This window comes from Shewanella sp. SR1 (genome assembly GCF_020447145.1).
Classification (GTDB): domain Bacteria; phylum Pseudomonadota; class Gammaproteobacteria; order Enterobacterales; family Shewanellaceae; genus Shewanella; species Shewanella baltica.
In genome coordinates, this window is the sequence record NZ_JAJAEF010000001.1 from 173014 (window position 1) to 288356 (window position 115343).

A 115343-nucleotide genomic window follows, 5' to 3' on the forward strand; every position below is an offset into this window, starting at 1 on the left:
ACACACAAACCTCAGGATAATGGGGGAAGTTGAAGCAAATAAGCGCCGAATTTAAAAAGTGAAACATCTTATACTGTAATTTAGGGGCCTGTTTTATCCATAATCTATAATAAAACGGCTTAATTAGACTGGTAAGATGTGATTAACTCGACAGAGTTAAGTGAATCCAGCGAGTTTCACGCCGATTTAGTTGACTTAAATCACTAAAGTAGCAAAATAAGCTCTAATTTTAGATGGTTAATTGCATTTATTCACTTATTCTAAAGTAAGACTTCCATCAAGTTTTTGTTAGTTTAATTGACGTAAAATGCTTATTTAGAATACTCTTACTTTCGTTTTAATCAATCGAGGAACACCAACATGGCTCTGATTGGTAAGCCAAAACCTGATCCAACTTTGGAATGGTTTTTATCACACTGTCACATTCATAAGTACCCTGCAAAGAGCACTCTTATTCATGCTGGTGAAGATTCAGATACTCTTTATTACATAGTAAAAGGTTCTGTAGCGGTATTGATTAAAGATGAAGAAGGTAAGGAGATGATCCTTTCTTATCTGAATCAAGGTGACTTTATCGGTGAACTAGGTTTGTTTGAAGAACAAGCCGAACGTACTGCATGGGTTCGTGCTAAGCAAGCTTGTGAAATCGCTGAGATTTCATATAAGAAATTCAGACAGTTAATTCAAGTTAACCCTGAAATTCTGATGAAGCTGTCTGCGCAAATGGCCTATCGCCTACAAAGCACCAGCCAGAAAGTGGGTAATCTCGCATTCTTAGACGTAGCTGGCCGCATTGCCCAAACGCTGTTACATCTAGCGAAACAGCCTGATGCTATGACGCATCCTGATGGCATGCAGATTAAGATCACTCGTCAAGAGATAGGCCAAATCGTTGGCTGTTCACGGGAAACTGTGGGCCGTATCTTGAAGATGTTAGAAGAACAGAATTTGATCCAAGCTCATGGTAAGACCATCGTGGTATACGGTACCCGTTAAGTTAGTCTTCAGCTTGATTTAAGCCTGCCTTATTAAAGTGGCCTAGAATAAATTCTAGGCCATTTTTTATTGGAGAGCTCAAATGAAACGGCTGTTTTTAATCTGTTTTTTCAGCCTGTTCACGCTGGCGCATCCAATGCAATTGAATGCCGAACCTATTGAATTAGAACACTATCAAGCCAAGGCACTCGTCAACTCTGGGCAAATACTGTCCTTAAACGGTACACTCGCCGTAGTTAATCAGTTTTGCCAAGGTGAACTAATTGATGCTCATCTCTATCAAGAAGATCATAAATGGCGCTATGATTTGCAAATCAAAGTTCAGCGTGGCCAAATAGTCAATCTCAGTATTGATGCAACCAATGGCCAAGCCGATCACTCAATAGCATTACCGAGCGAATGTCGAAAACATGAAACTGTTACTCGTTGAAGATAACCCAATGCTAGTCACCGAGCTGGAGAAACAACTCAAACTCGCTGGCTATGTGACCGATATTACAGACAAAGCGCTTGAAGCCGATTATCTGATCAAAGAAACCCAATATGATTGCGTAATCTTAGATATCGGCTTACCCGACGGCAACGGCCTCGAACTGCTCGAAGGCTGGCGTAATCAAGGGATCAGCACTCCAGTCATCATGCTGACCGCACGCAGCCAGTGGCATGAAAAAGTCGAAGGCTTTAATGCTGGCGCCGACGATTACTTAGGTAAACCTTTCCACGCACAGGAATTATTGGCCCGTATTCAAGCTCTTATCCACCGTGCCCATGGCCGTTTAAACACCTCTAGCAAGCAATTGAGCTATGGCGGCGTGATCTTAGACGAAGCCGAGCAAACGGTGAAAGTGGCAGACCAATTGTTTGAGCTAACGGCGATGGAATTCAGACTGTTAAAAATCTTCCTGATGTCGCCTAAGAAGCTGTTATCTAAGACACAGCTCACCGATAAGCTGTATCAGTTTGACGATGAGAAAGAGAGTAATGTGGTCGAGGTTTATGTTACCCACTTACGTAAAAAATTAGGCAAAACCGCTATCGAAACCCGTCGCGGCCAAGGTTATATCTTCCACGGCATTATTGAATGATCTCGATCCGCACTAAGCTCAGTTTATGGTTAACGGGCTTACTGGTAATAGGCACAGTCATTGGGCTCATATTATTTGAGTCCATGTTGCGTCAGGCCTTCCATGACTCTATTATCAATCGCTTAGAAGAAGATCTCGAACATATTATGCTGGCAACCCATATCCACGATGGGGACATCAGCATAGATCAAAGCCAGCTTTCCAGTTTCTATAAGCCCGCCTATTCAGGCCGCTATTTCCAGCTTAACCTGCCCAATGAAGTCATTCGCTCGCGCTCCCTGTGGGATATGCAGTTAGATATCGAGCCACTCGCGCCGAATAAAACCCGTGTCTGGCAAGCTAAAGGGCCAAAGAATAACGATATGCAGCTGTTATCACTGGGGCTCAATTCGAGTAGTGCCAATGTCAGCGCTACCTTAACCGTCGCCCAAGACTTGAGTATCGGTAGACGCGTATTTAGCGAAGTCTATGGCACTAAGCTTGGGATTAATCTGGCGATGTTAGTGGCTATGATCGCGGGGATCTTCCTCATCCTGCGCCAATCCTTTAAGCCAGTTAAGCATATTCAGCACGCGCTTTCGCGGCTAAGAGAAGGCGAGATTAACGCGCTGGAGCTGAATAATATCCCCCCCGAAGTGCAGCCACTCGCTAAGACTTACAACGAGTTACTCGAGTACACCGCCAAGCAAATTGAGCGTAGCCGCAATAACTTAGGTAACTTAAGCCATGGGCTTAAAACCCCGCTGGCCGTGATGCAGCAACAGGTCGAAGCCCTTGGTCTTAAAGATCCTGAAACCGCCATTGCCTTGCAGCAACAGCTGGATTCTATCCACAAGATGGTCGAGCGCAAACTGGCGGCGGCAAGGATCACAGGCGATATGCTTCCTGCGGCGCAGTTAGTGATCCCAAGGGATTTACACAGCCTAGCCAACACCTTAAATAAGGTTCACCGCAATAAAACCATCGAATGTGCTTTCGAACTCGACCCTAATATTCTCAGGCTGCCGATCCACAGGGAAGATGGCATGGAGCTCCTAGGCAATCTGCTGGACAACGCCTTTAAATGGGCCCAGAGCCGAGTCAGCATTCAGTTATCACGCCAACAGGAGCGTCTCTGCCTTTGTATCGATGATGATGGTCCTGGGGTTGCCGATGATGAACTCGATAAGCTCACCCAAAGGGGCACTCGATTAGATGAGTCTGTAATGGGGCACGGCTTAGGCTTGTCGATAGTGAAGGAAATTGCCGAGCAATATGAGATTGGGCTTAAGTTTAGCCACAGCACTCGCTTAGGTGGACTGAGGATCGAACTGACCTTCAGTTAGTCTCGCTTAACATGCTCAGCGTTAAATGCTCTCTTTAAAATACTCATAAAAAAACGCCATCGAATTGATGGCGTTTTTTATGCTTAATGTCTGATGACGTTAGGCTTTATTCACGTTAAGCCTTATTCACGTTAGTACTTTCAAAAATCTTGTCGGCAGACGCAGCCACAAAGCCAGTATACAGCTCACCATTGGCCATAGGATAACGCAGCGCAAACTCATAGAAACAACTTGGGATTTCCACTGTCGCATCGGTGAATTCAAGGCCAATCTTATCGGCCATAGTCGACGATTGCTCTAATAACACTTCTGGCGAACCTTTGATCTCGCCACCTGAACCATTGAGCACAAAGCCCGCTTGCTTCAGGGCATCATTCACTGACTCTAAGGTTTCAAAACCGTCGAGGTGATTGATAGATACAGTGAAATGGTTAGCGCGATAGCCAAAAGCCGCTACCCAAGCAGCATATTCGCTCTCAGTTAATAAATCCTGATAGGTTTTAGAATCTAAAGACCAATGGCGACCCGAGTAAATAAAGTTGTCCGCCGTGGTCGCGGCAGCATCTACTTGGGCGATTAAGCCTTGAATGGTGTCTTGCAGCGCTGGGCTAAATTCTTCAACTAACAGTTCAGAGATAAACACTTTAGGCTGAGTCGAATCTGGGTGTTCAAAATGCTTAGCGATCAGTTTTTTCTGCTCGAACTTATAATCACCGCAAGGCACATAACCTAACGAAGTAAAATGCTTAGCAAGCACGTCCAAATTCACCTTAGCGATGTTGAAAGTGCGCAGGGCAATATGATCGTTGATGATCGGCTTACCATGGCCCAGCAGCGCGTGCACTTTTGCCGCCGAAGGGGTCATTTGAATATAGTCTTGCCACAGGGCGGCAAATAACGCGTTGATGTCGGTATGCATAAAAACTCCTTTTATTGTGCTGCGGTTATTGCTGTTATTTTGCCGCGAACACTAAATGTAACGACCTAGATGCCACTGTTGCAGCGTCACACATACCCACAGTAGAAGCTCAAGTTACGTTACTGCTTGTTATTAAAAAGGAAGAACATTCGTCCTTCCTCCTCTTTACCACGTACTATTTACCACATAAAAGTCAAATCTCTACCCGCTTACAAGCTCAAACCAGGGCTTAATGTCGCAGGTAAGCTCACTGCATCGGCCTCGACCGAAGCGACGGGATAAGCACAGTAATCGGCGGCATAGAAAGCGCTCGCCCTGTGGTTACCCGATGCACCTACGCCACCAAAAGGTGCCGCGCCCGATGCGCCAGTGATTTGTTTATTCCAGTTAACAATCCCAGCACGAATGCGCGCGAGGAAATAGTCATAATCTTCACGGCTATCGGCCAGTAAACCCGCTGACAAACCATAACGCGTTTGGTTAGCCAGTTTGATTGCCTGATCGAAATCGCTATAACGCACTAGCTGTAGCAGAGGTCCGAAGTATTCTTCATCCGGCAAAACATCGATAGCCGTCACATCGATAAGGCCAGGAGAGACTAAGCCCGTACCCGCTTCTAGATGGGTTAACTCGACTAACGACACACCGCCCAAGTTCTGCAGATTTGTCTGCGCCGCAACCATACCTTTGGCGGCAGTTTCAGAAATCATTGAGCCCATAAAAGGTTGTGGCTGCGCGTTCCAAGGGCCAACTTTAATCTGTTTGACCGCAGCGGCTAACATGGCAATCAAGGCATCGCCCTGCTCGTCTTGCTCTACATATAGACGGCGCGCACAAGTACAACGTTGGCCAGATGAGATATAAGCCGACTGCAAAATATCGTGCACGGCAGCTTTGATATCCTGCACACCTTTAATGATCAGTGGGTTATTGCCACCCATCTCAAGTGCTAAAATCTTGCCCGGATGACCGGCATATTGTTGATGTAAAAAATGACCTGTGCGTGAGCTGCCAGTAAAGAACAGACCATCGAGCTGCGGGTGAGAAGCCAATGCTTTACCCGTATCCACTTCACCTTGGACTAAGTTGAGCACGCCAGCAGGCAGACCCGCTTTATCCCATAGGCTAACCATCAGCTCAGCAACTTTAGGCGTCAATTCAGAAGGTTTAAAAATCACCGTATTCCCCGCCAACAGCGCAGGCACTATGTGGCCGTTCGGCAAATGACCGGGGAAATTGTAAGGACCGAACACCGCCACAACACCGTGGGGTTTGTGACGGATAACCGCGCGTCCCGCTGGCGTATCGTTGGCTTCAGTGCCCGTACGTTTATTGTAAGCCGCGGCTGATAGCGCAATTTTGCCTATCATGGCGCCGACCTCGGTCGCCGTTTCCCACTGCGGTTTACCCGTTTCTTGGGCAATCGTTTCAGCCAGTTCCGCTTTGTTGGCTTCAAGTTGGCTGCGATACGCTTCGACTATGGCTAAGCGTGCATCGAAACCTAACATAAACCAATCAAACTGCGCGGCGCGCGCGGCATCAACGGCGGCGTTAACTTGTTCTGCTGTAGCCGTTTTACCGGTCCAAATAGTTTGAGCATTGGCTGGGTTAATTGAGGCCACGTCATGACCTTTGCCAGCATGCCACTGACCTTGAATATAATGTGTCATTTGTTATTCCTACATTGCCAAAATACGGATTTGATCGCCTTTTGCGAGTAACAAACCCGCTGCCAGCTCAGGGCTGATAATGATGTGTTCGGATTTGTCGTCCACAGCCAGTGCGGCAGACGTCGCTCGATAATTGGCTAATTGAGTATTTGAGATAATAAATTGAGTGTCGGCTTCGACCATGTCACCAATATCGACGGTTAATAAACGGCTTTCACGCACGCCGCGAATGTCCGATAAACGACACTCAACCGTTGGACCACCATCAAAAATATCCACATAACCGCGGCATCTAAAACCTTCGGCCTGCAGCAGACTTAATGCGGGACGGGTATTGGTATGCACTTCGCCAATCACTTTCTGCGCTTCTTCCGGCAATAGACAAACGTATACCGGATTTCGTGGCATCATCTCGGCCATAAATGCCTTTTTACCCAAACCAGAAAGATAATCTGCCTGAATAAAATCAATGCCTAAAAAGTGTTTTTGCAGCCAGCCATAGAAAGGTGAATGACCATCGGCATCGCTCACACCGCGCATTTCGGCAATTACAGTTTCGCCAAAACGCTTTGCATGTTGCGCTAAAAACAGAAAGCGACTGCGGGATAACATGCGGCCATTGTTGCCCTTGCGATACGCTTCACGCAAAAACAAGGTGCACATTTCGGCGGCGCCAGTGTAATCATGGCAAAGGGTGAGGGTTTCGACCTCGTTACGCACGTCAATTTGTTCGGAATGATAGACTTCAGTACCGAGTCGATAATGGTAGAAAGCATCTTCCATTCCCACGGCCGCTTCGATAGCGCACGTCCCCACCACTTCACGGGTGTCGGTATCTTCCAGCACCATCAGATAACCTTCATCAAAGGGCGCATCGACGGTTTTGACGAATGAGGCCTCTGCTCGCGCAATTTTATGTCTGAGCAAATCGGCATTCACGGGTAATGACGTAAAACCATGACCAGACTCTTCGGCAATTTGATATAAGGCTTCAAAATCGCCAGCCTGAATAGGACGTATGATTAACATCTTAGTGTCTCCTCACTTTGGCTTGCCGTGCATCAAGGCGCCTCTCTTCAAAAAGACAGGTAATGATGCACGTAAGTATTCCCTGACAAAAAAGGAGTGCGAATAAATTCAGCACTCCTTTGGTCATTTAGGCGGCAGCTATGCTCGCCACAGCACGTTCAAAACGAGCTAGACCTTCAGCAATATCTGCCTCAGGGATCACCAGAGAAGGAGCAAAACGTACCACGTTAGCACCCGCCATCAGGCTCATTAAGCCTTCAGCGACAGAGGCCACCAAGAAGTCGCGTGAACGGCCTTGGTATTGTTCATTAAGAACGGCCCCTAACAGCAAACCTTTACCGCGTACTTCTGAAAATACATGATATTTCTCATTAATTTTGTTCAAACCATCGCGCAATAACTGCTCGCGATGTTTAACGCCGTCTAACACTTCAGGCGTATTCACTACGTCTAACACAGCATTACCAATAGCGCAGGCTAATGGGTTACCGCCATAGGTAGAACCGTGAGTGCCCACTTTTAGATGTTCAGCAATCTCAGCCGTTGTCAGCATAGCTGCGATAGGGAAACCACCGCCGAGTGCTTTAGCTGTGGTTAAAATGTCAGGCACGATTTCAGTACCCATGTAAGCGTACAGTTCGCCAGTACGACCCACACCTGTTTGCACTTCATCAAAAATCACTAGCGCATTGTGCTTGTTAGCCAGTTCACGCACAGCTTTTAGGAATGCAGGATCGGCATCGATAATACCGCCCTCGCCTTGCAGCGGCTCAAGCATGATGGCACAGGTTCTGTCCGTTACTGCAGCTTCTAATGCAGCAACATCGTTAAATGGCAGGTGAGTAATGCTCTGCGGCTTAGGACCAAAACCATCGGAATAGGCAGCTTGTCCACCGACGCTCACGGTGAAGAAGGTACGGCCGTGGAAGGCTTTATCAAACGCTATGATTTCGTCTTTCTCAACGCCGTGCTTTTCTAAGGCGTAACGACGGGCAAGTTTCAATGCGGCTTCGTTGGCTTCGGCGCCAGAGTTGGCAAAATACACTTTGTCGGCAAACGTGCTGTTAACTAATTTAGTCGCTAATTCTAAGGCAGGCTCGTTCGTCATTACGTTTGACAGGTGCCATAATTTTTCGCCTTGTGTTTTAAGGGCATTCACAAGAGCTGGATGACAGTGACCTAAGCAATTTACCGCAATACCGCCAGCAAAATCGATAAACTCGTTCCCCTCTTGGTCCCAAACTCGGCTTCCTTCGCCACGAACAGGGATCACAGCAGCAGGCGCATAATTAGGCACCATCACTGCGTCAAACTGGGCACGGTCTAACTTCATATCAACGCTCATTCTTCTTCGTCCTTTGTGTTTGTTTAACGGCGCCTTGCACCGTCAGAGTCCCATAGGTATCTTTATCTAGAGTTAGTGATACTGGGATTGCTTGTGTCTATTAATAACCATTATTAGCGAAAATGTGATCAAAATACCAGTTTTTCACAAACATCAATCCTCGCACTTCCACCCAAAGTGCATAAAGATTGCGGTTTAAGAACTATACAAGCGGTTATTCCAGTGGCTTTCAGCATAATTAGTCATAAAAAAAGTTATTTACCCCTCATTTTGCTAGCTATTCACTGAATGTGAATAACTACACCATTTTAACGAATCAAGTGTGAAAGCACAAAATGGCTAATTTTCGACCTCACTTCAAGGGCTTCGGGCAATAAATTGAACAAGGGAAACACATGGGGCATGTTAGGGTAAAAACAGCCCGTTATCTCGCCACCGCTGGCTTTGACTTGGGCAACTAAGCGCTCAGAATCCTGCAATAACAGCTCCCGCGTACCCGCAATCACTAAGATGGGCGGCAGATCTGCCAAGTCCCCCTGCAAGGGGGAAACTTTTGCTGACATGGGGTCGGCACCCGCAAGATAAGCGCCACGTAAACGCAGCAAAGCTTCGATGGTGAAGAAGGGATCGTCAGCCGCGAGTATCAGCTCAGTATCCCCGGTTAGTGCTAAATCCAACGCGGGCGATAACAGGATGCAGGCCGTCGGTAATGGCAGGGCTAAACGCTTTAATTCCAGCATCAAACTCAGGGCTAAATTGCCGCCAGCAGAGTCGCCCATGAGGATCACATTCTCAGCGCCCTTAAGCACGATTAATCGCCTATAGGCTTCAAGCACATCATCAAATGGCGCAGGAAAAGGATGCTCAGGTGCGAGACGATAATCAGGAATATAGGCATCCAATTTACAACGTTGGCTGATATCCGCGATTAATCTTGCGTGGGCATGGGGCGTTTTAAAACAAAAACCTCCGCCTCGGATATAAAACAGATTGCCAAGGCGAGTTTGCTCATTGAGAAGCACATAGTGCAGCAAGCTAGAGTGTTGCAAAGGGATGGTGGCACTGACTAACTTATCCGGCCAAGGAAGCCAACGTTTATCGAGATCAAGCAACTTTTTACGCACTTGCGCTAGGGGAACTTTGGCCTTGCCGCGACTGATGGATGGCCTAGCAACATAAGATAAAATAGTATTCAGTACAGATGCTTGCCAGCTTGGCATATCCCTTCCTCTACTTAAACGCCGCCATCCCGACGCTCAAGTCGCAGGTCGTGGACTACAGCAGATCTAACTTCCTATAATTCTGTGCTTTTAAGCGCAGCACTTCTTGCTCAGTTAACTCGTAATAATCGAACATTAAACGCTTTTCTTGGGGATCGATTTGACGCATTTCTTCGAGCAACACCACCTTAGCATAACAGTTTGCCCGCGCGACTAATGCGGCCTGCGGTGACAATTCTCGATAGCTTAAGGTCAGGTCTAACTCCTTCAATAACCCAGTCAAAGGGCTCGCTTCAAACTTAAGTAACTCTAATAGCTGCCAGTTAAGTTTATGACCATGGCTTAACACTTGTTCAAACACCGCTTTGGCCGGAAACTCAGTGGCAATCACCGCATCATACACTTCCTTGTCACGGCTGCTGCTGGCTTCCCTTATCCACGCTCCCCAGGTTTGATCGAATAAGCGCGCGCTCAAACTCAGCACAACCGAGGTGCCTAATTGATTGAGTAAGGCACTACTATAAACTAAGGCTGAGTCAGTATTATGAAGCTGAGCCAACGCATTGGCCGCGATACCACTGACTATGCTGTAGCGCCACAATTTACGGGTAGTCCACAACAACTTAGCATTGGCGCTCGGCAGCCAATTACGCAGGCAAAAGTAAGGAATAATCGTTCGCAGGTTTTCGATGCCGATGTAATTCATCACCAATTTAATATCAGTGACTCGCACATCTGAGCTCTGAGGCCGGCGGGCACGAAAAGACGGGCTGTTGACCATATTGGTTAAGTCGCGGCACAACCAACTTAAGTTACTGATCAGCGGTCTTAATCGCGTCGCATCAAGATTTTTTGCCAGCAGTAATTCCAGCAACAGAATTTGCGATTCATTGATCTCTGACTTAGCCAGAACCAGTTCGGGGGACGCGAGTTGATGCTCGATGGCGTTATTGACCGTTTCATGCAGCTGGCTCGACACGGCTTCGAACACTTCTTTGGCTTTAATTTGTTTCATCAAACGCGCTAAAATCGCTTCGCGCTCAACATCTAACTTATTCGCATCGGCCTCTAATTCAAGGTCGAGATCATCCAAAAGAGTCGGGCTCGCTTTATGCTTTCCGAGGATCAATTGCTGATAGAGTCTGTGCTCTATCTCTATAATTTTGCCGGGTCTTACACCGCCCGCAACCGAAATCGCCACTATAAATCTTTCCTATATCGCTAATGCCCGAGTGACGTCAAAACAATCAAACTCTCAAAATCATTACAATTTCAGCACATACACTTAATCTTAGCAATAACGCAAAGTCGCAGAACACAAACATAGTGTTATATCGGATATTTCCTACTCAGTTGGCCAATAAAAAGGCCTCACGTAGAGACCTTTACAGGAAATAGAGCTAAGTTATTTGAGTTCTTGTTCGAATAACTTATAGATACGGCGGTATTCGTCTAACCAGCTAGAAGGCTGACGGAAACCATGGGGCTCGACAGGATAAATCGCCGTTTCAAAGTTCGGTTTTTCCAGTTCGATCAAATGCTGCACCATACGCACGCTGTCTTGGAAGAAAACGTTGTCGTCCATAACGCCACTCATAATAAGCAGTGGTTTCGTTAATCCTTGGGCATGCTCAATCGGAGAGCTGCGCTCATAAGCGATAGGATCGACATCAGGCGTATTTAAGATGTTGGAGGTATAAGGCGCATTATAATGTGCCCAGTCCGCCACAGGACGCAGTGCGGCTCCTGCTTGGAACAGGTCAGGTGCAGTGAACAATGACATAAAAGTTAAGAATCCGCCGTAGGAACCACCATAAGTCCCGACACGTTGAGTATCGACATTCGTATTGGTTCCCATCCAGCTAACGCCATCCTTTAAGTCTTCCACTTCTGGATGACCCATATTGCGATAAATCGCGGTGCGCCAATCTCGGCCATAACCTTTAGAGCCACGGTAATCCATGTCCATCACCACATAGCCTTGCTGAGTCAGCAGGTTGTGGAACATAAATTCGCGGAAGTAACCGCTAAAGCCATAGTCAGCATTTTGCAGATAACCTGCACCGTGGTTGAAAATCACCGCAGGGTATTTCTCGGCGCGGGATTTATCATAGCCTTGTGGCAAATAAACGCGGGCGTACACCTTGCCAGCACCATAGCTTGAAGGTACAGCGACCACTTCTGGTGCCTGCCATGGATAGTTTTTAAAGGCATCGCTGGTGTAAGACGTCAGCTGCTTTAACTCACCGCCAATGGGTTGAACATAAAGCTCATTTGGCTGAGTGCGGCGTGAGGCATTAAGTAGTAGCTGAGTGCCATCAGGACTTAGGCTGTAATCTAAGTTGCCATCCCACTGCGTTAATTGCTCATTTTTACCTGTTGCTAAGTTCACCCGGTGAACGTTATAAATGCCAGGGTGAGTTTGGTTAGCTTTGTAGTAGATATAATTCGCGTCCGGTGACAGCTGGATGTCGCTCACAACAAACTTGCCTTGGGTTAAGGCGCGCGGCTTTTCACTGAGTCCTTTCACATAGAGCTGCGAATAACCTGATTCTTCCGACAAATAGTACAGAGAATCCGTCCCCGGCAACCAACCGAATTGATTGTAGTCGTAATTCACCCAAGCGTCGTCATGCAAACGATGTTCGGTGGTGAATTTACCCTTAGTTAAATCGACACTGGCGATCCAGCGATCTTTGTTATCGGTGGCTTCTAGCATCAGGGCTAATTTATCTTCCGATTCATGCCACTGAATCGCGCTCTGAGTCCAGCCCCAATCCTGAATTAGCTGAATCTTGCGTGGCGCTTTAGTGCTTTGGTAAGTTTCGCCTTTCGCTTTAGCATTCTCAGCTTTCACTTTGGCAAGCACATCTTCATCAAAACCAGTCAGGCCCTCGATAGTAATATCGACTTGTTTATGCTGGTTTAAATCAAGCACTACAAAGCGCTGTCCTGGTGGCGTATCTTCAGCCACACGTGCACGTACTGGCACTGGGTCGATATAACCGTCGCTGCCTAAGTAGTTAGGCATGATGTCGTGTTCGCTACTGCCGGTGTAATTCTTATCGGTCAGGGCGAGTAAAATATAGCGGCCATCCGGTGACAGGCTGAGCTCTGACACCACTTCGCTATCGCCTAAATACCAAGTGCTGGCGGCGAGCGTTGGATCGCTTTTTTGCAATTCATCTTTGTACTGTGCTTTGGCTTTAGCATTCTCTTGCTGCAGCGCTACATACTTAATCAATCTGTGCTGTTGCTTGGCAAGGTAAGATGTTGGCTCTTTTACACCTTCCGGTGCTTTCGCCATTTTAATTTCAGCAAGTTGCTCGACTAAGCCTGAGTCTTGATGAATTTGGAAAACATTGTCGCCCTGCCAATAGGCGATATCGCCATTATTGAGATAACGCACACCATCGATGGCACTGCGCTGACGAGTCAGTTGGCTGATTTTACCTGTGCTTAATTGCTTAACAAAAATGTTGCCCTGATACAGATAAGCCTTGTGGGACTTAGCGCGATCAAACACGCCAAACTGCTGATCTGCCGCGTGTAATTTATCAAGCGCTAGCTCGACGGCGCGACTGTCATTGATGCCTTGCTGATAATAACTGCGCAGAGGTGAAGCACTCGCTTGGCGGGCAAACAGCACGCTTTGGCTATCGTCGCTCCAGTAAGCCTCTTTGGCGAAAACCCCCATCCAATCGGGATTTGCCATAATTTGACTAAGCGTAAGCGCCTGTGAAACCTGTGGCGGTTGGGCTAAGGGAACTTGGAATGCTTGCGGGGATGATGCAGGAGCTGCTGTTTCAGTCGATGTCGCTGCGCAACCTGCCAACACGGCAACCGCTAACGCACTTAAACCCAAATTTCGCATTACGCTTCTCATTTGTCCTTCCTTTTATTGTTATCGCAATGGCTACATGACCCAGTCTAGTTGATCTGCTGGTTTTGCCTATTCGCGTAGTTTTGCCGAAGTTATAGCATAGTTAATCGCTAAACTTGCTTAAAAAAAGGATAAATCTTGTAACAGAAATTGATAGTACGAATATAGTGCGGGGAGTTTTTAGGACGAGGAGTTTTTAGGGCGAGGAAATTATACAGGCACAGCAGGTTGAGCTAAAAAATTGGCTAACAGTTCGAGACCTTGCTCGGTGAGAATGGATTCGGGATGAAATTGCACCCCATAAAGCGGTAAGTCTTGATGGCTCATAGCCATGATTTCTCGGCCGTGAATTGCATCGTCAAACCAAGCATCGAGAACAAAACCTTTAGGCACAGCATCTACCAATAACGAGTGATAACGTGTGACGGTTAAGGGCTGATTTAATCCCTCAAATAACCGCTGGCCAGTGTGCGCAATGGCGCTGACCTTGCCGTGCATTACCCGCTCGGCACGCACCACATTGGCACCAAAAACCTGCGCCATCGCCTGATGCCCTAAACACACACCGAGGATCGGCATGCGCGTGGCAAAATGTTTAATCGCCGCAAGGGAAATCCCCGCCTCATTGGGAGTGCAAGGGCCGGGCGAAATCACCAGATGAGTAGGCGCAAGCGCCTCGATTTCGGCGATGCTAATTTCGTCATTACGTTTGACCACTATCTCTTGCCCTAGCTGCTGAAAATACTGCACTAAGTTAAAGGTAAAAGAGTCGTAATTATCGATCATTAGCAACATACAAGATCCATTGGCCTAAATGGGTAAAGGTAACGCATATCCGACGGATGAATGCGGGCGCAAATGCTACCACACCTTATCCTCAAGGTTTAGCCAATTACGGCGATAAAATACAGCGACAAAAAAGCCAGTCATAGGACTGGCTTAGTTTTAAAACAACTTGGGCATTTCACCACAGCTCTTTAGCGGTCGTTATTTTACGACGGTTAAATGGCTGCGACGCTTAGGTGGTTCATCAGTCGGTTCAGGCGCTTTATCGTTTGTTTCAACAACCGATAAAGATGAATCGACTTCATCGTCCACCAGGTAAGCATCTTCAATATCGAAGACAGTGCCAGCACCGTTTTCACGGGCATAAATAGCGACAATCGACGCCATTGGCAACATCACCTGCTGGGGAACACCACCGAAACGCGCATTGAACTCCACAAACTCATTGCTAATTTGCAAATTGCCCACTGCGCCAGCAGCGATATTCAACACTATCTGGCCATCCTTCACGTATTGCTGCGGTACTTGAGTGCCTTCAACAAAGGCATCCACCACAACGTGAGGAGTCAATTGGTTGTCCATCAACCAATCATAGTAAGCCCTTAGTAAATAAGGACGATTTGGAGTCAAAGGTTTCATTACATACCCATGCGCATTTCGCGTTCAGCTTCAGTTAGAGAAGCTTTAAACGATTCACGCTCAAAAATACGTGTCATGTACGCTTTGATATCTTTAGCTACACGGCTATCTAGCTCAATACCTAATACAGGTAAGCGCCATAACAATGGGCCAAGGTAGCAATCCGCTAGACCAAATTCTTCGCTCATGAAGTAAGGCACTTCACCGAAGATAGGTGCAATAGCGATCAGGCTTTCAGTCAGCTCTTTACGAGCGGCTTCAACACGATCACCCTTACGGATACGGTCAACTAGCGAATACCAGTCTGTATCTATGCGGTGCATCATCAAACGGCTTTGGCCGCGAGATACTGGATAAACTGGCATCAAAGGCGGATGAGGAAAACGCTCATCCAAATATTCCATGATAATGCGTGATTCGTATAAAACGAGTTCACGGTCTACCAAAGTTGGCACTGAGTTATATGGATTTACTTCGAGCAAATCCTCAGGCATTTCGTTAGGGTCGACCTGTAAAACATCAACAGTAACCCCTTTCTCAGCTAACACGATACGTACTTGATGGCTATACAGATCATCAGCACCTGAAAACAGTGTCATGATAGAGCGTTTGTTGGCAGCAACAGCCATTGATACCCTCCAGAATCGAAATAAAACAAAAGTAAACGAGGGGCTAAGCCCCCCGTTTACACTATGCGGATATTACATTTTACCCGTTATTGGTGCCTAGTGTACATCTTTCCAATACTCTTTCTTCAAGAGGTAGGCCACAATAAAGAATATAAACAGGAATCCGAGTACCCACCACCCCATAGCTTTACGCTCTAGTTGGACAGGTTCAGCCGAATAGACTAAGAAACCCGTGATATCACGAACCGCTTGATCGTACTCTTCCGCATTTAATTTACCGCCAGTAACCACAACAGTGCCATCTTCTTGCTTGACTGGTGTGCCTTGTAACTCTTCGAGTACATGTGGCATACCAACAGATGGGAATACTGTGTTATTCACACCAAATGGGCGACTAGGATCTTTATAGAAGCCTTTCAGATATGAATAAACCCAATCTTCGCCACGAACGCGGGCAACCAAAGTTAAGTCTGGCGGTGTAGCACCAAACCACTTAGCCGAATCTTTATGTGGAATCGCGTTTTGCATCAGCTCACCAATTTTGGCATCGGTGAACATATACTTGTTACGCATATCATCCGCAGAGATACCGATATCGGTAGCGACACGTTCATAACGTTGATACTGAGTGCTATGACAACCAGAACAGTAATGTTGGAACAGGTCCACACCACGTTCTAAGGAAGCTTTATCATGCAGATCAACATTGGCTTTTTCTAAATGTACGTGCCCAGTCGCAGCAATAGCCAGCGTCGGCAACAGTGTAACTAATGCAATCAGTAATTTTTTCATCAGTGTGTCAACCTCGCTGGAACAGGCTTAGTTTTCTCATTCTTACTGTAAATGAACAGCAACAAGAAGTAGCCAAAATACGTCACAGTGAAGATACGCGCAGCGATCGTCAGCTCAGGTGTTGCAGGCACAGCGCCTAAATAACCTAAGACGATGAAAGAAATAGCAAACTGAGCAATGTTCAGCTTGTGTAGCGTGCTACGGTAGCGAATTGACTTCACTTTACAACGATCTAACCAAGGCAATACGAACAGTACTGCAATCGACAGACCCATCATAACAACACCAGTCAACTTGTCTGGAATCGCACGAAGGATGGCGTAGAAAGGTGTAAAGTACCACACAGGTGCAATGTGCACAGGCGTCTTCATCGGGTTAGCCGCTTCGAAGTTCGGGCCTTCTAAGAAGTAACCACCGCCCTCTGGTACGAAGAACATGACCCAGCAGAATACGATCAGGAAGCCAGCGACGCCCATGATGTCTTTTACTGTGTAGTATGGGTGGAATGGAATACCATCAACTGGCCAGCCATTCTCGTCTTTGTTCTTCTTAATTTCGATACCGTCTGGGTTGTTTGAACCCACTTCGTGTAGCGCAATTAAGTGTAAGAACACGAGGACCACTAATACTAACGGCAGTGCAATCACGTGCAGCGCGAAGAATCGGTTCAGTGTCGCGCCAGAGATCACGAAGTCACCACGGATCCACAGGGTTAAATCGTCACCAATAACGGGGATAGCACCGAACAGAGAGATAATTACCTGCGCGCCCCAGTATGACATTTGACCCCATGGTAGCAAGTAGCCCATAAAGGCTTCAGCCATCAACACGAGGAAAATCAACATACCGAACAACCACAGTAGTTCTCTAGGCTTCTGATATGAACCGTAAATCAAACCACGGAACATGTGCAGATAGATCACTACGAAGAACGCTGAAGCACCGGTAGAATGCATATAACGCAGCAACCAACCGTATTCAACGTCACGCATGATGTACTCAACAGAAGCGAATGCGCCTTCTGCTGTTGGTACATAGTTCATCGTCAACCAGATACCCGTCAGTAATTGGTTAACCAATACCAACATCGCTAGTGAACCGAAAAAGTACCAAAAGTTAAAGTTAGTTGGCGTAGCATACTGACCCACGTGACGGTTATAAGTCGCCGTCATTGGGATACGAGCATCAATCCAATTAATTAAATTCTTAACCATTACGCCACTCCTTTATCTACACCGATAATCACGGTGCCATCATCAACGTATTGATGTGGAGGGATAACTAGGTTCAATGGAGCAGGTACGCCTTGGAACACGCGACCAGCCATATCGAACTTAGAGCCATGACATGGACAGAAGAAACCAGAAGTGACACCTTCAACTTGCTCACCAAATGAATCTGGCAAATAAGTAGGTGAACATCCGAGGTGGGTACAAATACCGACAGCAATAAAATACTCTGGCTTAATTGAGCGCAAAGGATTTGTTGCATAATCAGGCTGCTGCATTTCGGCAGAAGCAGGATCTCTTAACTTATCATCATGTGTTGGCAGTTCATTGATCACAGCATCTGTGCGACGGACAACCCATACAGGTTTTCCACGCCACTCAACACGGATCAGCTGACCTGGCTCTACTTTACTGATATTTACTTCGACCGGTGCACCTGCAGCTTTCGCTTTGGCACTCGGATTCCATGACTTGATGAAAGGAACCGCTACAGCGACGGCACCAGCACCACCTACTACGGCGGTTGCGGCTGTCAGGAATCTGCGACGTCCGGTATCGACTGGCGCATTGCTCATCCACTTATCTCCCAGAGGGTGTTGGAATTTTTATATTTCAAAGACTTTCGGCCCTTAGTCATCACTAGGGTCAAAAATCGAAGTTTGAAGCGGGGCTCATTATAGCTAAAAATTAGAAGCAGATCATAGTGAAAACACGCAAGTAAGTTAGGGAGATTGCGTGTTTTTTAAAAAAAGTCTAAAAAAGACCCAACTATTAACCCGTTTTAATCCATTTGGATCATATTTTGAGCATCTTGTCTGTGACATCGGCATAAAGCATGCATCGCTAATATGAATTAGCCCTGACTTTTCAATCTAAGTTAACAATCGCCAGATAAAAAATAGGCCCTGGGTAACAGGGCCTATTAGATCAATACTTTTAACGTATTACTTCTTAGGTGCAGTGCTCTTCATATACTTGAAGAACTCGCTATCAGGCTCTAACACCATGATATCGGACTTGCCTGAGAAGCTGGCACGATAGGCTTCTAAGCTACGAACAAAGCCGAAGAACTCAGCATCTTTGCTGTAAGCATCAGAATATATCTTCGCGGCTAATGCATCACCTTCACCACGAATGGTTAAGGCTTTACGCTCAGCTTCAGCAATCTTCACTGTTACATTGGCATCAATCGTTGCACGAATGATTTCAGATTGCTCTTTACCTTGTGCTCTATGCTCTTTTGCCACAGCTTGACGCTCGGCACGCATACGTTGGTAAATACTGTTACTGACGTTAGCAGGTAAATTGATTTGCTTTACACGCACATCGACAACTTCAATACCTAAGTCTTTGGCGCTTTCTGAAGCGTTTTCTAACGCGTCATTTTGCAATTCATCACGCTTACCAGAGACAATCTCTCTGATAGTGCGACGACCAAACTCAGTACGTAAATCGTTGTTGATCTTACGTTGTAATAGCGATTCTGCATTCGACTTAATACCACCGTTTGTAGACAGGTAATATTTTTCGAAATCTGCAATACGCCACTTCACATAGGAATCGACCATAAGGTCTTTCTTCTCTGAAGTCACAAAACGATCAGCAGCACCATCGAGTGTTTGAATACGGGCATCGAGTAATTTTACTTTATCGATCACAGGCACTTTAATGTGCAGACCTGGACCGTAGACGCGGGTGACTCGATTACCGTCAACGTTGTCTTTTAAAATTTCCCCGAAACGCGCCACAATTGCGCGCTCACCTTCATTCACCACCATTAAAGATGACAAACCAATACCTAAGAGTACGGCGATAAGAATAACGCTTAATCTACCCATGGATTACTCCCTCCCTTGGCGAGTACGATCATCGCGGGATGGACGTCCACTCAAAGGCTCATTCGCGCGAGTCGTTGATACAGATGAAGAATTGACATTTTGCTGTGGCTTAGCTTCCAGCTCAGTTGTCGCAGGCTTCTGCTGAATTAACTTATCTAGCGGTAGGTACATTAAGTTGCCGTTGTTCTTGGCATCAATCAGCACTTTATTCGTATCTGTCATCACTTGCTGCATTGTATCGAGATACAAACGCTTGCGAGTCACGTCAGGCGCGGCTTGGTACTCAGGTAATAACAGCTCAAAACGAGCCACTTTACCGCGAGCTTCTAAGACTTCACGCTCTTTATAAGCATTCGCTTGTTGTGCCATACGTTCAACTTCACCACGAGCTTTTGGTTCAATTTCACGGGCATAGGCTTCAGCTTCACGAATAAAACGTTGTTCATCTTCTTGGGCAGAAATCGCGTCATCGAAGGCGTCTTTCACTTCTTCAGGCGGACGCGCCGGTAAGAAGTTGACGTCAACAACAGCAAGACCCAATTTGTACGGTTCAAGAATGCGCTCTAACTCTTTCCACGTATCGCGACGAATAGCATCACGGCCGGTAGTCAGAATATCATCCATCTTATTATGTCCAATGACATAACGCAGTGCACTGTCAGTCGCTTCACGCAAACTGGCGTTCGCATCGACGGCACTAAATAGATATGAGTAAGCATCTAAAATACGATACTGAACATCAAGCTCAACTTTCACGACGTTTTCATCGGATGTCAGCATGCTACCAGACGCAGGAATAGAGCGAACCGATTGAATGTCGACGGGATAAATTTGGTCGATAAATGTGGCTTTCCAATGAAGTCCAGGGCCAATTTCGCCAGCGTGTTTACCAAATCGCAGTGCCACACCACGCTCAGCTTCTTTAATTGTATAAAAACCCGAAAGTCCCCAAACAACTACAGCAACAGCAAGAATGATGATTAGGCTAAACGAGCTAAAAGATTGGCCTGAGCCGTTTCCTTTGCCGCCAAAGCGCTTTGAAAGATTACGAAAAACCTCGTCAAGGTCCGGTGGTCCTTTGTCGTTACCACCTTTATTTCCCCAAGGATCATTACCCTTGTTACCGGGCTCGTTCCAAGCCATTTAGCACTCCATAAGTGGATGAAATAAATTAGATTATTAACAAACAGCCTCATCTATCGAATCTTCGTAGATGAAGGTTTCTAACTCACCCTGACTCTGTTTAGCTAATCGGCGCCAATCGGCGTCCGATAAACGAACAGACAAAATACAGTTCCCCAGATCGTCGTACTCTTTCTGCTGTATCGCATCCAGTCGATAAAACTGGCCAAGATAATGTCCAGCAGTTGCCGGAATTCTAAGTGTTAGCTCTTTAATCACCTCACCGATTAGCTCAGTGATGGCTTTCAACAGCAAATCAAATCCCAAACGCTTCTGTGCCGAAACCCAAACTCGAACGGGTTTGCCTATGTCGTTATATTCAATTCTTGGGGTTACATCCTCGAGTAAATCGATTTTGTTACACACCACGAGTTGCATGACTTCATCGGCTTCGATGTCTTTCAGTACAGATTGAACCTGATCAAAGTTATCCGCCATGTTTTCATCTGCACAATCAATGATATGCAGTAGTAACTCCGCTTGCCTTGTCTCTTGTAAGGTTGCCTTAAATGCAGCAACGAGATCATGGGGCAAATGACGAATAAACCCTACAGTATCCGCTAATATCACGGCACCATCGGGTAAATCTAACTTTCTTAGCGTGGGATCGAGTGTGGCAAACAACTGATCTGCAGCATAAACATCGGATGACGTTAGGGCATTAAACAGCGTTGATTTACCCGCGTTTGTGTAGCCGACTAATGACACTGTCGACAAATCACTGCGCTTACGTGCACGTCGGCTCTGTTCACGTTGTTTATCAACTCGCTCTAAACGCTTGTTGATATTTTTAATCCGTCCTCTGAGCAAACGTCTATCGGTTTCGAGCTGGGTTTCCCCTGGACCACGTAAACCAATACCGCCCTTTTGCCTTTCAAGATGCGTCCAACCACGGATCAGGCGAGTCGACATATGGCGCAATTGCGCTAGCTCCACCTGCAACTTACCTTCGTGAGTACGCGCTCTTTGGGCAAAAATATCGAGAATAAGTGTCGTACGGTCGAGTACTCGACAATGACACACTTGCTCTAGATTACGCTCTTGGGCTGGACTCAATGCATGATTAAAAATCACCACATTGGCTTCGGTCGCCGCCACTAATGCGGCTAACTCTTCAGCTTTACCAGAACCCACAAAAAATTTGCGATCCGGCGAACGTCGACTTCCAGTAATCACCCCGACTGATCGGGCTCCAGCTGATTCCACTAATAGCTGCAGCTCGACTAAATCTTCTCGGCGTTCCTCATCGGAAAAGTCGATATGGACAAGAACCGCAGTTTCTCCCGCCTCATAACGATCAAACAAGAAGTAAACTCCTTAGATATAGCTTATTCGCCACTAGGCGCATCATCTTGAGCACCATATCCGCCTTGGGCATTTTGGTGACCAGTGACGTTGAATGGGCGTGCTGGCACGACAGTAGAAATAGCGTGTTTATAAACCATTTGGCTCACTGTGTTTTTCAACAGAATGACAAATTGATCAAACGACTCTACCTGTCCTTGGAGTTTAATGCCGTTCACCAAGTAAATTGATACAGGAACGCGCTCGCGACGCAATGCGTTCAAAAATGGGTCTTGTAAAGATTGCCCCTTAGCCATTTTATTATTTCCTTTTTAATTTATATAAAATAAATCGATATCAGTGATAGTTTTTTGTTTAGTTTTAGTATTATACAGCAAGGGCTAATAAGCTAGCGGCATTGACGCATAAGTGTAACTAAATTCCCCTCAGCACCACTTTCGAGCCAATTCAACTCTGGCCAGCTGCGCAACCATGTTAATTGACGCTTAGCCAATTGCCTAGTAGCAGCAACCGCTTTTTCGACCATAGTATCATAGTCAAACTCACCATCGAGATATTGCCAGCACTGTCGATAACCCACACAACGCATTGAAGGCAAGTCTAAATGCAGGTCTCCACGGGCTTTCAGCTCTGTGACTTCCTCAAGAAAGCCCTGCTTGAGCATAATCGCAAAACGTTGCGCAATTAAGTCATGTAACACTTTGCGCTCACGCGGTGCAATAGCAAACTGCACTACGTCGTAGGGCAAGGGAGCAGACTTGGTCTGAGTCAGCTCAGTCATACTCTTGCCGCTTATTCTATAGACTTCCAGCGCTCTTGAAAGTCTTTGTGGATCATTAGGATGAATTCTTTCTGCCGACACGGGATCTATCTCCCTTAATTGGTCATGCAGTGCTTCCCATCCCTTTTCATCCGCCTCAGCTTGGATCTCGGCTCTAATGGCCTCGTCCGCACTCGGCAAAGGTGACAAACCTTCGAGTAACGCTTTGAAATACATCATGGTTCCGCCAACTAATACTGGCGTTTTACCCATGCTGACAATCTGTTCTATCTCGGCTATCGCATCGGCTCTAAAGTCGGCTGCCGAATAACTTTCGCTAGGATCGCGAATGTCGATCAATCTGTGTGGCCCACGGGCCAGTTCGTCGGCGGAAGGCTTGGCGCTGCCAATGTCCATACCGCGATAAATTAATGCTGAATCGACCGAAATGATTTCACAGTTATGCTTTTCGGCCAATTCTAATGCTAAAGCAGTTTTGCCTGAGGCCGTTGGCCCCATCAAAAATATCACTTTAGGCTGTAATTCTTTATTCACTTGCTTGCTCTTCTAGCCACGATTGCCAAGGTAGTAATATTGCTTTGTTGGCAATAAGCTGTTTTTTCTCTTCAGCTAACTGCGAAAATGCTGCCCAGATTTCTGGTGCCGAAACGAACCCAGTTAAACTGTGTTTTGCCAACCAAAATGCCAATGCGCTTGGCGCAGGTGTTTCAAAACGCAGCGATTGTAACCACTCAGGGATCACTTTTACTAACTGGCTCTCTCTGATATATGGGGGCACTTTTTTAATAATCAACTGCTGGTAACGAATTGTTAGTTCTAAACCTAACTGGCGGATCAGCGTGTCATGTTCATCGAGCACAGCCTGCCAATCTGCATCGGCCGCGACAGACACTGGCATCAATAAAGGCTGGCCAATTAATCCGGTCGCTAGCTTAACCTCAATCTCTTGGCAGCGCGTCGCCAATGCTACTGATTTTATTGGCAATAGACTCAGTTTATCCGCCGTCGCCATTACCCAATATTGGCCATCTAAAATAGCAGGCATAGGCAGAGATGGCTGATAATCTTGATCTTTTATACTGTAAGAAGGTGTTTGCAGTAAAGCACCATAACTTGCAATTGCTGCTTTTGACGGTAATTCAGTACGTTGACGAGATTCACCAGCAGAATAACTGCCGCGACTATTGTTCCTTGGCGTGGCCATGCTGCCAAAGGCATTCGTTTGAGTGCCAAAACTGGCGCCTTCTCGTCCTGCGCCGGCAGATTTTACTTGAACGGCAGAGGCAACTAACGGTTGAGCAGACTCAAGTGTATCAGCTGGCACATTAACTTGAGCTGAATCAGCACCAAGTACAAAAGGGGCTGGGATTTCAGTGCCGCTTGTCGGGGCATCCACAAACACATCTTCAACTGCATCCAAAGAGCTTGAGTGAACGAAGTCGAGTTCCCCCGCTTCTTCCAGCGCCGATTGCAATGCTTGCAGAATATAATCATGCACATAGCGACTCTGATGGAATCGCACCTCGTGCTTAGCAGGATGCACGTTAACATCCACTTGATGGGGATCGATATCCAACATCAACACATAGCCGGGTTGCTCCAGTTCCGCTTTTTGGGCAAAAGCCTGGCGCACCGCGTGATTGACTAAGCGGTCACGGATTAAGCGTCCGTTGACATAAAAGTAATGGGTATCGCTGATAACGGGCGACCAAGGTGACTGCAAATAGCCACTGAGGCGCAAATCATCGTGTTGACATTCAATCTTAAGCGCTTGCTCAGCAAATGGGCGACCACTTACTTGCGTCAAACGCTGTAAATACTGGGCTTCATTCATGGCGGGACGATAATTACGTACCGTCTTGCCGTTATGGGTCAGCGTGAAATGGATATCGCCGCGCACTAATGCAATGCGCTTTAACCATTCATCGATATGGGTAAATTCGGTTTTATCGCTCTTTAAAAAGCGTCTGCGAGCTGGTGTATTGAAGAATAAATCCACCACCTCAATCGTCGAACCAACAGGATGCGCGGCGGGCATGATTTTAACCGCCATGTCGGCACCTTCGGCATGGGCTTGCCATGCTTCGGTTTGCTCAGCAGTGCGCGAGGTTAAGGTTAAGGTTAAGCGTGAGACAGAGCTGATACTGGCTAGCGCTTCACCGCGAAAACCAAAACTGAGGATCGCTTCGAGATCGTCTAAGGTGTGTAACTTTGAGGTCGCATGGCGCGATAAGGCCAGCGCGAGTTCATCTTTGGGTATGCCAGAGCCGTTATCGCGAATTTTAATCAGCTTACTACCGCCTTTGTCGATTTCAATATCGACTCGGCTCGCTCCTGCGTCGAGGCTATTCTCGACTAATTCTTTAACTACGGAAGCGGGTCTCTCAACCACTTCCCCCGCCGCAATTTGGTTGGCTAATTGCGGTGGCAGGATCTGAATGCCCATCATGCTTTCCTATTTAACTCTGGGGTATGACTAACGTTTGTCCTAACTGAACCACATCGGACTTCATCCCATTCGCTTGTTTGATGCTAGACATAGGCACACGATAACGCTGCGCGATGGCCGATAAAGACTCGCCACGACTGACTTTATGTTTGACGTTCGATGCCGTTGAACTCCCCACATAAGCGGTTGGCGTTCTCTCTTTAGTCGATTTAGCACTGCTAGAGCTAGCGCCGCCTCGCTGGGCAAGCAAGGTATCCGCTGGCGGATTATTGTGATAGTAACGACTCACACCCTTATAGATAGCATTGGCGATATTTTCTTGATGGCGACTACTCGACAGCAAACGCTCTTCTTTCGGATTCGAAATAAAGCCCGTTTCCACCAAGATTGAAGGAATATCCGGTGATTTCAGCACGGCTAAACTCGCCGACTCGGGGCGACTCTTGTGTAAATCAGTCACGCCGCCTAAATCCTTAAGAATATCGCCAGCGACTGAATGACCAATGGCCATCGAACTGTTCATCGACATATCGAGCAGCGTCATAGCTAAATACTGTTCATTATCCGTGTTTTGGATAATCTCACCCGCGCCGCCAAGTAACTCAGAATGCTTTTCTTTTTGCTCTAACCAACGGCCAATTTCACTGTTAGCCCGACGCATGGATAATACCCACACAGAGGCGCCGCGAGGATTCGGGGAAGTAAAAGCATCGGCATGGATAGAAATCAGTAGATCGGCCTTACTGTTGCGGGCCAACTCAGAGCGCTTATTCAAATTCACAAAATAATCGCCGGTGCGGATCATCACAGCGCGCATGCCGGGCGTGTCATTGATTTTACTCGAAACACGTCTGGCGATTTCTAGGGCAACCTTTTTTTCGTAAACGCCAGAAGGGCCAATGGAGCCAGGGTCGTCGCCGCCATGACCCGCATCGATAGCAATCACGATATCGCGGGATGATTGCGCCGCTTGGGTAACGGTTTTAACGGGTGTGGATGAGACAACTGCGGTTGCGGTTGTTAAGGTTTTATCTTCTAAATCAACCACGAGACGATTGCCATAGGGCGCGGTCACGGGCAACGAGAACAAGCTCGCATTCAGTGGCTTCACCAAATCGATCACTAAGCGCAAATCACCCTTAGTCGGCGACTTACTGACTCGCACGCCCTTGACTAACTTACTGTTGTTTTCAAGATTTTTAAGCGCAACTTTAGTGGCGGACTTTTTTAAATCCACCACTAAGCGATTAGGGCCATCTAAAGAGAAATAGGTGTAATCAGGCGCTTCGCTTAAGTCAAACACGATTCGAGTCGACTCAGGCGCAGCCCAAATACGTACGCTTTCTAACTGATTAGCCGCATGAGCCGCCACAGATAAAAAAGAACATAAAGAAAGAATAATAATTTGAAAATAAGGGTTATTTTTTATCATTTTAGTTTTTATTTTATCGCTTTTAATAACTTTTCACCTGGCTCTGACAAGGCCTCTATGCGTATTTCACGCCCACTATTTTGATAACTTAAATGCATATGGACATCGGCATCGGGCAATAAACCCTCTCCCTTATCTGGCCATTCAACAATGCACAGACTCTTATCCGTGAAGTAATCACGAATACCCATAAACTCGAGTTCTTCTGGATCGTTTAAACGATACAAATCAAAATGATAAACTTCGACACCCTCTAGCTCATATGGTTCAACTAAAGTGTAAGTCGGGCTTTTAACTGCCCCTTTATGGCCCAAACCTTGAATTAAGCCGCGACTCAGCGTCGTTTTACCGGCGCCTAAATCACCCGTAAGATACAGAGTCAAAGGCGCTTTGACATGGCGGGCTAATTTTTGCCCAACCGCAATAGTGTCGTCTTCGTTGTCTAAGAAAAAAGTTAACTCTGTCATATCCGCTTATATCACTGCTGTTATTAATGGAGAAGCGACTCAACCCTAAAAAGGCACAGGGCACAGGGCACAGAACAAAGTCCAGCCCCGCTTGAGTCTCACATACCGCCTAGAGTAAATCACTATTCACTAATTGGCGAATAAAAGGCATTAAATCGCTCGCTAACATGCCACGTTCTCCCTGTATTGCCGCAAGATCGGCGGCGCAACCATGTACAACAACACCCAGCACAGTCGCCTGCATGTTATCCATTCCTTGAGCCATGAGCGCGCCTATAATACCAGATAACACATCGCCACACCCACCACTGGCAAGCCCTGGATTACCGACAGGTGCAACAACCATTTGTTTGCCATCAAAAATGACCGTTCCCGCGCCTTTTAGCAACACAACACCGCCGTACTTTTGCTGTATCGCCCGTACAGCCGCAAACCTATCCTGCTCAATTTCTGCCACAGAGCAGCCGAGTAAACGCGCAGCCTCACCCGGATGCGGTGTTAGCACCCAATTGGTTTGCCGGCGCGGTTCATTGCTCAATAGATTTAAGGCATCGGCATCCAAAACACAGGGTTTATCGCTTAAGCCCACGGCTTTAAACAAGTTATAGCCCCAGTCATGCTTACCTAAACCTGGGCCAAGTACGATAACCTGCGCCCAACCAAGGCGCAGATACACTTCCATATCGACTAAGTCACAACCCCAGAACATCAATTCAGGACGGGAAACATTCACCGTCAATTGATGCTCAGGTCGACTGATCACTGTGACTAACCCAGCACCGGCACGCAGACATGCCTCACTGGCCAGTCGCACGGCGCCAGCCATGCCCATATCACCACCGATAACAGTGACCTTACCCGACTGGCCTTTATGGCTATCGCGCGCTCTGGCGGCAAAGTAATCTTTAAGCGTCTCTTTTCCGACTCTTTGTGCACTCGCTTCAGCGAAGAAAGGTGTTAATCCTAAAGCGGCAAATTCAAGTTCGCCGCTGTAATGCCGCGCCTTACCCGTTAACAAACCTTGCTTCCAGCCACCAAAACACAAGGTGACATCCGCCATCACAGCAACACCCGCCACAGCGCCGGTATCGGCAATCACTCCAGACGGTAAATCAAGGCTCAATACCCAAGCTGCATTATCATTGATGGCGCGAATATACTCAGCCATATCGTCGCGCACGGCATCTCGCACACCTGTGCCGAGTAAACCATCGACGATGATTTTGGCCGCAAGAATGGGCGCAACGGCTTTCGGCAGTAACTCTCCGCCGTCTTTAAGATAATGGGCCAATGCTTGCTGACACTCAGGCGTGCCTGCCGCTGACGTCATCATCACTGAAACGGCCATATCACTGGCAAGGGCTAAACGAGCGCACACTAAGGCATCGGCACCATTGTTACCGCTGCCAGCGAGGATAAATACAGAAGAGGCATTGGGGTTATGTTTTGTTAAACATTCAAAAGCCGCCGCGCCAGCACGCTCGACCAATTCATAGAGGCTAGAGGCTCCCTGCGACACAGCACTCAGTTCAGCTTGGCGAACTTGTGCTTGGGTAAATAAGGCCTTGGGAAATTGCGATAGATCTTGTGCCATGAAGGATCTCCTTAGACGCCAACGACTTCATTCCACAATGAGTTACCCCACCATAGGAGTCTTGGCAGCATTGAGCAAGGCCGATAAAAAAATCAGCCAATAGATCAAGAAAGTAGCAAGAATCGGATCGGGAAATTATGACGTAAATCAGTTCAAGCGCAGATACCTGCCCAAATGGAGCAAAGTAGCGCAAAAGTCGTCGATACACAGATGACACAAAGACAAAAGCCAGCACTAGGCTGGCTTTGGGAATTGAGAAGCGATGACGGTTTAGATATCGTCCATCCGAATTGTGCTGTGGACCAAACGTTGTTGCTGAGTTTTCTCCACTCGGATCAAGTTAGCTAACGCATTACGCGCATCTTCGGCAGTCGTTGAGTTAACTGTTTTTTCTAACAAACCAATCAGACGATTTTCTAAGTCTAAGTGCAAGTTGAGCACATCGTCTTCATTCATGTTCGCGGGCAACATAGTATCTTGGCAACGCTTGGTAAAGTCTTCAAAGGTGAAGTCTTTGTACCAAGTATCAAGAATACGATGTGGCGCTTCTTCTATATAATCGCGCAGTTTCTCCGCCATGGTTTTTTGATGTGACTCAAAATAATCCAGCATCATTTTCACACGTGCCGAGTCAGCTTGATTATTGAGTCGGCCATAGAGTTGCGCCATATCTAAGCGGCAATTTGCCACATACTCAAGTAGATCACGTAATTGTTGAATACGCATATAATGCACTCCACTGTCAGGCCAACTACTTGGCGCTATTAATTTTGTCTAGCTTCATTATGTGAGTAAAAGCGTTACGAATATTTGAACAAGGTCATAATTTAACTTTCGCGAAGCTATCTAATTTAGGAAAACTTGAAGAAACACGCTACAGATCACGCATCTAAATCCTATCACACTGTTTTGTATAAGAGAGAAAAGCCAAAAGAGATCTCAAAACACTTAGCCCAATAGGTTAACGTAAGCCTTTGGCTGTACATGATGAATCAAAGATAGAGGGTTTGCAGTGGATAGTCGTTAATCAAGAAAGGAATAGATGAGCTAATTGAGGGAATGACGTGAAAAAGTCGCTGTTGGAGAGTTTAACGGAATTACAGCGAAATGATTTTATCGGAAGTGGTCGAGAAATAATCTATGCCTTAGTTCACGGCTTAAGCATTGTAAATGATAGCAATATGAGCAACACGATTGAAATGATGCTTGATAAGGTAGTTTGGGGGGATTTATCGAAATTGGATCGACATGATTTTGATCAAGAGCGGTTCGAACCGATGACCTATACCTTGACTAATTTAACAATCACAAAGGTATCACCATATCAGAATCACAACTGAGCTAATGTCAATTGAGTAATGTGATAGTGGAATATTTAGGAAATTGGAGCGACATATCGGGTTCGAACCGATGACCTATACCTTGGCAAGGTATCGCTCTACCAACTGAGCTAATGTCGCATAATCTGTATTAATGATTTGGTAAATCACTAAGTTTTAATTTGGAGCGACATATCGGGTTCGAACCGATGACCTATACCTTGGCAAGGTATCGCTCTACCAACTGAGCTAATGTCGCATAATCTGTATTAATGATTTGGCAAATCACTAAATTTTAATTTGGAGCGACATATCGGGTTCGAACCGATGACCTATACCTTGGCAAGGTATCGCTCTACCAACTGAGCTAATGTCGCCTTTTGTATCGCTGCTACATTTGCCTTCAACATTGACAAAGGTATCGTCTATCAACCTTTATCAACTGAGCTAATGTCGCTTTTTGCATCGCTGCTACTATTTGCCTTCAACATTAACAAAGGTATCGCCTATAAACCTTTATCAACTGAGCTAATGTCGCATTCAATCTAAATGACCGCAAATCTCTGTTCGCATCAAAAAGTTGAGGCCGCATTATATGAAAAATTCATGCGGCTGCAACCCCTTCTTGCATATTTATCTACTGATCGGTCAAATTTTAAATACTTTGCTGCGATAATACTGCAATTCAGCGATCGACTCTTGGATATCCTGCAGTGCTTGGTGAGTGTTTTGCTTCTTAAAGCCCGCCATAGTTTCTGGGCTCCAACGCTTCACTAGCTCTTTAATCGTACTGACATCCACATTGCGGTAGTGGAAATAATCTTCCAGCTCGCGCATATAACGATTTAAGAAGCGTCGATCTTGGCCAATACTGTTACCACACATTGGAGAAGCGCCCTTAGGAACATACTGTTCTAAGAAGGCAATCGTCTTAGCCACAGCTTGCGCTTCGGTTTCTTGGCTAGCACGAACGCGGTCAATCAACCCTGACTCACCATGGTGCTTTTGATTCCAATCATCCATAGCGGCCAGCACGTCATCCGATTGATGAATCGCGATAACCGGACCTTGACCGATAATATTGAGTTCTTGATCTGTCACTAAAGTGGCAATTTCAATGATCCTGTCGACGTCAGGCTCTAACCCTGTCATTTCCAAATCGATCCAAATGAGATTATTTACATCTGCCGTCATAAATCAGCCTTATCATGTCAGTTAGCCTAAATTCAGGCTTTTTTATTCAAGAGCGTGTATCATACTGCTTTTTTCCGACACAAAAAATCACCTAATTGACGAAGACGAATCAGTGAGTAAAAAGAAACCCCTAAGCCAAGGTCAATTACGCCGTATGCGTGCTAATCACGAGAAGCGACTCAATCGTGACAGTGGCGAAAAAAATACGCCAGAGTTACAGGATAGTTCACTGGGGCAAGAACAGCCCGGTACTGTGATTTCTCGTTTTGGCCAACATGCCGACATAGAAACCGAAAGCGGCCAAGTTGTGCGCTGTAATATTCGCCGTGCCGTCACCAGTTTAGTGACTGGCGATAAAGTGATCGTACGCTTAGCCATTGAGAGCCAAGCCAATAGCGGCATCGCAGGTATTGTTGAAGCCGTTCATCCACGTCGCTCATCACTCACACGCCCAGATTTATACGATGGCGTGAAAATTATCGCCTCGAATATCGACCAAATTTTGATTGTGTCCTCGGTATTACCCAGCTTTACCACACAGATCATCGACCGTTATTTAGTGGCCGCTGAAGATACCGATATTCCACCTATCATCATTTTGAATAAAATTGACTTGCTCAACCCCGATGAAGCGCAGGCAATCGATGAAGCGCTGCAGCGCTATAAAGATATTGGCTATCCAGTTTATAAAGTCAGCAGCAAGTTAGGTGATGGTATCGATACCATCAAAGACATACTCAAAGATAAAGTCAGCGTATTTGCCGGCCAATCTGGTGTGGGTAAGTCATCGATCATCAATGCCCTATTACCCGATGCAGAACTGGTGATTGGTGATGTTTCCGATAACTCAGGTTTAGGTCAGCACACCACCACCACAGCCAAACTGTTGCACTTACCTAGTGGCGGCGATTTAATCGACTCCCCAGGCGTGCGCGAATTCGCCCTCTGGCATCTTCCTGCGCAACGTGTAGGCTGGTGTTTTATCGAGTTTCGCGAGTATCTTGGCGCGTGTAAGTTCCGTGATTGTAAACACGGTGACGATCCCGGCTGTGCACTGCAAGAAGCCCTGAGCCAAGGTAAGATCAGCGCAGATCGCTTTCATAATTACCATAAAATTATCGCCAGCTTAGATGAACAACGTCATGCCCGCCATTTCCGTGCGGCCACTGACGAATAGCGACTTATTGATAAATAACAACAGTCTCAGCAAAGATTGAGCAGTAAGAAAAGGAATTAAAATTGGATAAAGTCAAAATTGCGCTGCAGTACATGCTGCCGAAACACTTATTATCTCGTTTAGTGGGTAAACTTGCCGCCGCCGAAGCGGGCGCGTTAACCACGGCCGCTATCAAGTGGTTTATCAAGCAATATAAAATTGATATGAGCGAAGCGGCGCAGAGTGAGCCTGAAGCCTATAAAAGCTTTAATGCCTTTTTTACCCGCGCCCTTAAACCCGGTATTCGCCCGTTAGATATGGACGCCGATATCATGGTGCATCCAGTCGATGGTGCCGTAAGCCAATTAGGCCCAATTAAAAACGGCCGCATCTTCCAAGCTAAGGGTCACCACTATTCATCGTTAACCCTGCTTGGCGATCAAGCTGAAGATGCTAAACGCTTCGAAGGCGGTGATTTTGCGACTATCTATCTGGCGCCTAAAGACTATCACCGTATTCACATGCCGATTAAAGGCACGTTATCAAAAATGACTTACGTACCTGGTGAACTGTTTTCGGTGAATCCGTTAACGGCCAGACACGTACCCGGTCTCTTTGCCCGTAACGAACGTGTGGTGGCAATTTTCGAAACCGAATTAGGTCCATTAGCCATGGTATTGGTTGGCGCAACGATTGTTGCCAGTATAGAAACGGTCTGGGCAGGCACAGTCACGCCGCCGACAGGTAAGCAAGTCTTCACTTGGGAATATCCAACCCAAGGCCCCGATGCCATCACCTTAGACAAGGGTGAAGAAATGGGTCGCTTCAAGTTAGGCAGTACTGTGGTGATGTTGTTTGCTAAAGATGCTATCGCGACCTTTGCTGAAGGTGTCGAAGCCGAAGCCGTAACGCGCATGGGACAAGCCTTCGCGAACCTGAAAGACGTTAAGCAAGCGGATTAAGCTTTCTTGAGTTCTGCTAAACCTTCGGGATTAATTGAATTACATTTGGCAGTGCTGCTATTTGGCGGCACGGCTTTGTTTTCTAAATTAATCCCTCTCAGCGCCCTAGACATCACCTTCCTACGCTGTATCGTCGCCGCCACTGTGTTAGGTTTGCTGGTCAAACTCAGCCGTAAACGGCTAACGCTGGCCAGCAAACAAGATTATCTGGTCGCCATCGGGCTTGGGGTTATCGTAAGCCTGCATTGGGTCACGTATTTTGCCGCCATGCAGCTCTCGTCGGTCGCCATTGGCATGATTGCGTTTTTCACTTATCCGGTGATGACAGTGATTGCCGAGCCGTTGCTGACAGGCAGTAAAATAAAATTACTCGATATGATCAGCGGCGTATTAGTGCTGATTGGGGTGATATTACTGATCCCTGAGGCCAATTTAGGTAACGACACTACGCTGGGCATTGCCATCGGCATAGTGTCCGCCATCTTGTTCACCGCCCGTAACTTATTGCACAAACGCTACTTTTCCCAGTACAGCGGCCCACATGCCATGTTTTACCAAACCTTGGTCGCCGTGGTGTTCCTGATGCCGTGGCACCAAACGGAATTGAACAGCATCTCACTCGAAGTGTGGGGATTAATTATTTTACTCGGCGTTGTCTTTACCGCCGCGCCCCACGCACTATTTACTTCCGCACTGAGGCAACTCAGCGCCAAAACGGTTGGGCTAGTCTCTTGCTTACAGCCCTTCTATGGCGCCATGTTAGCGCTGATTATTTTGGGTGAAGAGCTCAATCTCAATACCGTAATCGGCGGCACTATCATAGTCGCGACCGCCATCTTCGAAACCCATCAATCGCACCAGTCACAGCGGCGAAAAAAGAACGCCTGAAACATACCAATCTCAACGCAATTTGGCTAATATGGAGCGTCTTTCGCCCCTAAATGTCTTTAGCCCATATGCCACGTATTTTATTGTTCGTTATTGCTTTTTTCTCATTTTCCGTCCTAGCCAATTCGCCTTTGCAGTTGGACAAACGTCTTGGCATAAACAAGCAAGATCAGCAACAAAATCTCAGCATTGATGAACAAATTAACGACCTAAAAATTAACATAGAGAAGCTCGCCGCCAGTGCGACCAGTTTCCAACAAGCGCAGATCGATTTTGAACAACACAAGAAGCGCACCAACCAAGCACTGAAAGAAGCCTACAAACCTCTATCACTGGAAAAAGGCACAGACCTCAGCCAGCAAGCTTCAATGGCCTATATTCGTTTATCTGAGCTTAAAGAAAGCGAATCGACCCTTGGCCGACAAGTAAACGATTTATTACAGCGCCACAACGACTTACCCACAGTGATCGCCAGCGCGAGGCAGAGTGTCGCCCAAAACAAAAAGGCTGAACTCGCCCCACTTGATACCCCAACGGGTGAGTTACAACAAACTCAACGACTCTTCTTTGAACAAAGCCTTGCGACCAATGAGGCTGAACTCGCCAGCAGCCAAAAACGCATTGAACTGACGCAATTACAATTACAGCTAGTACGGCAACAACTCGTGCAGCAAGAAGCCTTGATTGAAACCATCAATAAGGCGATCAATAAACAGCGTCAGCAACAAACCGATGCCACTTTAGCCAAAAACTTAGTCAACACGGGCAAAGTCGTCGATCCTATTACCCGCAACATTGCCGACACTAACCAGATTTATGGGCAAAAACTGCAAACCTTAACCTTGCAGATCAACAATGTGGTCGAGCAACAAGAGCAGTCGGAAACCCAATATCAATCCCAAGCCAAACAGTTGGCGAACATCCAAGAACAGATCACTTGGGTCAAAATGAACTCCGCCTTTGGTGAGCGCTTTTTGCAGATGTTGCAATCGCTGCCTAAGCCGCCAAACCACGAAAAACTGCAAACCCTGATCGCCGATGCGCGCTTAGACAGATACCATTTAGAGCAGCAACAAGCCCTCAATGATCAAGAGTTAGAACAGCCCGGCTTATACAATGAGCAGCAGATTAAGCTATTGCACTCCCAGCAAAGTTTGATCTCGCAGCTGATGCAAAGCTATGACCAATACTTGAGTGAATTAGGTAAGTTGAAGGTCAACTATCAACAACTGAGCCAGCAACATCTCACCCTTAAAAATACCCTAAACGAGCATTTATTCTGGGTGCCTAATGCTACCAGTATCAGTAAGTTATGGCTGACCGACCTTGAGCGCAGCGCGGTTTGGTTAGTACAGCAAGCGCAGTGGGATGAACTGGGTAAAGCGTGGGAAGAGCAAAACGATTATTGGTCTTGGTGGATCATATTGCTGGTACTGTGTTTAGTCGTACAGGACTTAATCACGCCTAAATTCAATCGCTTGCTAAATCATTACACCACTTATGTGGGCAATGTGACCCAAGATAAATTCATTTATACCCTCAAGGCGCTCGCCTGCAGTGTCAGCTATGCCTTGATAAAACCTTTCCCGGTGATCATGGCGGGATTGATTTTTTATCAATCCGATCGCAATTTTGTGCAAGCAGTGGGCATGGGCATACTGGCGATTGGTTTAGTCTACCTCTTGTATCGCTTCATCTTTATTCTGACGCTCGACAAAGGCGTACTCGTGGGCCATTTCAAACGCCCCTCGAAACTCATCCAAGCGGGACAATCAAGGCTCAGGCACTTTGTGCTGGTCGCCAGTCCATTATTAGGCTTGATGGGCTTTACCGAAGTACTCGACACCTCACTGGTGCGCAACAGCATAGGCCGTGGTGCCTTTATTGTTTTCTGTATCGTTTTATTCTTGTTATACAAAGACATCTTAATTCTTAGCCGTAAAAACTCGGATGCCAAGAAAGACGGTAAAAACAAAAAACTCATTCAGAAGATCCTCTGGACATTGTTGATATCTGTGCCTCTTTTAAGTGCAGGCTTAGCCTTTAGGGGTTACTACTTCACCGCTTTCCAAATGCTGTTACAACTGCAATTGTCGATCGTACTTGGTCTGGGTTTCTTGCTGTTATACCAACTGATCAAACGCTGGATGTTGATTGAACGTCGTCGTATCGCCTTCGATCGCGCTAAGGCAAAACGTGCCGAACGCTTAGCACAAAGGGAAAAAGGTGAAACCCATCATCTCTCCGCCGATGGACTCGATACCTACGAAGAACCCGTGGTCGATCTCGAAACCATTTCGAGCCAATCCCTCGGCCTAGTACGTTCGCTGTTGTTATTGGCCTTTTTAGCCAGCTTGATTGGTCTGTGGACTCAAACCCATACGGCGCTGTTTTCCTTCCTCGACGGCATTACGCTGTGGACGACCAATACCAGCGTTAATGGCCTAGAACAACAACTGCCCATTACCATGAAGTCCTTGATGTTTGGCCTGATAGTGGTCGGTTTTTCACTGATGATTGCCACTAATCTCCCCGGCTTACTTGAGTTGATGATCCTGCAAAGGCTCGATCTCTCCCCCGGCACAGGGTTTGCGATCACAACCGTCAGCCGTTATCTGGTGGTGTTTTTAGGGTTATTAATCGGCTTCTCTAATCTCGGGATGGAATGGTCTAAGTTACAATGGCTAATTGCTGCACTATCGCTCGGTTTAGGTTTTGGTTTACAAGAGATTTTCGCCAACTTTATTTCGGGTCTGATCATATTATTTGAAAAGCCAGTGCGGATTGGCGACACAGTGACAATTCGCGATTTAACGGGAACCGTGAGTAAAATCCAAATTCGGGCGACCACCATTATTGACTGGGATAGAAAGGAAATTATCATCCCGAACAAGGCCTTTATCACAGAGCAGCTGATCAACTGGTCTTTGTCAGATCCTATTACGCGGGTCATTGTTTATGTGTCGGTGGCGCGGGATTCTGATCCAGCCAAAGTCGAAGCGACGCTGTACCAAGCGGTGCAAGAGTGTGAAGATGCACTTGCCAGCCCAGAACCTGAAGTCTGGTTTGCCGGCTTTGGTAAACACACCCAAGATTATGAAGTGCGCGCCTATGCGAAAGATATGTCGGCACGTTGGCCACTGCGCCATGATTTACATAAACGAGTGACTAAAAAACTCAAAGAAAACAATCTCGAACTCGCCTATCCGCAGATGGAAATCCATATTAAGAATGGTCAAAATCGAGAGCAACAAGGCATTATTAGAAGCTAATAGGATCGCAGAACATGCTTATTTTTGCTCACCGCGGCGCCAGCGGTTATCAGGCCGAAAATACCTTAGCCGCAATGGCTAAGGCGTTAGAATTAGGGGCTCAGGCCGTCGAGCTCGATGTGCATAATGTAGAAGGTGAGTTAGTCGTGTTCCACGACCGAAGGCTTGATAATAAAAGCTCGGGCTCTGGCGTGATCCATTTAGTGAGTAAGGATTATCTGGCGAGCGTCAATGTGAAAGGCGAACCCATACCGACGTTATGGCAAGTACTTGAGCTGATTGCGGGGCGCTGCATAGTCAATATTGAATTAAAAGGCATTAATACCGTCACGCCGTTAATCGATTTATATCCAAAGGCCTTGAGTCAGCTTGGATTTACCAAGGAGCAGTTACTGATTTCCTCCTTTAACCACCCGTATCTGCGCGAACTTAAACAAGCTTTGCCCGAAGCTTTAGTCGCGCCGCTGCTGGCAAGTATTCCGCTTGATAATGCCGCGGTTGTCAGTGAGCTAAATTCTTACTCGCTACACTTAGATCTCAGCTTTATCAGCCAAGCCTTAGTGGATGACGCCCACAACAGAGGCGCTAAGGTTTATGTTTATACGGTCGATCATAGCGACGATATTCATGCACTTAAGCAGATGGGCGTCGATGGTGTGTTCAGCAATTATCCCGACCGTGCCATGCAAGCCTTAGCTCAAGTGGCCACGGCCGATTACTGTGGTTACTTTGAATAACGACAACCTTGATATCGATATTAAGCTTGGCTATTTCGCTGAGCCCAATAGCCGATAAAAATAAACATGGCCACAATTAACAGAAACATCCAATGGGATGGCATAGCCACTATGTGTCTTGCCACCCAAGGCGTGGCTTTCACGATCAATAGGCCATAGCCAAAGGCATTCACAATAATAAAAACAAATGTTCGCAGCACAAAAGAATGCCCCAACAAATGACGCCTTAGGATACGATTGACATCCGCTGAAAAAACCAAAATAAGACACACCACCATAGCGGTAGCAATATCAAAAGCCCAAGGGCGAAGCATGTTACCCAACTGGGCAATAAGGGCGACTAACTGATCCATAATGACTCAACCTAAAAAGATGCTGCACAATCCCTCGACGTGGCCGCGACAGCACATTGAAAAATAACAATAACCAAGCATAAAGGGAGACGCCATGGGGCACAAGTTACTCTTGCTAACGAAGGCAAATCAACAGTACCGCGATTTGATTGAGGCGCAGAAACTCCCTGATTTAGAGATACTCGATGATAATCCAGCGGGCATAATTGAAGCGGATATTTGGTTAGCCGAACCTAAACTCGCCGCGCCCCTATTACCCCATGCTAAAAATCTGCAATGGTTACAATCAAGCTTTGCAGGCATAGATGCTCTGATGAGCTTAAGGGGCAGAAAAGACTATCAACTCACCAATATTAAAGGCATTTTCGGCCCGCTGATGAGCGAGTATCTATTCGGCTATTTACTGGCACATATCCGTGGTCATGGTTTTTATCGCCAGCAGCAACAGCAAAAACAGTGGCAAGTTCAACCCCCCATACGTCACACAAGTTTACAAGAAATGCGATTGCTCTTGCTCGGTACTGGCTCAATTGCCCAGCATCTCGCGAAGACGGCAAAGCACTTTGGCATGCATGTCACAGGCATTAATAGCAGCGGTAATGCCGTAGAAGGTTTTGATGCCATTGAAGCGATGGCCAATTTAGCCCAGACGTTAACGCAAGCCGATGTGGTGGTGAATTTACTGCCCAGCACTCCGGCAACCCAAAGCCTGCTTAACGCTGATACCTTAGGCAAGCTAAAAGATGATGCAGTGCTGTTTAACGTTGGCCGCGGTGATGCACTCGATCTCGATGCGCTTAATGTCCAGCTTATCGCTAAACCTGCCCAACAAGCGATTCTCGATGTTTGTGCTCAAGAACCCTTGCCCAATAGCCATCCCATTTGGGAGCGAGAAAATGCCATCATTACGCCGCATATTTCTGCGCCAAGCCATCCCGCACAAATCGTCGAGATTTTTAGCCAAAACTATCGCCGCTACATTATCGGTGAGCCACTGCAGAATCGAATCGACTTTAGTAAGGGCTATTGAGTTAGAGAATTGAAATTGAGTCAGAGATCAGAAAAAGCAAAGGCAATAGTCAGACTATTGCCTTTTTATCTTAATTTTAGGTGGTTAAACCCTAAAGCTGCGCTTTAAGAATTGATCAACCAATACTGAGTGAGAATCCATCTCGCGAGTCACTTCATCGTTCAAGCCGACCATTTCACTGCCAAGTTGATGGCTAGAATGGGTAAATTGCGACACATTCACCACGCTGCGATTCATCTCATTTGCCACACTCGATTGTTCTTCAACCGCGCTGGCAATATGGTGCGTCATATCGGTAATGGTCGAAATGGCTTCACGAATCGTACGTAATGCCGTGCCTGCTAAATCCGCCGTTGAAATACATTGGGACGCGGCAACCACGCCTTGCTGCATGCTGACCACAGCTTTATTGGTCCCCTGCTGCAACAGGTTAATCATGCTTTGGATTTCCTTGGTGGCATCGTGGGTACGTTGCGCCAATGCCCTAACCTCGTCAGCAACAACGGCAAAACCACGGCCTTGCTCACCCGCACGCGCCGCTTCAATCGCGGCATTTAATGCCAGTAGATTAGTCTGACCCGCAATACTCTGAATCACATCTAGCACAGTGCCGATATCTTTACTGTGGGCTTCTAACTCAGTAATAACCTTCGACGTTTGTTGCAGTTGCTCCGCCATAGCTTGAATCGAGCTAATGGTGCTCGACACGGTTTTATCGCCATTGATGGTTTCAGCGGATGCCATTTGCGTGGCACTGGCGGCATCGGCACAATTGGAAGACATATCGCCTAATGTGGCGGTCATCTCCTGCATCGCCGTAGCAACTTGCTCTATTTCAGACAATTGAGCCTGACTGGTACTCTGGATTTGTTTACCCTTGGCGGCAGATATTTTGGCTTGTTCAGACACGTTATAACAGGAATCCGATGCACGCCCAAGAATCGACTTAAGCTCAGAGGTCTGCATTTGGAGCGCCAAATCAATCGCGCCAAGATCATCACTGCTTCCACTGTAAATATGCGCCATCAAGGGGTTATCGTAGATATGCTTTGCCTTAGCCACGATAGCGTAATAACGACTCAGCACCAGATTACCGCCCACCAGCAATACTAAGATGCTTATCGCTAGGGCAATAAAGCCCATTAAGCCTATTTGCAGAGCAAGGTAAAGCATCGGCAGCATGGCAAGTAGTGCTAGTAATAGCAATTTGGCGGGCATGCTCATGGTACGTTTTAACGCACTGACACTGCCCTTTTTGTTCAACTCTGCATAAGCCGTTTCTGCACGTTTAACCTGATCGCGGGTGGGTTTAGTGCGCACAGATTGAAACTCGACGACTTTACCATTAACTGAAATCGGGGAGACATAGGCATCAACCCAATAGTGATCGCCATTGGCGCAGCGGTTTTTCACTATCCCTTTCCAAGGCTCGCCTTTTTTGATGCAGCGCCACATATCTTCAAACGCATGGGGAGGCATATCTGGATGACGCACCATGTTGTGAGGCTTGCCTAACATGGCATCGAGCTCAAAACCGGCAACGGTACAAAAGGATTGGTTGGCGTAGGTAATATGACTTTGAGTATCCGTGGTCGACAATAAAATCCAATCCGCTGGATAATCATATTCTCGCTGTGTAACTGGTAGATTAGTTCTCATGAAACCTTATGGATCTTTGATTAATTCTTCGCTATTAATCAATTAGTTATCCATCCGTGAGGCATCATCACCCTGACTCTATATTCCTGAACCTACTTCTAAAACTGCCTAGCAGTGTAATGCTAAAACACATCTAGCATAGACGATAAAACGTGCGCCATGTAACAAAAACGTTAATGTATGAAAATCACTCAAAAATCATGATTGCATTTGATAAGCGTTTTCATTTAGAATTAGCGCAATTCTTCTGGAGACTAATATATGTACGTTTGTCTTTGCCATGCGATCACCGATACGCAAATTAAAAATGCAGTAAGCCAGGGCGATAGCTCGCTTGCTGACGTGAAAAAGCGCTTAGGTGTTGCCGATCAATGTGGCAAGTGTGCAAGAATGGCGGTACAGATCATCCAGAATCAATTAGAGCGTGAGCCTAATTATTACGAAGTCGCGTAAATTGAATCGCGAATAGAGTGGTAATGGGTAACTCGCTAACGAACACACTTCCGACAAGCTAAAACCACACTGACTCAAGCAAACTCAATCCAGCTCAAGCAAACTCAATCCAAAAAAGTCCCGCGACAACAAAGCTTTCTATTCGTCACTTCGTCTTAAATAATCTTGCCAGTTTAGACTTTAGATATGATGTTTTAATGACAAGTCCCCCACTGAACTCTAATACTACTGATCATTCAATGGGGTTGCAGATCCACTTTCGAGTCAATTCTACTTACGTTTCAACCCTACTTACGTTTCAACAAATAGGCGGCTTCATTAAGCCAAGGCACGGCTTTTTTAATAAAGCGGGGATTGTCGGCCAACACATCTTGGGAGGCTAATACTTCAATGTCAAAGTCATCACTCAGATGCTGTTCAACCCAGGTTGGGGATACGGCGAAAGGTGGACCACTTAAGGCTTCCTGCGGATAATCTAAGGTCACTAATAAGCCGACACTGCCGCTAGCTAACAAGCTCGCTAGCTGCTTGGCATATTGTGCACGCATGCTCTCTGGCCATGCGATCAACGCAGCGCGATCGTAAAAAGCCGTCACCGCTTGGGTGATAGTCTTAGGCAGAGTGAAAATATCACCTTGATACAAACTGATCTGCTCAGTGTGATAATGCTGATGCTCACCCACGGTCGTTTGTGTCATCTCGAGTTGGTTATCGCTGAAAAATTGCTGCACCGCCAATTCATTCAACTCACAACCTATGACCTGATGCCCTTGTTCGGCCAAGAAACACATGTCTAGCGACTTGCCGCATAAGGGCACAAAAACCTGCGTATCTGCGGGTAATCCAAGATTCTGCCAATACTTAACGAGGAAAGGATTGATGTCTTGCTGATGAAAACCTATTTGCTGCTGGTGCCACTTTTCATGCCAAAAACCGGGTTCCATGGGTTTATCTCTATTCGCTAAAGTTGTCCTTACTCTAATGACATTTTAAAGCGGATGCAAAGCTCCCTGCAATTCGACAAACTCAGCAATGTAAAGACTCACTTACTGATCTAACGTGGCTTGCACTTTACGCAGCCAAACACAGTTATCACATTGACATTGACGGCGTGATAAATGGTGCGGGCTTAACGATGAGTCAACAAAATCCACGGCGATCAACAACTGCTGTTTTAACTCGGCAATCGATTTTTCGTTCACGGCTACCAGCTCGTCGTTCTGGTTCATCCAGATACATTCCATGCCCTGATGACAAGTTAAACATTGCTCGTCGCTATCATTAAAAAATACCGCATGTGGGCAATGGGTCACTTCCATTGACTGCAAAATTCGCTTACGCGGATATTCCAATAGCTCGATCAACAAGGCTTTATATTGGGTGGGCATATGCCCTCCTTAGCTGCACTTTGTCTGTGGGTTAATTAACAAAAACTGATTCCATCTCATGTCCCAAAGATTACCTATAGTCGCGAGGATTTAACTTGATGTAAGTCAAAGTCAGTGACGAAATGATCGGTTAGGTAAGCCGCGCCTGACGCTGATCACTAATGCCACTCTGAATCCTAAAATAATGCCAGCCGCTATTTGATTATCGCCCCCGCTTACTGGTTAAATGGACAAAACAAGGAGCACAATTTGCAAACACCTCAGCTGCAGCATTTTTATATTTCTGAAGAGCAATCCATTTACTTGCTCAAAGCCAATGATGCCCGTAAACACAAGGCGTGGATCCGCCTCTGTAAACAGCAGCTGAGCAAGTTAGGTTATACCGATATTGAATTGGTCGGCAAAGGCGCCTACGGTTTCGTGTTTGCGGGTATCAATCAAGCGGGCGATGCCCATGTGTTTAAGTTCTCGCGGATTAATCTGCCGCAACATATTCAAGATAGGCTCGAAGAAGAAGCCTTTATGCTGTCCTTACTCAAGCATCCCAATGTGCCGGGCGCGATCAAATTTGAGCGAGTCGGCAAGCAAGGCATACTCGTAATGGAACGGGCAAAAGGCGAAGATCTCGACCAACTTTGCCGCCGCATGGGCGCCCTGCCCACAGCTATGGTCATGAGCATCGCTCGCCAACTCGCCGATATCTTGTATTACCTGCGCACGGGCAAGCCCTTAGTGCACGGCGATATCAAACCTTCTAATCTGGTTTACGACATTGAGCAGCAACACTTATCGTTGATCGATTGGGGATCGGCGGTATTTGCCCAGAGGGATGAATATAACAAGCCCGTCGAAGACAATGTGATGGCGTTAATGTCGAGCGATCAACAACATACCAACGCCCGCATGGGCGATGTGTACTTTATCGGCGAAGAGCAACTCAATGGGGCACTCTCCAGCCCGCGCTTTGATGAGCAAGGCGTTGCTGCAACTCTGTATGCTCTTGCCTCAGGCCAAGCAAGCCGCTTCGGCGCACAAGTTATCTCGCCCACCAGCATTGGCTTACCAATGGAATTAGCCCGTACCTTAGAGGGCATGCTCAGCACAGATCCTAAGCAGCGCAACATTGCCGGCGATTACTTTTTGAAAAGTATGCGCCACAGCCACAGACTGCATTTACCAGAACTGCCCAAAGCTGAGTTACAGGGTGAAATTCCTGTGTGGGTGCAATCCCGCGACAAAGATGTTGAAACCGTCAGCTACAGTTCGCGTAAGTCCTTTTTGAAGGAACATAACGCCCAAGATCCTATCGCTAAGATGGATGATATTCAGCTCGAAAAATATTACCGCAACTTCCTCGCGGGCATGGGCGATACCGAAAAAGGTTTTATCGCCGCCGTGGGTCGATTAGCGCAATATCCAATCGTGGGCGGTCTCGCGATCCACTGGCAAGAAACCGGCGTGTTTATCGACTCCAATCTTGCGATTTACGATGCAAAGCAAAAAAGTGCCTTGATCATTGCGGTCAACAATATGGTGGATCTGGCGCGGGGAATTAAACGTATTGGGGTGTTTAAGGCCTGTTTCTTTAACGCCAAAGACACGCTGCATATCGAGCGAACAGATATAAGCGAGCCGTTTGTCGCCAGCGCCGATCTGCAATTGCCCTTTGAAGTCGGTGATGTGCCCACCTTAGAAGATAAGTCGCGATTGCACTCTTACTTTGAAGACGGTAAAGATCCCGACGAAAACCTCGAATTGCCCGTGGAGATCATGGAAGAATTAGCCCGCATCAACCAAATTCACCACACAGGCTGCATCATTTTTGAGGCGCTGCCGAATCACTTAAAGATCCACAGTTACTTGAAGCTGCTCAACCCACGTAAGCAGGCGGCATTTCGTGCGAGTCTCGATCGCATCTTGCATCATGTCGGCAAAATCCAGGGCCACGGCGTGTCGGGCTTTATGAAACTGCCCTACAAAAACACCCGCCGCTTTACCCATCTAGAGCGTAAAGCCGATCACTTCTATCCGAAAAATCCAAAAGAAATAGGCGCCTAATGGCGCCTATTTTCATCAGATTAAATCGGCGATCCCGGCGGTAAGGTCAATGGCTTATAAATCAGCTTAACCTTAGCATCGGTTAAGCCCGCAGCCAGACCCTGTTGCAACCAAGTATAGTGCGCCGCAAGACTTGCATTCGCTCGATTCGACTTCGCTTTCAATTGCTTAATCACAAACTGAGCGCGATCGTTGATCGCAGCCCTCACCTCTGGTGAGGTTTGAGGATCGTGCAACGTTGCCAGCACTTCATCAATCACCACAGCGTTCACTCGCATCCACACACCTTCGACCAGCCCAAGCTTGTCCTCTTGATACAAGGTCGCCGCGAACAACTTATCCAGTAATGTCGTCACCGATAACTGCTCGCTATCCGCCATGGATGCTTGGCTGACACGGTTCAAACGTTTAGGCATCAATAGCAAGCTCACGGTATGACGGCTAAATACTTCAGCCATACCGAGAGGATCGTTAATAGCCCCTAGACCTGAGTCGAAGGATTCCCGCGTAGCATGATAATTCCCCGCCTTTGGCACTAAACTGTCGAGCAAGGATTGCGGCACAGTTAAACTCGCCGCATCTAAAGTTTTAAGCAGTGCGTCTAAACCCGTTAACTGCAATTGCGGCGCAATATAGCTCCAGCGGCTGCCTTCACCTATGGATTGATAGTTATAGTCAGTGCCGCCAATAAACTTAGCAACCGCATCGATTTGATAACGCGTCAGCAAATAAATTGGTGCAAAGGCATCGGCTAGCTCGCCCAGTGGCTCATTGGGTAACAAGGCTGCACTGGAGAATCCCGCAATCGCCTTAGTGCGAATTTTGTCGAGCTTACCTAGTTGCTCGATCGGATCGTCACCACTATCCCACAAACTGGCATAGGCCTGACTCGCATCCTTTTGGCGAGAATCGGCCTCACCGATATAACGTAAGCCACGTTTCGCCACATCGGCCAGTAAGTCGACTTGCAACGCTTGTTGGGTGCGAGCATCGCCTTGTTCGCTATAGCCATAGGCGATAGCAAAATCATCCCAAGGGCCAACACCTGTAGTGTAAGGCGCTGAAATATCAATATCATTGCCCTTTAGCAGGATTTTCGGATGGGGATAATCCATCACAGAGGCATCCTGATTGGTCGAAGCGGCAAAGTTATGATCAAGCCCTAAGGTATGGCCAACTTCATGGGCGGCCAATTGGCGAATACGCGCCAGCGACAAGGCTGTCGCCGCCTTCTCGGCCGCCACTCTATCCTGCCAGCCAGCGGTTAAGCCTTTGGCAATCAAGTAATCCTGCCGCACACGCAAGCTGCCGAGCGTGACTTGACCCTTAATGATTTCACCGGTGCGAGGATCGGTCAGTGCGGCGCCATAGGACCAACCCCGCGTCGCCCTGTGCACCCATTGGATCATGTTGTAGCGAATATCCTGCGGATCGGCATCTACCGGTAATAACTCAACTTTAAAGCCGTTGATAAATCCGGCGCGAGTAAAAGCCGTCTCCCACCAGCGCGCGCCATCGAGCAAGGCCGAACGTATCGGCTCTGGCACACCGGGATCGAGATAATAAATAATAGGTTTAACGACTTCACTTGGCGCTGGGCCTGGATGCACTTTCTGTAAACGGTGGCGCAGGATAAAACGCTGCACTAAAGGTTGATCAAAGGGCGTCGCATAGTCTTGATATTCATCTGACAAATAGCCGCTCATAGGATGATAAGCCCGCGGCTGGTAATCAGTATCGGGAAGCTCAACAAAGGAATAACGCATCCGCACCGACATTAAGGTGCCGTCGGGGGTTACCTGTGCGACCTGTGCGCCTGCGACATCGCCTTTAAAGGTGAGTTGCACATCCACATCGGCATTTTTCTCAAAGGATTTTATCCCTTTGGGTAGGATGACAGAACGGCTCAGATCCAGCCGATAATTGCCCTGCTCTGTTTGTTGCAATACGGAAGATACGCCGTGTAAATCATTGAGCACCAGATCGTTGATCGCCACCAGATCGGGCTTGCCTTCTATCACTTTGCCCTGCCATAACACAGAATCGGCAAAGGCTTCTGCAACCGCTCTTTGCTCGGCAGCGTCAGTCGTATTAGCACGATATTGGGTATTGAGTTGCTTGAGTAAAATATAGGGGCCTTGGCGTTCAAACTGCACCATGCGGGTCTGACCCAGTTGGCCGCGATCGAGACCAATGTCGTTCGAACCTACGCCCTGCGGCAAACTAGTGACCAAGAGAAAAGGCTGATTTAAGCGATTGACCTCAAGGTATAACTCTCCCTGAGACTCCTCGTAATAGAGATTAAGAAACCCTTTCGCCTCTTGGCTTTGCTTAATGATCTTGGCGCTAGGCGCGGCTGCTGCGACGGTAACGGTGGGAAATCCTAACAGCGCTATGGATAAGGCTAAGGCTAAACTTTGGGGTTTCATCTTTCCTCCTGATACGGCTGGCTGCGTTATTTACCTTATAAATCGTTTAAGTCATTGGCATCTTTGATGACTGCTTATCTCAAGCAATTGATTTAAAGTAAATAATGCGAGGCCATCACTGGCCCCGAGCAAATAAATTAACGATTCTGATGCTGATTCTTATGTTTGATCCAGTGATTTAATGTTTCAAATAATTCGTTGAGTACTATGGGTTTAGTGATGTGGGCATTCATCCCCGCCGCTAAACTCTTTTCCCTGTCGCCCGACATGGCATGGGCCGTCATGGCAATAATAGGCAGTTCATCGGCACTAAAACGCTCACGCAATGCCCTTGCGGCCGTTAACCCGTCCATCACTGGCATTTGAATATCCATTAACACGGCATCAAACGGCCGCGAGTCGATGGTATCCAGCGCCACTTGACCATTGCCAGCCAGCACCACTTCATAGCCTGCACTTTTAAGGAGTTCAGTCGCCACTTGCTGATTGATAAAATTATCTTCCACCAGTAGCACTAAACCTGTGTGTTCTCCGTCTTCAACTTGGACTTCAACCATAGGCTGAACCACATTCAATCTCGGCTCATCGGCAAAGGCGGCAATGATCTCATCGAACAGGCTCGATGCCTTGAAGGGTTTTTGCAGGACGGCGAACACATTGGCACTATCGACTTCATGCTGCAAAGGCTCTGCTGCATAGGCCGTCATCATGATAATCACTGGTCGTTTTGCTAAGCGGCCTTCGGCGACCATAGTATCTATGGCGCTGACCACATCACTGCCGTCCATTTCTGGCATCATCCAGTCGAGCAAAAGCAGATCGATTGGTGCCCGCGACAGTTTATAAAGTGCTTCGGCGCCGCTAGCGGCAGTATCGACTTCGAAGTGGAAATCTCGCATCAAGGTCGAATAAATTTGCAGTGCAGTCGGGTTATCGTCAACGACTAAGGTGCGTAGGCTATTGAGTTTTTCCGGTACGACCAAAGGCTCAATCTTAGCGGCTTCGGCAATCTCAAAACTGATGGTAAAGCTAAAGGTACTTCCGACCCCAAGCTCACTCTGCACTTGCATCTTACCGCCCATCATAGACACCAGATGCTTACTGATCGATAAACCTAAGCCAGTGCCACCGTATTTGCGGGTGGTCGAACCGTCGGCTTGGGCGAAGGCATCGAACAACTTATCCTGCTGATCTTTACCTATGCCGATACCAGTATCGCGCACCCAGAACTTCAAGGTAATCCGATGATCACGCTCGCCGACATCTTCACAACCCAGCTCAATTTCGCCAGATTGGGTAAATTTCACCGCATTCGATAACAGGTTAATCAGCACTTGGCCTAAACGCAGTGGATCGCCCTTAAGAATGAGTCCCGCCGTCACTGGGGCATACAAGAGTAACTCAACGCCCTGTTCCTGTGCCTTGAGCGCATTGAGATCGAGGGCATGATCGAGCACTTTATCCAGCGGGAATGGCACCCGCTCAAGCTCCAACTTACCCGCCTCAATTTTAGAGAAGTCGAGAATATCGTTGATGATCCTCAGCAGCGATTGCGCCGAGAAACCGGCTTTTTCGAGGTAATCTTTCTGCTGTGCCGTTAACGAGGTACGCTGCGCCAACTGCAACATACCGATAATGGCATTCATCGGCGTGCGGATCTCATGGCTCATGTTAGCCAAGAATTCACTCTTGTAGAGGTTAGCTAATTCGGCGTCTTGCTTGGCTTCCAAAAGCGCCACTTCGTTACTCTTATGGCGGGTAATATCCTTATGGGTACCGAGCATACGCTTAGGCTGACCTTCGGCGGTGAACTCCACCACACGGCCACGGGATAACACCCAGTGATAGCCGCCATTTTTACCTAACATACGGAATTCGATTTCGTAAGCGCCGACAGGGTCCGCGAGATACTGAGCACGGTATTCCTCGACGCGAATCCGATCGTCGGGATGGGATAATTCATCAATCGTCGACACAAGAGCTGGGAACTCATTGGTTTTATAACCCAACATAGAATAATAGGCAGGGTTACAAATGATCTGTTCAGAGTCTAAATACCAGTCCCACAGCCCATCTTCCACCGCATCCATGGCTAAGTGATAACGCTCTTCGGACAGGCGCAATTGTTCAGCAGACTCGTATTCCCGTGTCACATCACGCCACACGGCAATCAGACCCTGCAATTCGCCGCGGCGATTATAGAAAGGCAGTTTAAGGGTATCGAGCAACACAGGTTTACCCGCAAGCTCAACCTTTTCTTGGTAGCGCAGCGGCGTGCGATCTTTTAGGACTTGTTCGTCTTCGGCGCGGATACGAATGCCCATTTCTGGCGAGGTCAGATCCTCAGATGATAAACCTATCATCTCGCTCTCTGTGTAACCCAGCATGCGTTCAGCCGCTTTGTTACAACCTAAATAGTTGCCTTCTTTATCTTTAAAGACAATGGCTTCGGGGATCGAATCAAGCAGGGATCGTAGCAGCGCATATTCGCGTTCACGCCGCTCTGTGGTGTCTTTTAAGCGTTCAGTACGCCGCGCAACTAGCTTATCGAGCCGCTTATTCTGCTCCGCTAAATGGTGGGTATATTGTTTGTTTTCCTCAAAAATCCGACTCACCAGCAAGAACCAAGGTTCCCAGCCGCGGGTGATTTTCTCCGGTGGCTTACGCGGTTCTTGCGAGCAACCCTCAAGATGCGACAGTAGTCGCGAGGCAGGGCTCACAAAAGATCGACGCGTCTGCCAATGCACTATGGTCACCAACACAGACAGGGCGATAACCACTAAAATAAAGGTCAGCTGCAGTTTTTCCCACGAGTCTTGGAATAGGTCGTCCTCATCCTGCAAATACAGTAAACGCCAAGGTGCGTTATGCAGAGCAACCGAGTGAATGTAATAGCCGTTGCGGATGATGCCGTCGTGGGCATCGAACAATTCCGACTCAGGCAAAGAATGCAGCTCAGAGGGAATACGTTGGCTGATGTGATAGACCCGATTGATGTCTGAGCTATCAAAATCGCTGTGGGATAAAATATTGTTCTGTTGGTCGAGTAAAATCACTGTGCCCGGCATCTTAAAGTAGACCCGAATTTGCCGTGCTAACGAGGCAAGCGTCATGTCTAAGTTAATTGAGCCAATGAACTCATCGTCCAAATAAACGGGCACACCTAAGGTGGTCAATAAGCCTTTGCCCGTGGAGTCGACATAGGCTTCGCTCCAAAACACACTGCGCTGCGGGTTCATTGCCGGGGTGGCATATTGGAACTGTTTCTTGTTGAGTAATTCGTCCCTAAAACGTTGATCGTCATTCGACCAAGGGAAGTAGGACATAATCCTACGTTTTGACAGGTAATAAATTGCCGAGGCTTTCGGCGCGGCTTCTTTAGCGACGGGGAATGACAGTGACAGCTCAAACAACATCTCAAGTTCTTGATAGAACTTGTCGCTGCGGCCATCGAGGGAACCTGCGCCAGTGATCCTACCCATGTTAGTAAAAGGCTCACCGCTCTGGGCGTAGCTAGGTTCTAAGGTAAAATACTGGCCGCTTTCGTTGAATTTACCGTATTGGGGTAAACGTTCTTTACGCACGAGTTCGCCTAAGCGCAAATGATCCACGGCAACGTTGCGTAAGCTTTTTACCGCTCTAATGCTCGACTCGAGTAGCAAATCGATTTGCAGAACATGGCGCTGAACCTGTTCTTCACGCTGTTCCATCTGCTGCGCTTTTTGGCGGTCGAAAAACATCCATGCGGTCAACAAAGACATGACGATAACGCCAATGTACGTATAAAAAACGGCACGGTTGTAGTTCTTCTGGATCGGCGATTTTAGTTGCAGATCCGGCTCACTCGATTTCATCCACTACCCTTGATTGCAGCGCTTGATTTCAGCCAACGGCGGCAAAAGCTATGAGCTCCATATAGTAGCAGGAAGAAACTGCCAATCACATAAAATAATTGCTGGAAAAAGGCTACTCATACCACTGATAAGTCGATTAAAAATCTACTACTCTATAAAACTAAGGCCTCAATATCTGAGGCCTTAGTGATTACTCTAAATTAAACCGACACTCTTTAGAGATGCTCTTCGGCGTATTCCGCTAAGCGTGAACGCACCACGCCATTGAGATACACGTTGGCGCTGCCTTCAAAGTCTTTAAAACGTTCAACAATGTAGGTTAAACCTGAGGTTACTGCGGTTAAGTAGTTAGAGTCGATTTGCGCTAAGTTACCGCAACAAATCAGTTTTGTGCCCTCGCCCATACGGGTGATCATGGTTTTGATCTGTGAGGCGGTAAGGTTTTGGCATTCATCCAGTAGTACGATGGAGTTTTGGATCGAACGCCCACGCATAAAGTTAATCGACTTAAACTGAATGTTAGCCTTCTCCATGATGTAGTTCATGCTACCCGTGGGATTAACATCATTCTTGTGTAGCACTTCGAGCGTATCAGTAATGGCGGCCAGCCACGGCATCATCTTCTCCTCTTCGGTGCCAGGTAAGAAGCCAATAGATTCGGCGATTTCTGGGGTGTTACGGGTGACGATCACTTTGTCGTAGCGATTGCGCTCGACCACCAGTTCCAACGCTGCCGCCATGGCGAGCAAGGTTTTACCGCAACCCGCGGGGCCAGTTAAGATCACCAGATCGATATCGGGATCGAGCAATGCTTGCAGCGCCATGCCTTGATAGACGTTTTTAGGTTTAACGCCCCACGCTTCGAGGTTTTTCACTCGCTCACGGCCAAGATCTAAAATGTGCAGATGGGTGTCTGTGCGCTCGGTAACGCGACCGCAAAAATCAGACTCAGTGTCGATAAGGTATTGGTTGATGTAAAACTTATCATTTTCAAGATCTTTGAGCGGTACTTCATGCACTGTGTGTCTACCGTGGCGCTCGGTGGAGACCTTGTTCAAGTGCTCCCAAAAATTACCTTCGAACTGGTAAAAACCTTTGCTGAGGAAGCGAATGTCGTCGATCAACTGGTCAGTTCGATAATCTTCAACCAATTGAATGCCCGCGCCCTTAGCTTTGAGGCGCATATTGATATCTTTGGTAACTAAAACAACGGTACGGGGTTGATGCAGGTTTTGCAGATGTAGGGCGGTATTGATAATGCGATTGTCGTTTCCATCTCCCGGCAGGGCGCCTAAGGTAAAATCGACAAGGTGGTCAGGAAAGATGGAGAGCGAACCGACCGCATCGGCATGACCCTCTCGACTGGGCAAAGGGACACCATTGATAATCTGTTCAGGGGTGGTTTCACCGCCTAGGGTATCTTCCAATGCCCTAATGGCAACTCTAGCATCCCGACTCACATCACTCTTTCGATCTTTAATCTGGTCCAACTCTTCTAGCACTGTCATCGGAATGACCACATCGTGCTCTTTAAACGAATAGATCGCCAAAGGTTCATGTAGTAACACATTGGTATCCAGTACAAACAACTTTCTGTCGTCTTGTTCCATGGCGCCTCCAGAGTGCTTCATTAAAGTTTAAACAAACTTTTGAGTCTCAATAAAAGTTACCCAACTCCTATTACTGGCAAAGCATATGGCAAAGAATGATCATAAGGTTCAAGTTGATAGCACTTTACTCGCACTTAAACCTTAAGTTGATATTGGCACCAAACTCACGAGATAACAATACAGCACCATTGTTTACCATACAGACTCGAGGCAGTGTATAACCGCGGATGTGACATTAGCGTGACAATTTCATGTACTGGCACGACAATTTTGTCGCTTGTACAATTTGTAATCTAGCACTCTGGGAATTAGGCTCTAACGGGTGAGAGGGCGATTTAAATATCACGAGTATTGGTATAACATACGCGCCCTTTGTTAGAGTCCGCCTAGAAATGAGAATTTAAGATGCCGTTCGCCTTAGGTCAACGTTGGATAAGTGATACCGAGTCAGAGCTTGGTTTAGGAACTGTGGTTCAAGTAGAAGGCCGTATGGTCACTGTTTTATTCCCTGCCACGGGTGAGAATCGCATGTTCTCCCGAGCAGAAGCCCCTCTGACACGCGTTATATACAATCCCGGCGATTCGGTTGAAAGCCATGAAGGCTGGAGCCTTGCGGTCAGCGAGTTGACCGAGAAAGACGGGATAGTGATCTATCACGGCATTCACAGTGAGACAGGCGAGCAAGTTACCCTGCGTGAAACCCTGTTGAACCACAATATTCGTTTCAATAAACCCCAAGACCGTTTATTCGCCGGCCAAATCGATCGCCTCGACCGTTTTGGTGTGCGTTATCAGTGCCAAATGTTGCGCCACAAACTGGCCTCATCGGATTTGCTTGGTCTGCAAGGTCCACGCGTTGGACTTATTCCGCATCAAATGTGGATTGCCCATGAAGTCGGTCGTCGCTATGCGCCACGTGTACTGCTGGCCGACGAAGTGGGCTTAGGTAAAACCATTGAAGCGGGTCTGATTATTCACCAACAACTGCTGACTGGCCGCGCCGAACGTATCCTGATTATCGTGCCCGATACTCTGCGCCATCAGTGGTTAGTGGAAATGCTACGCCGCTTTAACCTGCGTTTTTCAGTATTTGATGAAGATCGTTGCGTGGAAGCCTATGCCGATCACGACAATCCTTTCTACACAGAACAATTAGTGATTTGTTCACTCGAATTACTGCGTAAGAAAAAACGTCTCGATCAAGCCCTTGATGCCGATTGGGATCTGTTAGTGGTTGACGAAGCGCACCACTTAGAATGGACTGAAGAAGCGCCAAGCCGCGCCTATCAAGTGGTTGAGGCATTAAGCGAAGTGATCCCAGGCGTTTTGCTGTTAACCGCAACGCCGGATCAACTTGGCCATGAAAGTCACTTCGCCCGTTTGCGCCTGCTCGATCCGGATCGTTTCTACGATTACGATGCCTTCCTAGCCGAAGAAGACAGCTATAAAGACGTCGCCATTGCCGCTGAAGCCTTGGCTGGCAACGCTAAATTACCCGATACCGCTATCAACAGCTTGACCGAATTACTGGGCGAGAAAGACATCAGCCCAAGTATTCGTTTAATCCAAGCCGAGGGTATTGATGCCGAAGTACAGCAAGCTGCTCGCAGCGAATTACTGCAAGAATTACTCGACCGTCACGGTACTGGCCGCGTCTTGTACCGAAACAGTCGCGCCTCGGTAAAAGGCTTTCCTAAGCGTTTCTTTAACGCTTATCCACACGCCATGCCAGATCAATATCAAACTGCCGCACGCGTCAGCGGCATGATGGGCGGACACAAGTCATTAGAGGCGAAAGCGGCGCAAGCCCTGAGTCCTGAAAAACTGTATCAAGAATTTGAAGATAACAGCGCCAGTTGGTGGAAGTTCGATCCCCGTGTGGATTGGTTAATTGAGTTCTTAAAATCACACCGCAGCAAAAAAGTGCTGATCATCGCCAGCCAAGCGGAAACCGCCCTGAGCTTAGAGGAAGCCCTGCGCACTCGCGAAGGGATTCAAGCGACGGTATTCCACGAAGGCATGTCGATTATCGAGCGCGATAAAGCCGGCGCTTACTTTGCCCAAGAGGAAGGCGGCGCACAGGCGTTGATCTGTTCTGAAATTGGTTCTGAAGGGCGTAACTTCCAGTTTGCCAGCCACTTAGTCCTGTTCGATCTGCCGCTAAACCCAGATCTATTGGAACAGCGCATCGGTCGTTTAGACCGTATCGGCCAGAAAAATGATATCCAAATTCACTTGCCGTACCTTGAAGACACCGCCCAAGAACGTTTGATGCAGTGGTATCACCAAGGGCTAAATGCCTTCGAACTCACTTGTCCGAGTGGCCACGTGCTTTACAGTGAATTTGCCGAAGATCTGTTAAACGTGCTTGTGGTTGATGACAGCGACGAGCTGACAAACCTGCTCAATCACACCCAGAGCCGTTATAAAGAACTCAAGCACGCCATGGAGCAAGGCCGCGACAAGCTGCTGGAAATCAACTCACACGGCGGCGAGAAGGCAATGGCTATCGTCCAGCGCCTCGCCCAGAATGATGGTGATACCCATTTGATCGGTTCAGTGATCCGTCTGTGGGATATTATCGGTGTCGATCAAGAAGATAAGGGTGAAAACTCGATCATTCTGCGTCCAAGCGAACACATGATGTTCCCAACCTACCCTGGCTTGCCAGAAGATGGCGTGACTGTGACCTTCGACCGTGACACAGCGTTATCTCGCGATGATATTGCGCTGATCACCCAAGAGCATCCACTGGTGCAAACGGGGCTAGATCTGATCACAGGTTCAGAAACCGGCACCACCAGCGTCGCAATTCTGAAGAATAAAGCCCTGCCTGCAGGTACCTTATTCTTAGAACTCATCTACATGGCCGATGCCTCAGCACCTAAGTCGAGCCAGCTTTACCGTTATTTACCGCCTACACCCATTCGCGTGCTGCTGGATAAAAACGGTAACGACCTGTCGGCTAAAGTGGATTACGCCAGTTTCGATAAGCAATTGAGCGCGGTGAATCGTCACATTGGCGGCAAGTTAGTCACCGCATCTCAGCCAATTCTGCATCCGTTATTTGCTAAGGGTGAAGAATATGCTCAAGTGGTTGTGGATGAAATGGTCGCCCAAGCCAGAGAGAAAATGACTCAGCAACTGAGCGCAGAGCTCGATCGTTTAGAGTCACTCAAGGCGGTAAACCCCAATATCCGTGAGGAAGAATTAGAATACCTGCGCAATCAGATGCAAGAGTTAAACACTTATCTGGATGCCAGCCAGTTACAACTCGATGCGATCCGTATGGTACTTGTCAGCCACGTATAGGCCCAAGCGGAACCACAGGTTTCCATCAATTAGCCCAGCCAAAGCGCTGGGCTTTTTTATGCCCTTTAGCTTTCGATTCAAAGTAGTTTTCTATAATAAGCGGCTTTTGATGTTCAGCAGCGTCTTCCCAATTAACGTGATTATCCCAAATGATGAGGCGTCACTCTTTGGCGAGGAAAGTTCACTTTTTGGTAATTGTTCAGGTTATACTCAAGCACTGATGAATTTATGAGACTACACAGGTGGTTATCAATTCTATGGCACGCATTATTTCGCTTCTCTTTTGCCTCCTACTTGGTTTCACAGCCATCTCTACCCGCGCGGCAGACCCAGCAACAGCTGCGCCAACGCCAGCCGAAGTCAGTGCTAAAAAATTAAATAACCGCTATTTACCCGAGAATGAAGTCAAACAAATCACCATAGACAATCAGCCCTACGATTTGTTAGTACGGCCATGGGAAGGAAAAAAGAAACTCGGCGCGGCGATCATTCTGCCCGCCACTAACGGCACGGCAGATGCACCGGGATTGATGGCGTTTGTACGCCGTAATATCAATCCTGCCGGTTGGGCCAGCTTAAGTTTAACCCCGCCAACTGAACTGCCTGCGGCCAATTTTGCCACCGCCGCCACCGAAGTCACCTCGCCCGGCGCCGCGCAATTAAGCTCACCGTCCAACAAACCTAGCCCTAAAATCAAGCCCGAAGATAACAGCAAACATCTGCAAGAGCAGGAAGACTTTCTCGTCCAAAGCATGTCGCAATTAGATGCGGTCGGCGCAGATTATGCGGGCAAACGCATTTTGATCACCGCCGACCAAAGCGCAGGATTATTGATTAGCCTATTGAGCCAAAAGAAGATTGCCGATCCCGATGTGCTGATCGTCATCAATCCCTATCGTGAGGATGAAAAGCTCAACCAAGCACTCGCGGAACAACTGGCGAAACTCACGCTGCCGATTTTAGATATCCAATCGCCAGACGGTCATCCCGCCTCATTAGAAACGGCCGCTAATCGTAAGATTTTAGCCGTGACCTTAAAAAGTCCTAACTACCGCCAAACCAGCTTAGCGCTCAATTTAGATAACGAGAGCGCATGGCAGAATTGCTTAAATGCAATTAAAGGCTTTTCCGCCCGTATGAGCGGCGCGCAGTAACAACGGCGATTCAAGCTAATTCAGACAAAATAGCATTACCAACCCGACTGACGATCTTGATAAGGTTTCTGCGGATCTTTCAGCTGACGCGCCGCCGCTATCTTGCAATTTTTGCCTAACAATAACCGAATCTGACTAATCGACTCACGGCAAAGCAGGCTCCGCACCGATGCCGTCCAACTACGGTTAATGCTGAGTTTGATGGCCGCAGCCGCATCCGGTGAGGTTTGCATCAGTTGCTGCGCCAATTGTTGAGCCGCTTCCATCGGCGTCTCGCTCACTTGCGTCACGAGTCCTAAGGCCTGCGCTTCATTGCCCTCAAGCACTTTTGCCGTCAGGCTCAGCAGCATGGCTTGATCCTTAGGCATGATTTGCCTTAACGCGACCAACCCCGCCATATCGGGCACGAGTCCCCACTTTGCTTCCATGATCGATAACTTACAGTCATGACTAGCAATGCGCACATCTGCGCCCAAGGCGATTTGCATACCGCCGCCATAGCAACAACCTTCAAGTACGGCAATCACAGGTACAGGCAAGTTTTGCCAACCTAATGACACCCGCTGTGCCAAGTTCGCATTCCCCGGTAAGCCCTTAAACAGTAACTTAACCGCCTGCATGGGTGCCGACATTACGCTTTTGACATCGAGCCCTGAGCTAAAATTGCCCCCCGCACCCGAGACGATCACCGCTCGCACCCCACAATTGGATTTGATCTGTTTAATCGCACGGTCGAGCTCACTAAACATTAAATAGTTAATCGCATTCATTTTTTCAGGACGATTAAGCAACACATAGGCGATGCCATCATCGATTTTGACTTGTACACTTTGGCCACTCATGAAATATTCCGTTACTGGTCAGTCCAGAATAAATGTTAACACGTTTGGAATAATTCACTAAAAGATATAACATGAGCCTGTTTTTTGACTTGTGTCAAAATATTGCCAATTCAAACATGGACTGAAGGCAACTTATGTTAGGCTGTCGCCACTACGTGCGGTAATCCTAATGTATCTTTCGATGAGATAGACTTATCGAACTCGGCAATGAAGTTACCTCGCCGCCAACATCGACACTTATGTAGCACTGTACTTGCCGCTAAGGATAAAGCAGCAAACAAATGGACTCAGTCGTCCGTTTTTATGCGCTACATCCTTGTTATTTGCTAAAAATTAGCCTGCTCGATTTAAGATTTTGCATCATGTGATTCAATAATGAGTCAAATTTTAATGTCAGCGAAAAAACGAAATTAATCAATAATATCTATAAGTTACATTTAGAAGATATAAATCAGACTTGCCCGAAGAACGCAATTCGTCAGTCGGACCTGAAAAATAAGTGTTATCTTCAATTAATGGGCAAATAAGGATCACTAGTCAGCATGTCAATATCTGTACTCATCTGTGACGATTCCGCCATGGCGCGTAAGCAAATGGCCCGCACGCTCCCAAAAGAGTGGGATGTGGAAATTACTTATGCGACCAATGGTGCCGAAGGCCTTGATGCTATCCGAGCCGGAAAAGGCGAAGTGGTATTTCTCGATCTCAACATGCCAGTGATGGACGGTTATGAAGTACTGCAAACTGTGCAGCAACAGGATCTCCCCGCGCTGATCATTGTGGTCTCTGGCGACATTCAAATCAAAGCTCACGAGCGAGTCAAAGCCTTAGGCGCATTAGATTTTATTCAAAAACCCGTTAGCGCCGATGCCATCAGCAACATTTTGCAAGATTACGGCATCTTAACCCTGACGCAGAAAGATATCGCCGACGAAGTCCCGATGATCAAAGTCGACATGCGTGACGCTTGCCAAGAAATTGCCAACGTCGCCATGGGCCGCGCCGCCGATCTGTTAGCTAAGTTACTCGATGTATTCGTGTTACTGCCCATCCCCAATGTGAACGTGCTTGAGGTGAGTGAGTTGACCATGGCACTCAAAGCCACGGAAGAAAGCTCGACCGTATCGGCTCTTTGCCAAGGTTTTATTGGGGCGGGGATTGCGGGTGAAGCCCTGCTTTTGTTCCATGATTCCAGCTTTAAAGACATGGCCAAGCTGATGGGATTAGCCAATCCTGAAGATAAAAATACTGAGATAGAAGTGCTGATCGATACCGGAAACGTGCTGATCGGCGCCTTCCTTAACGGCATTTCTGAACAGCTCGACATGAAATTTAGTCAGGCTCACCCTGTCGTGCTAGGACGGCACTGCACGGTTAACGATCTGATCCATGATAATTCAGAGAAATGGCAGCGAACTTTGGCTATGGAGATCAACTATCGGATTGAAGATCATAATATTCAATGCGATTTGTTACTACTCTTCACCGAGGATTCTATCCCCACACTTAGCTATAAACTCGGCTATTTACTCGATTAACCAGTTGGATTTTATCCTATGTCAAATGACCAAAGCGCAATGAACGAACTACACTGGCTCATCGATATGGTGCAAACCATAGAGGTGGGATTAGTGGTATTAGATCGCCATTACAATATCCAGCTGTGGAACGGTTTTATGGAGAATCACAGCGGTGTTTCCCCAAATTCGATCAAAGGTCAAAACCTGTTTACCCGCTTCCCCGATCTGCCCGCCACTTGGTTAAAGCAGAAAATGGAATCGGTTTTTATGCTTAAAAACCGTGCCTTTATCAGCTGGGAACAAAGGCCGTACGTTTTCCAATTTAAAAACTACCGCCCGATCACTGGCCGTGCTGACTACATGTACCAAAACGTGACCTTGTTGCCACTGGCATCGCTCACGGGACAAGTGACCCATATCAGCGTGATTATTTATGACGTGACTGATATCGCCATCAACAAGTTACAACTTAAAGCCGCGAACGAGCAACTCGAGCGCCTAAGCCAAACCGATGGCCTGACTCAGCTGCATAACCGTCGCCATTGGCAAGAATGTTTAGACCATGAGTACGACATATATGCCCGCTACTCAGGCATGGCAAGTTTAGTGATGATAGATATTGATAACTTTAAACATATCAACGACAGCTATGGTCATGTGGCGGGTGATAAAGTGATCCAGCATATCGCCCACTTACTCAGCCAATCCCTGCGTGAGACCGATTGCGCCGGACGTTATGGCGGCGAAGAATTTGCAGTCGTATTGCCCAAAACCAGCGGCGCCGATGCCATGTATTTCACCGAGCGACTCAGGGAAAAAATCGCCGCATCCGTCATTCTGTATGAAAGCCTGAAGATCTCTGTGACTGTGAGTTTAGGTGTGTGCGAAATTGGTTCCCACATCACCAGCAGCTCAAGCTGGATTTCTTGCTCCGATAAAGCGCTGTACGAAGCCAAGCAAAAAGGTCGTAATTGCAGCGTTTTGCATACCAGTACAAGTGTGAACAAAACGACCCAAGACTAACATATCCACCCAATAAAAATGCCCATCATAGATGGGCATTTTTATTTAAAACGGTACAGATTAGATATTCACGTGCGAATTAATGAGGGAAACCATCATCTTCTTCGTCGTCTTCATCTTCTTCGTCATCCATTTCATCACCGACGAAATAGGTGCCCCAACCGTCATATTCCACTTTCTGTTTTACCGCTAATTGCAGCAGTTGTTCTGCGGCTTTATCCAGTAATTCAACTTCTAGTTTGTGGTGCGCGACAGCATCGAAACAGAAAATAATTGAACCATCTTCCAGTTCCATTTCTTCAGCGTCGTTGACCTCAAAACCTAATTTAAAGGCATCTACTGCGGCTTTTTCGAGACGATCGAAATTGGTCGATGAAAAGTGATGCTCAATAATATATTCCGCATCAGGCTCTGAGCCATCGTCAAGCAGGGCTTGCACTATGTCACGATTCTCTGCAAGTTGGGCTTTTAACTGACTTTCAATAGACATGGATTTGTCTCCGTTAAGGTAAATCTGGCTCAAATTGGCATTATACGTCATCACTCGCGAGAGTTTTACCCATAAGTGCTGCCGCCTCTTGATTTATCTCAGCAAATCTCGCCGACATGCTGGCATGGATTTGCGCAGAAAAGTTTTTCACATCGGCTTTATCTAAGCCTGCTGTCGCCACGGGTGCCATCATATCGATAATGACTACACCGTTATTCCAGCGATTGAGCTTAATGTGGCTTTGGCACGAGGCCAATACCGGCACAACAGGCACTCCCGCCGCAATCGCAGCATGGAAAGCGCCCGCTTTAAAAGGTAACAAACCGCGCCCACGTGAACGTGTCCCTTCAGGGAAAATCCACACAGACAAATTCTTCTGTTTAATTTTTTCCACGGTTTTCGCCATAGTATCAAAGGCACTATGACGGTTTTTGCGGTCGATCAGAATATTCCCTGACAACCAATAGATTTGACCGAATAATGGCATCCACGCCAAACTCTTCTTGCCCAAACTCACAGTGCCTTTAGGTACCGCTGTCGTGTGAGTGAAAAGATCGAAGTTATTCTGATGATTTGCGAGGAAAATATAGGGGCCATCCTGCACATCTTTATGTCGACGTACAATCACTTTGATCCCAAGGATCGGAGCGACCGATGAGAAGATCTTGGCGAACATATGTACATTGTCGCGGTGGCGAGGTCTTAATAAACACACTAAGCCACCAAAAATAAAGGCAAGCAACAATGACACCGCCAACAGCATTGATCTGACGATTAAAAGCACGATTTACTCCGACTATAAAAGTGGCGACAGTATATCCACCATGGCTTTGGGACTCAATATATTGTTTACATCTGTAAGCTGACTTGCTAACAAGCAAGCAAAAAAGCCCATCGATATACTGAAAATCCAGTGTATAGATGGGCTTTTACATCAATATTTATCTAAGCGTGGTGTTTTGGCAGGATTTCAGATCCCGTTGCCTGAGGCGCAACTTTAGCTAACACAAAACGGATGACTAAGGCGCTCACGGCCAAAGTCGCGACAATCGCCGCACCGCTGGGCAGATCTAACGTCGCCGACAGGACTAATCCTAAAACATAGCCCAACAAACCGACGAGGTAAGCGTAAAATAACCGACCTTTACCGCGGTACTTGTTCAGTGCTAAAGCGGGCAATATCAAGGTACTGAACACCAGATAAACGCCCACCAATTCAACCGACAAGGTAATGACGAGCGCAAATAGCAGATAGAACCCTGCACCATCCAAAATCTGGGGACGCAGGAATATCGCCAATAACACCAGTGAATACACTACTGCCGGCAAAATCAGTTGTGACCAACTCACCCACAGGATCTGACCTGACATCAATTGCTTTAACAGCTCGGCGCCGTGTGGGTCATTCGCCAGCAGCAACATAGCCGCTACCGCAGACAACACATAAAAGCAGCCGATCATTGCCTCCAACTCACCCGCCATCCGCTTAGATAACCAAGCGATAAACCCTGCGCCCGCGAGGGCAAACAGCGCTGGCATCCACACATTAGCAAACGGCATGTCTTCTAGTCTGTGGTCCATGTGAGCGACAATCGCGCCTAAGGCGGCAACTTGTGCTATCGCTAAATCGATAAAGATGATGCCACGCTTAAGTACTTGTCTCCCAAGTACAATATGCGTCGACAACACTAAGATCCCCGCTGCCAATGCAGGCAACAGAATCGACATCAGTTCAAGATCAAACATAGGTTTATTTCACTCCATTTAAGAGGGAAATCACGCTGTCATAAAGGCTAAATAAATCTTGGCTCTTATCGTTGCCCCCCACAGACATAGGCAGCATCACCACGGGCAAGTTCGCTTTTTCACCCAGCCATTTTGCACCGCGCTCGTCCTGATAAGAGGCCACGACCACCGCCAGAATATCCCCTTGCTCGGCGCGCGTCAGCAGACTCGCTAAGTGGCCGCTAGTCGGAGCTAAACCCGGTTTAGGCTCTAAATCTGCCACTTGCTCGATACCAATCCAGTTGAATAAGTATCTGAAGCTTGAGTGGTAAGCGATCACTTTTTTACCTTGTAATCCCTTAGCTTGCTCTTCCCAACGCGGGACTGCGGCTTGCCAGCGAGTGGTAAAATCTGCCAGTGACTTTTGATAATCGGCCGCGCCAGCAGGATCTAACTGAGTCAGCTTAGCACTCAATGCCGTGGCGACTTTTAACAGCCGCGTCGGGTCGAAATGAATATGTGGATTGCCTTGGGCATGCACATCACCCATGCTGCGATCGACACTGGCCAGCTTATCTAAGGTCTCGATTTGATCGGCGGCGAAAAATAAGCCTTGATCGGTCGAGCGCACATTCGCGTTTGCCGACTTCATTTGCAGCATAGGCAACCAACCCACTTCAAGATCGGCACCGGCGCAGACCACAAGATCCGCCTGACGCATTTTGGCGATCAAACTCGGACGCGCCTGCACTTGATGCGGGTCCTGTAATGCTGTAGTTGCCGAATAGATGCTCGCCGTAGGAGCCAGCTCCTTCGCTAATGCTGCATATTCAGGTTCACAGGCAAACACGTTCAGTTCGGCGTGGGCCAAACCGGTATAAGTGACAGATAAGGCCACTGCGGCCAATTTAGCTAAATTAGAATTGATGCGCACCGTGAGCCCCCAGAGACATAATGTATTGAATTGTGAAGATGTTATCGTCTTCAATTCCGTCGAAGTTAGTACCCTTTTGATTGGTATACTGGAAACGAACCGTCGAGAAATGGCTAGAATGCCAAGCCAAACTCACCTCAGATTCTTTCAACTTCTGCCCATGGAAATGATCGCCATGGAGCTCTTGCGTATCCGCTTCACCATAACGCACACCCGCTGACCAGCTCGGCGTGAATTGGTACACACTGCTCAGATACCAACCTTGGTGGTAATCTTGGCTCGGCGCATCCTCAGGATGCAGATCGACAGGGGTAAAATCGCTCACCCGATAATACTCGCCGCTCACGGTAAGATTTTGATATTTGTAGTTACCGTTAGGCGCCCACTTATAAACAAAATCAGCACCATAGGTATTTTTACCTGTGTAAGATGCAGCATGGCTATGACCTGCGTGCTCATCACCATGGTCATGCTCATCTTCATGCTCGCCTTCTTCATGGGCGGTCACTTGGCCATTCTCGTTACGCAGGTAACTTAAACCCGCTTGCCATGAGCTGTTATCGCCGATGTCGCCACCGATTTTTGAGTACAAGGTATAAACGCCGACCTTCTTAAACTCACGCTCACCATGCTCATCGGCGGCACGTAAACTGTCGCCCTTAAAGGCTTCAACGCCCATAGTCCAATACAAGTCAGTCGGTGCTACGTAGTTGAAACGTATACCATCATCAAAATAATGGCCGCCTAAAAATGCACGGTAAACCACTGGACGGTCGGTGAACGAATCTGTGTGTAAATGTTGGTTATTGAGGTAACCAATGTCCGATAGGAAACGACCGCCGCGGATAGAAAAGCCCGCTGGCATCGCCATGGTTTGAATGAAGGCTTCTTCAAGATTCAGCTCAGTGTCACCGTCATGCATCTCAACCACAGCAGTGACTTTACCGTAAAACATATCATCGATATTGGCGCTCAGGGCCAGCTCGGTCTCACCTAAACCAAAGCCATCTGGGCTCTCGGCTAATGGACGCTCACCCGTTTGATAGTAACCATTTAATACGGCACTGATCGCTGGGTTCGTGAGGCTCGAATCTTCAGCCAATAGGCTAGGCGAAACAAACGCACACGCCAAAGCCACCAAAGAAATTCGGGTATTTAAAACAGTCATGATATCTCCAAAATACAACTAGCACTCGACGACTAATATAAAGTCATCAAGAAATACAATAAGTTAAAATGTTTGAGTTGATTTAGAGCGTGGCAGGAGGCGCACGACTGCGATAAACACTAACGTGTTCAGAAATAGAGGGGGGTAAAACAAATTCGACCACATCGAAATGCTGCACGCCTAAATTGAACGTCAGCGGTTGGGTCAATAAAATCTTGTTGAGCTGGTGCTGATGGAAGCACAGGGTACAGTGGGTCTTAGCCCCATCGTCAAGATGGGTCACACTATGGGCTGAGGCGGCAAAAGACAGCAATATCAAGATGGCCGAAAGCCATATCGAAATCGTGCGTCTAATGTGACGTTTAAGTCTCACTCAGTCGTCCCCATAGTTAAAAAGTTGCATAAGTCTATGTCAGGGCCATAGCAAGTTGCAATAAGGTAATTACTTTGCAAAAGGTTACAAGATATTTGAGCAGGGTAATCTTAGCAGCAACTTGCCTCGTCCATAATGGTGAAACCTTACGGGAGTGCTGGTAAAAGAGTGCATTTAAGATTAGCTTAAGTGAGTGTAACTATAGTGTATTTAGTTTTTATGTCAGCGAGCACAACGGCGAAATTGAGCTCGATATGGCGTCCGTTTTTAACCACCAAAAGGCAACTCTCATGCTAGCATTTTTTCGTGAAAACTTAGGGCTTATCTTAGGGATAGTGATTTTCAGCGTGGTGATATTTGGTGGAATTTACTACGTTGAGCATTCCTTAGCGGCCCAAGAACAAGTCGTTCAGTAAACCTGGAGTCACACTCTGTGGCGGTAATTCGCATGGGTAAACTCCTTTTCGCTATACCTTGAGCGCCCGCTAAAGGCGCTCGAATCATTTCTGCCTCAGCAAATTGTCTTCTATCGGTACTTCTGTCTTTGGTCACTATCATCGACGGGTTCCGGCGCTTCAATGGTGATCACTTGGTCCATAAAGTGACTCACGAACAACAACATCAGCGAAAAAATCATCACAGGGATCGCAAAATGCCGCACTGAGGCATCGAAATAACTGTATCCCGCTGTAAACACACTCAAATAAAAGCCTAATAACTTAAGCTTAGCCAATGTTGGGCTACGGCCTAACCAAGCGGTGCAGTAGGGACAACGCACTTGGGCGTCGAAGCCTTTGCCTCTTTGTTGGGTGATGTCACTGACCTTGATGTATTGATTACAATGGGAACACAACATGAAAACACGATTCCTAAATAGCGATGCGCAAGTTTAACAGATCCCTGCCAGAGTGCGGCCTGCAAATACTGATAAAAGGCTAATCTTGTCGAAAATGCGCGGAAAACCACGAGCCCAGCAGTAAGCCAAATACACCCTTGCTACAAAAAACCTTAGCTCCGAAGCAAATTTCACTCGACGACGTTTTACAGTCAATCCGGCAGCCACTATCATACTCAAACATATTTCTATTTAAGATCACACCTATGCATCGCTACCTCGCTCTAGTGTTTGCCCTGTTTATCCCATTATTAAGTCTCTCATCCCCAGCGCAAGCCGAACCTGTCGCGGCAACCGAAAGTACATCAACCACACCTGTGGCGGTCAAAGCCGAACTGGCTATGTTGCAACAAGCTATCGATACCGATATCCATAAGCTGAAACATGCCAAAGGTGAGTTGAAAACGATTGTCGAATATCGCATTCAAAACAAAACCTTACAGTTACGTAATAAGATTAAAGATTTGCTCGAAGCAACGCCGATCGACAGTGCTTTTCTGCAGCCATTAATCCAAGGGCAATTGAACTACATCCAACAGATTGATACCTATATCGATGACAACATTGATAAATTGGAGCTGCAACTAGGCTCGGGTACAGATGATGCGATTCTGCTCGATATATCTAAGCGCGAATTAGACAAAGACACCTATTACAAACAGCAACTCGAGACACTCAATTGGCTCGAACAAGTTGGCCAAGATGTTAGCGAAGCGCAAAAGTCCCTGCTGCAAATTTTGATTGCGCGTGCAGATATGCTTGAAAGCTTAGTGACTTACACCCAGCAACAACTGCAAGCTGCGGTCGATACCGCAACCAATGCCGGTAAAGATGTCACGTCGGCGCAAACCAGCCATGTGATGATGCTAAAGGAACGCTTGGCCCAAAATAGCCAAAGCTTAAATATCGACATCAACTTACTCGATGCTTTAGGCCAAGACACCGCCGCGCTGAAAAAGACCTTGTTCAGTGTGTCAGGCGATATTACTCAGGACGTGTTGAGCTTTGATGTGGCCTCGAGCTTAGTCGAGCAATGGCTGAACACGGCGCAGGAACAAGCGATAAATCATGGCCCTACCGTCGTGTTTAAGTTGTTTGTATTCTGCTTGATCTTAATTATCGCGGGTCTCGCCGGCAAGTTAGCCAAACAGATAGTGAAGAATACCGTTAGCAATTCTAAGTTGAATTTGAGCAAGTTATTACAAGACTTCTTCACGTCGCTATCAGGCAAAGCCGTCTTTACCATAGGACTCTTGGTCGCCCTATCCCAGCTTGGGATCGAACTTGGGCCGCTACTCGCAGGCTTTGGTATTGCGGGTGTGATTATTGGTTTTGCACTGCAAGATACCCTGTCGAATTTTGCCTCTGGCATGATGATCTTAATTTATCGTCCCTACGATGTGGGTGATTTGATCAACGCTGCTGGCGTCACGGGTCGAGTAAGCCACATGAGTCTGGTCTCGACCACGATTAAAACCATGGATAACCAACGTCTTATTATTCCTAATAATAAGATTTGGGGCGACACTATTAACAACATCACGGCCGAGCACCAACGTCGAGTGGATATGACATTTGGTATTGGTTACAACGACAATATCGAACATGCTGAAGCGATTCTCAAATCCATCGTCGAGGCTCATCCCAAAGTGCAGGCACTGCCAGCGCCAACGATTAAGCTGCATCTGCTGGGTGAGTCTTCGGTCGACTTTATCGTGCGCCCTTGGGCGAAACCGGAAGATTATTGGGAAGTGTATTGGGACATAACCCGTGAAGTGAAAATACGTTTCGACACTGAAGGGATCAGCATTCCGTTCCCGCAGCGCGATGTGCATATCTATCAAACCACGAAGTAACCTTTCTAAAACTAGCGCTAAAACCTTAAACCAGCCAAAGCGTTAAACCAGTATTAGCACGTTAAACCAGAGTCAAAGGGCGTAGCAGCAAGCTCGCCCTTTTTTATCTCTGCAGCGCTTTTGCATCTAAGCGTGAGTTTTCATTGAAATGTTAGTTTTGAATCTAAACCTTAGCCTAAACCGACTATCTCACCTTTGGCATCAATATCGATTTTCAAGTATCCCGGTTTAAGCCCAAGGCCTGGCATAGTCATCACATTACCCACTAAGGCAGTTATAAATCCCGCCCCCGCATGTAACACTAACTCTCGCACTGGCACCACAAAATCCTTAGGAACACCCTTTAAGCTAGGATCGTGGCTAATGGATAACGGCGTTTTGGCCATACACAAAGGCAAATGTCCATAGCCAAGCGCGGTCAGTTGCTGTGCCTGCTGTTTCGCCTCGATAGACAGACTCACACCTGCAGCGCCATAACCCACTTCGGCTAAGGTGGATAACTTTGCCTCCAATGACGCTTCATCTGGATATAACAGCTTGAACTGACTCTCAATTTCAGCGGCGCGAACCACAGTTTGCGCTAAGGCAATAGCGCCCGCCTCCCCTTGGCTGAAGGCATCGCTAATTTCACAGCCAAAGGCGGCACTCGCGTTGACAGCTTCCATTAGCCATTGCAACTCAGCATCGGAATCAGTGGCGAAACGGTTAATGGCAACCACCACAGGAATGCCATAACGCGCCACATTGTTGATATGCCAGTTTAAATTTGCAAAGCCCGCTTCGAGTCGAGCCTGATCTGGGGCATTGATATTTGTCGCACTGATGTTTGGCACATGGATATTTGATACATTGCTATCCACCTCAGTTGCCAAGCCACTATTGGCCTTCAGCGCTTTTAAAGTCGTCACCAACACCGCGGCGGCTGGCGCCTGACCCGATTGACGTACTTTGATATTACAGAACTTTTCAAAGCCCATATCCGAGCCGAAACCGCCTTCAGTCACCACAAAGTCCGCCAGCCTAAGGGCGATATCATCGGCAATGATCGACGAGTTACCGTGGGCAATATTGGCAAAGGGTCCTGAGTGGATCAGACAAGGCGAGCCATTTAAGGTCTGCATTAACGTCGGTTTTATCGCATCGGCCATGATGGCCGTCATCGCCCCAGCGACACCTAGGTCTTCGGCGGTAATCACTTGCCCTTGGGTATTTAAGGCCAGCACTAAACGACCGATCCGCGCCCGCATATCCGCCAAATCATGGCTTAAGGCTAAAATCGCCATCAACTCAGAGGCGGCAGTAATATCAAAACTAGATCCGTACTCCGGGCCGTTATTATCGCCTAAGCCCACATGAATTTGCCTAAGGCAGCGATCATTATGATCGACCACTCGGTGCCAGCGGATCTCGTTGGGAGCTATATCCAAAAACGCTTGTCCAGATTGCGCTTCAAATTCTGTTTTACCTAAGCGCGCCTCGTGGAATAGCCGCGCCGCAATCGCCGCCGCCCCTAAATTGTGGGCACTGCTGACGGCATGAATATCACCCGTGAGATGTAAGTTCATCTCCTGCATGGGCACTACTTGCGCATAACCGCCACCCGCAGCACCGCCTTTTACCCCAAACACAGGTCCCATACTGGGCTGGCGAATACAAGCACAGGCCTTTTGGCCTATTGCATTTAACGATTGTGTTAAGCCAATGCTCGTCACCGTTTTACCTTCGCCGTGGGGCGTAGGCGTAACTGCGGTGACGATAATCAATTTACCTTTGCGTTGCCCCGCTAAACGCTGCAACACACTGAGCTCCACCTTGGCTTTGGTGTGACCAAATAGCATCATCTCTTCGGGTAACAGGCCTAAGTCGGCGCCCAATTCTGTGATGTTTTTAAGGCTTGCGCGACTCGAAATATCCATATCTGTCAGCATGCGTCGATTTCTCCCTTTCAGATACGCTTTGGTTTAGTATGAGGGGTTGCTAAGCACAACACTCATTGAATAGGGCGGATATTAGGTGATTGGCTTTAAGATATATAGCCATCGAAAGGGTTAATGAGCGATTCCTTAATCTGCATCAAATATTTTGCCCTGCGCCCTATAAATCCAAAGCACACAGTCCCAAAGAGGAACAGCATGAGCGAGTCCCATTTTACTTTTTCTGAATTTGTTGCTGGTTTCTGGCGAATGGAAAGCTGGGACATGACGCCCATGCAGCGCCTTAGCCTGATTGAGCAATACCTAGAACTAGGCGTGACCACTATGGATCACGCTGATATTTATGGCCAATATCAATGCGAAACCTTGTTTGGCGAGGCATTAGCCTTAAAGCCTGCACTGCGCCAACAGATGCAAATGGTCAGTAAATGCGGCATTAAACCCGCGTTTGCCTGCCGCCCTGAGCGCTACGTCAATCACTACGACACCTCCTATGAGCATATTATTGCCAGCGTCGAGCATTCCCTTAAGCAGCTTAATACCGACTATTTAGATCTACTGCTGATCCACAGACCCGATCCTCTTATGGACGCTGATGCAGTCGCCGAGGCATTTAAGATCCTCAAGCAAGCAGGTAAAGTGCAGCATTTTGGCGTATCGAACTTCACCAATGCACAGTTCTTCTTGTTGCAATCGCGCTTAGATGCACCTTTAGTCACCAATCAAGTGGAGCTCTCGCCACTGGCGATGAGCACCTTACACGACGGTACGCTCGATCTGTGTCAGCAACGTCGTATTCGGCCTATGGCTTGGTCGTGCTTAGCGGGTGGAAAGATTTTTGAAACCACGAATCCACAGGCAGTTCGCTTGCATCAAACCCTCAAGCTCATCGCCGAGCAAGTGGGAGCCCAAGATATCAGCCAAGTGATTTATGCCTGGGTTCGTATGCTACCAAGCCGACCCGTGCCGCTTATCGGTAGTGGCAATATCGAGCGGATCAAGAGTGCCGTTGCCTCCAATGAGATCCAGCTCGATCGCCAGCAATGGTTCAGTATTTGGCAGGCATCTATGGGTCACAGCGTACCTTAATTTTTACCTCCCAAACGCAACAACCATAAACAACAACGACGCCAGAAGGCGCCATTGTTGTATGCATTATTGAGTGCGATTTAAAACTGCACATCGCCACTTAAATGCGGGCGACGGCCTTTGCTGTCACGTAATTCAAATACCATATTATCGGTGTTCTGCTCATAGCCAAACCCGACATCGGCAGGCATCAACAGTGGCAGTTTAAAGGTCACATCCACAGTAAATGGACGATCGCCAATACTTGGCATCAACTCCGCCAAACAACGGGCCTTAGACCACATACCATGGGCGAGCACGCGATCAAAACCAAAACGCTTTGAGAGCACAGGATGCAAGTGGATCAAATTATAGTCGCCAGACGCCTTAGCATAACGACGGCCTAAATCTTCACTCAAGCGCCAGCTTTGCGGCGTTTCCCACGCCATATCAATGGCTTTAGGTGGACGAACCCGACGTCCAGCAACATCGATACGATATAAATAGGTGGATAGCGATTCCCAAACGAGTTCTTCACCCACAAACGCCTTAGACACAAATTCAAACTCTAAGCCGGAATCAGTCTCACGGCTTGTGGTCAAGGCGCACTCGAGGGAGAAAGTCTCGTCAACCGTCACTGGGCGATACACTTGAATGCGGTTCTTAAGGTGGATCATCCCAAGCAGCGGGAAAGTGATGCCATCGTGGGTAAAAATCACCGCATGCAGGCGAAATGCCATCACATAGAGATAGGTTGGCGGCAGCACTTTACCGTCAAATTGAAAACCACACACCTGCGCGTATTGGCTTACTTTAGTTTCAGACACAGTCACATGCGGCGCGGTCACCTTAATATGGGGCAGCGGTTGCAGATCCCAACCCGGCTTACGGCCAAAGAAGATCTTGCGATAAAGAGAAAACAGCGACGGCATCGCGTTCAATTCAACACAATATGCATTATTCAAGTCTGAGTACCTTTTAATTAACTATCCCTTGGCACATAAATGCATTGCCATAAAATTACCCCGCACAGACGAGTAACGTCTGCTCAATCAAGTTGATAACGAGTGTAAAACAGGCAGCGCTGCGTCTTAATAAGGGCTGATGCTGACTCACCGAATGGATAGCTATAGAGTCAGGTTTGTCGAAAACGGCGTGATTATAACCCAGAGGACAGAGTTCTGTGTATCCCTAAGTTTAGTAGGAATAATTACTACCAATAAAATCAATAAATTAAAATATCACGATGTAAATCTGTCCATCTCGATTCGGCAATAACATCTCCTGAGTGCGAAAAATTTACGTCTGTGCCACACTATCGTTCCACTCTCTTTAACCTAGTTATCACGTGCAAGATAAGAATTTTGACAAGCTCGCGCAAAAATTTGCGAAAAATATTTATGGTACGCCTAAAGGCGACATTCGTGCCGCTGTACTGTGGCGCGATCTCGCACCTGCGCTAGCAAAACTGGGGGATAGAAAACTCAGAGTATTAGATGCGGGCGGCGGTTTTGGTTACTTTAGCCAAAAATTAGCCCGCCTCGGCCACGAAGTGGTGCTGTGCGATATCTCAGCGGAGATGTTGGCGCAAGCGCAAGAACAGATAGATGCCTCGCCTGAACCATTAGCTATCCAGCTCATCCATGCGCCTATTCAAGCTCTGTCAGTCGAGCACCATGGCTATTTCGATATCATATTGTGCCATGCCGTCGTCGAATGGTTAACGGATGCTAAGCCCACAATGGCGGGCCTACTCACTATGCTTAAACCCGCGGGAATATTCTCTTTGATGTTTTACAACAAAGAGGCCATGCGTTTTCATGCCTTAGTGTCGGGTAATTTCGATTACGTCGCCGCAGATTTAAAAGTGAAAAAGAAAGTGCGGCTAACACCCACGCACCCACTTTATATTCAAGAGGTTAAAGAGTGGTTTAGCGACTGGCAAATGTCACTCATCAGCCAGTCCGGCGTGCGGGTGATCCACGACTATTTGAAAAAGAGTCAGCCAGTGGATTTCGATTATCAAAAACTGCTGCAAATGGAGCTCGAGTATTCACAACGCGAGCCCTACATTTCCCTCGGCCGATATGTGCACTTTTTAGGGCAAAGCCCCGCAGTTTAAACCCGCATGGTTATAAACCCTGTGTCCTAAGCGATTACTCGCAAGTCTGTTTCCAGCAGGCGCTCACTTTGGCGCCTGCTTGCTCTAGCAATTGCACCACACTTTTATCGCCCACAACATGACCCGCGCCAACCACTACAAATAATGGTGAAGTTATTTCAGTCGAGCCCATTAACTTTATAATGCCGTCGGCCATCACATGGTTTCGCCGCCAGAGGATTTTCTCTAGCATCTCAGTGTCGCCCTCGCCGCCCATTTGCTCCTGCATTATGCTATCAAGCTCAGCTTCATTACCTGAGCGCCAAGCCGCAATTAACGATAAAAGATCTGCATCCGACGTACTAATCGCCTCACGCACCATAGACCACTGCGCTTGGCTATCAAAGGACGCTAATAACTGAAATTGCGACTCGGCGGTTTCTAACTGATACACAGGTAAAGCCGCATGGCGGGCCATCAACTGCATATCAACGCCATAATCCGTGCTGTAACCTAAGTTGTTATAACGTATTAAGTTAACTTGCGTGGCTTGCAGCCAAGGCGCAAAGGATTGAATCGACTGACAAACATTCGCCGTGGCAGCGCAGTAGGGCGTCATGCTCTCAACCGTTTGTTTATCTCGGCTCTGCCAATCTAAACCTTTGGTTTTATCGGCGCGGCCGTATTGGCGCAGCAAGGCATTGCTATCGGCTTTATTCATATCGACTTCCACGACTAAGCCCTTCGCTTTGCCCAGCGCGGTTTCAATTTGGGTGGGTAAAGGATAAAAATCGGCACGTCCAATATGAATCGAACCCAGTAGATACGCGCTCTTTCCTTGCCATTGCACTTGATAAAATGGCGGCTTATCGGTTTCGGCACTCACCGCTTTGGTGCTCCAACCCGTCAACGCCAGAAAACAGATTGATGCAATTAATCGCCATTGGCTTGTTGCCATATCCTTTGCCCCTTATAATTCCTGCAAATTTTGCAATGAGACGCTGTTATGCCACATACCAAGGTTATAGAGCAACTGAAAGAGAATCTTCAAATCGCCTATCGCCAAGCCATAGACGCCGACGCTAAGTTAGATGAGCTAAAGAAAGCTGGCCATGGAAACTTCACCAGCATATTCACGGCAGAACAAGGTTTTATCGCTTCGAGTAATCGTTTTCTGCCCTATGTACAAGAGTTGGTCGATGACTTAACTCGCATGGAAGAATATGAAGCACTCGATCCTAAAGAACTTGAAACCTATGTACGCCAGCTCGGCGCTTTACTGCAAACGCTGCAGGCTTTTAAGACACAAAGCTAACCTAGATGAAGAGCTGAAACTCGCCAGTAGCATTCAGCTCTTTTCATCAGCTATCCACTCAAAACCCCCGCATAGCTGACGTTAAGCTCCCTCAAAATTGTCATCATTTTGTCATTTCTAAGTCATAGACTCCGCTCACATAGACGAAAGGGCTGACGTAATGACAAGTTTAGATCTGGCTAAAGAGCTCGATAAGATAATTTCTAAATCGGCAATTAATCCCTTATTTCAGCCAATTTTCAATATATTAGAACATAAGATCCACGGTTTTGAAGCCCTAAGTCGCGGCCCTGAACACAGCCCGTTATACTCCCCAGTGCCGCTATTTCAGACCGCAGAGCATGAAGGCAAGTTAAGCGAGTTAGAAACCCTTTGTCGGCGCATTTCACTCGAGCAATTTAAGCTGCGTCAGTTCCAAGGCAAGCTGTTTATCAATATCTCACCCAAGGCATTATTAGATCCCGCGCACCCCAAGGGCATGACCTTACAGCTGTTGCAACAACTCGGCATAGCGCCATCGCAGGTGGTGATTGAGCTGTCAGAGCAATATCCCGCCGATGATATCGACTTACTCAAATCTTGCTTGAATCATTATCGCAGCCAAGGTTTTTTAACGGCCATCGATGACTTAGGTGCGGGTTATTCAGGTTTAAGGCTCTGGTCAGAATTGTCGCCCGACTATGTCAAAATTGACCGCCACTTTATCCATGAAATTGATTCGACCCCTGTCAAACAAGAGTTTGTCCGCTCGATTGTGGAGTTATGCCAAAGCTTAACCTGCAAAGTGATAGCAGAAGGGATTGAAACGCAAGAGGAATTAGCCGTACTCAAACAACTGGGTATCGTCTATTGCCAAGGCTATTTGCTAGGTCGCCCAGAAGTGCTCCCCTGCCGCGCGATGAAAGCGACCTTAGTGCCAAACAATACTCAGATTCAACCTAGATACAGCGAATCCGCCGAAAGTCTGTGCACGAACGCCATCACAGTTGCGCCTACACTCAAACTCAAATTTTTAAGTGACACCTTTAGCTCGCAACCCGCACTGCAGGCAGTGGTTGTGGTCGATAATCAGTTACCGCTGGGGATTATCAGCCGCGCGACCTTACTCGAACTTTTCAGTACGCCCTATGGCCGTGCCTTGCATGAGAATCATGCCGTAAGTGAAGTGATGGACCCGCAGGTCATCCAAATTGAGGCCAACGAACCCTTATCTACTGTGAGCCAATTGCTGACCTCAGAGACGGCCAATACAGTCGCTCAGCAGTTCATCATACTTCGCCGAGGCAAACTGCTCGGCATAGGCCACACTAAAGATTTACTGCAAAGGATTACAGAGCACAGAATTAAGATGGCCCGCCATGCGAATCCTCTGACAGACTTGCCGGGCAATGTGCCCATTCAGGAGGAATTAAAACGCCTTAAAATCCAAAAGAAACACTTTTACCTAGCCTATTTTGATTTGTGTAACTTTAAGCCCTATAACGATATTTATGGCTTTTGCCGCGGCGATGAAGTGATTTGTGAAGTGACTAATCTGTTACTGAAATATAAAAGTGACAATTGCTTTGTCGGCCATGTCGGCGGCGATGACTTTGTGATTATCAGCACCTGTGAACATATGATCAGCCGTTGTCAGCGAATTCTTGCGGACTTTGAAACCCATAAGCATTTGTTTTACAGCGCCGAGCATTGGCAAGCCCAAGAGATGCTCGCCGACGATAGACAAGGCGAAGCCTGCTACCATCAATTGATCAGCCTGTGCGTGGGTATCTTGCCACCAGCACTGACCTTTAACGCCAATGAACACAGCCTGTCGACCTTAAGTGCCCGGGCAAAAAAACAGGCAAAATCCGCGAATAACGGATTTTACCTGTTAGAAAATCACCTTACTATCGAAACTCAAGCGCTCAGTGCTTGAGTCTTGAGTGACCGATTTAACGATTGAAAGATTGAAAGATTGACGATTAAAGTTGTGGGGCAATCGTCTTCTTTAACCAATCAGTCAACATTTTGGTTTCGTACATAAAAGGTTTGTCTGTTAAAGATTTAATCCCATCCATGAAACCCATATCCGACAGCTTTTCATCGCCCGCAATAATCACTTTATCGTTTTCCAAAACTTGATAGGAAAAAGTCATACGCGGTGGATAGATTTCTTTAACAATGCGTAAATCATTGGCGGTCGCACCAAAGGTTGGGCGCATATCACCCGCCAGATCAACATCGGTGATCGTCATTTCAAGCTTTTGATTCGGCTTTAAAATCTTCGCAGCTTCTTTATTGATGTTTTCTGTTAAGGTCTCAAATAAGCGCTTCTCATAGCGGGATTGGATTTCCCCCGATGATTTGATATCGCGAAAATCCTTAGGACTTTGCCAAACAATTTTAACCACCCCATCTTCGGTGACGGGATTCACTGGCGCTTCATCGGCCGCCCAAGCCGCACTGCAACTTAATACACCTGCGAGTAAAAGGGACTGAATTTTCATGTTTGCCTCCAAGGCCTAGATAACTTTCTGAGAACCACAGTACAAAATCTAACCTGAACTAGAGCTTAACGCAAAACTGATATAAGTACAGCTAATGCTATGTAAGCTTTTGTATAAATACGTAAATTTTATCTGATAACCACAATTGACACGTATCTTTTTGTATCGAGACTGCACTAAGTAAGTGCATAGTTATCAATTTGTGAACATTTTACGCGCATAACCACAAAAAAAACGTTATCCTTCCGCTATTGTTTACATGGCTCACTTAATAAAAATGAAATTCCCCGTTGTACCTGTGTTCATTCTTATCCTGTTTACCTGCGTGGTTAGTGCGATTTGGTTTATCTCCCCGAGTGATAAAAATACCGGCCCTAAAACTTGGTCTGCCTTTATCTATAACCATGGCTATGACTCTGGAAAGTATAAAAAAACAGATAACTTTGACAGCTATGAGACCTGCCGCGATTTTGCTCGCGAACAATCGGCCTTTTACGACGATGTACCTTGGGAATGTGGTTCTATGTGCCAGTTCGATACACGCAAGCAAGGCTTTCAATGCAAAGAAATGAAAAATGAGCGCTAACTAACCGTTCAGCATAGGTTCAATATTTATACAATAAGCTAAGCCCCTCACAGTACAACTCGTTTTCTTTACCGTCTAAGGATGCACGATTTAGAACTGACGTGTTAAACGTAATTTTTAATTTGGAGCTTACCTATGAACCTAAAAACAGCAAACTTATCAAATTTTTACTCACATAAATTCGCTTTACTGGCTCTGCTAACGATCGGAACTTGCATAAGTCTTTCAAGCCATGCGGCGCCATTGACCATCAGCCAACAACAGGCGGTTAACGCTCATTTTAGCAAATTGGCTCAGGCGCAACATGCGGCTGAAACCCAAATGACTGAGCAGCTTAAGCAAGATTTTACTCAGCAATTAACCGTGCAAGAACATGAGTTTATGAATGACATCTGCCCTAAATACGGCATGACCTTCGATGTCACAACCAATGCCTGCTTACGCTAATAAGCGATGACCAAGATTAAAATGGAAAACGGGCGCTGAGCTCAGGGTATTGTTGCTTTAAATCCTTGGGCTTAGTGCTAAATTTTTTCCCTATGGGCGTCGCCTTGCCCGATGGCATAAAGGGCAATTCATCACCGGTTCTATCTTCATATAATTGCCCAGCAATAAGATCGTATTCATCCACAAAGGGATAAGCATAGGCATCTCGCTCAGGCCAAGCGGCTAAACGCGCTAAAGTATCAGGCTGATTGACTACACCATCGTAGATTTCTTTGCCGAGTGAAATCAAAAAACACCTGAATTCGGCAAAAGCATATTCAGAATCACAGCCAGTAATAATGTAAGCCGCCCCCCACACCGACCACAAATAGCTCCGGCGCATTTGCTGACCAAAGATTTTATCGAAGGCTTTTAACTCTTCATTACTCAGTTCGGCGAGTTTCTGCTTCAGTGCTTGAGTCAAAGACTCCTGTGATTGCGCCGCTTCCGTTCGCGTGACTAAACCCCAAAACTCAACTTCTGTCATAAACTTCACCTATTAGAGCCTTTCACAAAAAGGCATATTCTACACGATATTAAGGTTATGCTGGACTCGGATTAGGGCATTTCCTACACTTGCTCATCTTCTTCGCTACCTGTCTACACATACATCTATGCCTAAACGTCTTATGCTACTGATCTCTTTATATTGCCTCTTCAGCATTGCCGCACTTTTACGGGCTGTGACAACGCAATCCTTTGATGTATTCACCCTAGGCGTCCTCCCCGTGCTCGTTGGCATAATTATGCGCACGCCGTGGTCGAGCTTAGTATTGAAGATTTATATCGGCATGCAAACCTTAGGATTTTCCGCCCTAGGCATTACAGCGATTATTGCCTATCGTATAACCCCTGAAGATGTAAAAGTGATTGTTTCTGGTCACAATATTCCTATGTTGCCGCTGACGATAAGCATTATTGTCATTTTACTCCTGCAATATTGGATCGCATTTTCTAAGGTCACGAGTCATTATTTGACCCGTCAAACGCAGTAATGGACATTTGTTGCTAAGCTGTTACTAATCGCGTAGCTTAGCGACCCAATAAAATACTTGCGACTCTTAACTTGAAGTAGACTATGAGCCATTTATCGCCCAGCGAACTTTCCATTCTTTTGGTAGAACCTTCAGATATCCAGCGTCGAATTATTATTCAACGCTTACAACAGGAAGGTATTCTCAGCATTCAAACCGCAGAAAATATTGAAGCGGCTAAAGAAATTATTGCTCGCCACAAACCCGATCTTATCGCCAGCGCCATGCATTTTGATGATGGTACCGCCATCGATCTCTTAGGCTACTTAAGGGCTAGCGCTGACTGCAAAGATATTCAATTTATGCTGGTCTCGAGCGAGTGTCGCCGTGAGCAACTTGAGATATTCCGTCAATCGGGTGTGGTCGCTATCTTGCCTAAGCCCTTCAGTGCCGACCATTTAGCCACAGCCTTAAATGCCACTATCGATCTGCTCAGCCACGATGAGCTCGACCTCAGTAATTTCGATGTGCAGGATGTGCGCGTATTAGTGGTCGATGATAGCCGCATGGCACGAAACGTTATTAAACGCACTATCGGTAACTTAGGGATGAAACTGATTACCGAGGCCGAAGATGGCGCACAGGCCATAGAGTTGATGAAAAACAATATGTTCGACTTAGTGATCACTGACTACAATATGCCAAGCGTAGATGGCCTTGCGCTGACTCAATATATCCGTAATGAAAGCCAACAATCACATATTCCCATCTTGATGGTGTCTTCCGAAGCCAACGATACCCACCTCAGCAATGTATCCCAAGCGGGTGTGAATGCCTTATGCGACAAGCCCTTTGAACCCAAATTGGTTAAAAAATTACTCTATCAACTGTTAGAAGAATAAAACCAGAATAAAACTTAAGTCACGAACTGAGCAAATATTCTGCGCTTTACCGAACATCCTCCGGCACCTTAGACGCAAAAGGCTTTCCAAGCGCTAAACCTTATGGCATGTTAGGCACGCTTATTTCAAATAAATCTACGGAAAGAAGAGACAATAAAAATGAACAAAACTGAACTTATCGCCAAAATTGCAGAAAATGCCGATCTAACGAAAGTAGAAGCCGCACGCGCATTGAAGTCTTTTGAAGCAGCCATTACCGAATCAATGAAAAATGGTGACAAAATCTCCATCGTAGGCTTCGGTTCGTTTGAAACTGCGACTCGTGCCGCTCGCACCGGCCGTAACCCACAAACAGGTAAAGAAATTCAAATCGCTGAAGCGACTGTACCTAAGTTTAAAGCGGGTAAGACCCTACGCGACAGCGTAAACTAAGCTAGAAAATTCAAAACAACGCCTCCATTGTGAGGCGTTTTTTTTGCCCTATCCCAGTGAAACGCTGAATGTTTTTTGCACAACAAGAGTGCGCCTCTGCCCCATAAACTGGCAAATAAAAACATTTTATTAACACTTGATATTCTAATATCTTGTTTTACATAGAATTGTAATAGTGGCATGTGATTAGCAAATCCCTTCTTAGAAAAAAACCAAGATGCACTAATGACCACTGCTTACTTAAGTGTGCCACTGGTGAATCGATAAATAAGTCAATCGAGGGGATGAGCATGAAGAAATCACTGTACAGCGTTTTGGCCTTATCGACGGGAATGTTACTGGCTGGCAATGCCTTTGCAGCCGTATCAGGCAACATTGGTGGTACCTCTAATTACCTATGGCGCGGCGCGACCCAAACTAACGATGCAGTCGCAATCCAAGGTGGAATTGACTACAGCCATGATTCTGGCTTCTATGCTGGCACTTGGGCATCGAATGTAGATTTTGGTGACGATACGAGCTACGAGCTGGATCTCTACGCGGGTTATGGCGGCAGTATTACCGAAGACATCAGCTACGACTTTGGCTACCTCTACTACGCCTATCCAGACGCTCCTGGCAGCATTGATTTTGGTGAACTCCATGCTGCAGTGACTTGGAAGTGGCTTGAACTGGGTTACTCCCATGTCATCAATGCCGGTGACGATGTCGCCGCCGATCCGTTAGATAATAAAGATCTCAGCTATCTTGCCGCAACTGTCTCTGTGCCTCTCACTGAAAAACTCAGCTTATCAGTACACTATGGCTACTCAAGCGGTGATGTTGTGCAATCTTGGTTTGGCGAAGATAACTACGCCGACTATAACGTCACACTCAGCGCAGATACCAGCATGGGCACAGTGTCATTTATGGTTTCTGATACCGATCTCACCGATGATGATGCCAAACTGGTACTCGGCTATTCCTACAGCTTTGATCTCTAAGATCTAGTATTTAGGACTTAACGACTAAGCATAAAAAACGCCACTTTAAATGGTGGCGTTGTTTTAGCGCAATCATCCATTAGGCAATGATGGGTCTGTTGGTTTTACGGGCTGCGACCATTTTCTCGATATATTCAACAATGGGCTCAGTCACCGAAATCCCAGTGGTTTGTTCAATCCCTTCAATGCCTGGCGCCGAATTCACCTCAAGGATCAAAGGGCCACGGTTAGAGCGTAAAATATCCACCCCAGCGACCACCAATCCCATCGCTTTCACCGCCGCAATCGCCATTTTACGTTCCACTGCAGTGATTTTAACCACCTCACCACAGCCACCCAAATGCAGATTAGAGCGAAAACCCCCCTCGGGTCCTTGGCGCTTCATGGAGGCGATGACCTTGTCACCGACAACAAAACAACGAATATCACTGCCATTGGATTCTTTAATGTATTCCTGCACTAAGATATTCGCTTTCAGCCCTAGGAATGCTTCTATCACGCTCTCAGCAGCCGTTTTAGTCTCGGCTAATACCACGCCAATCCCTTGAGTACCTTCGAGTAACTTAATGACTAACGGAGCGCCGCCCACCATATTGATGAGATCGGGGATGTCATTCGGCTTATTGGCAAAGCCTGTCACTGGCATGCCAATCCCTTTACGGGAGAGCAATTGCAGCGCCCGCAATTTGTCCCGAGAACGCGCAATGGAAATTGAATCATTCGCCGCATACACGCCCATCATTTCGAACTGACGTACAACGGCGCAACCATAAAAAGTCACGCTGGCATGAATACGCGGAATGATGGCATCAAAGCCAACTAATTCAGTGCCTTCATAATGAATGCTAGGCTTAATGGAATTAATATTCATGTAGCAGTTCAGTGTATTGATCACAACCGCTTCATGTCCGCGGCTTTGACAAGCCTCCACTAAACGTTGTGTCGAATACAACTGGGGGAATTGGGATAAAATACCTATTTTCATTGCTGAGTGACCAACTTAAGCATGAGTGAATAAACCATTCTGCGGCACTAAAAGCACAGCGACAGAAAAAGGGGCTGATATTTGTCTATTGCTCAGTGTAAAGCAAGAAAATATTCCTCACCAGACGAAATCACTATGCTATTGAAATAGTTCGAGACCTCTTACACTGGGAGCTGAGTTTGGGTTAGTAGTGGCAGAATATACTTGGCCTCAAACGCCGCGACATCTAAGGGGCGCGAGAATAAATACCCTTGTAAAACAGTGCAATGGCGAGCAGTACAAAACTCTGCTTGCTCAAACGTTTCAACACCCTCCGCCACAGAAATAACATTAAACCCATAGGCAAAGTTGAGTAAAGCGGCGAGCAATCGGGTATCTTTTTCATCCTTATCGTAGGAAGCGACAAAGCTTTTATCGATTTTCAGTACGCTGATCGGAAACAGTTTGATGTGTTCTAATGACGAAAAACCCGTCCCGAAGTCATCGAGGGCAAAACGCACCCCTAATCCGGCGATTCTATCGAGCACTTTGGCATGTTCATGGGGATCTTCAATAAGGCAATTTTCTGTAATTTCAAGCTCTAATGCTCCAGCAGGCAGGCCTGTCTTCGTCAGTGTATGCACGATTTTATCAAACAGGTTCTCATTTCCAATTTGAGAGGCTGAAAGGTTTACTGCGATAGTGAATTCTTGGCCTAGGGGCTGTAATTGGGCTAACCAAACCTGTGCCTGGGTACAGGCTTGTTCAAGCACCCAATCATCAATGTCATCCATTAATCCAATTTCTTCGGCTATGGGCAAAAATTGATCTGGGGCGATAATACCATCCACTGGGTGCTGCCATCGGATAAGGGCTTCCATCCCCACCAACTGATGGGTTTTCGCATTAACCTGTGCTTGATAGTGGACCTTAAACTCATTTCTTTTTAAGGCCATACGCAAACTTGATTCGATATGATTGCGGTAGCGCACCTCTTTGTCTAAGGCTTCGGAATAAAACTGGATCTGGTTTCGGCCCATCTTTTTAGCACGATACATGGCGATATCGGCACATTTCATCAGCTCAGAACTGTTCGAAGCCGCTTCATTATAAAAAGCCACACCGATACTGGCACCGATAAGCACATCGTTATCACCGAGGCAAAATTCATCCTCAAAGACTTTGAGCAGTCGATTGGCCACTATCATGGGGAAATATTTATAATCGTTATCTGTCACCAGTACGACAAATTCGTCACCGCCTAAACGGGCAATAATGTCGCCATCTCGCAGCACCTCACTTAATCGAGCCGCCACTTTGAGTAACAGCACATCACCCGTTTGGTGACCTAATGTGTCATTAATCGCTTTGAAATCATCGAGATCTAGTAAGATAACCGCCAAATAATCGTGACAGCGTTTCGCCCTTGCGATCGCTCGATTAAGACACAGTTCAAAACCATAGCGATTAACCAACTTAGTGAGCGAGTCGTGCTCGGCCAGTTCTTTTAGTTTTTGATGGCTATTCCGTAACGCCAATGCCATTGAAGATCTTTGTTTCGCGTAGCGAATCGCACGGGTTAAGATCCGCGAGTTAACCTCATCCTTAAGCAGAAAATCCTGCGCACCTAATTCAATGCAGCGCTGGGCTAGTTTCTCATCTTCATAGCGACTCAGCATCACGACCACAGTCTGATCTTGCGTCATGGCATTGAGCTTAATTAACACTTCTAACCCATTGGCATCGGGCAATAAATAATCCAATAGAATGCCGTCGAAATGACGTTCTAAGGCAAGATTCAAACCATCAAATGCACAATTGGCTTCGATCACATTAAACGTCAACTTTGACTGCCTAAGTGCTCGGATAATTGCCGTTCTATCGACTTCATCATCATCGATCAGTAGTAAATCCATATACTCACCTTATGCGGATGGGAGCTCGACTATTCGCCAGTAACCTTCAAGCATATTAAAAATATTGTTAAAACCGTCTTTTATGTCAGTTTTAACCATGTAACCAGCCACATGATGGCTATAGGCTTTCATTCTATCTTCATCGGTACTCGACGTCGTGAGCATAAAAACGACAGATGATGAAAGTGAAGGATCTGAACGTATCCGCTCAAGAAACTCAAAGCCATTCATTCTTGGCATATTAAGGTCGAGCAAAATAAGGTACGGGCCTTTAATCGTGTCTAAGCTAGTGAGAATTGCTAGTGCCTCAATGCCATCCCGTGCTCGCACTAAGGGATTGAGTAACCTAAGTTGCCTCATCGCCCGCTGCACGGCCATGTAATCCACATCATCGTCATCAACTAATAAAATGGTGACCTGTTGATATTGATCTGCTGCTCTCATAGAAGCTCCTTTTTCACTATTTTCTTAGGCCAAGTAAAGTAAAAACAACAGCCTCTGCCCTGCGATTTGAGTTGAATATTCCCACCTAAACTTTCAACTGTTTTCTTCACAAGTGATAACCCTAAACCACTGCCTTCGACTTCATCCCTAGGCTTAAGTGTTTGAAACATTTCGAAGACTTTATTCTGATAGGCACTTGAGATACCTGGGCCATCGTCTATCACACTGAAGAGATAATGTTTATCCGCGTCCTCACATAAGACAGTGATCACACCTGTGCCTAAGTCATGGTGTTTAATGGCATTGCTGATTAAATTTCGTATCACCAATTCCAACAGTGCGCGTACAGTATGGAAATTTGGAAACTCCCCTTTTAGAACTAATTCAAACCCCTGTGGCGGCGCGACGAGCGCAAACATGTCTTCAGCCAGTTGCCGACTGTTGACCTCGGTGGTTTCAGTATCGACACGGCCAATACGGGAAAACATCAATAGCCCATCGAGCAATAACACCATGCGATGAATACGACTTTGGATCAGCCCGAGATATTTCTGCACGTTTTCATTGGTGTTATCGGATAAATCCTCTGCTAACCAAGAAGTTAACTGCTCGATACCCCGTAGTGGGGATTTCAAATCATGGGAGGCGATATAGGCAAAGCGATCGAGTTCTTGATTAATCCGCTCAAGCTCTTGCATGTGTTCTGCACGCTGGACTTCAATGCGCTTACGTTCAGACACATTGTTAATCGTCGCGAGAATGAAAATGCCATTACTGAAATGAATAGGTGTCAGCCCCACTTCTATCGCGAGTCGACTGCCATCTTTACAACAGCCAAATAAGTCATCCCGCATCGACATATTTTTCGCAATCGGCTGCACTAAGTAATTATTCATGTGCTGCTGATGCGCATCCCTCAGCGCGTCTGGCAATAACATATTGATAGAGCGGCCGAGTAACTCGTCTCTGGCATAACCAAATAAGCGTTCGGCATGGGTGTTCACTAACGTAATAACCCCTGCCTTGTCGACCATAAATAGTGCGCTTGGAGAGGCTTCAATGACGAGTCTAAAGCGTTTTTCATTCGCGATTAGCTCAGAGGTAAGTAATGACTCTTTATATCGATTACGCGCCATGATTAGCACAGAATAAAACAGCGCCAAAATGAATGCACAACCGATAAATTGCAGCCAGATACCTTGGGTCTCTTCCGATCTTGAGATAAAACGCGATTGTGATGAAATGTCTAAGCGCCACTGCTTACCGCCAATCAAGTCGGTCTGTGACTGATAGAACACATCTTTTTGATTTGGCAGTACTTTACTGCTAGTAAACATTAAACTGTCAACACTTGCCTGTGGGTTTTCATAAATGGCGAGCTTCAAACCTGAGAATCGATCCCCCATAATTCCTTGCATGAGGTCGTCCATCCTAAACGCCGCATACACGAGTCCAATCGCCTGCTGTTTCCGTTCAGCCTCCGTTGCCACAATCCCTTGATAAATTGGCAAATACATCAAAAAACCTGCTTTAGCATCTTCGGGTGTATCTTGCACTAAGGCGACCTTGCCAGAGATAGTTGGCTGACCAGTGGTAATGGCGTGATCTATGGCTTTGCGACGATTAGCCTCGGAGCACATGTCATAGCCAAAGGCTCTTTGATTGCGCCAATCAAAAGGCTCTAAATACAAGATCACGCAATACTGATCACGAACTCCTTCAGGGTAAATTTTATAGTCTTTAAAGCCTTCGGCTTGAACTTGTTGGACGTGGGTATCTAATGTGTCAGGTTTAAGTAACTGAGCATAGCCAAAGCCTTGGAAACCCGGGTAATACTCAGATAAATGTGCATTGACAACATAGGTTTGCCATTCCTTGCGGGTCACACTATTGGAGGACAATAACAAGCCGACACCACCGCGTAAGACTTGCTCGTAGGCAAGCATTCTGCGATTCACCGCTTCGGTTAACTCTTGAACACTGTTCTCGAAACGCTCTTCACCCCTATCTCTAAGATATTGCTCCAGCACATACCAAGAGATGCCCATAAAAAGTAAAGCAGCGACAATCATCAGCCAGCTAGAGCTCAGCACGCTAAAGTAGATATTATTTGATGGGCTATGCGATTTAGAAAACTCATCCTTGTCCATATGAGCCAATTCCCTAGCAAACGAACAGCAATAAACAATGTTACAAGTGTTGTTGTAATTACGCCTAAATTCAAGTTTATCCTACTATTTAACTAGGAATTAACCCGAATATATCGATGACGATGTTGTGCTCTCAATCACAAAATAAGCAAGAACTAAATTAATCAAATAGGCAATCCCAGTCTTGGCTTGACGCTAAACCGCAGCGGGCTGAATTATCCGGCTCACGGGCAGAAAATTTTACCCTGACTACCAAAATTATTTGCTTTTCTACCATACTCTTTTTAGTTAGAAAGTCGTTAGGAACAACAAGAGGAATTCGTTATGGCTCATATTACTGAAGTCGTGCCCAACGATACTGAACTTGAGGCAATGACCACACCGAGAAACAGCAAAGCCGCTGAGGCAATGCAACATAGACGTGAAGTCAAAAAGCGTTTAGAAGACTACCTCGAACGGGCGGAGTTAAAGCGGGCATTAGGAGATGACGATTTTTTCTAGCCTATTTGATCTCACTATCTAGTGGGCAACATTATGGTGATGCTGCGTTAAATCGCAGAGTGTTCATCTAGAACTCACACAGTTCGTGTCCACTCAGACCTAATATCTCACCCAGCCCTCAGTGCTGGGTGTGACTTTGTTTAGCCCTCTTAATCACCACCCTCAAAGCTACATCATCCTTGTCACTTTTTACCGCTTTTATAGGCTTGAGTTTTAATCAGCAACCATTCGGCCTTAGCACCTAAGTAAACGTAAGCACCTAATCCTACGAGTAAACCGACAACGGCTAACATCATCCAGATCGCGGGTTCAATATATTGTTTCTCACCGAGTGACGCCTTGAACATAGTCAATAAGGCCTCAATGGAAATGGCAATGAGGATGGTAGAAACAAACCGCGTAATGGTTCGCCGCGTTGAGCTGTGGCGAAAGATATCCTTATGCATTAGGACTTCTTCTTCGAGAATGGTTTTCCCGAGATCGAAAATCGCTAATGCTAACGTCATAAAAATAATGATCCCAAAGGGTTGCAGTGGATCTTGACCAATTCGCTCGACCGTAAAAAGCCCGTAAATGTCCCGCAATGCGGTCCAGAGCAATACCGTGACCAGCACAAACAACCCAGCCACTATCACGCCATAAACCGCTTTAAATGCCGGCGTTACGCGCCGCCGTGCACTGTCGCCCATCATAAATTCAATCAAACGGGTCAAGTCCACATCCACCACTAAATAACCCAATTTTTGCTCCTGTTGATAAATGGCTAAGGAGGCAGAAAGGCATAAATTACCGCTGGCATTGGATAAATAGGGACGCGTAATGTTCACGCCATCGGACTCATCACGATTAATGAAATAGGGTCTTTGGCTGCGATCGCGATTGCCACCTAACGGAATTAACTCGATCTGATGGTCTACCACGGCGATATTTTGGCTTATCTGCAATCCTTGGCTATCGAGTAAATACATCAGTTCAACAAAGGGATAGCTCTTTGCAATTCCTTTCATCGCTTTGACATCGACCTTAGGTTGTTTAAATAACTCGGCATCGGCAATCCCAGTAAGAATCGATTCCATCAGTTCATGCACTGTGGCTTCGTATTCGTGATACCGCTCGATCACACTCAAATAACTCATCGCTGCCATGTTTCGCTCCAATCAACCGATTTCTAAGTCCAGAACAAAGCAGCTTTAATGCCATATCAATAAAATATTATTAAACAAATAGTTACTAATTTATGGCTCATAAACACAGCGCTAAAATAGTCGCAGGTGCACCAAAATGATTCACAAAACCGATAACAGTTAATTTATGTAATCGGTATATTTCCTCAGCTAGCCTGCGAATCAATATGAATAAATGAGGTTTAAGGCTATGATTAGCCACATCTCTCTCGCTGAAATTACCTGCAGGATATACGGGAATGTCTGAGTCGTTAGCCCAATATCAACAAGATCTACGCCGTTTTTCCGATGAATTAATTCGCATCCAAACGCCAATAAAAATCTTAGATGCCATCAAATGGCCGCGGGAAATGGAGGAGCGCTTTCTCTCGAATAAGGGCACTGTACTTCCGGCTATCAAGCAAGAATTCTATCAAAACATAGCCTTACCTTTTGACCCCGTCAAAACCCACGCAGAACTCGCCTCCCTCAAACAGGATGTCCATAGACGTTTAGGTAAACGGGATAAACTCGGCAAGATATTGGTGGCTAACGTCGATCAATATCGCCTTGTGGTCGATATGCTCGAAAACAGAGGCACGCCGACCTTTGGTAAACTTAGCCAAGAATTATACGGCAGCGCGAGTCACAGATTGCACGGCGATCGTCATACGCTGCGTCAGTTAGGCGATAAACTCAGTTATATCTTCTCGCTGCCGGCAGCGAGACACATGAATAAACATCACCCTAAGATTATTAGCGCACCCGAAGCGGTTCACGTGCTCAGTCAACGTTTAGAGAAATACTTCCATAGCGATGACATGCGCGTGCGCCTCAGTGACGGTATCGTCTCCGATGCCGCTGTGGGTGGCGATACCGTTAAGCTCAATAGCAAAGCCATGTTCAGCGAGTCGGATCTCAATGTATACGAGGTTCACGAAGGTTGGGTGCATGTCGGCACAACGCTAAATGGTCGAGCCCAACCCCACGCCACTTGGCTCAGTGTCGGTTCGCCGCGGGTAGCCGCGACTCAAGAGGGTTTAGCTGTTTTACTGGAAATGCTGACCCTAAGTTCAAATCCGGGACGAGCTCGGCGTATTAGCGACCGTGTCGCCGCTGTCGACATGGCGGAAAATGGCGCCGACTTTATTGAAGTATTTAATTATTTCAGAGGATTAAACCTGAGCGCGACCGACAGTTATCGCGTCACCCAAAGGGTTTTCCGTGGGGGTATGGTAGAAGGCGGCAGCTTCTTCACTAAGGATATTTCCTATGTGCGCGGCTATGTGGAAAACATTAACTTTATCCGCAGCGCCATCACCTCAGGCCTTCCCGAACTTATCCCTATGTTGTTCCTCGGTAAATTGGCGATCGAAGATATCCCAGTGTTATACCAAGCTTGCCAAGAGGGCATACTGACGACACCGAAATATTTACCGCCCATGTTCGATAACTTTAGTGGTCTTTATGCTTGGTTTGGTTTTGCCTCAGGCTTAGCTGGAATCGATTTGAAAGGCGTACAACGTCACTTCACTCGCCTGTTTAAAGACTTACCAAACGTCGAACCAACCTTTGAGTTACTCGACGATACTGAGTTCGACAACAACTCGGATTAATACATAAATATTATTGATTTAAATGAAAAAAGCTCACAACTAGGTGAGCTTTTTTATTCTAACGTGACTCAACTTTATTCATCAGATTAAGATTGGGCCTTTGCTGCTTCATCGGCACGCTTTTTAATGAAGTATTCCCGCGTTAACCCAAAGACCACAGGGCTTAACAGTGCCAAGGCGATTAAGTTAGGAATGGCCATCATGGCGTTTAAGGTATCAGCCAATAGCCAGATAAAATCCAATGAACTCACCGCGCCTAGTGGCACGGCAATGGTCCATAGCAACCTAAAAGGTTTTACCGCTTTGATACCAAAGAGATACTGCACACATTTTTCGCTGTAGAAGCTCCAACCAATAATGGTGGTGAAGGCAAAGATAGACAAGGCGATAGCCACGATATAATTACCCAGAGGCAAGGCATGGGAGAAAGCGTATGACGTCAGCGCGGCGCCATTTTCGCCCGAGGTCCAAGAGCCTGAAACCACAATTGCCAGCCCTGTAATCGAGCAGACCACAATAGTATCGATAAAAGTGCCGAGCATAGCCACCAGCCCTTGCGCCACAGGATTATTGGTTTGTGCCGCAGCATGGGCTATCGGCGCACTACCTAAACCCGCTTCGTTGGAGAATACGCCGCGCGCCACACCAAAACGAATCGCCGCCCACACAGCTGCACCTGCAAAACCACCTTGGGCTGCCACTGGATTAAAAGCGCTGTGAATAATTAGGGCGAACGCCGCTGGTACGTCTTGAATATGCACCACCAACACACCTAGGCCAGCAGTAATATAAAAAATCGTCATAAATGGCACTAACTTACCGGCGACTTCAGCGATACGCTTAATGCCACCCATCAATACCGCGCCCACGAGCAACATCATCACCACGCCAGACACCCAAGCCGGAACGCCGAAGTTACTGCTTAATGCTGCTGCCACTGAGTTGGCTTGTACTGTGTTGCCAATACCAAAGCCAGCAAGTGATCCAAAAATCGCAAACAGTGTGCCCAACCAAGCCCACTTTTTACCGAGACCATTTTTAATGTAATACATAGGGCCACCGACATGGTTTCCCTGATCGTCCACTTCACGGAATTTAACCGCCAGCACGGCCTCAGAATACTTAGTCGCCATGCCCACTAATGCGGTGCACCACATCCAGAATAACGCGCCTGGGCCACCGACAAAAATTGCCGTCGCCACACCTGCAATATTACCCGTACCAATGGTGGCTGAAAGGGAAGTCATCAGCGCATTAAACGGACTCACATCCCCTTTCACATTTTTATCTTTGTCAGGAATACGGCCAGACCAGAGTAACTTAAAGCCTGTGCCTAACTTCAGAATGGGCATTAATCTCAGCCCGAGGGAAAGAAACAAACCAACGCCTAAGATCATCACCAACATAGGTGTGCCCCAGACAAAGCCATTAATCAGGCCAACAAACTCCGTAATCGCTTCCATTCAAACCTCGTGATTGCTTGTTATTGTTATAGTTTGACTGACGCCGTCGGATTAGGAGTTGGCCTAACGAACACGACATATCAAGGAGCCAATCTAACAGTTGCACCTCAGATTACAACGAATAGTTAACAATTGGAAATCTAAATCATCTGCGAATTTATCTGAAATGGATTGGCACGCAGAGTCGTTTCCGAGCGGTGAGATATTGATTTGCAACATAAATAAAAAATCCCCGCATTGAGTATGCAGGGAGTCTCTCGAGCAATACGCCGCTATGTAGGATAATTAACTTAAGCTGGTTTCCACACTAACTGAGGCAGCGCGGTTAAATCTAACCTGTCGCCATGGGTCGCAATCGCGGTGGCTTGAGGTTTAGTCTTAGGATCTTGGTTAAGCACATCGACCAATCCATGCTGCGCATCGGGTTCTCCGTGGACTAAAATCAGCGGCGGTTGACCTTCAAAGTGGCGATACCAACGCAATAACTCGGCTTGATCCGCATGGGCAGAAAGCCCGCCCACTGTGTGTAATTTTGCCGCGACTTTAATGCTGTTTCCGTGGATAGTCAGCTCCTCAACACCGTCGACCAAGGCACGTCCCGGTGTGCCAAGGGCTTGATAACCACAGATAATCACATCGCATTCAGGCCGCCATAGATTATGCTCTAAATGGCTACGAATGCGCCCACCGTTACACATGCCGCTACCCGCGATAATGATCAATCCCTTATGCACTTCGTTCAGCGCCATCGACTCTTCGGTCGTCTGGATAAATTCGACATTCGACAATAGCGGATGCTGCCCAGGATGTTGGCGGGTAAAACGTTTAAAGTCCTCATCCATCAGCGGATAATTATTGACGTAAACGCGAGTCGCCTCAATCGCCATGGGGCTGTCTAGGCAGATTTTCCAGCGACCGAGATCCCATTCTTTAGCATATAAATGAAAGAGATATAATAATTCCTGCGCCCGTCCAACCGAGAAAGCTGGCAGCAAGATATTGCCTTGGCTCTCGTTGACTGTCTTCGCAAAAATGTCTTTCAACTCGGCTAAGGTTTCAGTCCAACTGCGGTGAAAACGGTTGCCGTAGGTGCTTTCCATTAACACTAAATCCGCCGTATCCACTAAGGTCGGATTGCGTAAAATCGGCATCCCCGCACGGCCAAGATCGCCACTGAAAACGACTTTTTTCTGGGACTTACCCTCGCCTAACCACAGCTCGACTAAGGCAGAACCTAAAATATGTCCCGCATCTGAGAGGCAAATATCCACATGGGGAATGACCCGAGTTACTTGGCCGTATTCAAGCGGCACAAATTGGGTGATGGCCTGTTCGGCATCTTCAACGGTGAATAGCGGTTCTAAGGGTTCAAGATCATGTTTAGCGCGCTTTTTATTGACCCTTTCGGTGTCGCGAGTCTGCAGCATGGCCGCATCTTTGAGCATGATGGCGCACAGTTCTGCCGTGGCTTTATGGGTGTAGATTGGCCCATCAAAACCCGCTTTAACTAAGAGTGGTAAACGCCCTGAATGGTCGATATGGGCATGGCTGAGCACAACAGCGGAAATAGACTCAGGGTCGAAGGCGAAGGGATCATGATTACGCAGTTCATCCGCTTTACCACCTTGGATCAAACCACAATCGAGTAATAAGTGTTCATGATCGACCGAGAGTAAATGGCATGAGCCGGTCACTTCCTCTGTCGCTCCTAAAAACTGCAGTGTCATTCGCATGGTGTCCCTCCAACGTTTTTACCTTGTATAAAGCTAGACTATGCCCTTATTACTCAAAGAAAAAGGATTAATTGGTCGCATGCGAGCAATGTCAACTTTCGCAGTAACACTCAAGCATCAATAACCTAATAAAGGGTATAACTGGCCTTGGCGCACGGTTTTATCGGCATGGATTAGGGTGCCATCACGCTGCCATTGTTCGAGCAATATCTGCAATGGCGCTTTGACCTCAGCGGCCGTCATACCAGCGCGAATACTCGGGTTATAGAGCAGTTTAAGCAGAATGAAATCGAGCCCTGTGAGTAAATCCTGCGGGGTTTTATCGTTAAAGATGGAGGGAAATACTTTTTCAGAATCATTGGGTAGCCCAAGCACTTGAGTAATTTCCTCAACTACGCAAGCCACTAACTTACCGTGCATTTGCGCCTGATCGACGGGAATAATCACCCATGCGCGTTCAATTTCACTCTTAGCATTAAGAGCAAACTTGGCCATACACACTGAGCCATGGACATTCTTCGCCGAACTTGGCCCCATTAAGCGGGTAACCTCACTCTCCCATTGGGATTGACGGGTAAACACTAAGTGTAGATTCGCATCCAAGAACGTATCCACCAGCTGAATATCGTGACCAGTAATCTCGGCTAAGTGCGCTAAGTGCATCTGCACTAATTGGGTGTGCAGCGCCCTGTCGCCCACTTGATGTTCGACAAACACTCGTACCGGAATACGCCACTTACGCACCCGGTGTTTCGCCACGTCATACTCATTTTTGAGGGCAATCTCGCTGAAGGCCTGGGTGATGTAAGTTAAGTTTTTCCAATCTGCTGCGGGTGTTAATGCCGGAATTAACGCGGGCTGCGTTTGAGCGGCGTAAAGAGGTAAGGCTAACAAGCTTAGACTTAGAAACAGAACTAGGTTTAGACACATTCTGCGCCCAAAACGCCGACACGCAGGTAACATTAACCTGTTGCAGTAGTATGTTGATGCCTTGAAGCACTTTTGCATTGGCACTTATTCCACAGCTTGCCGAGGTAATTTAATCGAAATCATAGCAGTGATGCCGATAAAAGCGGTCGAAATCCACAAACAGGCAGCTAAACCATAGGCTTGATACACTAAGCCAGACAGCACAGTGCCGACTAAACGCCCCATAGCATTGGCCATATAGTAGAAACCCACATCCAGCGACACCGCATCTTCACTGGCGTAACTCACAATCAAGTAACTGTGCAGCGATGAGTTCACCGCAAACAGGGCACCAAATAACATTAGACCCAACAACAAACTGGCCTCGGGATAAAAACTAAACTGTATCGCGCTGGCAATCAGCGCTGGCACAAAGGCCAACATACTTGCCCAAATTAACGCGCTGCGACCATCGGGGGCTGTATCAATCAGCTGACTTTGGGCTTGGCGATTGCCCGTGATCTTAGGTGCTAAGGTTTGCACTATGCCGTAACCGATAACCCACACAGCTAAAAAGCCGCCCACTGCCCAATGATCCCAGCCTAATTGGCTGGCCAGATACACGGGCAGCGCCACCACAAACCACACATCTCTGGCAGCAAACAGGAATAATCGCGCCGCCGAGAGAATATTCACGCTGCGACTCTTAGAGAAAATCTCCGTAAATTTAGGCTTATTCTTAGCTTTACCTAAATCCTTTTTCAGCATCATTAGACTGAGTAACCAGACGAGTCCAAGCAAGATAGCCATAGTAGCGATTGCCAACTCAAACCCGAGTAAAGCAAGCAAGGCGCCGCCGAGGAAAAATCCCGCGCCCTTGAGGGCATTTTTAGAACCCGTTAATAGGGCAACCCATTTGTAAAGCTTGCCCTGCTCGCCTTTTGGCACCAGCAGTTTTATCGCGCTTTTGGCACTCATCTTATTGAGATCTTTAGCGATCCCAGATAACGCCTGCGCCGCCATCACCCAAGGCACGCCTGCGAGCCACAAAGGTAAACTCGCTGCCGGCACTAACAACATGGCTAAGGCAAACACTTGCATGCCAAGGCCCAAGTTCATGGTGCGATTTAACCCTAAACGCGCCCCTAGCCAGCCGCCAATCAGATTGGTCACTACGCCAAAAATCTCGTAGAACAAAAACAGCATAGCGATCGCCAGCGGACTGTAGCCAAGCTCGTGAAAATGCAGCACCACTAACATCCGCAGTGCGCCGTCGGTTAAGGTAAAACTCCAATAATTGAAGGTGATCAGCAAATATTGCCGCACGGCAGCGGGCAATTGCATCAGTAGTTCAAATGGCTTGGCGGCAAACAATTGAGCTCTCCTAGCGCGGCAAATCAAGCTGGCCGACTAAACGGGCAAGCTCAGCGGTGCGATTGGCGTAGCCCCATTCATTGTCGTACCACACATAGAGTTTAAGTTGAGTGCCATTAATCACCATGGTCGAGAGCGCATCTATGATGCTTGAGCGCGGATCTGTCTTGTAATCCACCGACACCAGCGGCCGCTCTTCATAACCTAAAATGCCCTTAAGCTCACCTTCGGCGGCGGTTTTAAGTAGCGCATTCACTTCTGCTTCGGTAACGGCGCGTTCAAGCTCGAACACACAATCGGTCAGCGAAGCATTAGCCAGTGGCACCCGCACTGCATGACCATTAAGTTTGCCCTTAAGCTCAGGGAAAATATGGGTAATCGCAGTCGCGCTGCCCGTGGTGGTTGGGATTAAACTCAAACCACAGGCGCGGGCACGGCGTAAATCCTTATGCGGTGCATCGAGAATCGTTTGCGTGTTAGTAATATCGTGGATCGTGGTCATAGATCCGTGCTTGATGCCGATCTGCTCGTGGATCACTTTCACCACAGGCGCAAGGCAGTTAGTAGTGCAAGATGCGGCGGTCACAATCGGATGAATGGCAGGATCGTATAGCTGATGATTAACCCCGATCACTACGTTTAGCACGCCCTCTTCTTTCACGGGAGCGGTGACAACCACCCGCTTAACACCTTGATCTAAATAAGCTTGCAATAACGCTTTGGTTTTCATCACGCCGGAGGCTTCAATCACCACATCGCAACCGGACCAATCGGTATCGGCGATGGCTTTATTACGCGTGGTGCAAATGATTTTATCTTGGATCTGGATCTCATCGGCATTCGCCGTCACGGGATAACGCCAGCGACCATGGACAGAATCAAACTCGAGTAAATGTGCCAATGTATGCGCATCACCTGCGGGATCGTTGATCTGCACAAACTCCACCTCATCCCAGTCCCATGCCGCGCGCAGTGCTAAACGCCCCATACGCCCGAAGCCATTAATGCCGATTTTGATTGCCATGATGATATTCCAATATGTTGATTTTAAATTTATATGTCTTTAATTTTTTTATATTTTCTTAACGCTACTAACGGTTTACTTAAACGATAACACCGCCATTGCCAAAGACTGAGTATGGCAATGGCGTATATTTATTCGCTTATGTTTCTTAACTTATGTGCTTGGCGAACGAGCAGCCTTGATTGACTAAAGCTGACTACAACTTAGTCTCTTAACCATCCTTCAATTTCGTCACGAGTCGGTACTGAGCCGCTGTGTATGAGCTCACCATCGATCACGACCGCAGGCGTCTTCATCACTTTAAATTTCAACAGGGTTTGAGGATCTGTGTCCTTTTTCACAATCGCATCCACGCCCATTTCTTCTGATATGTCCGCAATCATCTCGGCGGTTTTACTACATTTAGCGCAACCACTACCTAATACTTTGACTTGTTTCATGTTATTTCCTTAAAGATACGGTGCTGCAAAATTAAAAATCCAACCTACTAACGTAAATGCCGTCAATAGCACAACCAACAGCACCGCCAATAGGCGCCACTGCATCACTTGTTTCAGTAAAATAAATTCGGGGAAACTGGCTGCCACTGTGCTCATACAAAACGCCAGCGTAGTACCAATAGGCAGGCCGTTCGCCAGCAAACTTTCCATCACAGGAATAATGCCAGTCGCATTGGAATACAGGGGAATGCCGACTAATACGGCCGCAGGCACAGACCACCATTGGCCTTGGCCTAAATGGGTTTCAACCCACCCATCAGGCACAAAACCGTGCAAGGCCGCGCCAAGACCCACGCCGATAATGACCCATTTCCAGACGCGACCAAAAATCTCAAGCGCCTCAGCTTTAGCAAATTCATGACGTTCAGAAAAAGATAAGACCCGCTCAGTGGTAGAAACCTCATTCGATGCCGCCATCTGGCGTCCACGAACGAGGGCTTCGGCGGCGAAGGACTGCAACCAACGCTCGGCCTTAATCGCATCTAACAATAGTCCGCCGATCATACCCACTGTCATGCCCACAGCCACATATAGCAAGGTAAATTTCCAGCCGAGTAAACTCATGAGCAGCAGGACGGCGACTTCATTGATCAAAGGTGAAGTGATCAAAAAGGCCATAGTGATCCCAAGGGGGATCCCGGCCGAGGTAAAACCTAAAAAGACAGGGATACTCGAGCAAGAACAAAAAGGCGTGATGGCGCCAAAAATCGACCCCAGCAAGTAACCTACTCCCTTATTCTTACCCGCTAAATAATCTCGAACTCGCTCAACATCTAAGGAAGCCCGCAGTAACGCGATGAAATAAATCATCACCACCAGCAATACAAAAATTTTACTGACATCTTCAACAAAAAAATGCACAGCTCCGCCCAAGGCCGAACCCGCCTCTAGGCCAAACACGCCGTACACTAGCCAAGTCGCAAAATCAGTAAATATTTGGAACATATTGATCCTTAATGAAATATCGACTTACATCATGCTATTACTTAAGATTAAAACCAGTGCCGCGTACGATTAGCAAAATACACCAGCGACAACATCACAGGCACTTCAACCAACACCCCAACCACAGTCGCTAAGGCAGCTCCAGAGTGCAGACCAAATAATGAAATGGCTACGGCGACCGCCAGCTCAAAAAAGTTAGAAGAACCTATCATGCTCGCAGGTGCGGCAATCGCATGGGTTAGTTTCAGTTTTAAGGCCAACCAATAGGTTAAAATAAAAATGCCATAACTTTGAATAATCAAAGGAATAGCGATTAACAGTATGTTCTGTGGCTGGGAGATAATGGTTTCAGCCTGAAAACCAAATAACAACACGACAGTGGCTAATAAACCGATCACAGACCAAGGTTTCAGCTTTGTCAGCAACTGCGGCACGGCACTCGCATCATGGCGAGCCTCTAGTCGCTTTCGAGTCGCGACACCCGCAATCAAAGGCAATAACACATAAAGTACAACGGAAAGTAGTAGGGTTTCCCATGGCACTTGGATATCACTCACACCTAACAACAATGCAGAGAGTGGCGCGAATAGAAACACCATAATGATATCGTTTACAGAGACTTGCACTAACGTGTAATTAGGATCACCTTTAGTCAATTGGCTCCACACAAACACCATAGCAGTACAAGGAGCCACTCCAAGCAGTATCATTCCCGCGATATATTCACTGGCAGTTTGAGGGTCAACTAAATCGACAAATACTAACTTGAAAAATAACCAGCCTAACAATGCCATAGTAAAAGGTTTGACTAACCAGTTGATGATGAGTGTTAACACCAGTCCTTTCGGTGCTTTACCGACATCTTTCACTGCGGAAAAATCAATTTGCACCATCATGGGATAAATCATGATCCAGATAAACAGGGCTATCACTAAGTTAACATGAGCAAATTCTAGCGCAGCAACGGCCGCAAATACGCTAGGTGCAACATTCCCTAATACAACTCCAGCAAGAATACTCAGCCCTACCCAAACACTTAAATAACGCTCAAAAATTCCCATAACTGCCTCAAATAACTCTTATCCTAATAGAAAATATCACACACCTATTTTCAACTTAGCAGCAAGCCTTAAGGCGATCGGGTCGACCGCCCATCTGACAAAGATTACGCACGTTCTCCTGCAAAAAGCTGTCGTTATCATCACAGGTTTGGCCAAGTACCTGCTGGCACCAAGGCGCGATCTCAGCATTGATCCGATAAAACACCCATTGACCTTGGCGCCTATCGACCAACAACCCAGCCTTTTTCAACTGAGCCAAATGGCGCGAGACCTTAGGCTGACTCTCAGACAGCGCAGCCATCAGCTCACACACACATAATTCACCTTCACGCTGGATCAGCAGTAGGCATTTAAGCCGAGTCTCATCGGCAAGTGCCTTAAAAAATGCGACAGGTTGCATCGATTGCTCCCAAAGTTGATTAGAGTATATATGGTAAATAATATATATGAAAAAACGTATGTGTTGCGTTGTTTTTTACAGAAATGTGAGATGCATTGACAGGAAGGATTGATTATTTAAAATCAGAATTGATACAACTCAATGAAAATATTATCGAAAATACTGTTTAAGTGCTATCCGATAGAGTTGCAGTTTTTACCTGTTTAGGCGATCGCCCCATAACGTGTTATTGACTTGATTCCAGAAATGATTCAAACAATGATAGTTGACCAAATTTTTATTATGTTACAAGGTGGCTAACTAACGCTAAATTCAGCCAGCCAAAACCTTACAGGGCACATAGAAATGGATTTTTTTGAATACTGGCATACATGCCACAAGTCTCTATCCACAGAACATCCAAATGATCGTGTGGTTTTGGGTGAACTGGAGTCCATCGACGTCAATGAGTTTGAATTTGCACTGCCTCCAGGCCCGTTCTTTGGGCCGTTAAAAAATGCCAAAATAGTGCTGTGTTACGCAAATCCAAGCCGTGATTCAAAAACTTCAGAAGTGATTAACTCCAGTGACCATTTAAATCAGTTATTTGAACAACTGGATGGGTTACAGCCCTATCCCCATAAAATTCCAGGTTGGGATTCGTGGTTCAGACCGGTTGCTAATAGCTTATTTAACGGAGATGTCATTGCAGCATCGAACAATATCAGCGTATTCAATTTAGTTCCATACGCCTCAACAAATATGGATAGGGTTCAGACATTCGCTAATTGCTTACCGAGTGTATGGGCTGCACAGGACTACCTCAGAAACACATTAATTCCCAAAGCTCTTCAAGGAGATATCTTGCTGGTGATGTGCCGTTCTTCACCGCTATGGGGATTACGAACACCTTTCGGAAGCGAGAAAAACATTGTGATTAATAGAGGTGCTAGAGTCGGCTTCACAAAAGAAACAAAAGAAACAGTAATCGCATGGCGAAAATTGCACAACTTGGGATAGCCTAAATACTTAAAATTGCCCCAACATTTGTTTGGCACCTTCATTCGCTTGCCTTACTCTTTCCCCTAAATACAAATCGGTAATTCGATGGGGAAATATCAAACTGTTGACGAAAATGGCGCCGAAGTGAGGTGGTGGAAGCGAAGCCGGCTTGTTCGGCGATGCGGTCGATGGAGTGGTCTGTCGTTTCTAAATATCGTTTCACCATAATAAGCCGTTGATTAACCAACCAGAGTGAAAAACTGGTACCTGTAGCTTGCTGAAAACGCCGAGTAAAATGGCGGCGACTGATGCAGGCTTTCTCAGCCATAGTGTCAACCGTCAGCGGCGATGCAATATTTGCTATCGCCCAATCCATGATGGCGGATAAAGGCTCGCGCTGATTAACAGCCGGAACGGGAATATCTATGTATTGAGCCTGACCACCTTGGCGGTGCGGTGGCACTACGAGATGACGAGCGACTGCGTTAGCCGTTTCAGATCCCCACATTTGCCGAACGATATACAGGCAGCAATCAATACTCGCGGCAGTGCCCGCAGAAGTCACCACATCTCCATTATCGATATACAGCACCTTCTCATCGACAAACACATTCGTGTGCAGATTACGGAAACATTGTGCCCAGCGCCAATGGGTGGTGGCGGAACGTCCGTCGAGTAATCCTGCGGCAGCCACAACAAAAGCGCCCATGCACAGGCCTATGATGCGCGATCCATTGGCGTGCGCTTGCTGCAAGGCATTAATAATGCAGGATTCTGGCTCGTGTGCAGGATCATCCCAACTCGGCACTATGATGATGTCTTTTGAGCTTAATTCATCCAGCCCTTTTTCTACTATCATCGAAAAGCCAGCACTGGTTTTGAGTATTCCGGGTGTGGCGGCGCAGATGGTGATTTCGCAGGCGGTCGTGCCATCGGCCTTGAGCACTTTTTCAAAGACTTCATAGGGAACTGAAAGATGAAATGGAATGATCCCATCAAAGACCACTATGGCGATGGTCACTTTTGAAGCTGTTTCTATCTCACTCTGGTTCATCGTATTTATCATCGTCGGCTCAAACTATCCTTAATGTCGCTCACTCAAAGATACCAGCTAATACTCATTTATGTATTAACGGGTATCTTGCGATTGTTGGCCGTTATAGTCGCACCACTGGCATGTTGAGCACCGCTTGAGTAGTTTTAATCTCAGCAAAAACATCGGCAACACCCGCTATTGCAGCACGTTGCAGCGTGGCGTGATCTACGATAGATCCGTCCCAAGTTGCCAGATCGCGAGTGGCGGTGGCGTCTTCTGCAATGATCACATCATAACCCATAGGCACAGCATCACGCGCCGTGCTCGACACGCACATGTGCGTCATCAGCCCAGTAATCACCAGTGTTTTAATGCCCTTCTCTTTCAGTTGTTGATCAAGATTAGTTCCCACAAACGAACTCGGCGTCGCCTTATTGATAACAAAATCAATATCTAGCGGTTGTAGATCCTGATGAAACTCAGCGTTAACGCTGCCTTCCGCAAATAGTGGCCCAGCAGCTGGTCCTAAATGACGCACAAAATAAACTGGCATCGCATTCTGGTGCGCAAATTTAACCACTTGCTTGGCTTTGCCCAACGCTTGCTTGCCGTTCGGGATCGGCATGCTGCCAGTGAAATATTCGTTTTGAAAATCAATCACCAGCACAGCTGTCGTGTTCGCATTCAGTTCAGTTGGCGCTTGCGCCTGAGTCATGGTGCGGATTGTCGGTGCTGATACTTTATTGCTTGTCTCTGCGCTGGCCGTTGCACTTGCCATCGAAAGTGCCAGAGCGCTGCATATTGCTACTTTTTTCATCGTAAATATCCTTGCATATTCTGTGTCACGGGCCGTATTGCCAAGTGATGCGGGCATTATGCAGAGCACTTAACGATACGAATAGGCGGCTTTGCGACGAAAAACAGTACTTTTGGGCCAAAGTGGCCGCATCGAACAACTTAGGCCATCAACCAGACGACCAAGGTGATATTTTTCGCGGATTTCGATGCGCAGCACAGTGCTATAACTTAGAAAAGAAAAGAAAAGAAAAGAACAGAAAAGAAAAGAAAAGAAAGGAGAGAACAGTGCTATAGCATTCAACGCCCACCTCAACGATGCGGCATCACAGCCTATTTGCAATATCAACTTAGTTCTGCTTTGAAGTGAGTGATTGACTATGTGGCAGCGATGTCGGCTCACAGATATTGAAGCTTGATGTGACATCACGACACTGTATCGATGCGATGCATGTAAACGATACCCTGCGGCTCTGGGGCAGTTACAAGCAAGGGGGCGTTCACTCAGTTAACACCGCAGGGGTTACCAACTATGCTAACCCCTGTAAAATCATACGCTCACAGTCCGCGCTGCCATTCTTGTCTTAGGGGAATGCTGCGCGGCACATTGATGGCGAGTGCAACCTGTGCCAGCAATTTCGCCTTGTCCTTACCTAATACACCCTTGAGCACTAGGTAATTAGAGGCATGGTCGGATCTAAATATCGTCTGTTCTAATTCCAAATGATCCAATAAGGTATGCATTTCTTGGAACAAACCCATTTGATCCGGCAACTGAAATTGACCGCCAAATACCGCGTCCATTCGCTCTGTGCCTAAGGGTAAAGTCACCACTAAAGTAGAGAGATAATCCGGCTGGGCGGCATTCATTAACTTGGCCGAATTAACCGCATGTTGATGAGATAGCGCGACACCGCCTAAACCATTAAGGATCATCACAGATGACTTCATCCCCGCCGCACGGATTTTAAGCAGTGCCGCTAAGGATGATTCGAAGGTTTCGCCCTTTTGGATTTTGGCGAGCACTTCGTCATCGCCACTTTCGCAACCCACATAGAGTAAAGACAGCCCGAGTTCGCGCAGACGTGCGAGTTGCTCTGGGGTTTTATTATTCAGATTGCGCGGCAAACAGTAACTGCTGATGCGCGTAACCTGCGGCAAGTGGCGGTTGATCAGCTCACAAATCGCTTCGAGACGTGCAAAGGGCAAACTCATGGCATCGCCATCGGCCAAAAATACCCGAGAAACGGGGGCGCCAGACCGCGCAACGGCCAGAATATCCTGCTCAACCTTGTCGAGCTTTTGTGCCCGAAAGGCTTTTTGCGGCTGGGTATACATGTCGCAAAAGCTGCACTGGTTCCAACTGCAACCATTAGTCACTTGCAGTATCAATGACTTCCATTCGGATGGCGGTCTAAATACTGGCTCGATATAGTTAATCAACACTGCAAGCTCCTAATAATTGGTCTCACGGTTAAACAATGATTTGGTGATAGGTTTCCACATGGAACGACTCAACCAATTCGGGCATCACTTGGTGGAAATAATGTTGAATGGCGTCTTTAGCACAGTGCTCATCGAAGGCGGCAATATCGACAAACTTCTCTACAAACGTCACACGGCGTGGTTCATCACGGCTCACATTGAGCTCGTAACGAATACAACCCGCTTCGCGGCGCGTGTCAGGAATAAGGCTCGCGAGCGCCGCGATCAACGCTTCGGTTTTGCCCTCTTTAGCCAGAAAACTCGCCACGCAGGCAATTTGTTGTTGATTGATTCTATAGTCCGTTGAAGTCGACATCTCGGTTCCTTATTGGCTTAATGTTGAATGCTTATGTGCCTAGCTTTTGTTGATCGCTTATGTTGATAATTGATGTAGATAACTCATATTGATAGCCGCTTATGCTGATTGATAGCGCATATCTAAATGGGGAATACCATCTTCTAAATACATCTCAGAGCAGGCGACAAAGCCGAGCTTTTGATAGAAGGCTTTAAGGTAATCTTGGGCGCCAATTTGGATCCCCGCATCGGGCCAAGTCGTCAATGCCGATTCGATGGCGTGCTGCATTAAAGGCATGGCTAGCCCTTTGCCCCGTCCCGCTGGCGATACCACCACGCGGCCGATACTCGCCTCTGGATAACTCAGCCCCGGCGGTAAAATACGCGCGTAGGCAAGCAGTTCCCCATCTGGCGATAAGCCAATTAAATGCTGGGTTTCTGGGTGCCTATCCTTATCGTCAAGCTCAGGATAAGCGCAGGCCTGCTCGACCACAAACACATCGACTCTTAACTTCAATATGTCGTATAGGGTATTGGCATTTAATTGATTAAATGTAAGATTTTGCCACTGCAAACGATTATCCCTCTGTAAATCATCGAAAAAGAGCTTTGAGTCTACCACAGCATAATGACCATAAAAAAGCGCCTTAATCCGCGAGGACTAAGGCGCAAAGCTGTTGTGCAAACCAATAGATCTGGGGAAATCTATGGCGACAACAGGATAACGAAAAACGTTATTACTCGACCATGGCATCGTGGGCCACAGGCCCAGTCGGTTTACGGATCAGCAACACGGCGAACACAGCGATAAGTAGCAGAGCGCCCATGATGTAAAACACATCGTTATAGGCCTGAATATAGGCTTGCTGACTCATGGTTTTGCCCAGCAAGGCTTTCGCCTGCGCGGCCGCGGTATAGGGATCTGAACCACCCGCCTGCAACATGCTTGCGCTTTGGGCTAAATAGTCCTGTGCCTGCGTGCTCACTGCGGGTAAGGATTCCTTAATATGGGCCAAATGCCCGCGCGCCAGCGTGTCTGATAGGGTCGCGACCAGCGCAATACCAAAAGCGCCGCCTAAGTTACGCATCACGTTTAATACCGTCGACGCCGAAGCATTTTCATGGGGTTTCAAATGCATGGTCGCAAGCATACCAATAGGCACCAGAATAAACGGCTGACCTAAGGCCCGCACCACTTGCGAGGCGATCATCTGCGGTCCGGCATAATCTGCGGTCATCTGGCTATTCATGTAATAGCTAATAGCGAACATTAAAAAGCCAAAGGCGGCGAGATAACGACTATCGAAGCGCTCCATTAATTTTGGCACTAAAGGCAATACCAATAGCTGCGGAAATCCCATCCACATAATCACGCCACCAATCTCTAACGGTGTGTAATCATGGACTTGCGATAGATAAAGCGGGATCAAATAGATAGCGCCGAATAGTGCCATCCCCAATAAAAAATACGCCACGGTGGAGAGCACAAAATCACGCTTACCGAGCAGGCGCAAATTCACTAACGGTTCTTTACGCCTTAACTGGATCCAAACAAACAACACCAGATTGACTACGGCAATTATGGCCAGATTACGAATGAGTTCCGAGCCAAACCAGTCCTTGCGGTTACCTTCTTCAAGCACCACTTCAAGGCAACCCATGCCCAGCGCCATAGTGACTATGCCCGCCAGATCGACATTCTTCAGCTTATCCCAAACCACCGACTGCTTTTCTAAACCGTAGGCCAACATCGCCATCACCAACAAGCCCGGTGGCACGTTGATATAAAACAGATAATGCCAGCTAAATTGCTCAGTCAACCAACCGCCTAAGGTCGGGCCGATTGAAGGCGCAAAGGTCGCCGTCACGCCAAATAATGCCATGCCGACGGCACGCTTGTTATCGGGTAAAAACTCAAGGATAAGCCTAAAGGCCAGCGGAATAAGCGCACCGCCAAAGAAGCCCTGTAGCGCCCGAAAGGCGATCATGGCCTCTAAGTTCCACGCCATAGAGCAAAGCACAGAAGCAAAGATAAAAGCAGCCGTGGTCCATAACAGATAACGCCTGACCGACAATCCAGTGCTAAGCCAGCCAGAAAGCGGGATCGCGATCATCTCAGCCACCAGATACGCGGTCGAAATCCAACTGCCTTCTTCGAGCGTTGCCCCAAGACTGCCTTGAATCTCCTTCATCGATGCATTGGTGATTTGGATATCGAGGATCGCCATAAAGGCGCCGATCAACCCACCAAATACGGCGATCCATGAGCGGCGACTGCCACGCTCATAATCAGTAGGCTTGTTAGGGACACTGATGCCCTGCGCCTCCATATCGGCAGACGCAGTAATAGAGCCGGTTGCGCTCATACTAACGACCTGTATTTGCTGCGATTGCCGATATTGTAGTACCCGACGCCGTATCCACTTTCACGACCGCACTTAAGCCCGGTAGCATGTGTGCTTCTGCCTCAGATAAATCTAAGCGAATACGCACGGGAATACGTTGCACGATTTTAGTGAAGTTACCTGTAGCATTTTCCGCAGGCAATAGACTAAATTTGGCTCCGGACGCCGGTGACAGACTATCGATAACACCTATAAAGGTTTTGTCGGGAAACGCATCGAGACTGACCTGCACCGACTGTCCTGGTTGCATGTGTTGGATCTGGGTCTCCTTAAAGTTCGCCGTGATCCACACTGCCCCATCCGGAACCAAACTGTAGAGTGCTTGGCCGGGCTGCACGTACTGCCCCACCATAGCGCCACGTTTACCAATCACCCCAGAAAAAGGTGCGGTCACACGAGTATCATTTAATTGAATTTTCGCCAATTCTAAGGTCGCATCGGCCTGTTCTACCACAGAACCTGCCTGATCTAATTGGGCATTAAAAACCGCTAACTCGCGTTGCTTTGCCACTAACACGGCTTTGGCTTCATCGAGGCGGGCGGCGGCAGAATCGAATCCCGCTTGCAGTTGATCGACATCATCTTGGGAGCTGTAATTACTGACTTTAAGCTTTTTCGAGCGACTCAATTGTTGCTGTGCACGTATTTTATCGGACTCCGCCGCCACAACACCGGCACTGGCTTGGGTGATTAACGCGCGTTGCAACTCCACCTTAGCGGCTAAGGTTTGCAAGTCTGCCTTCGAACTTGCCAGTGAGGCTTCGGCTTGGCTCACTTTGGCGCTAAATTGGTTATCTTCGAGCTGAGCTAATAGCTCACCCTTTTGCACATGCTGGTTATCGGTCACATCGCTTAACACGACGTAACCGGGCACTTTAACGCTGATATGGGAAATATCGGCCTCAACATAAGCGTTATCAGTGGTTTCAATAAAACGTACCTGTGTCCACCAGTAATAACCGCCTCCCGCAACCGCAGCGAGTAACAGTGGAACGGCGATAATGAGTTTACTTTTGGACATGAATGACTCCTTGATTAGTGATATCTAGTGTACTACTGTCTCACTAAGTTTATTAGCCAGTAAAAAATCAACCCACTGTTTCACAGGTGTAACAATGATGGATCTCAATCGCGTGCAAATTTTCGCTCAAGTGGTCGAACAAGGCAGCTTTACTGGCGCCGCCAAAGCCCTTGGGATCACTAAGGCAACCGTCAGTCGTAAGATAGCCGAACTCGAAGCTGATACCGGCACACAACTGTTATTTCGCACCACCAGAGCCCTAAAACTCACCGAGGCAGGATCGAGTTATTACAATAGGATCAATAAGATCCTCACAGATCTGCAGAGCGCCGAAAATCAGCTCAGCGCCCAGCAGAAATTGATCAAAGGCAATCTAAAAATTGTCTGCCCGATTGAATTAGGTCAATTGTTTTTAGGGCCGATTTTCGCTCAGTTTTTAACGCTTTACCCCGATATCACCATAGAGGCTGAACTCACCAATCGTAAGGTCGATGTCATAGAAGAAGGTATCGATCTGTTATTTCAAATTGCCGATTCGGGTGACACTCGCCTGCAAAGCTATGCCTTAGTCAACGCCCATAAATCGTTAATGGCAAGCCCTGCTTATTTGGCCGAGCACGGCACCCCAAAAGTGCCACAGGATTTAGCCAAACATAAAGCGATCCGCTTACAGTCGGCGCATATTGAAGGAGCATGGAAGTTATTCGATGGTAAAACTTGGATTGTCGCCGAGCCCATGACTCAACTGACAGTAAACAATGTCACTTTAGCCCGCGAGGCCGCCATTGCGGGGCTTGGGATCACAGCGGTGCCCTCCATCATTGCCCAAGTAGCATTAGAAAAAGGCTACTTAATCCCGCTGCTTGATGACTATCCTATGGTACAAACTAAGGTCGTGCTCAGTTATCCACAGCGGGCCTACTTACCCCGAAAATACCGCGTCTTTATCGAGTTCATCTATTCCGCATTATTTAAACGTTGGGGATCGCAAGTATTGGAAGTGCCCGATTTTATCGGCCAAGCCGATCAGGGCGAATAAACAAAATCGAACAAATAAAACGATCAAAACAGTAACAACTATAACTTTGTAAAGCTTAAATCGCAGCCATAGGGATAAATCCGCTATGTCATAATTGCCTTAATCCTTAAGCCTCTATAAGCTTGGCAAGGTAACAGGCAGCAAAAGACCTTAGGTTTTCCTGATACAGTTTGCATAATAAAATTTAACATTTAATCTCAATTTTGGAGGAAACCTAATGAGCTTAATTAAAGAGTTCAAGGCTTTTGCGTCCCGTGGCAATGTGATCGACATGGCCGTTGGTATCATCATAGGTGCCGCATTCGGCAAGATAGTCTCGTCCTTCGTGGCCGATATCATAATGCCACCGATTGGTATCATTTTAGGCGGAGTGAATTTTAGTGATTTGAGCATAGTGCTGCAGGCTGCTCAAGGCGATGCGCCTTCTGTGGTGATTGCTTATGGTAAATTCATTCAAACCATTATCGACTTTACGATTATCGCCTTCGCTATTTTTATGGGCGTCAAAGCAATCAATCGCTTAAAGCGCAAAGAAGAAGTCGCGCCTAAAGCACCCGCGGCACCGACTAAAGATCAAGAACTGCTGTCTGAGATCCGCGATCTACTGAAAGCTCAGCAAGAAAAATAAGCCTAATCTAAAGCGCAGATCATAAAAAACCCATCGAACTCGATGGGTTTTGTTTTTATATCGGCGATGTTTCACATCAAGCAGATAAGCGATTACTCAGCTTCAATGTGCACAGTTTCACTGTAATCTTGCACCACTTCAGCCACTCGAATGCGGTAAGAGTTAAACAAACACGGCACTATGCCAGTTTGCTCGGCAATACTGTGGGCCATCTGATTGCGCCATTGGGTGATAGAAGCTTGGTCTTCCCAAAACGACAGGCTCAGCACTTTGCCATCGTCGGTTAAACTCTGAAAACGTTCGATCGAAATTAATCCCTTACGGCCAAGATACCCAAACAACCTCAAGATGCAGGATTCAGCGGGAATTTAACGCACTTTAGGCAAGGCGGCTATTTGCAGACCTAGTGGGCTAAGTTAAAAATAGTCAACACAGCATAAAGTGCGTTAAAACCCGCCGGGACGGAGCGCCCAGGGCACTCCACTTCTGTGTTGCATCAATTCAAAAGGTAGCCGACATTCTGTCATTGATGCGCCTTGAATTGGAGCACCCTGGACGCTCTGAAACTCGTATCTAGAGATTATTTGGGTATCAATATTGGCGCATTTCAGCCGCCACATGCAGATACTCTTCCTTCCCTTCTTGTGTCGGGATGACTTCAAAAATTACAGCGATCATAACGCTCTCCAGAAATTAACGTCCTTAAATGTCGACTTTAAGATTAGCCCAACCACGGCGCGATAGCTCGCTGATTTTTAGACTTTTAGTCAATCTGATAACTCTGTCTACAATGTGGGCAATAACCCGAAATATAACAAGTTATTGCCCACGATGTCGGCTTACTTGAGGTTAATCAAGCTCATCGATTCGCTTGTCGCCACGATATAGCCAGCGATATAAGGTCGGCAAGACCAGCAAGGTCAGCGCCGTCGAGCTAAACAAGCCACCGATAATCACCACTGCCAGCGGCTTTTGGATTTCACTGCCAACCCCCGATGACAATAGGATAGGGATCAAGCCTAAGGCTGAGGTCAGTGCCGTCATCAACACGGGACGCAAGCGCCCAACCGTGCCCTCATAAACACAATCATAAAGAGCTTCGCCGCTTTGCCTACGCTGATTAATCGAATCCACCAACACCACACCGTTGAGCACGGCCACCCCAAATAAGGTGATAAAACCAATTGAGCTAGGCACTGACAAATAAGTGCCACTGACATACAGGGCCGCTATGCCGCCAATCAAGGCTAAGGGCACGTTCGCCATGATAAGTATCACTTGCTTGAATGAACCAAAGGAGAAGTACAACAGTAAAGCAATCAAGGCGATAGAAATTGGCACCACTAGCATCAGCTTTTGCTGCGCTCGCTGCTGATTCTCATACTGGCCGCCAATGATCACTGTATATCCCGCGGGTAAATCCGCCTGTGGCACTAAAGCATAAATGTCTTTCACCACAGAGCCCATATCACGCCCCGCCACGTTGGCCTGCACCACCACTCGGCGCTGCACATCGTCACGGCGAATATTTGGCGGCGCCATTTCCACTTCGACGCTAGCGACTTCGCCTAAGCGCACAGTGGCGCCATTCGTGCCGCTGAGTAACAAGTCCTTAATCGCATCTGGGCTAGTGCGAAACTCGGCCGCGAGGCGCACATTGATGTCGTATCTTGCGTTGCCATCAATCACTTGGCCTGCACTTGCGCCGCCAATGCCTTGGCTGACAAGGCTCATCACTTGATCGACACTAATGCCGTAGCGCGCCAATAACTCGCGTTTGGGCCGCACAACCAATTGCGCTTCTCCACTCACTTGCTCTAATGACACATCGACGGCACCGGGAATTTTCGCGACAAGATCGGTGAGCGCTTGGCCTCTCTCCGATAACACGGCTAAATCTGGGCCGAAAATTTTGATCGCTAACTGGGCTTTTACCCCCGAGAGCAATTCATCTACCCGAGTCGCAATCGGTTGCGAGAAAGTCAGCAAGAGTCCGGGGAACACACTGAGTTTTTCCTCCATCAGGCGTTGCAGCTCTAAGCGCGAGCTTGCCGATTGCCATTCAGATATTGGCTTAAGTCCAATATAAACCTCGATATTACTCACAGGCTCAGGATCGCCGCCAAGCTCAGGCGCACCAATGCGGCTCAGGGCATATTCCACCTCGGGAAAGGCCAGCAAGATAGCTTCAAGTTTGGGCGCGACCGCCAAAGACGTGCCCAAACTCGCGGTTGGTGCCAGCGTGACCCTGAGGTTAATCGTGCCTTCCTCCAGCTCAGGCACAAATTCAGTGCCAAGCCTTGGCAGTAACAATAAACTTAAAGCAAACATAAATAAGGCACTGAGCATCACTACCTTTGGCCTAGCAAGTGTTGCCGTCAGTAGCTTGCGATAAGCGGCATCCAGCGGCGCTAAGACCACGCTTTGTTTGAGCACCACACCCCGCTTGAACAAATACACAGCAAGGGCTGGCACGGCAATCAAGGCCACCAGCAGCGCTGATATCATTGCCAGAATGATACTGACCGCCATCGGCTGGAACAGCTTGCCTTCAACGCCTTCGAGGGCAAACAGTGGCGCAAATACCACTATGATAATCGCCGTCGCGAAGAAGATTGGACTACACACCTCTTTGGCCGCGAGCATGATGCGCACAGCCATATTGGCCTGCTGACCACCGTCCTCATCGCTATGATATGGGTCTGCCTCACCATCGGCGCGCGTTCTCGCCTCCAGCAAATGTCGACGATCCGGCTGAGTTAAGTGTTTGAAAATGTTCTCTACCATCACCACGGAACCATCGACTAACATACCAATCGCCACGGCTAAACCGCCCAGCGACATCAGGTTTGCCGACAATCCATAGTAGGACATCACCATGAGCGCGAGCCCGATAGACACAGGAATAGACAAGAGCACCAGCAAGGTTGCGCGGATATTGACGAGGAACAGCGCCAAGATCACCACGATAAACACAAAGGCCATTAACAACGCATCGCGCACTGTGGTCACGGCCTTATCGACCAGTTCGGCTTGATCGTAAAACACTTCAAAAGACACGCCATCGGGCAAGGCCTGCTCGATAAGACTCACCCGCGCGCCGATATCATCGATAGTCGCTTTGGTGTTGGCGCCCATGCGTTTAAGCACGACCCCCGCCACCACTTCGCCGAGGTTTTGTACGTTGCCAGCCTCATCGCGGCGAGTCATAGTCACAGCGCCGACACGGATTTCACTGCCAAAATTCACCTGAGCGATATCACCCACCCGCACGGGCGTGCCTTTATCCTCCGTAAGCGGGATCTGTGCGATCGCCGCTAAGCCTTCTGCTCCTGCAGGCAACATGCCGTAGCCGCGCACCACAAGTTGCTCTTGGCCTTGGTCCATAAACCAACCGCCAGCGTTGCGGTTATTGCTCTCTAATGCCTCGGTGACTTGCGCCATCGACAAGCCATAGGCGCGCAATTTATTCGGGTCGACCTGTACCTGGTATTGGCGCACATCGCCACCAAAAGACAAGACTTCAGTCACGCCGCCAACGGGCATCATGATGAGTTTCACAAGGTAATCGTTCAAACTGCGCAGCTCGGCAGCATCGATACCTGAGCTAGGTTCAGCGCGCAGAATGTACTGATAAATCTGTCCTAATCCCGAAGTATTCGGGCCGATCTCGGGCACTCCGACGCCGCTTGGGATCATCTCCCGCGCCGCTTGCAACTGTTCAAACACTTGCTGACGGGCGAAGTAAATATCCGTCCCTTCGGCAAATACCACAGTCACAATCGACAAGCCGGTACGCGACAAGGAACGTACCTCTGTCACCGCCGGCAAGGCGTACATGGCCGATTCCACCGGATAACTAATGAGCTTTTCCACCTCTTCTGCGGCTAACCCTTCGGCCGCAGTATTGATGGTCACTTGCACGTTAGTCACATCGGGAAAGGCATCGAGATTCAATTTAGGCAGCATCACCACGCTTGCCATTATCATGGCGAGCAAGGCCAACACCACTAACAGCCGATTTTTAATCGCGGCTTCGATTAATTTTTGCAACATAGAAAATTCCTCAAGCGTTCAGTGGCGACATTAATGGTTATGGATATCAAAGCCTGCTTTCGCCTGCTCGGACGCCAAGAAAAATGCGCCAGCCACCACGACCTTGAGTTGTGCCTGCTGGGCTTTTTCAAGCTCAGCGCCGCGCACTAAACTCAAGCCGCGCTGACGCTGCACCACTTCTACCTCAATGGACTCGAAGCCATCTTCATCTTGAATAAAAATCTGCCAGTCGCCATCGCCGCTGCGGGTGAGCGCCGCATCGGGCAGCACGATTCCACCAGCCTTATCAGCAGAGTTGGCGACAGTATTGGCAAAGTAGAGTTCGGCAAATTGCCCCGCATGCAGCACATGATCAGGATTGGACATACTCACCAGCACTTGTTCGGTGCGCGTCACGCTATCGAGTTCATGGGAGCGACCTATGATCTTGCCCGCCAGCGTCTTATCCCCCACTTGCACTAAGGCTGCACTGCCGACAGTGATATGCGCGGTTTGGGTAGGCGTTAACTGCGCCTCAACCCACAGATAGGACTCGTCGGTCAGCTGCATTAACGGCGTGCCCGCACTAAATACTTGGCCTAACATGGCGATATCTTGCTGCACTCGTCCGTCAATCGGCGCTAAAAGTTGATAACTGCCGATGGCTTCGGGCGTCAATTCCAGTGCGCGAATTTGTGCTTGCGTCATCTTAATCGCCTCTAAAATCGCGCGTTTAAGTTCGGCATCCACCTGCGCCTGCATACGGCGGCTGACACTCACGGCGCCTTCGCTCATGCGCTTAACTCGGCTCCATTCGGCGGCGGCATTGATGTAATCCGCCTGCGCCTGCGCAACGGCTGAGCCGCCCAAGGTCAGTAAAGGCTCACCTTTTTTGACTTCTTGCCCCGGCACCACATGGCGCGCTAACACGCGCACATCGAGCTGCGGCGCAAGGGTGGCGGTTCTATCGCGATCGACCACTAAGGTCGCCGTCGCCCTAATATCCAGATTCAAATTGGCGATATTCAAGCTATCGCTCGACAGGGGTAATAAGCTAATGCCCGCCAATGCTTGCTGCACTTGGGTCAATTTCAGCGCCTGTGCACCGTGTTCATCCGTCGGCGCCGTTTGCGTTACCGAATCACCGCTTTCCTTAGCCGCGGGTGCGTGATCACCGCCAGCCAATACAGGCTGAGCGTTAAATACAAACGTGCTCAGCACTAAGAATGCGAGCGCGATTGTTGATAGGTTAAACCGACGCTTTTCAGGGGACGTGACAGCATCCAGTTGAAGGACATTTTCGTAGTGAGTATTTGAATTCATTATTGTGACCTCATTGGTTTACTGTGCGCGCGGCGGCATTTGGCATGTGTGAAGGTGCTTGGCTGATCTGTTCAGCCGTACCATTCAAAAAGGGCATAAGCTGACCGCTTTCGCCCATCCACGTTAACCAGCTCTGATAAATGGCCGTTTCTAGATTCAATCCCACCAAATAACTGGCGGCCAACTGACGGCGACTCTGCAAGTACTCGCTGGTACTCACATCGCCCGCTTGCCATTGTTGGCTTAAGGATTTAGCGGCTTTGGCACCGGACACTTGTACTAACTCGCGCCAGTCTTGGTAACGCTCAAGTAAACGCGGTAACGCGTAGAGGACGTGTTTCTGCTTGGCGGTAAGTACTCGCTCACGGGCAAGATAGCCTTGCTCGGCGATCGCGATGCCCTTATCGGCCACGGCTTGTAACTCACTGTAGTTATTGCGAACTTGCAGAGGAATCGATACACCGACACCGAGCTTATTGTCCGTGCCCTCCTTTTCTGCGCCTAGGCTAATGGTCGGGTCCGCTGACGTATCGGCCTTGACTTGCATGGCATTGACTCGCGCCAACAACACTTGTTGGTAAGCGCTCGCCAGTGCTGGCAAAGTTGATTTGGAGGT

At 47.3% G+C, this 115343-nt stretch carries 103 protein-coding genes, 3 tRNA genes and 1 pseudogene (1 of these 107 running past the window's edge); 34 read left to right on the plus strand and 73 right to left on the minus strand.

Annotated features, from left to right (window positions below):
* Positions 1 to 360 precede the first annotated feature (360 nt).
* The 4 genes from crp (at position 361) to KV201_RS00780 (ending at position 3406) form a co-directional block, all read left to right on the plus strand.
* Complete coding sequence (gene crp, locus KV201_RS00765; protein ID WP_006080082.1) at positions 361 to 996, plus strand: cAMP-activated global transcriptional regulator CRP; 636 nt, start codon at positions 361 to 363, stop codon at positions 994 to 996.
* An 82-nt stretch (positions 997 to 1078) separates the two neighbouring features.
* Positions 1079 to 1426 (plus strand): PepSY domain-containing protein, encoded by a 348-nt coding sequence (locus tag KV201_RS00770; RefSeq protein WP_006080081.1) that lies wholly within the window; start codon positions 1079 to 1081, stop codon positions 1424 to 1426.
* Positions 1407 to 2081 carry a response regulator transcription factor gene (locus KV201_RS00775; protein WP_006080080.1) on the plus strand — a complete coding sequence of 225 codons (675 nt, stop codon included), beginning with the start codon at positions 1407 to 1409 and terminating at the stop codon, positions 2079 to 2081. Before KV201_RS00770 ends, KV201_RS00775 begins: the two co-directional genes overlap by 20 nt.
* Complete coding sequence (locus KV201_RS00780; protein ID WP_011845735.1) at positions 2078 to 3406, plus strand: ATP-binding protein; 1329 nt, start codon at positions 2078 to 2080, stop codon at positions 3404 to 3406. Before KV201_RS00775 ends, KV201_RS00780 begins: the two co-directional genes overlap by 4 nt.
* Positions 3407 to 3521: 115 nt before the next feature.
* On the opposite strand, the gene KV201_RS00785 is transcribed toward KV201_RS00780, so the two are convergent.
* From KV201_RS00785 to KV201_RS00895, 23 genes are all read right to left on the minus strand, one after another.
* Positions 3522 to 4325: a DUF1338 domain-containing protein gene (locus tag KV201_RS00785; protein WP_226058247.1), complete on the minus strand. Its 804-nt coding sequence runs from the start codon at positions 4323 to 4325 to the stop codon at positions 3522 to 3524.
* A gap of 209 nt (positions 4326 to 4534) precedes the next feature.
* On the minus strand, positions 4535 to 5995 hold the full coding sequence (astD, locus tag KV201_RS00790) for a succinylglutamate-semialdehyde dehydrogenase (RefSeq protein WP_226058248.1): 1461 nt from the start codon (positions 5993 to 5995) through the stop codon (positions 4535 to 4537).
* Positions 5996 to 6004: 9 nt separating this feature from the next.
* Positions 6005 to 7024 (minus strand): arginine N-succinyltransferase, encoded by a 1020-nt coding sequence (astA, locus tag KV201_RS00795; RefSeq protein WP_012197665.1) that lies wholly within the window; start codon positions 7022 to 7024, stop codon positions 6005 to 6007.
* Between the two features lie 127 nt (positions 7025 to 7151).
* The gene (locus KV201_RS00800; protein ID WP_006080073.1) at positions 7152 to 8369 is read right to left on the minus strand and encodes an aspartate aminotransferase family protein; all 1218 of its coding nucleotides are present in this window, start codon (positions 8367 to 8369) and stop codon (positions 7152 to 7154) included.
* A 308-nt stretch (positions 8370 to 8677) separates the two neighbouring features.
* Positions 8678 to 9589, minus strand: a complete 912-nt coding sequence (locus KV201_RS00805) for an alpha/beta hydrolase (RefSeq protein ID WP_226058249.1) — start codon at positions 9587 to 9589, stop codon at positions 8678 to 8680.
* A gap of 55 nt (positions 9590 to 9644) precedes the next feature.
* Positions 9645 to 10790: an HDOD domain-containing protein gene (locus KV201_RS00810; protein ID WP_006080071.1), complete on the minus strand. Its 1146-nt coding sequence runs from the start codon at positions 10788 to 10790 to the stop codon at positions 9645 to 9647.
* A 204-nt stretch (positions 10791 to 10994) separates the two neighbouring features.
* Positions 10995 to 13475, minus strand: a complete 2481-nt coding sequence (locus KV201_RS00815) for a prolyl oligopeptidase family serine peptidase (protein ID WP_226058250.1) — start codon at positions 13473 to 13475, stop codon at positions 10995 to 10997.
* Positions 13476 to 13682: 207 nt separating this feature from the next.
* Entirely contained in the window at positions 13683 to 14267 is a 585-nt protein-coding gene (locus KV201_RS00820; protein ID WP_226058251.1) for an aminodeoxychorismate/anthranilate synthase component II, read from the minus strand.
* Between the two features lie 192 nt (positions 14268 to 14459).
* Entirely contained in the window at positions 14460 to 14897 is a 438-nt protein-coding gene (locus tag KV201_RS00825; protein ID WP_006080066.1) for a ClpXP protease specificity-enhancing factor, read from the minus strand.
* Entirely contained in the window at positions 14897 to 15526 is a 630-nt protein-coding gene (gene sspA / locus KV201_RS00830) for a stringent starvation protein SspA (protein WP_006080065.1), read from the minus strand. The genes KV201_RS00825 and sspA overlap by 1 nt, the downstream gene beginning before the upstream one ends.
* Positions 15527 to 15622: 96 nt before the next feature.
* Positions 15623 to 16318: a cytochrome c1 gene (locus KV201_RS00835; protein WP_012588618.1), complete on the minus strand. Its 696-nt coding sequence runs from the start codon at positions 16316 to 16318 to the stop codon at positions 15623 to 15625.
* Positions 16318 to 17532: a cytochrome bc complex cytochrome b subunit gene (locus KV201_RS00840; RefSeq protein ID WP_011845727.1), complete on the minus strand. Its 1215-nt coding sequence runs from the start codon at positions 17530 to 17532 to the stop codon at positions 16318 to 16320. The genes KV201_RS00835 and KV201_RS00840 overlap by 1 nt, the downstream gene beginning before the upstream one ends.
* Positions 17532 to 18122, minus strand: coding sequence for a ubiquinol-cytochrome c reductase iron-sulfur subunit (gene petA, locus KV201_RS00845; protein ID WP_006080059.1), 591 nt, complete (start codon positions 18120 to 18122; stop codon positions 17532 to 17534). The genes KV201_RS00840 and petA overlap by 1 nt, the downstream gene beginning before the upstream one ends.
* A 369-nt stretch (positions 18123 to 18491) precedes the next feature.
* A complete protein-coding gene (gene hflC / locus KV201_RS00850) occupies positions 18492 to 19385 on the minus strand; it encodes a protease modulator HflC (protein ID WP_006080058.1) in 894 nt (297 codons plus the stop codon).
* Between the two features lie 3 nt (positions 19386 to 19388).
* Positions 19389 to 20528, minus strand: a complete 1140-nt coding sequence (gene hflK / locus KV201_RS00855) for an FtsH protease activity modulator HflK (RefSeq protein ID WP_006080057.1) — start codon at positions 20526 to 20528, stop codon at positions 19389 to 19391.
* 36 nt (positions 20529 to 20564) lie between these two features.
* On the minus strand, positions 20565 to 21872 hold the full coding sequence (hflX, locus tag KV201_RS00860) for a ribosome rescue GTPase HflX (RefSeq protein ID WP_011845725.1): 1308 nt from the start codon (positions 21870 to 21872) through the stop codon (positions 20565 to 20567).
* A gap of 23 nt (positions 21873 to 21895) precedes the next feature.
* Positions 21896 to 22168: an RNA chaperone Hfq gene (gene hfq, locus KV201_RS00865; RefSeq protein ID WP_006084207.1), complete on the minus strand. Its 273-nt coding sequence runs from the start codon at positions 22166 to 22168 to the stop codon at positions 21896 to 21898.
* Positions 22169 to 22260: 92 nt separating this feature from the next.
* Positions 22261 to 23187: a tRNA (adenosine(37)-N6)-dimethylallyltransferase MiaA gene (miaA, locus tag KV201_RS00870; protein ID WP_006084208.1), complete on the minus strand. Its 927-nt coding sequence runs from the start codon at positions 23185 to 23187 to the stop codon at positions 22261 to 22263.
* Positions 23180 to 25102 carry a DNA mismatch repair endonuclease MutL gene (gene mutL / locus KV201_RS00875; RefSeq protein ID WP_226058252.1) on the minus strand — a complete coding sequence of 641 codons (1923 nt, stop codon included), beginning with the start codon at positions 25100 to 25102 and terminating at the stop codon, positions 23180 to 23182. The genes miaA and mutL overlap by 8 nt, the downstream gene beginning before the upstream one ends.
* A gap of 10 nt (positions 25103 to 25112) precedes the next feature.
* The gene (locus KV201_RS00880) at positions 25113 to 26534 is read right to left on the minus strand and encodes an N-acetylmuramoyl-L-alanine amidase (RefSeq protein WP_006080051.1); all 1422 of its coding nucleotides are present in this window, start codon (positions 26532 to 26534) and stop codon (positions 25113 to 25115) included.
* 8 nt (positions 26535 to 26542) lie between these two features.
* A complete protein-coding gene (gene tsaE / locus KV201_RS00885; protein ID WP_226058253.1) occupies positions 26543 to 27001 on the minus strand; it encodes a tRNA (adenosine(37)-N6)-threonylcarbamoyltransferase complex ATPase subunit type 1 TsaE in 459 nt (152 codons plus the stop codon).
* Between the two features lie 109 nt (positions 27002 to 27110).
* On the minus strand, positions 27111 to 28595 hold the full coding sequence (locus tag KV201_RS00890; protein WP_226058254.1) for an NAD(P)H-hydrate dehydratase: 1485 nt from the start codon (positions 28593 to 28595) through the stop codon (positions 27111 to 27113).
* 270 nt (positions 28596 to 28865) lie between these two features.
* Positions 28866 to 29321 carry a hypothetical protein gene (locus KV201_RS00895; RefSeq protein WP_006080046.1) on the minus strand — a complete coding sequence of 152 codons (456 nt, stop codon included), beginning with the start codon at positions 29319 to 29321 and terminating at the stop codon, positions 28866 to 28868.
* A 338-nt stretch (positions 29322 to 29659) separates the two neighbouring features.
* Between KV201_RS00895 and KV201_RS00900 the strand changes: the two genes are divergently transcribed.
* The gene (locus KV201_RS00900; RefSeq protein WP_226058255.1) at positions 29660 to 29935 is read left to right on the plus strand and encodes a hypothetical protein; all 276 of its coding nucleotides are present in this window, start codon (positions 29660 to 29662) and stop codon (positions 29933 to 29935) included.
* Positions 29936 to 29979: 44 nt separating this feature from the next.
* Here the strand turns inward: KV201_RS00900 and KV201_RS00905 are convergent.
* The 4 genes from KV201_RS00905 to orn all read right to left on the minus strand — a co-directional run bounded on the left by KV201_RS00905 (position 29980) and on the right by orn (position 31108).
* Positions 29980 to 30055: transfer RNA gene (locus KV201_RS00905), tRNA-Gly, on the minus strand.
* A gap of 42 nt (positions 30056 to 30097) precedes the next feature.
* Positions 30098 to 30173 (minus strand) — tRNA-Gly (locus KV201_RS00910).
* A 42-nt stretch (positions 30174 to 30215) separates the two neighbouring features.
* Positions 30216 to 30291: transfer RNA gene (locus KV201_RS00915), tRNA-Gly, on the minus strand.
* A 271-nt stretch (positions 30292 to 30562) separates the two neighbouring features.
* Positions 30563 to 31108: an oligoribonuclease gene (orn, locus tag KV201_RS00920; protein WP_006080044.1), complete on the minus strand. Its 546-nt coding sequence runs from the start codon at positions 31106 to 31108 to the stop codon at positions 30563 to 30565.
* A 112-nt stretch (positions 31109 to 31220) separates the two neighbouring features.
* On the opposite strand from orn, the gene rsgA reads away from it, so the two are divergent.
* The 5 genes from rsgA to KV201_RS00945 all read left to right on the plus strand — a co-directional run bounded on the left by rsgA (position 31221) and on the right by KV201_RS00945 (position 38123).
* On the plus strand, positions 31221 to 32285 hold the full coding sequence (gene rsgA / locus KV201_RS00925; RefSeq protein ID WP_006080042.1) for a small ribosomal subunit biogenesis GTPase RsgA: 1065 nt from the start codon (positions 31221 to 31223) through the stop codon (positions 32283 to 32285).
* Positions 32286 to 32347: 62 nt separating this feature from the next.
* Positions 32348 to 33226, plus strand: a complete 879-nt coding sequence (gene asd, locus KV201_RS00930; protein WP_028761759.1) for an archaetidylserine decarboxylase — start codon at positions 32348 to 32350, stop codon at positions 33224 to 33226.
* A 6-nt stretch (positions 33227 to 33232) separates the two neighbouring features.
* The gene (locus KV201_RS00935) at positions 33233 to 34114 is read left to right on the plus strand and encodes a DMT family transporter (RefSeq protein WP_115333836.1); all 882 of its coding nucleotides are present in this window, start codon (positions 33233 to 33235) and stop codon (positions 34112 to 34114) included.
* A 68-nt stretch (positions 34115 to 34182) separates the two neighbouring features.
* Positions 34183 to 37386, plus strand: a complete 3204-nt coding sequence (locus KV201_RS00940) for a mechanosensitive ion channel domain-containing protein (RefSeq protein ID WP_226058365.1) — start codon at positions 34183 to 34185, stop codon at positions 37384 to 37386.
* Between the two features lie 14 nt (positions 37387 to 37400).
* On the plus strand, positions 37401 to 38123 hold the full coding sequence (locus tag KV201_RS00945) for a glycerophosphodiester phosphodiesterase (protein ID WP_226058256.1): 723 nt from the start codon (positions 37401 to 37403) through the stop codon (positions 38121 to 38123).
* Between the two features lie 20 nt (positions 38124 to 38143).
* On the opposite strand, the gene KV201_RS00950 is transcribed toward KV201_RS00945, so the two are convergent.
* On the minus strand, positions 38144 to 38476 hold the full coding sequence (locus KV201_RS00950; protein ID WP_006080036.1) for a DUF3392 domain-containing protein: 333 nt from the start codon (positions 38474 to 38476) through the stop codon (positions 38144 to 38146).
* A gap of 94 nt (positions 38477 to 38570) precedes the next feature.
* On the opposite strand from KV201_RS00950, the gene KV201_RS00955 reads away from it, so the two are divergent.
* Entirely contained in the window at positions 38571 to 39506 is a 936-nt protein-coding gene (locus KV201_RS00955) for a D-2-hydroxyacid dehydrogenase (RefSeq protein WP_226058257.1), read from the plus strand.
* 84 nt (positions 39507 to 39590) lie between these two features.
* On the opposite strand, the gene KV201_RS00960 is transcribed toward KV201_RS00955, so the two are convergent.
* Positions 39591 to 41165, minus strand: coding sequence for a PAS domain-containing methyl-accepting chemotaxis protein (locus tag KV201_RS00960; protein WP_226058258.1), 1575 nt, complete (start codon positions 41163 to 41165; stop codon positions 39591 to 39593).
* Positions 41166 to 41426: 261 nt separating this feature from the next.
* Between KV201_RS00960 and KV201_RS00965 the strand changes: the two genes are divergently transcribed.
* Positions 41427 to 41618 (plus strand): bacterioferritin-associated ferredoxin, encoded by a 192-nt coding sequence (locus tag KV201_RS00965; protein ID WP_006080031.1) that lies wholly within the window; start codon positions 41427 to 41429, stop codon positions 41616 to 41618.
* A gap of 287 nt (positions 41619 to 41905) precedes the next feature.
* Here the strand turns inward: KV201_RS00965 and KV201_RS00970 are convergent, their stop codons facing one another.
* Both KV201_RS00970 and KV201_RS00975 read right to left on the minus strand, forming a co-directional pair.
* On the minus strand, positions 41906 to 42562 hold the full coding sequence (locus KV201_RS00970; RefSeq protein ID WP_226058259.1) for a thiopurine S-methyltransferase: 657 nt from the start codon (positions 42560 to 42562) through the stop codon (positions 41906 to 41908).
* Between the two features lie 102 nt (positions 42563 to 42664).
* Positions 42665 to 43006: a hypothetical protein gene (locus tag KV201_RS00975; protein WP_006080029.1), complete on the minus strand. Its 342-nt coding sequence runs from the start codon at positions 43004 to 43006 to the stop codon at positions 42665 to 42667.
* A 249-nt stretch (positions 43007 to 43255) separates the two neighbouring features.
* Here KV201_RS00975 and KV201_RS00980 point away from each other — a divergent pair, with 249 nt between their 5' ends.
* Positions 43256 to 45064 carry a protein kinase gene (locus KV201_RS00980; RefSeq protein ID WP_011845712.1) on the plus strand — a complete coding sequence of 603 codons (1809 nt, stop codon included), beginning with the start codon at positions 43256 to 43258 and terminating at the stop codon, positions 45062 to 45064.
* 20 nt (positions 45065 to 45084) lie between these two features.
* Here KV201_RS00980 and KV201_RS00985 read toward each other — a convergent pair whose 3' ends face one another.
* From KV201_RS00985 to KV201_RS00995, 3 genes are all read right to left on the minus strand, one after another.
* Complete coding sequence (locus KV201_RS00985; protein WP_226058260.1) at positions 45085 to 47493, minus strand: zinc-dependent metalloprotease; 2409 nt, start codon at positions 47491 to 47493, stop codon at positions 45085 to 45087.
* A gap of 137 nt (positions 47494 to 47630) precedes the next feature.
* Positions 47631 to 51347: a response regulator gene (locus KV201_RS00990; protein WP_006084221.1), complete on the minus strand. Its 3717-nt coding sequence runs from the start codon at positions 51345 to 51347 to the stop codon at positions 47631 to 47633.
* 215 nt (positions 51348 to 51562) lie between these two features.
* Positions 51563 to 52957, minus strand: coding sequence for a PhoH family protein (locus KV201_RS00995; RefSeq protein WP_006080025.1), 1395 nt, complete (start codon positions 52955 to 52957; stop codon positions 51563 to 51565).
* Positions 52958 to 53362: 405 nt separating this feature from the next.
* Between KV201_RS00995 and rapA the strand changes: the two genes are divergently transcribed.
* On the plus strand, positions 53363 to 56269 hold the full coding sequence (gene rapA, locus KV201_RS01000) for an RNA polymerase-associated protein RapA (protein ID WP_226058261.1): 2907 nt from the start codon (positions 53363 to 53365) through the stop codon (positions 56267 to 56269).
* Positions 56270 to 56526: 257 nt separating this feature from the next.
* A complete protein-coding gene (locus tag KV201_RS01005; protein ID WP_226058262.1) occupies positions 56527 to 57423 on the plus strand; it encodes a DUF3530 family protein in 897 nt (298 codons plus the stop codon).
* Positions 57424 to 57458: 35 nt separating this feature from the next.
* Here the strand turns inward: KV201_RS01005 and KV201_RS01010 are convergent, their stop codons facing one another.
* Positions 57459 to 58265 (minus strand): crotonase/enoyl-CoA hydratase family protein, encoded by an 807-nt coding sequence (locus KV201_RS01010; protein ID WP_226058263.1) that lies wholly within the window; start codon positions 58263 to 58265, stop codon positions 57459 to 57461.
* 542 nt (positions 58266 to 58807) lie between these two features.
* Here KV201_RS01010 and KV201_RS01015 point away from each other — a divergent pair.
* Together KV201_RS01015 and KV201_RS01020 are read left to right on the plus strand one after the other, a co-directional pair.
* Positions 58808 to 59803, plus strand: coding sequence for a response regulator (locus KV201_RS01015; RefSeq protein ID WP_006080020.1), 996 nt, complete (start codon positions 58808 to 58810; stop codon positions 59801 to 59803).
* Positions 59804 to 59821: 18 nt separating this feature from the next.
* Complete coding sequence (locus KV201_RS01020) at positions 59822 to 60808, plus strand: sensor domain-containing diguanylate cyclase (RefSeq protein WP_006080017.1); 987 nt, start codon at positions 59822 to 59824, stop codon at positions 60806 to 60808.
* Positions 60809 to 60887: 79 nt separating this feature from the next.
* Here KV201_RS01020 and rraB read toward each other — a convergent pair whose 3' ends face one another.
* The 6 genes from rraB to KV201_RS01050 form a co-directional block, all read right to left on the minus strand.
* Complete coding sequence (gene rraB / locus KV201_RS01025; protein ID WP_107403569.1) at positions 60888 to 61298, minus strand: ribonuclease E inhibitor RraB; 411 nt, start codon at positions 61296 to 61298, stop codon at positions 60888 to 60890.
* Positions 61299 to 61338: 40 nt separating this feature from the next.
* Positions 61339 to 62082: a 1-acylglycerol-3-phosphate O-acyltransferase gene (locus KV201_RS01030; protein ID WP_226058264.1), complete on the minus strand. Its 744-nt coding sequence runs from the start codon at positions 62080 to 62082 to the stop codon at positions 61339 to 61341.
* Between the two features lie 161 nt (positions 62083 to 62243).
* Positions 62244 to 63044: a metal ABC transporter permease gene (locus tag KV201_RS01035; RefSeq protein WP_226058265.1), complete on the minus strand. Its 801-nt coding sequence runs from the start codon at positions 63042 to 63044 to the stop codon at positions 62244 to 62246.
* Positions 63045 to 63048: 4 nt separating this feature from the next.
* Entirely contained in the window at positions 63049 to 63957 is a 909-nt protein-coding gene (locus KV201_RS01040; RefSeq protein ID WP_006080012.1) for a metal ABC transporter solute-binding protein, Zn/Mn family, read from the minus strand.
* Positions 63941 to 65125 carry a membrane protein gene (locus KV201_RS01045; RefSeq protein WP_006084229.1) on the minus strand — a complete coding sequence of 395 codons (1185 nt, stop codon included), beginning with the start codon at positions 65123 to 65125 and terminating at the stop codon, positions 63941 to 63943. Before KV201_RS01045 ends, KV201_RS01040 begins: the two co-directional genes overlap by 17 nt.
* 82 nt (positions 65126 to 65207) lie before the next feature.
* Complete coding sequence (locus KV201_RS01050; RefSeq protein WP_006084230.1) at positions 65208 to 65498, minus strand: hypothetical protein; 291 nt, start codon at positions 65496 to 65498, stop codon at positions 65208 to 65210.
* Between the two features lie 290 nt (positions 65499 to 65788).
* On the opposite strand from KV201_RS01050, the gene KV201_RS22500 reads away from it, so the two are divergent.
* Complete coding sequence (locus tag KV201_RS22500) at positions 65789 to 65914, plus strand: hypothetical protein (protein WP_086010635.1); 126 nt, start codon at positions 65789 to 65791, stop codon at positions 65912 to 65914.
* A 110-nt stretch (positions 65915 to 66024) separates the two neighbouring features.
* Here the strand turns inward: KV201_RS22500 and KV201_RS01055 are convergent, their stop codons facing one another.
* Complete coding sequence (locus KV201_RS01055) at positions 66025 to 66354, minus strand: hypothetical protein (RefSeq protein WP_071939992.1); 330 nt, start codon at positions 66352 to 66354, stop codon at positions 66025 to 66027.
* 245 nt (positions 66355 to 66599) lie between these two features.
* On the opposite strand from KV201_RS01055, the gene KV201_RS01060 reads away from it, so the two are divergent.
* Entirely contained in the window at positions 66600 to 68249 is a 1650-nt protein-coding gene (locus KV201_RS01060) for a mechanosensitive ion channel family protein (protein WP_226058266.1), read from the plus strand.
* Between the two features lie 170 nt (positions 68250 to 68419).
* Here the strand turns inward: KV201_RS01060 and KV201_RS01065 are convergent, their stop codons facing one another.
* A complete protein-coding gene (locus KV201_RS01065) occupies positions 68420 to 70177 on the minus strand; it encodes a formate--tetrahydrofolate ligase (protein ID WP_226058267.1) in 1758 nt (585 codons plus the stop codon).
* A 204-nt stretch (positions 70178 to 70381) separates the two neighbouring features.
* On the opposite strand from KV201_RS01065, the gene KV201_RS01070 reads away from it, so the two are divergent.
* Positions 70382 to 71272 (plus strand): aldo/keto reductase family oxidoreductase, encoded by an 891-nt coding sequence (locus KV201_RS01070; RefSeq protein ID WP_226058268.1) that lies wholly within the window; start codon positions 70382 to 70384, stop codon positions 71270 to 71272.
* Between the two features lie 80 nt (positions 71273 to 71352).
* On the opposite strand, the gene KV201_RS01075 is transcribed toward KV201_RS01070, so the two are convergent.
* Positions 71353 to 72183, minus strand: a complete 831-nt coding sequence (locus KV201_RS01075) for a MaoC/PaaZ C-terminal domain-containing protein (RefSeq protein ID WP_226058366.1) — start codon at positions 72181 to 72183, stop codon at positions 71353 to 71355.
* A 416-nt stretch (positions 72184 to 72599) separates the two neighbouring features.
* Here KV201_RS01075 and KV201_RS01080 point away from each other — a divergent pair, with 416 nt between their 5' ends.
* Positions 72600 to 73373: a methyltransferase domain-containing protein gene (locus KV201_RS01080; protein ID WP_226058269.1), complete on the plus strand. Its 774-nt coding sequence runs from the start codon at positions 72600 to 72602 to the stop codon at positions 73371 to 73373.
* Positions 73374 to 73407: 34 nt separating this feature from the next.
* On the opposite strand, the gene KV201_RS01085 is transcribed toward KV201_RS01080, so the two are convergent.
* Entirely contained in the window at positions 73408 to 74310 is a 903-nt protein-coding gene (locus tag KV201_RS01085; RefSeq protein ID WP_006084238.1) for a TraB/GumN family protein, read from the minus strand.
* Between the two features lie 48 nt (positions 74311 to 74358).
* On the opposite strand from KV201_RS01085, the gene KV201_RS01090 reads away from it, so the two are divergent.
* Both KV201_RS01090 and KV201_RS01095 read left to right on the plus strand, forming a co-directional pair.
* Positions 74359 to 74667 (plus strand): hypothetical protein, encoded by a 309-nt coding sequence (locus tag KV201_RS01090; protein ID WP_006079998.1) that lies wholly within the window; start codon positions 74359 to 74361, stop codon positions 74665 to 74667.
* A 160-nt stretch (positions 74668 to 74827) separates the two neighbouring features.
* A complete protein-coding gene (locus KV201_RS01095; protein WP_107403547.1) occupies positions 74828 to 76585 on the plus strand; it encodes a GGDEF domain-containing protein in 1758 nt (585 codons plus the stop codon).
* 46 nt (positions 76586 to 76631) lie between these two features.
* On the opposite strand, the gene KV201_RS01100 is transcribed toward KV201_RS01095, so the two are convergent.
* Complete coding sequence (locus KV201_RS01100; protein WP_006079996.1) at positions 76632 to 77156, minus strand: DUF3016 domain-containing protein; 525 nt, start codon at positions 77154 to 77156, stop codon at positions 76632 to 76634.
* A 277-nt stretch (positions 77157 to 77433) separates the two neighbouring features.
* On the opposite strand from KV201_RS01100, the gene KV201_RS01105 reads away from it, so the two are divergent.
* Together KV201_RS01105 and KV201_RS01110 are read left to right on the plus strand one after the other, a co-directional pair.
* Entirely contained in the window at positions 77434 to 77742 is a 309-nt protein-coding gene (locus tag KV201_RS01105; RefSeq protein ID WP_012090285.1) for a hypothetical protein, read from the plus strand.
* 135 nt (positions 77743 to 77877) lie between these two features.
* Positions 77878 to 78189 carry a hypothetical protein gene (locus KV201_RS01110; RefSeq protein ID WP_319000204.1) on the plus strand — a complete coding sequence of 104 codons (312 nt, stop codon included), beginning with the start codon at positions 77878 to 77880 and terminating at the stop codon, positions 78187 to 78189.
* 16 nt (positions 78190 to 78205) lie between these two features.
* On the opposite strand, the gene KV201_RS01115 is transcribed toward KV201_RS01110, so the two are convergent.
* Entirely contained in the window at positions 78206 to 78715 is a 510-nt protein-coding gene (locus tag KV201_RS01115) for a DUF4240 domain-containing protein (RefSeq protein WP_012588645.1), read from the minus strand.
* Between the two features lie 127 nt (positions 78716 to 78842).
* Between KV201_RS01115 and KV201_RS01120 the strand changes: the two genes are divergently transcribed.
* From KV201_RS01120 to KV201_RS01135, 4 genes are all read left to right on the plus strand, one after another.
* Positions 78843 to 79223, plus strand: coding sequence for a hypothetical protein (locus tag KV201_RS01120; RefSeq protein WP_071940000.1), 381 nt, complete (start codon positions 78843 to 78845; stop codon positions 79221 to 79223).
* 83 nt (positions 79224 to 79306) lie between these two features.
* Positions 79307 to 80104 (plus strand): response regulator, encoded by a 798-nt coding sequence (locus KV201_RS01125; protein ID WP_226058271.1) that lies wholly within the window; start codon positions 79307 to 79309, stop codon positions 80102 to 80104.
* A 159-nt stretch (positions 80105 to 80263) separates the two neighbouring features.
* Positions 80264 to 80536, plus strand: a complete 273-nt coding sequence (locus KV201_RS01130; RefSeq protein ID WP_006079990.1) for an HU family DNA-binding protein — start codon at positions 80264 to 80266, stop codon at positions 80534 to 80536.
* Between the two features lie 290 nt (positions 80537 to 80826).
* Complete coding sequence (locus KV201_RS01135) at positions 80827 to 81519, plus strand: TorF family putative porin (protein WP_006079989.1); 693 nt, start codon at positions 80827 to 80829, stop codon at positions 81517 to 81519.
* A gap of 79 nt (positions 81520 to 81598) precedes the next feature.
* On the opposite strand, the gene rimK is transcribed toward KV201_RS01135, so the two are convergent.
* The 4 genes from rimK to KV201_RS01155 form a co-directional block, all read right to left on the minus strand.
* A complete protein-coding gene (rimK, locus tag KV201_RS01140) occupies positions 81599 to 82504 on the minus strand; it encodes a 30S ribosomal protein S6--L-glutamate ligase (protein ID WP_226058272.1) in 906 nt (301 codons plus the stop codon).
* A gap of 161 nt (positions 82505 to 82665) precedes the next feature.
* Positions 82666 to 84399 carry a bifunctional diguanylate cyclase/phosphodiesterase gene (locus KV201_RS01145; RefSeq protein ID WP_226058273.1) on the minus strand — a complete coding sequence of 578 codons (1734 nt, stop codon included), beginning with the start codon at positions 84397 to 84399 and terminating at the stop codon, positions 82666 to 82668.
* 9 nt (positions 84400 to 84408) lie between these two features.
* Positions 84409 to 84843 carry a response regulator gene (locus KV201_RS01150; RefSeq protein WP_006079986.1) on the minus strand — a complete coding sequence of 145 codons (435 nt, stop codon included), beginning with the start codon at positions 84841 to 84843 and terminating at the stop codon, positions 84409 to 84411.
* Entirely contained in the window at positions 84840 to 86993 is a 2154-nt protein-coding gene (locus KV201_RS01155) for a CHASE domain-containing protein (protein ID WP_226058274.1), read from the minus strand. Before KV201_RS01155 ends, KV201_RS01150 begins: the two co-directional genes overlap by 4 nt.
* A gap of 324 nt (positions 86994 to 87317) precedes the next feature.
* On the opposite strand from KV201_RS01155, the gene KV201_RS01160 reads away from it, so the two are divergent.
* On the plus strand, positions 87318 to 87494 hold the full coding sequence (locus tag KV201_RS01160; protein ID WP_006079984.1) for a PA3496 family putative envelope integrity protein: 177 nt from the start codon (positions 87318 to 87320) through the stop codon (positions 87492 to 87494).
* Positions 87495 to 87676: 182 nt separating this feature from the next.
* Here the strand turns inward: KV201_RS01160 and KV201_RS01165 are convergent, their stop codons facing one another.
* A complete protein-coding gene (locus KV201_RS01165; protein WP_006084247.1) occupies positions 87677 to 88639 on the minus strand; it encodes a PDC sensor domain-containing protein in 963 nt (320 codons plus the stop codon).
* Between the two features lie 278 nt (positions 88640 to 88917).
* Here KV201_RS01165 and KV201_RS01170 point away from each other — a divergent pair, with 278 nt between their 5' ends.
* Positions 88918 to 90273 (plus strand): flavohemoglobin expression-modulating QEGLA motif protein, encoded by a 1356-nt coding sequence (locus KV201_RS01170; RefSeq protein ID WP_226058275.1) that lies wholly within the window; start codon positions 88918 to 88920, stop codon positions 90271 to 90273.
* A gap of 86 nt (positions 90274 to 90359) precedes the next feature.
* Here KV201_RS01170 and KV201_RS01175 read toward each other — a convergent pair whose 3' ends face one another.
* The 9 genes from KV201_RS01175 to KV201_RS01215 form a co-directional block, all read right to left on the minus strand.
* The gene (locus KV201_RS01175) at positions 90360 to 91736 is read right to left on the minus strand and encodes a sodium:alanine symporter family protein (RefSeq protein WP_006079981.1); all 1377 of its coding nucleotides are present in this window, start codon (positions 91734 to 91736) and stop codon (positions 90360 to 90362) included.
* 290 nt (positions 91737 to 92026) lie between these two features.
* Positions 92027 to 93469: an MBL fold metallo-hydrolase RNA specificity domain-containing protein gene (locus KV201_RS01180; RefSeq protein WP_226058276.1), complete on the minus strand. Its 1443-nt coding sequence runs from the start codon at positions 93467 to 93469 to the stop codon at positions 92027 to 92029.
* Between the two features lie 117 nt (positions 93470 to 93586).
* Positions 93587 to 94432, minus strand: coding sequence for a DUF2927 domain-containing protein (locus KV201_RS01185; protein ID WP_226058277.1), 846 nt, complete (start codon positions 94430 to 94432; stop codon positions 93587 to 93589).
* 51 nt (positions 94433 to 94483) lie between these two features.
* Complete coding sequence (gene arsJ, locus KV201_RS01190) at positions 94484 to 95752, minus strand: organoarsenical effux MFS transporter ArsJ (RefSeq protein ID WP_226058278.1); 1269 nt, start codon at positions 95750 to 95752, stop codon at positions 94484 to 94486.
* Positions 95753 to 95762: 10 nt separating this feature from the next.
* Positions 95763 to 96776, minus strand: a complete 1014-nt coding sequence (locus tag KV201_RS01195; RefSeq protein WP_107949367.1) for an ArsJ-associated glyceraldehyde-3-phosphate dehydrogenase — start codon at positions 96774 to 96776, stop codon at positions 95763 to 95765.
* A 203-nt stretch (positions 96777 to 96979) separates the two neighbouring features.
* On the minus strand, positions 96980 to 97216 hold the full coding sequence (locus KV201_RS01200) for a thioredoxin family protein (RefSeq protein WP_006079976.1): 237 nt from the start codon (positions 97214 to 97216) through the stop codon (positions 96980 to 96982).
* A 9-nt stretch (positions 97217 to 97225) separates the two neighbouring features.
* On the minus strand, positions 97226 to 98221 hold the full coding sequence (locus KV201_RS01205; protein WP_226058279.1) for a permease: 996 nt from the start codon (positions 98219 to 98221) through the stop codon (positions 97226 to 97228).
* A 47-nt stretch (positions 98222 to 98268) separates the two neighbouring features.
* The gene (gene arsB / locus KV201_RS01210) at positions 98269 to 99282 is read right to left on the minus strand and encodes an ACR3 family arsenite efflux transporter (RefSeq protein ID WP_226058280.1); all 1014 of its coding nucleotides are present in this window, start codon (positions 99280 to 99282) and stop codon (positions 98269 to 98271) included.
* A gap of 55 nt (positions 99283 to 99337) precedes the next feature.
* Positions 99338 to 99682 (minus strand): metalloregulator ArsR/SmtB family transcription factor, encoded by a 345-nt coding sequence (locus tag KV201_RS01215; protein ID WP_012090298.1) that lies wholly within the window; start codon positions 99680 to 99682, stop codon positions 99338 to 99340.
* 345 nt (positions 99683 to 100027) lie between these two features.
* On the opposite strand from KV201_RS01215, the gene KV201_RS01220 reads away from it, so the two are divergent.
* Positions 100028 to 100681, plus strand: coding sequence for a hypothetical protein (locus tag KV201_RS01220; RefSeq protein WP_226058281.1), 654 nt, complete (start codon positions 100028 to 100030; stop codon positions 100679 to 100681).
* A gap of 40 nt (positions 100682 to 100721) precedes the next feature.
* On the opposite strand, the gene KV201_RS01225 is transcribed toward KV201_RS01220, so the two are convergent.
* The 7 genes from KV201_RS01225 to KV201_RS01255 form a co-directional block, all read right to left on the minus strand.
* Complete coding sequence (locus KV201_RS01225; RefSeq protein WP_226058282.1) at positions 100722 to 101729, minus strand: GlxA family transcriptional regulator; 1008 nt, start codon at positions 101727 to 101729, stop codon at positions 100722 to 100724.
* A 91-nt stretch (positions 101730 to 101820) separates the two neighbouring features.
* Positions 101821 to 102516: a cysteine hydrolase family protein gene (locus tag KV201_RS01230; RefSeq protein WP_011845680.1), complete on the minus strand. Its 696-nt coding sequence runs from the start codon at positions 102514 to 102516 to the stop codon at positions 101821 to 101823.
* A gap of 536 nt (positions 102517 to 103052) precedes the next feature.
* A complete protein-coding gene (locus tag KV201_RS01235; protein ID WP_226058283.1) occupies positions 103053 to 103940 on the minus strand; it encodes a radical SAM protein in 888 nt (295 codons plus the stop codon).
* 28 nt (positions 103941 to 103968) lie between these two features.
* Entirely contained in the window at positions 103969 to 104295 is a 327-nt protein-coding gene (locus KV201_RS01240; RefSeq protein ID WP_226058284.1) for a putative quinol monooxygenase, read from the minus strand.
* 99 nt (positions 104296 to 104394) lie between these two features.
* Positions 104395 to 104850: a GNAT family N-acetyltransferase gene (locus KV201_RS01245; RefSeq protein WP_226058367.1), complete on the minus strand. Its 456-nt coding sequence runs from the start codon at positions 104848 to 104850 to the stop codon at positions 104395 to 104397.
* Positions 104851 to 105013: 163 nt separating this feature from the next.
* Entirely contained in the window at positions 105014 to 106642 is a 1629-nt protein-coding gene (locus KV201_RS01250) for a DHA2 family efflux MFS transporter permease subunit (protein WP_226058285.1), read from the minus strand.
* Between the two features lies 1 nt (position 106643).
* Positions 106644 to 107702 carry an HlyD family secretion protein gene (locus tag KV201_RS01255; protein WP_226058286.1) on the minus strand — a complete coding sequence of 353 codons (1059 nt, stop codon included), beginning with the start codon at positions 107700 to 107702 and terminating at the stop codon, positions 106644 to 106646.
* Between the two features lie 94 nt (positions 107703 to 107796).
* On the opposite strand from KV201_RS01255, the gene KV201_RS01260 reads away from it, so the two are divergent.
* Positions 107797 to 108741, plus strand: a complete 945-nt coding sequence (locus KV201_RS01260) for a LysR family transcriptional regulator (protein ID WP_226058287.1) — start codon at positions 107797 to 107799, stop codon at positions 108739 to 108741.
* Between the two features lie 217 nt (positions 108742 to 108958).
* Complete coding sequence (mscL, locus tag KV201_RS01265) at positions 108959 to 109369, plus strand: large-conductance mechanosensitive channel protein MscL (RefSeq protein ID WP_006084265.1); 411 nt, start codon at positions 108959 to 108961, stop codon at positions 109367 to 109369.
* A 92-nt stretch (positions 109370 to 109461) separates the two neighbouring features.
* Here the strand turns inward: mscL and KV201_RS01270 are convergent, their stop codons facing one another.
* The 5 genes and pseudogenes from KV201_RS01270 to KV201_RS01285 all read right to left on the minus strand — a co-directional run.
* Positions 109462 to 109716 (minus strand): antibiotic biosynthesis monooxygenase, encoded by a 255-nt coding sequence (locus KV201_RS01270; RefSeq protein WP_226058288.1) that lies wholly within the window; start codon positions 109714 to 109716, stop codon positions 109462 to 109464.
* Positions 109717 to 109963: 247 nt separating this feature from the next.
* A pseudogene (locus KV201_RS22590) lies at positions 109964 to 110047 on the minus strand (antibiotic biosynthesis monooxygenase); the annotation flags it as partial.
* Positions 110048 to 110218: 171 nt separating this feature from the next.
* Positions 110219 to 113425 (minus strand): efflux RND transporter permease subunit, encoded by a 3207-nt coding sequence (locus tag KV201_RS01275; RefSeq protein ID WP_226058289.1) that lies wholly within the window; start codon positions 113423 to 113425, stop codon positions 110219 to 110221.
* A 30-nt stretch (positions 113426 to 113455) separates the two neighbouring features.
* Positions 113456 to 114727, minus strand: coding sequence for an efflux RND transporter periplasmic adaptor subunit (locus tag KV201_RS01280; protein ID WP_226058290.1), 1272 nt, complete (start codon positions 114725 to 114727; stop codon positions 113456 to 113458).
* Positions 114728 to 114737: 10 nt separating this feature from the next.
* A protein-coding gene (locus KV201_RS01285; RefSeq protein ID WP_226058291.1) for a TolC family protein crosses the window boundary here: on the minus strand, positions 114738 to 115343 show its 3' portion. 837 nt of this gene lie beyond the right edge of the window; 606 of the gene's 1443 nt are visible here — the last part of the coding sequence; its start codon lies off the right edge, out of view — the gene reads right to left on this strand; the stop codon is at positions 114738 to 114740.

Coding starts and splice junctions, on each gene's coding strand:
- KV201_RS01250 (WP_226058285.1), bottom strand. CDS start 106,642: ATGAGCGCAACCGGCTCTATTACTGCGTCTGCCGATATGGAGGCGCAG.
- KV201_RS00945 (WP_226058256.1), top strand. CDS start 37,401: ATGCTTATTTTTGCTCACCGCGGCGCCAGCGGTTATCAGGCCGAAAAT.
- rimK (WP_226058272.1), bottom strand. CDS start 82,504: ATGAAAATAGGTATTTTATCCCAATTCCCCCAGTTGTATTCGACACAA.
- KV201_RS01280 (WP_226058290.1), bottom strand. CDS start 114,727: ATGAATTCAAATACTCACTACGAAAATGTCCTTCAACTGGATGCTGTC.
- petA (WP_006080059.1), bottom strand. CDS start 18,122: ATGAGCAATGCGCCAGTCGATACCGGACGTCGCAGATTCCTGACAGCC.
- KV201_RS01115 (WP_012588645.1), bottom strand. CDS start 78,715: ATGACAGAAGTTGAGTTTTGGGGTTTAGTCACGCGAACGGAAGCGGCG.
- KV201_RS01165 (WP_006084247.1), bottom strand. CDS start 88,639: ATGGCAGCGATGAGTTATTTGAGTGTGATCGAGCGGTATCACGAATAC.
- KV201_RS01005 (WP_226058262.1), top strand. CDS start 56,527: ATGGCACGCATTATTTCGCTTCTCTTTTGCCTCCTACTTGGTTTCACA.
- mutL (WP_226058252.1), bottom strand. CDS start 25,102: ATGATGGGCATTCAGATCCTGCCACCGCAATTAGCCAACCAAATTGCG.
- KV201_RS01060 (WP_226058266.1), top strand. CDS start 66,600: ATGCATCGCTACCTCGCTCTAGTGTTTGCCCTGTTTATCCCATTATTA.
- KV201_RS01240 (WP_226058284.1), bottom strand. CDS start 104,295: ATGTCGACTTCAACGGACTATAGAATCAATCAACAACAAATTGCCTGC.
- KV201_RS00890 (WP_226058254.1), bottom strand. CDS start 28,595: ATGGCACAAGATCTATCGCAATTTCCCAAGGCCTTATTTACCCAAGCA.
- KV201_RS01205 (WP_226058279.1), bottom strand. CDS start 98,221: ATGTTCCAAATATTTACTGATTTTGCGACTTGGCTAGTGTACGGCGTG.
- KV201_RS01155 (WP_226058274.1), bottom strand. CDS start 86,993: ATGGACAAGGATGAGTTTTCTAAATCGCATAGCCCATCAAATAATATC.
- KV201_RS01200 (WP_006079976.1), bottom strand. CDS start 97,216: ATGAAACAAGTCAAAGTATTAGGTAGTGGTTGCGCTAAATGTAGTAAA.
- arsB (WP_226058280.1), bottom strand. CDS start 99,282: ATGGGAATTTTTGAGCGTTATTTAAGTGTTTGGGTAGGGCTGAGTATT.
- hfq (WP_006084207.1), bottom strand. CDS start 22,168: ATGGCTAAGGGGCAATCTTTACAAGACCCATTTTTGAACGCATTGCGT.
- KV201_RS00970 (WP_226058259.1), bottom strand. CDS start 42,562: ATGGAACCCGGTTTTTGGCATGAAAAGTGGCACCAGCAGCAAATAGGT.
- KV201_RS01100 (WP_006079996.1), bottom strand. CDS start 77,156: ATGAAAATTCAGTCCCTTTTACTCGCAGGTGTATTAAGTTGCAGTGCG.
- KV201_RS00770 (WP_006080081.1), top strand. CDS start 1,079: ATGAAACGGCTGTTTTTAATCTGTTTTTTCAGCCTGTTCACGCTGGCG.
- KV201_RS00835 (WP_012588618.1), bottom strand. CDS start 16,318: ATGAAAAAATTACTGATTGCATTAGTTACACTGTTGCCGACGCTGGCT.
- KV201_RS01195 (WP_107949367.1), bottom strand. CDS start 96,776: ATGGCAATCAAAATCGGCATTAATGGCTTCGGGCGTATGGGGCGTTTA.
- KV201_RS01130 (WP_006079990.1), top strand. CDS start 80,264: ATGAACAAAACTGAACTTATCGCCAAAATTGCAGAAAATGCCGATCTA.
- KV201_RS01035 (WP_226058265.1), bottom strand. CDS start 63,044: ATGTTTGATCTTGAACTGATGTCGATTCTGTTGCCTGCATTGGCAGCG.
- KV201_RS01185 (WP_226058277.1), bottom strand. CDS start 94,432: ATGTTACCTGCGTGTCGGCGTTTTGGGCGCAGAATGTGTCTAAACCTA.
- KV201_RS01275 (WP_226058289.1), bottom strand. CDS start 113,425: ATGTTGCAAAAATTAATCGAAGCCGCGATTAAAAATCGGCTGTTAGTG.
- KV201_RS01075 (WP_226058366.1), bottom strand. CDS start 72,183: ATGCCGTCGCTGTTTTCTCTTTATCGCAAGATCTTCTTTGGCCGTAAG.
- sspA (WP_006080065.1), bottom strand. CDS start 15,526: ATGGCTGTTGCTGCCAACAAACGCTCTATCATGACACTGTTTTCAGGT.
- KV201_RS00780 (WP_011845735.1), top strand. CDS start 2,078: ATGATCTCGATCCGCACTAAGCTCAGTTTATGGTTAACGGGCTTACTG.
- KV201_RS00975 (WP_006080029.1), bottom strand. CDS start 43,006: ATGCCCACCCAATATAAAGCCTTGTTGATCGAGCTATTGGAATATCCG.
- KV201_RS00940 (WP_226058365.1), top strand. CDS start 34,183: ATGCCACGTATTTTATTGTTCGTTATTGCTTTTTTCTCATTTTCCGTC.
- KV201_RS00995 (WP_006080025.1), bottom strand. CDS start 52,957: ATGGAACAAGACGACAGAAAGTTGTTTGTACTGGATACCAATGTGTTA.
- KV201_RS01085 (WP_006084238.1), bottom strand. CDS start 74,310: ATGGCAACAAGCCAATGGCGATTAATTGCATCAATCTGTTTTCTGGCG.
- KV201_RS01145 (WP_226058273.1), bottom strand. CDS start 84,399: ATGGATTTACTACTGATCGATGATGATGAAGTCGATAGAACGGCAATT.
- KV201_RS01175 (WP_006079981.1), bottom strand. CDS start 91,736: ATGGAAGCGATTACGGAGTTTGTTGGCCTGATTAATGGCTTTGTCTGG.
- KV201_RS00895 (WP_006080046.1), bottom strand. CDS start 29,321: ATGCGTATTCAACAATTACGTGATCTACTTGAGTATGTGGCAAATTGC.
- KV201_RS00805 (WP_226058249.1), bottom strand. CDS start 9,589: ATGCCAAGCTGGCAAGCATCTGTACTGAATACTATTTTATCTTATGTT.
- KV201_RS01055 (WP_071939992.1), bottom strand. CDS start 66,354: ATGTTGTGTTCCCATTGTAATCAATACATCAAGGTCAGTGACATCACC.
- KV201_RS01125 (WP_226058271.1), top strand. CDS start 79,307: ATGAGCCATTTATCGCCCAGCGAACTTTCCATTCTTTTGGTAGAACCT.
- hflK (WP_006080057.1), bottom strand. CDS start 20,528: ATGGCTTGGAACGAGCCCGGTAACAAGGGTAATGATCCTTGGGGAAAT.
- KV201_RS01070 (WP_226058268.1), top strand. CDS start 70,382: ATGAGCGAGTCCCATTTTACTTTTTCTGAATTTGTTGCTGGTTTCTGG.
- KV201_RS01015 (WP_006080020.1), top strand. CDS start 58,808: ATGTCAATATCTGTACTCATCTGTGACGATTCCGCCATGGCGCGTAAG.
- tsaE (WP_226058253.1), bottom strand. CDS start 27,001: ATGACAGAGTTAACTTTTTTCTTAGACAACGAAGACGACACTATTGCG.
- KV201_RS01010 (WP_226058263.1), bottom strand. CDS start 58,265: ATGAGTGGCCAAAGTGTACAAGTCAAAATCGATGATGGCATCGCCTAT.
- rapA (WP_226058261.1), top strand. CDS start 53,363: ATGCCGTTCGCCTTAGGTCAACGTTGGATAAGTGATACCGAGTCAGAG.
- KV201_RS01225 (WP_226058282.1), bottom strand. CDS start 101,729: ATGATAAATACGATGAACCAGAGTGAGATAGAAACAGCTTCAAAAGTG.
- KV201_RS00840 (WP_011845727.1), bottom strand. CDS start 17,532: ATGGTTAAGAATTTAATTAATTGGATTGATGCTCGTATCCCAATGACG.
- KV201_RS00955 (WP_226058257.1), top strand. CDS start 38,571: ATGGGGCACAAGTTACTCTTGCTAACGAAGGCAAATCAACAGTACCGC.
- KV201_RS00785 (WP_226058247.1), bottom strand. CDS start 4,325: ATGCATACCGACATCAACGCGTTATTTGCCGCCCTGTGGCAAGACTAT.
- KV201_RS01135 (WP_006079989.1), top strand. CDS start 80,827: ATGAAGAAATCACTGTACAGCGTTTTGGCCTTATCGACGGGAATGTTA.
- KV201_RS00960 (WP_226058258.1), bottom strand. CDS start 41,165: ATGAGAACTAATCTACCAGTTACACAGCGAGAATATGATTATCCAGCG.
- rraB (WP_107403569.1), bottom strand. CDS start 61,298: ATGTCTATTGAAAGTCAGTTAAAAGCCCAACTTGCAGAGAATCGTGAC.
- KV201_RS00825 (WP_006080066.1), bottom strand. CDS start 14,897: ATGAAACCTTTGACTCCAAATCGTCCTTATTTACTAAGGGCTTACTAT.
- KV201_RS01090 (WP_006079998.1), top strand. CDS start 74,359: ATGCCACATACCAAGGTTATAGAGCAACTGAAAGAGAATCTTCAAATC.
- KV201_RS01110 (WP_319000204.1), top strand. CDS start 77,878: ATGAACCTAAAAACAGCAAACTTATCAAATTTTTACTCACATAAATTC.
- KV201_RS01065 (WP_226058267.1), bottom strand. CDS start 70,177: ATGCTGACAGATATGGATATTTCGAGTCGCGCAAGCCTTAAAAACATC.
- KV201_RS01105 (WP_012090285.1), top strand. CDS start 77,434: ATGAAATTCCCCGTTGTACCTGTGTTCATTCTTATCCTGTTTACCTGC.
- KV201_RS00965 (WP_006080031.1), top strand. CDS start 41,427: ATGTACGTTTGTCTTTGCCATGCGATCACCGATACGCAAATTAAAAAT.
- KV201_RS22500 (WP_086010635.1), top strand. CDS start 65,789: ATGCTAGCATTTTTTCGTGAAAACTTAGGGCTTATCTTAGGGATAGTG.
- astA (WP_012197665.1), bottom strand. CDS start 7,024: ATGTTAATCATACGTCCTATTCAGGCTGGCGATTTTGAAGCCTTATAT.
- KV201_RS01170 (WP_226058275.1), top strand. CDS start 88,918: ATGTCTGAGTCGTTAGCCCAATATCAACAAGATCTACGCCGTTTTTCC.
- mscL (WP_006084265.1), top strand. CDS start 108,959: ATGAGCTTAATTAAAGAGTTCAAGGCTTTTGCGTCCCGTGGCAATGTG.
- KV201_RS01260 (WP_226058287.1), top strand. CDS start 107,797: ATGATGGATCTCAATCGCGTGCAAATTTTCGCTCAAGTGGTCGAACAA.
- orn (WP_006080044.1), bottom strand. CDS start 31,108: ATGACGGCAGATGTAAATAATCTCATTTGGATCGATTTGGAAATGACA.
- KV201_RS01120 (WP_071940000.1), top strand. CDS start 78,843: ATGCCTAAACGTCTTATGCTACTGATCTCTTTATATTGCCTCTTCAGC.
- KV201_RS01020 (WP_006080017.1), top strand. CDS start 59,822: ATGTCAAATGACCAAAGCGCAATGAACGAACTACACTGGCTCATCGAT.
- KV201_RS01150 (WP_006079986.1), bottom strand. CDS start 84,843: ATGAGAGCAGCAGATCAATATCAACAGGTCACCATTTTATTAGTTGAT.
- KV201_RS01230 (WP_011845680.1), bottom strand. CDS start 102,516: ATGAAAAAAGTAGCAATATGCAGCGCTCTGGCACTTTCGATGGCAAGT.
- KV201_RS00820 (WP_226058251.1), bottom strand. CDS start 14,267: ATGTTGCTAATGATCGATAATTACGACTCTTTTACCTTTAACTTAGTG.
- KV201_RS00815 (WP_226058250.1), bottom strand. CDS start 13,475: ATGAGAAGCGTAATGCGAAATTTGGGTTTAAGTGCGTTAGCGGTTGCC.
- astD (WP_226058248.1), bottom strand. CDS start 5,995: ATGACACATTATATTCAAGGTCAGTGGCATGCTGGCAAAGGTCATGAC.
- KV201_RS00950 (WP_006080036.1), bottom strand. CDS start 38,476: ATGGATCAGTTAGTCGCCCTTATTGCCCAGTTGGGTAACATGCTTCGC.
- KV201_RS00800 (WP_006080073.1), bottom strand. CDS start 8,369: ATGAGCGTTGATATGAAGTTAGACCGTGCCCAGTTTGACGCAGTGATG.
- KV201_RS01220 (WP_226058281.1), top strand. CDS start 100,028: ATGGATTTTTTTGAATACTGGCATACATGCCACAAGTCTCTATCCACA.
- KV201_RS01095 (WP_107403547.1), top strand. CDS start 74,828: ATGACAAGTTTAGATCTGGCTAAAGAGCTCGATAAGATAATTTCTAAA.
- KV201_RS00775 (WP_006080080.1), top strand. CDS start 1,407: ATGAAACTGTTACTCGTTGAAGATAACCCAATGCTAGTCACCGAGCTG.
- KV201_RS00985 (WP_226058260.1), bottom strand. CDS start 47,493: ATGAAACCCCAAAGTTTAGCCTTAGCCTTATCCATAGCGCTGTTAGGA.
- KV201_RS01255 (WP_226058286.1), bottom strand. CDS start 107,702: ATGTCCAAAAGTAAACTCATTATCGCCGTTCCACTGTTACTCGCTGCG.
- KV201_RS00990 (WP_006084221.1), bottom strand. CDS start 51,347: ATGAAATCGAGTGAGCCGGATCTGCAACTAAAATCGCCGATCCAGAAG.
- KV201_RS00880 (WP_006080051.1), bottom strand. CDS start 26,534: ATGATAAAAAATAACCCTTATTTTCAAATTATTATTCTTTCTTTATGT.
- crp (WP_006080082.1), top strand. CDS start 361: ATGGCTCTGATTGGTAAGCCAAAACCTGATCCAACTTTGGAATGGTTT.
- hflC (WP_006080058.1), bottom strand. CDS start 19,385: ATGGGTAGATTAAGCGTTATTCTTATCGCCGTACTCTTAGGTATTGGT.
- KV201_RS01045 (WP_006084229.1), bottom strand. CDS start 65,125: ATGACTGTTTTAAATACCCGAATTTCTTTGGTGGCTTTGGCGTGTGCG.
- KV201_RS01215 (WP_012090298.1), bottom strand. CDS start 99,682: ATGCAACCTGTCGCATTTTTTAAGGCACTTGCCGATGAGACTCGGCTT.
- KV201_RS01180 (WP_226058276.1), bottom strand. CDS start 93,469: ATGCGAATGACACTGCAGTTTTTAGGAGCGACAGAGGAAGTGACCGGC.
- KV201_RS01160 (WP_006079984.1), top strand. CDS start 87,318: ATGGCTCATATTACTGAAGTCGTGCCCAACGATACTGAACTTGAGGCA.